This window comes from Methylomagnum ishizawai, from assembly GCF_900155475.1.
Taxonomy (GTDB): Bacteria; Pseudomonadota; Gammaproteobacteria; order Methylococcales; family Methylococcaceae; genus Methylomagnum; species Methylomagnum ishizawai_A.
In genome coordinates, this window is the sequence record NZ_FXAM01000001.1 from 3326090 (window position 1) to 3439501 (window position 113412).

General features: G+C 60.0%; 117 protein-coding genes, 2 tRNA genes and 2 pseudogenes (2 of these 121 only partly in view). 40 read left to right on the forward strand and 81 right to left on the reverse strand.

The genetic code is table 11. The features are described 5' to 3' along the window. The 13 genes from B9N93_RS14785 to B9N93_RS14850 all read right to left on the reverse strand — a co-directional run. Positions 1–4341, reverse strand: the 5' portion of a protein-coding gene (locus B9N93_RS14785; RefSeq protein WP_085214937.1) for a phage tail tape measure protein. 624 nt of this gene lie to the left of the window's left edge; 4341 of the gene's 4965 nt are visible here — the first part of the coding sequence; it begins with the start codon at positions 4339–4341; the stop codon falls past the left edge of the window. A 167-nt stretch (positions 4342–4508) separates the two neighbouring features. Beyond that, on the reverse strand, positions 4509–5075 hold the full coding sequence (locus B9N93_RS14795; protein WP_085216289.1) for a glycoside hydrolase family 19 protein: 567 nt from the start codon (positions 5073–5075) through the stop codon (positions 4509–4511). A gap of 66 nt (positions 5076–5141) precedes the next feature. Further along, positions 5142–5882: a phage tail tube protein gene (locus tag B9N93_RS14800; RefSeq protein ID WP_085214941.1), complete on the reverse strand. Its 741-nt coding sequence runs from the start codon at positions 5880–5882 to the stop codon at positions 5142–5144. Then, positions 5879–6247, reverse strand: coding sequence for a hypothetical protein (locus B9N93_RS14805; RefSeq protein WP_085214943.1), 369 nt, complete (start codon positions 6245–6247; stop codon positions 5879–5881). The genes B9N93_RS14800 and B9N93_RS14805 overlap by 4 nt, the downstream gene beginning before the upstream one ends. After that, on the reverse strand, positions 6244–6711 hold the full coding sequence (locus tag B9N93_RS14810) for a hypothetical protein (RefSeq protein WP_085214945.1): 468 nt from the start codon (positions 6709–6711) through the stop codon (positions 6244–6246). Before B9N93_RS14810 ends, B9N93_RS14805 begins: the two co-directional genes overlap by 4 nt. After that, positions 6708–7172, reverse strand: a complete 465-nt coding sequence (locus B9N93_RS14815) for a hypothetical protein (RefSeq protein ID WP_085214947.1) — start codon at positions 7170–7172, stop codon at positions 6708–6710. The genes B9N93_RS14810 and B9N93_RS14815 overlap by 4 nt, the downstream gene beginning before the upstream one ends. Then, entirely contained in the window at positions 7169–7507 is a 339-nt protein-coding gene (locus B9N93_RS14820) for a hypothetical protein (RefSeq protein ID WP_085214949.1), read from the reverse strand. Before B9N93_RS14820 ends, B9N93_RS14815 begins: the two co-directional genes overlap by 4 nt. 19 nt (positions 7508–7526) lie before the next feature. Beyond that, positions 7527–8057 (reverse strand): head completion/stabilization protein, encoded by a 531-nt coding sequence (locus B9N93_RS14825; RefSeq protein ID WP_176225268.1) that lies wholly within the window; start codon positions 8055–8057, stop codon positions 7527–7529. A 108-nt stretch (positions 8058–8165) separates the two neighbouring features. Next, positions 8166–8242 (reverse strand) — tRNA-Met (locus B9N93_RS14830). A 19-nt stretch (positions 8243–8261) separates the two neighbouring features. Next, positions 8262–9098, reverse strand: a complete 837-nt coding sequence (gene gpM, locus B9N93_RS14835; protein WP_176225269.1) for a phage terminase small subunit — start codon at positions 9096–9098, stop codon at positions 8262–8264. A gap of 10 nt (positions 9099–9108) precedes the next feature. Beyond that, positions 9109–9480: a discoidin/SUN/FTP domain-containing protein gene (locus B9N93_RS14840; protein ID WP_085214955.1), complete on the reverse strand. Its 372-nt coding sequence runs from the start codon at positions 9478–9480 to the stop codon at positions 9109–9111. Between the two features lie 57 nt (positions 9481–9537). Further along, the gene (locus tag B9N93_RS14845; RefSeq protein WP_085214957.1) at positions 9538–10596 is read right to left on the reverse strand and encodes a P2 family phage major capsid protein; all 1059 of its coding nucleotides are present in this window, start codon (positions 10594–10596) and stop codon (positions 9538–9540) included. Positions 10597–10629: 33 nt separating this feature from the next. Next, complete coding sequence (locus tag B9N93_RS14850; protein ID WP_176225270.1) at positions 10630–11535, reverse strand: GPO family capsid scaffolding protein; 906 nt, start codon at positions 11533–11535, stop codon at positions 10630–10632. Positions 11536–11692: 157 nt separating this feature from the next. On the opposite strand from B9N93_RS14850, the gene B9N93_RS14855 reads away from it, so the two are divergent. From B9N93_RS14855 to B9N93_RS25590, 4 genes are all read left to right on the forward strand, one after another. Beyond that, entirely contained in the window at positions 11693–13552 is a 1860-nt protein-coding gene (locus B9N93_RS14855) for a terminase large subunit domain-containing protein (protein ID WP_085214961.1), read from the forward strand. Between the two features lie 334 nt (positions 13553–13886). Continuing rightward, positions 13887–14033: a hypothetical protein gene (locus tag B9N93_RS25580; RefSeq protein ID WP_176225271.1), complete on the forward strand. Its 147-nt coding sequence runs from the start codon at positions 13887–13889 to the stop codon at positions 14031–14033. After that, on the forward strand, positions 14020–15117 hold the full coding sequence (locus B9N93_RS25585; protein ID WP_176225272.1) for a phage portal protein: 1098 nt from the start codon (positions 14020–14022) through the stop codon (positions 15115–15117). Before B9N93_RS25580 ends, B9N93_RS25585 begins: the two co-directional genes overlap by 14 nt. A 44-nt stretch (positions 15118–15161) precedes the next feature. Then, a complete protein-coding gene (locus B9N93_RS25590) occupies positions 15162–15407 on the forward strand; it encodes an ogr/Delta-like zinc finger family protein (protein WP_176225273.1) in 246 nt (81 codons plus the stop codon). A gap of 959 nt (positions 15408–16366) precedes the next feature. Here B9N93_RS25590 and B9N93_RS14865 read toward each other — a convergent pair. The 7 genes from B9N93_RS14865 to B9N93_RS14890 all read right to left on the reverse strand — a co-directional run bounded on the left by B9N93_RS14865 (position 16367) and on the right by B9N93_RS14890 (position 24433). Further along, the gene (locus tag B9N93_RS14865) at positions 16367–16606 is read right to left on the reverse strand and encodes a GlsB/YeaQ/YmgE family stress response membrane protein (RefSeq protein ID WP_085214962.1); all 240 of its coding nucleotides are present in this window, start codon (positions 16604–16606) and stop codon (positions 16367–16369) included. A gap of 100 nt (positions 16607–16706) precedes the next feature. Beyond that, positions 16707–17525, reverse strand: a complete 819-nt coding sequence (locus B9N93_RS14870; RefSeq protein WP_085214964.1) for a DNA/RNA non-specific endonuclease — start codon at positions 17523–17525, stop codon at positions 16707–16709. Between the two features lie 309 nt (positions 17526–17834). Continuing rightward, the gene (locus B9N93_RS14875) at positions 17835–18128 is read right to left on the reverse strand and encodes a DUF2188 domain-containing protein (protein ID WP_085214966.1); all 294 of its coding nucleotides are present in this window, start codon (positions 18126–18128) and stop codon (positions 17835–17837) included. 133 nt (positions 18129–18261) lie between these two features. Beyond that, a complete protein-coding gene (locus B9N93_RS14880; RefSeq protein ID WP_085214968.1) occupies positions 18262–22245 on the reverse strand; it encodes a tetratricopeptide repeat protein in 3984 nt (1327 codons plus the stop codon). Continuing rightward, positions 22242–23267 carry a hypothetical protein gene (locus B9N93_RS24805; protein ID WP_125469005.1) on the reverse strand — a complete coding sequence of 342 codons (1026 nt, stop codon included), beginning with the start codon at positions 23265–23267 and terminating at the stop codon, positions 22242–22244. Before B9N93_RS24805 ends, B9N93_RS14880 begins: the two co-directional genes overlap by 4 nt. Positions 23268–23409: 142 nt before the next feature. Next, positions 23410–23817, reverse strand: a complete 408-nt coding sequence (locus B9N93_RS14885; RefSeq protein WP_085214970.1) for a helix-turn-helix domain-containing protein — start codon at positions 23815–23817, stop codon at positions 23410–23412. Between the two features lie 232 nt (positions 23818–24049). Continuing rightward, complete coding sequence (locus B9N93_RS14890) at positions 24050–24433, reverse strand: hypothetical protein (RefSeq protein WP_085214972.1); 384 nt, start codon at positions 24431–24433, stop codon at positions 24050–24052. Positions 24434–24513: 80 nt separating this feature from the next. Here B9N93_RS14890 and B9N93_RS14895 point away from each other — a divergent pair, with 80 nt between their 5' ends. Both B9N93_RS14895 and B9N93_RS14900 read left to right on the forward strand, forming a co-directional pair. Continuing rightward, positions 24514–24768, forward strand: a complete 255-nt coding sequence (locus B9N93_RS14895; RefSeq protein WP_085214974.1) for a hypothetical protein — start codon at positions 24514–24516, stop codon at positions 24766–24768. After that, complete coding sequence (locus tag B9N93_RS14900) at positions 24765–25274, forward strand: phage regulatory CII family protein (RefSeq protein WP_085214976.1); 510 nt, start codon at positions 24765–24767, stop codon at positions 25272–25274. The genes B9N93_RS14895 and B9N93_RS14900 overlap by 4 nt, the downstream gene beginning before the upstream one ends. A 93-nt stretch (positions 25275–25367) precedes the next feature. Here the strand turns inward: B9N93_RS14900 and B9N93_RS14905 are convergent, their stop codons facing one another. Both B9N93_RS14905 and B9N93_RS14910 read right to left on the reverse strand, forming a co-directional pair. Further along, positions 25368–25628 carry a hypothetical protein gene (locus tag B9N93_RS14905; RefSeq protein WP_085214978.1) on the reverse strand — a complete coding sequence of 87 codons (261 nt, stop codon included), beginning with the start codon at positions 25626–25628 and terminating at the stop codon, positions 25368–25370. Positions 25629–25840: 212 nt separating this feature from the next. Next, positions 25841–26113 carry a CCDC90 family protein gene (locus B9N93_RS14910; protein WP_085214980.1) on the reverse strand — a complete coding sequence of 91 codons (273 nt, stop codon included), beginning with the start codon at positions 26111–26113 and terminating at the stop codon, positions 25841–25843. A 184-nt stretch (positions 26114–26297) separates the two neighbouring features. On the opposite strand from B9N93_RS14910, the gene B9N93_RS14915 reads away from it, so the two are divergent. The 14 genes from B9N93_RS14915 (at position 26298) to B9N93_RS14980 (ending at position 35627) form a co-directional block, all read left to right on the forward strand. Beyond that, complete coding sequence (locus tag B9N93_RS14915) at positions 26298–27182, forward strand: BRO-N domain-containing protein (RefSeq protein WP_176225274.1); 885 nt, start codon at positions 26298–26300, stop codon at positions 27180–27182. Between the two features lie 107 nt (positions 27183–27289). Beyond that, complete coding sequence (locus tag B9N93_RS14920; RefSeq protein ID WP_085214983.1) at positions 27290–27802, forward strand: hypothetical protein; 513 nt, start codon at positions 27290–27292, stop codon at positions 27800–27802. Between the two features lie 28 nt (positions 27803–27830). Further along, positions 27831–28286: a hypothetical protein gene (locus B9N93_RS14925; protein WP_085214985.1), complete on the forward strand. Its 456-nt coding sequence runs from the start codon at positions 27831–27833 to the stop codon at positions 28284–28286. After that, the gene (locus B9N93_RS14930) at positions 28276–28632 is read left to right on the forward strand and encodes a hypothetical protein (protein WP_085214987.1); all 357 of its coding nucleotides are present in this window, start codon (positions 28276–28278) and stop codon (positions 28630–28632) included. The genes B9N93_RS14925 and B9N93_RS14930 overlap by 11 nt, the downstream gene beginning before the upstream one ends. Continuing rightward, complete coding sequence (locus B9N93_RS14935) at positions 28629–31364, forward strand: hypothetical protein (protein ID WP_085214989.1); 2736 nt, start codon at positions 28629–28631, stop codon at positions 31362–31364. The genes B9N93_RS14930 and B9N93_RS14935 overlap by 4 nt, the downstream gene beginning before the upstream one ends. Before the next feature lie 6 nt (positions 31365–31370). Continuing rightward, positions 31371–31574: a hypothetical protein gene (locus B9N93_RS14940; RefSeq protein WP_085214991.1), complete on the forward strand. Its 204-nt coding sequence runs from the start codon at positions 31371–31373 to the stop codon at positions 31572–31574. A 375-nt stretch (positions 31575–31949) separates the two neighbouring features. Then, a complete protein-coding gene (locus tag B9N93_RS14945; RefSeq protein WP_085214993.1) occupies positions 31950–32522 on the forward strand; it encodes a BRO-N domain-containing protein in 573 nt (190 codons plus the stop codon). Between the two features lies 1 nt (position 32523). Next, positions 32524–32940 carry a hypothetical protein gene (locus tag B9N93_RS14950; protein ID WP_085214995.1) on the forward strand — a complete coding sequence of 139 codons (417 nt, stop codon included), beginning with the start codon at positions 32524–32526 and terminating at the stop codon, positions 32938–32940. After that, positions 32933–33475, forward strand: a complete 543-nt coding sequence (locus B9N93_RS14955; protein ID WP_085214996.1) for a hypothetical protein — start codon at positions 32933–32935, stop codon at positions 33473–33475. The genes B9N93_RS14950 and B9N93_RS14955 overlap by 8 nt, the downstream gene beginning before the upstream one ends. Positions 33476–33885: 410 nt before the next feature. Next, entirely contained in the window at positions 33886–34446 is a 561-nt protein-coding gene (locus B9N93_RS14960; RefSeq protein ID WP_085214998.1) for a BRO-N domain-containing protein, read from the forward strand. A gap of 1 nt (position 34447) precedes the next feature. Next, the gene (locus B9N93_RS14965; protein ID WP_085215000.1) at positions 34448–34666 is read left to right on the forward strand and encodes a hypothetical protein; all 219 of its coding nucleotides are present in this window, start codon (positions 34448–34450) and stop codon (positions 34664–34666) included. 51 nt (positions 34667–34717) lie between these two features. Continuing rightward, entirely contained in the window at positions 34718–35008 is a 291-nt protein-coding gene (locus B9N93_RS14970) for a hypothetical protein (RefSeq protein ID WP_085215002.1), read from the forward strand. Next, positions 35005–35361, forward strand: a complete 357-nt coding sequence (locus B9N93_RS14975; RefSeq protein WP_085215004.1) for a DUF488 family protein — start codon at positions 35005–35007, stop codon at positions 35359–35361. The genes B9N93_RS14970 and B9N93_RS14975 overlap by 4 nt, the downstream gene beginning before the upstream one ends. Then, entirely contained in the window at positions 35361–35627 is a 267-nt protein-coding gene (locus B9N93_RS14980; RefSeq protein WP_085215006.1) for a helix-turn-helix transcriptional regulator, read from the forward strand. Before B9N93_RS14975 ends, B9N93_RS14980 begins: the two co-directional genes overlap by 1 nt. Positions 35628–35973: 346 nt before the next feature. Here B9N93_RS14980 and B9N93_RS24810 read toward each other — a convergent pair whose 3' ends face one another. The 4 genes from B9N93_RS24810 to ppk1 all read right to left on the reverse strand — a co-directional run bounded on the left by B9N93_RS24810 (position 35974) and on the right by ppk1 (position 41551). Further along, complete coding sequence (locus B9N93_RS24810; protein ID WP_125469006.1) at positions 35974–36927, reverse strand: hypothetical protein; 954 nt, start codon at positions 36925–36927, stop codon at positions 35974–35976. Further along, positions 36928–38064 carry an AAA family ATPase gene (locus B9N93_RS14990; protein ID WP_176225275.1) on the reverse strand — a complete coding sequence of 379 codons (1137 nt, stop codon included), beginning with the start codon at positions 38062–38064 and terminating at the stop codon, positions 36928–36930. Further along, positions 38048–39145: a DUF262 domain-containing protein gene (locus B9N93_RS14995; protein WP_085215012.1), complete on the reverse strand. Its 1098-nt coding sequence runs from the start codon at positions 39143–39145 to the stop codon at positions 38048–38050. Before B9N93_RS14995 ends, B9N93_RS14990 begins: the two co-directional genes overlap by 17 nt. A gap of 75 nt (positions 39146–39220) precedes the next feature. Beyond that, positions 39221–41551, reverse strand: a complete 2331-nt coding sequence (gene ppk1 / locus B9N93_RS15000; protein ID WP_085215014.1) for a polyphosphate kinase 1 — start codon at positions 41549–41551, stop codon at positions 39221–39223. A 285-nt stretch (positions 41552–41836) separates the two neighbouring features. Here ppk1 and B9N93_RS15005 point away from each other — a divergent pair, with 285 nt between their 5' ends. The 10 genes from B9N93_RS15005 (at position 41837) to B9N93_RS15050 (ending at position 50292) form a co-directional block, all read left to right on the forward strand. Further along, positions 41837–42505, forward strand: a complete 669-nt coding sequence (locus B9N93_RS15005; protein ID WP_085215017.1) for a hypothetical protein — start codon at positions 41837–41839, stop codon at positions 42503–42505. 87 nt (positions 42506–42592) lie between these two features. Then, entirely contained in the window at positions 42593–43603 is a 1011-nt protein-coding gene (locus B9N93_RS15010; protein WP_085215019.1) for a KpsF/GutQ family sugar-phosphate isomerase, read from the forward strand. Beyond that, positions 43603–44139 (forward strand): KdsC family phosphatase, encoded by a 537-nt coding sequence (locus B9N93_RS15015; RefSeq protein WP_085215021.1) that lies wholly within the window; start codon positions 43603–43605, stop codon positions 44137–44139. The genes B9N93_RS15010 and B9N93_RS15015 overlap by 1 nt, the downstream gene beginning before the upstream one ends. Positions 44140–44143: 4 nt before the next feature. Further along, the gene (lptC, locus tag B9N93_RS15020) at positions 44144–44761 is read left to right on the forward strand and encodes an LPS export ABC transporter periplasmic protein LptC (RefSeq protein WP_085215024.1); all 618 of its coding nucleotides are present in this window, start codon (positions 44144–44146) and stop codon (positions 44759–44761) included. A gap of 73 nt (positions 44762–44834) precedes the next feature. Then, positions 44835–45398 (forward strand): lipopolysaccharide transport periplasmic protein LptA, encoded by a 564-nt coding sequence (gene lptA / locus B9N93_RS15025; protein WP_085215026.1) that lies wholly within the window; start codon positions 44835–44837, stop codon positions 45396–45398. Continuing rightward, positions 45395–46120, forward strand: coding sequence for an LPS export ABC transporter ATP-binding protein (gene lptB, locus B9N93_RS15030; protein WP_085215028.1), 726 nt, complete (start codon positions 45395–45397; stop codon positions 46118–46120). The genes lptA and lptB overlap by 4 nt, the downstream gene beginning before the upstream one ends. A gap of 102 nt (positions 46121–46222) precedes the next feature. Continuing rightward, a complete protein-coding gene (locus tag B9N93_RS15035; protein WP_085215030.1) occupies positions 46223–47695 on the forward strand; it encodes an RNA polymerase factor sigma-54 in 1473 nt (490 codons plus the stop codon). A gap of 101 nt (positions 47696–47796) precedes the next feature. Further along, positions 47797–48084 (forward strand): ribosome hibernation-promoting factor, HPF/YfiA family, encoded by a 288-nt coding sequence (gene hpf / locus B9N93_RS15040; RefSeq protein ID WP_085215032.1) that lies wholly within the window; start codon positions 47797–47799, stop codon positions 48082–48084. Between the two features lie 72 nt (positions 48085–48156). Further along, complete coding sequence (gene rapZ, locus B9N93_RS15045; RefSeq protein WP_085215034.1) at positions 48157–49014, forward strand: RNase adapter RapZ; 858 nt, start codon at positions 48157–48159, stop codon at positions 49012–49014. A gap of 51 nt (positions 49015–49065) precedes the next feature. Further along, complete coding sequence (locus B9N93_RS15050) at positions 49066–50292, forward strand: ABC transporter substrate-binding protein (protein ID WP_085215036.1); 1227 nt, start codon at positions 49066–49068, stop codon at positions 50290–50292. A gap of 358 nt (positions 50293–50650) precedes the next feature. Here B9N93_RS15050 and dusA read toward each other — a convergent pair whose 3' ends face one another. The 4 genes and pseudogenes from dusA to B9N93_RS15075 all read right to left on the reverse strand — a co-directional run. Next, on the reverse strand, positions 50651–51649 hold the full coding sequence (dusA, locus tag B9N93_RS15060) for a tRNA dihydrouridine(20/20a) synthase DusA (protein WP_085215040.1): 999 nt from the start codon (positions 51647–51649) through the stop codon (positions 50651–50653). Positions 51650–51914: 265 nt separating this feature from the next. Next, a complete protein-coding gene (locus tag B9N93_RS15065; protein WP_125469008.1) occupies positions 51915–52160 on the reverse strand; it encodes a hypothetical protein in 246 nt (81 codons plus the stop codon). Between the two features lie 153 nt (positions 52161–52313). After that, positions 52314–53384, reverse strand: coding sequence for a bile acid:sodium symporter family protein (locus B9N93_RS15070; RefSeq protein WP_085215044.1), 1071 nt, complete (start codon positions 53382–53384; stop codon positions 52314–52316). A gap of 34 nt (positions 53385–53418) precedes the next feature. After that, a pseudogene (locus B9N93_RS15075) lies at positions 53419–53760 on the reverse strand (EamA family transporter); the annotation flags it as partial. Between the two features lie 315 nt (positions 53761–54075). Between B9N93_RS15075 and B9N93_RS15080 the strand changes: the two are divergent. Beyond that, positions 54076–54969, forward strand: coding sequence for a hypothetical protein (locus tag B9N93_RS15080; RefSeq protein WP_085215048.1), 894 nt, complete (start codon positions 54076–54078; stop codon positions 54967–54969). 160 nt (positions 54970–55129) lie between these two features. On the opposite strand, the pseudogene B9N93_RS15085 reads toward B9N93_RS15080, so the two are convergent. The 14 genes and pseudogenes from B9N93_RS15085 to rpoE form a co-directional block, all read right to left on the reverse strand. Next, positions 55130–55333: pseudogene (locus tag B9N93_RS15085) on the reverse strand (transposase); the annotation flags it as partial. Positions 55334–55345: 12 nt separating this feature from the next. Continuing rightward, positions 55346–56005, reverse strand: a complete 660-nt coding sequence (locus tag B9N93_RS15090) for a hypothetical protein (protein WP_125469009.1) — start codon at positions 56003–56005, stop codon at positions 55346–55348. Positions 56006–56137: 132 nt separating this feature from the next. Continuing rightward, entirely contained in the window at positions 56138–56890 is a 753-nt protein-coding gene (gene pdxJ, locus B9N93_RS15095; protein WP_085215052.1) for a pyridoxine 5'-phosphate synthase, read from the reverse strand. Then, positions 56887–57609, reverse strand: coding sequence for a DNA repair protein RecO (recO, locus tag B9N93_RS15100; RefSeq protein ID WP_085215053.1), 723 nt, complete (start codon positions 57607–57609; stop codon positions 56887–56889). The genes pdxJ and recO overlap by 4 nt, the downstream gene beginning before the upstream one ends. Beyond that, positions 57599–58480 carry a GTPase Era gene (gene era, locus B9N93_RS15105; RefSeq protein WP_085215055.1) on the reverse strand — a complete coding sequence of 294 codons (882 nt, stop codon included), beginning with the start codon at positions 58478–58480 and terminating at the stop codon, positions 57599–57601. Before era ends, recO begins: the two co-directional genes overlap by 11 nt. Beyond that, positions 58477–59169, reverse strand: coding sequence for a ribonuclease III (gene rnc / locus B9N93_RS15110; RefSeq protein ID WP_085215057.1), 693 nt, complete (start codon positions 59167–59169; stop codon positions 58477–58479). Before rnc ends, era begins: the two co-directional genes overlap by 4 nt. Continuing rightward, a complete protein-coding gene (locus B9N93_RS15115) occupies positions 59166–59543 on the reverse strand; it encodes a DUF4845 domain-containing protein (RefSeq protein ID WP_085215059.1) in 378 nt (125 codons plus the stop codon). The genes rnc and B9N93_RS15115 overlap by 4 nt, the downstream gene beginning before the upstream one ends. Positions 59544–59602: 59 nt before the next feature. After that, on the reverse strand, positions 59603–60376 hold the full coding sequence (gene lepB / locus B9N93_RS15120) for a signal peptidase I (protein ID WP_085216291.1): 774 nt from the start codon (positions 60374–60376) through the stop codon (positions 59603–59605). A gap of 11 nt (positions 60377–60387) precedes the next feature. Then, the gene (lepA, locus tag B9N93_RS15125; RefSeq protein WP_085215061.1) at positions 60388–62193 is read right to left on the reverse strand and encodes a translation elongation factor 4; all 1806 of its coding nucleotides are present in this window, start codon (positions 62191–62193) and stop codon (positions 60388–60390) included. Positions 62194–62197: 4 nt separating this feature from the next. Further along, positions 62198–63622, reverse strand: coding sequence for a DegQ family serine endoprotease (locus B9N93_RS15130; protein WP_085215063.1), 1425 nt, complete (start codon positions 63620–63622; stop codon positions 62198–62200). A 59-nt stretch (positions 63623–63681) separates the two neighbouring features. Beyond that, complete coding sequence (locus B9N93_RS15135) at positions 63682–64125, reverse strand: SoxR reducing system RseC family protein (RefSeq protein WP_085215064.1); 444 nt, start codon at positions 64123–64125, stop codon at positions 63682–63684. Next, a complete protein-coding gene (locus tag B9N93_RS15140; protein ID WP_085215066.1) occupies positions 64122–65129 on the reverse strand; it encodes a MucB/RseB C-terminal domain-containing protein in 1008 nt (335 codons plus the stop codon). The genes B9N93_RS15135 and B9N93_RS15140 overlap by 4 nt, the downstream gene beginning before the upstream one ends. Positions 65130–65147: 18 nt before the next feature. After that, a complete protein-coding gene (locus tag B9N93_RS15145) occupies positions 65148–65672 on the reverse strand; it encodes a sigma-E factor negative regulatory protein (RefSeq protein WP_085215068.1) in 525 nt (174 codons plus the stop codon). A 10-nt stretch (positions 65673–65682) separates the two neighbouring features. Next, the gene (rpoE, locus tag B9N93_RS15150) at positions 65683–66255 is read right to left on the reverse strand and encodes an RNA polymerase sigma factor RpoE (RefSeq protein WP_085215070.1); all 573 of its coding nucleotides are present in this window, start codon (positions 66253–66255) and stop codon (positions 65683–65685) included. 436 nt (positions 66256–66691) lie between these two features. Between rpoE and nadB the strand changes: the two genes are divergently transcribed. Beyond that, positions 66692–68287, forward strand: a complete 1596-nt coding sequence (nadB, locus tag B9N93_RS15155) for an L-aspartate oxidase (protein ID WP_085215072.1) — start codon at positions 66692–66694, stop codon at positions 68285–68287. Between the two features lie 5 nt (positions 68288–68292). On the opposite strand, the gene B9N93_RS15160 is transcribed toward nadB, so the two are convergent. The 19 genes from B9N93_RS15160 to mtnA all read right to left on the reverse strand — a co-directional run bounded on the left by B9N93_RS15160 (position 68293) and on the right by mtnA (position 84333). Then, positions 68293–69252 carry a PQQ-dependent catabolism-associated beta-propeller protein gene (locus B9N93_RS15160; RefSeq protein WP_085215074.1) on the reverse strand — a complete coding sequence of 320 codons (960 nt, stop codon included), beginning with the start codon at positions 69250–69252 and terminating at the stop codon, positions 68293–68295. After that, positions 69249–69881, reverse strand: coding sequence for a Shedu immune nuclease family protein (locus B9N93_RS15165; protein ID WP_085215076.1), 633 nt, complete (start codon positions 69879–69881; stop codon positions 69249–69251). The genes B9N93_RS15160 and B9N93_RS15165 overlap by 4 nt, the downstream gene beginning before the upstream one ends. 3 nt (positions 69882–69884) lie before the next feature. Beyond that, positions 69885–70160, reverse strand: coding sequence for a hypothetical protein (locus B9N93_RS15170; RefSeq protein WP_085215078.1), 276 nt, complete (start codon positions 70158–70160; stop codon positions 69885–69887). 423 nt (positions 70161–70583) lie between these two features. After that, entirely contained in the window at positions 70584–71057 is a 474-nt protein-coding gene (locus B9N93_RS15175) for a PIN domain-containing protein (protein WP_085215080.1), read from the reverse strand. Further along, on the reverse strand, positions 71054–71308 hold the full coding sequence (locus B9N93_RS15180; RefSeq protein ID WP_085215082.1) for a UPF0175 family protein: 255 nt from the start codon (positions 71306–71308) through the stop codon (positions 71054–71056). Before B9N93_RS15180 ends, B9N93_RS15175 begins: the two co-directional genes overlap by 4 nt. Positions 71309–71532: 224 nt before the next feature. Beyond that, the gene (locus B9N93_RS15185; protein WP_085215085.1) at positions 71533–71892 is read right to left on the reverse strand and encodes a hypothetical protein; all 360 of its coding nucleotides are present in this window, start codon (positions 71890–71892) and stop codon (positions 71533–71535) included. A gap of 3 nt (positions 71893–71895) precedes the next feature. Continuing rightward, entirely contained in the window at positions 71896–72213 is a 318-nt protein-coding gene (locus tag B9N93_RS24815) for a hypothetical protein (protein WP_125469010.1), read from the reverse strand. A gap of 279 nt (positions 72214–72492) precedes the next feature. Next, the gene (gene hrpA, locus B9N93_RS15190; RefSeq protein WP_085215087.1) at positions 72493–76422 is read right to left on the reverse strand and encodes an ATP-dependent RNA helicase HrpA; all 3930 of its coding nucleotides are present in this window, start codon (positions 76420–76422) and stop codon (positions 72493–72495) included. A 47-nt stretch (positions 76423–76469) separates the two neighbouring features. Continuing rightward, positions 76470–77222, reverse strand: coding sequence for a DUF3271 domain-containing protein (locus B9N93_RS24820; RefSeq protein ID WP_125469011.1), 753 nt, complete (start codon positions 77220–77222; stop codon positions 76470–76472). Between the two features lie 135 nt (positions 77223–77357). Next, on the reverse strand, positions 77358–77705 hold the full coding sequence (locus B9N93_RS15195) for a type II toxin-antitoxin system PemK/MazF family toxin (RefSeq protein WP_085215089.1): 348 nt from the start codon (positions 77703–77705) through the stop codon (positions 77358–77360). Then, positions 77705–77938, reverse strand: a complete 234-nt coding sequence (locus B9N93_RS15200; protein ID WP_085215092.1) for a hypothetical protein — start codon at positions 77936–77938, stop codon at positions 77705–77707. The genes B9N93_RS15195 and B9N93_RS15200 overlap by 1 nt, the downstream gene beginning before the upstream one ends. A 43-nt stretch (positions 77939–77981) precedes the next feature. Next, the gene (locus tag B9N93_RS15205) at positions 77982–78176 is read right to left on the reverse strand and encodes a hypothetical protein (protein ID WP_085215094.1); all 195 of its coding nucleotides are present in this window, start codon (positions 78174–78176) and stop codon (positions 77982–77984) included. A 167-nt stretch (positions 78177–78343) separates the two neighbouring features. After that, positions 78344–79540 carry a tyrosine--tRNA ligase gene (gene tyrS / locus B9N93_RS15210; RefSeq protein ID WP_085215096.1) on the reverse strand — a complete coding sequence of 399 codons (1197 nt, stop codon included), beginning with the start codon at positions 79538–79540 and terminating at the stop codon, positions 78344–78346. A gap of 135 nt (positions 79541–79675) precedes the next feature. Then, positions 79676–80011 carry an iron-sulfur cluster insertion protein ErpA gene (gene erpA, locus B9N93_RS15215; RefSeq protein ID WP_085215098.1) on the reverse strand — a complete coding sequence of 112 codons (336 nt, stop codon included), beginning with the start codon at positions 80009–80011 and terminating at the stop codon, positions 79676–79678. A gap of 181 nt (positions 80012–80192) precedes the next feature. After that, complete coding sequence (locus tag B9N93_RS15220) at positions 80193–80606, reverse strand: septal ring lytic transglycosylase RlpA family protein (protein WP_085215100.1); 414 nt, start codon at positions 80604–80606, stop codon at positions 80193–80195. 225 nt (positions 80607–80831) lie between these two features. Beyond that, positions 80832–82106 (reverse strand): serine--tRNA ligase, encoded by a 1275-nt coding sequence (gene serS / locus B9N93_RS15225; protein WP_085215102.1) that lies wholly within the window; start codon positions 82104–82106, stop codon positions 80832–80834. A 138-nt stretch (positions 82107–82244) separates the two neighbouring features. Next, positions 82245–82559 carry a DUF190 domain-containing protein gene (locus B9N93_RS15230; protein WP_085215105.1) on the reverse strand — a complete coding sequence of 105 codons (315 nt, stop codon included), beginning with the start codon at positions 82557–82559 and terminating at the stop codon, positions 82245–82247. Then, entirely contained in the window at positions 82556–83242 is a 687-nt protein-coding gene (gene crcB, locus B9N93_RS15235) for a fluoride efflux transporter CrcB (protein WP_085215107.1), read from the reverse strand. Before crcB ends, B9N93_RS15230 begins: the two co-directional genes overlap by 4 nt. Further along, complete coding sequence (gene mtnA, locus B9N93_RS15240) at positions 83239–84333, reverse strand: S-methyl-5-thioribose-1-phosphate isomerase (protein ID WP_085215109.1); 1095 nt, start codon at positions 84331–84333, stop codon at positions 83239–83241. Before mtnA ends, crcB begins: the two co-directional genes overlap by 4 nt. A gap of 250 nt (positions 84334–84583) precedes the next feature. Here mtnA and B9N93_RS15245 point away from each other — a divergent pair, with 250 nt between their 5' ends. Continuing rightward, the gene (locus tag B9N93_RS15245; protein ID WP_125469012.1) at positions 84584–84802 is read left to right on the forward strand and encodes a hypothetical protein; all 219 of its coding nucleotides are present in this window, start codon (positions 84584–84586) and stop codon (positions 84800–84802) included. Here B9N93_RS15245 and rlmB read toward each other — a convergent pair. Both rlmB and rnr read right to left on the reverse strand, forming a co-directional pair. Beyond that, a complete protein-coding gene (gene rlmB, locus B9N93_RS15250; RefSeq protein WP_085215113.1) occupies positions 84799–85554 on the reverse strand; it encodes a 23S rRNA (guanosine(2251)-2'-O)-methyltransferase RlmB in 756 nt (251 codons plus the stop codon). The two genes, B9N93_RS15245 and rlmB, sit on opposite strands and share 4 nt — an antisense overlap. Beyond that, positions 85551–87773, reverse strand: a complete 2223-nt coding sequence (gene rnr / locus B9N93_RS15255) for a ribonuclease R (protein WP_085215114.1) — start codon at positions 87771–87773, stop codon at positions 85551–85553. The genes rlmB and rnr overlap by 4 nt, the downstream gene beginning before the upstream one ends. A gap of 197 nt (positions 87774–87970) precedes the next feature. Between rnr and B9N93_RS15260 the strand changes: the two genes are divergently transcribed. Next, positions 87971–88055, forward strand: a tRNA-Leu gene (locus B9N93_RS15260). Positions 88056–88153: 98 nt separating this feature from the next. On the opposite strand, the gene B9N93_RS15265 is transcribed toward B9N93_RS15260, so the two are convergent. The 11 genes from B9N93_RS15265 to B9N93_RS15315 form a co-directional block, all read right to left on the reverse strand. Beyond that, entirely contained in the window at positions 88154–89446 is a 1293-nt protein-coding gene (locus tag B9N93_RS15265; protein ID WP_085215116.1) for an adenylosuccinate synthase, read from the reverse strand. Between the two features lie 37 nt (positions 89447–89483). Next, positions 89484–90680 (reverse strand): ATP phosphoribosyltransferase regulatory subunit, encoded by a 1197-nt coding sequence (locus B9N93_RS15270; protein ID WP_085215118.1) that lies wholly within the window; start codon positions 90678–90680, stop codon positions 89484–89486. 4 nt (positions 90681–90684) lie between these two features. Next, complete coding sequence (gene hflC, locus B9N93_RS15275; RefSeq protein WP_085215119.1) at positions 90685–91545, reverse strand: protease modulator HflC; 861 nt, start codon at positions 91543–91545, stop codon at positions 90685–90687. 2 nt (positions 91546–91547) lie between these two features. After that, complete coding sequence (hflK, locus tag B9N93_RS15280; RefSeq protein ID WP_085215121.1) at positions 91548–92747, reverse strand: FtsH protease activity modulator HflK; 1200 nt, start codon at positions 92745–92747, stop codon at positions 91548–91550. 127 nt (positions 92748–92874) lie between these two features. Then, on the reverse strand, positions 92875–94167 hold the full coding sequence (gene hflX / locus B9N93_RS15285; RefSeq protein WP_085215123.1) for a ribosome rescue GTPase HflX: 1293 nt from the start codon (positions 94165–94167) through the stop codon (positions 92875–92877). A gap of 64 nt (positions 94168–94231) precedes the next feature. Next, complete coding sequence (gene hfq / locus B9N93_RS15290; RefSeq protein WP_085215124.1) at positions 94232–94477, reverse strand: RNA chaperone Hfq; 246 nt, start codon at positions 94475–94477, stop codon at positions 94232–94234. A gap of 149 nt (positions 94478–94626) precedes the next feature. Next, complete coding sequence (gene gloA, locus B9N93_RS15295; RefSeq protein ID WP_254899402.1) at positions 94627–95016, reverse strand: lactoylglutathione lyase; 390 nt, start codon at positions 95014–95016, stop codon at positions 94627–94629. A gap of 27 nt (positions 95017–95043) precedes the next feature. Then, entirely contained in the window at positions 95044–96387 is a 1344-nt protein-coding gene (gene glmM, locus B9N93_RS15300; protein WP_085215126.1) for a phosphoglucosamine mutase, read from the reverse strand. Between the two features lie 122 nt (positions 96388–96509). Continuing rightward, on the reverse strand, positions 96510–98420 hold the full coding sequence (ftsH, locus tag B9N93_RS15305; RefSeq protein WP_176225372.1) for an ATP-dependent zinc metalloprotease FtsH: 1911 nt from the start codon (positions 98418–98420) through the stop codon (positions 96510–96512). 411 nt (positions 98421–98831) lie between these two features. After that, positions 98832–100517: a DNA repair protein RecN gene (recN, locus tag B9N93_RS15310; RefSeq protein WP_085215130.1), complete on the reverse strand. Its 1686-nt coding sequence runs from the start codon at positions 100515–100517 to the stop codon at positions 98832–98834. Between the two features lie 2 nt (positions 100518–100519). Next, positions 100520–101401: an NAD(+) kinase gene (locus tag B9N93_RS15315; protein WP_085215132.1), complete on the reverse strand. Its 882-nt coding sequence runs from the start codon at positions 101399–101401 to the stop codon at positions 100520–100522. A 202-nt stretch (positions 101402–101603) separates the two neighbouring features. Here B9N93_RS15315 and hrcA point away from each other — a divergent pair, with 202 nt between their 5' ends. The 6 genes from hrcA (at position 101604) to B9N93_RS15345 (ending at position 108812) form a co-directional block, all read left to right on the forward strand. Continuing rightward, complete coding sequence (gene hrcA / locus B9N93_RS15320; RefSeq protein WP_085215134.1) at positions 101604–102665, forward strand: heat-inducible transcriptional repressor HrcA; 1062 nt, start codon at positions 101604–101606, stop codon at positions 102663–102665. 88 nt (positions 102666–102753) lie between these two features. Continuing rightward, entirely contained in the window at positions 102754–103359 is a 606-nt protein-coding gene (gene grpE, locus B9N93_RS15325; protein ID WP_085215136.1) for a nucleotide exchange factor GrpE, read from the forward strand. Positions 103360–103437: 78 nt separating this feature from the next. After that, positions 103438–105381 carry a molecular chaperone DnaK gene (gene dnaK, locus B9N93_RS15330; RefSeq protein WP_085215138.1) on the forward strand — a complete coding sequence of 648 codons (1944 nt, stop codon included), beginning with the start codon at positions 103438–103440 and terminating at the stop codon, positions 105379–105381. 126 nt (positions 105382–105507) lie between these two features. Next, complete coding sequence (gene dnaJ, locus B9N93_RS15335) at positions 105508–106650, forward strand: molecular chaperone DnaJ (RefSeq protein ID WP_085215140.1); 1143 nt, start codon at positions 105508–105510, stop codon at positions 106648–106650. 65 nt (positions 106651–106715) lie between these two features. After that, a complete protein-coding gene (gene dapB / locus B9N93_RS15340) occupies positions 106716–107525 on the forward strand; it encodes a 4-hydroxy-tetrahydrodipicolinate reductase (RefSeq protein WP_085215141.1) in 810 nt (269 codons plus the stop codon). 78 nt (positions 107526–107603) lie between these two features. Then, positions 107604–108812, forward strand: coding sequence for a glycosyltransferase (locus tag B9N93_RS15345; protein WP_085215142.1), 1209 nt, complete (start codon positions 107604–107606; stop codon positions 108810–108812). A 6-nt stretch (positions 108813–108818) separates the two neighbouring features. Here B9N93_RS15345 and B9N93_RS15350 read toward each other — a convergent pair whose 3' ends face one another. The 5 genes from B9N93_RS15350 to B9N93_RS15365 form a co-directional block, all read right to left on the reverse strand. After that, positions 108819–110930 (reverse strand): Stf0 family sulfotransferase, encoded by a 2112-nt coding sequence (locus tag B9N93_RS15350; protein WP_125469013.1) that lies wholly within the window; start codon positions 110928–110930, stop codon positions 108819–108821. A gap of 70 nt (positions 110931–111000) precedes the next feature. Next, positions 111001–111591 (reverse strand): transposase, encoded by a 591-nt coding sequence (locus tag B9N93_RS15355; RefSeq protein WP_085215144.1) that lies wholly within the window; start codon positions 111589–111591, stop codon positions 111001–111003. After that, positions 111588–112292, reverse strand: coding sequence for a transposase (locus B9N93_RS15360; RefSeq protein ID WP_085215145.1), 705 nt, complete (start codon positions 112290–112292; stop codon positions 111588–111590). The genes B9N93_RS15355 and B9N93_RS15360 overlap by 4 nt, the downstream gene beginning before the upstream one ends. A gap of 88 nt (positions 112293–112380) precedes the next feature. Continuing rightward, the gene (locus B9N93_RS24825; RefSeq protein WP_125469014.1) at positions 112381–112794 is read right to left on the reverse strand and encodes a hypothetical protein; all 414 of its coding nucleotides are present in this window, start codon (positions 112792–112794) and stop codon (positions 112381–112383) included. Next, positions 112787–113412, reverse strand: partial view of a glycosyltransferase gene (locus B9N93_RS15365; protein WP_085215146.1) — the end only. The gene runs 2416 nt beyond the window's last position; 626 of the gene's 3042 nt are visible here — the last part of the coding sequence; its start codon lies beyond the right edge, outside the window; the stop codon is at positions 112787–112789. The genes B9N93_RS24825 and B9N93_RS15365 overlap by 8 nt, the downstream gene beginning before the upstream one ends.

Genomic DNA, 113412 nt, shown 5'->3' on the forward strand with positions numbered 1-113412 from the left:
GCGGGCGATACCCATATCCCGCGTCAGATAGGCCATCCCGCCATAGGACAGGTCGGACATAATGCGTGGATCGACGCCATTGGTATCGGTGATGTGCCCGGCGAGGTCGCCGTGCGGGATGATGTAGCCGTCCGCGCTGGGGGAGAACAATTGCGGGCCGTTCTGCCCCACGTATTTGATGCTGGATTTGTCGTCGGCGACGAATAGCTCGATGCCCTCTTCCCCGACCAGATAGGTCTTGTAGGCCTTCACGTCGCCGCCCCCGGCCCGCTTGCCGTCCAGCTTCGCCAGCTTGGCCTGGTGCAGTTTTTCCAGGGCGCCAAGGGCGTCCCGGTAGTCGTTCGCCGCCTGGGCGTCGCCCGCCTGCTGGGCCTGCCGCAGCAGTTCCTCGATGGACGCCTTGCGGGTCTCGTAGCTGCGGTTCTCGACCGCGACCAAGTTGCCGTTGAATTGGTCCAACTCGTCCAAAACCGAATTGACCGTGCTTTTTGCGGCGTCCCTCAAGCTTTCCAGTTTGGCCTTGGCGGCGTCGATGCCCGCTTGCAGCCCTTCCAGGTGCTGGGCGTTGAGTTCGCCGAAGCCCACCGTGGTCTGCATCGCGGCCCAGGCGAGGTTATGGCCGGACCGGACGGCCTCGTTGACGCCGGCCGTCAGGTCGTCCACGTAGGTCTTGCTTTGCTCCAGGCGTTGGATGGCCTTGTTGGTCTCGTCCACCGTCGCCGCGTAGGCCAGCCATCCGCCATCGACATGGCCGGTGGTGGCTTCCAGCATGGCCGCGTAGACATCGGCGGTGGCCTGGCTCAACGCCTTCATCTTTTCGATGTTGTTGTCGAGCGGCAGCCAGACCCGTTGCAGGGCTTGGCCTTCTTGGTCCGCCGCGTTCGCGACCGCCTTGGAGGCGTCGGCTTGGTCTTTCTGGGCCTGGGCGTTGCGGTCGGCGGCGAGGGCGTTGGCGGCGTGGCGCTTTTCGGCTTCGGTGATCCTGGCCGCCAGTTCGGAGAGGCTCGGCCCGGTCTCATCCGCCACCGCCCTTTGCAGGCGCAGCGCTTCGGCGGCGTCCTTGGCGGCGCGGGCCATCAGTTCCTGGGATACGGTCAACCCCTTTTCCGCAGCCGCCAATCCGTCCGCGCTCAACAAACCCTGTTCGTGTTCCTTGTCGAGGAGTTCGCGCTTGGCCGTGAGTCCGCTCACCGCCGCCGCCAGTTCGTTGGCGCTACGGCTGGCCTTGTCCTGGGCCGCCCTCACCTCGTCCGCGCCGACACCGATCTTTTTCTGGGCTTCGGCGACCAGGGCGAACGCCTTCGTCATCTGGTCGGAGGTCAGTTCGCCCCTCTGGCCGAGTTCGACGATCTTGTCGCTGATCGCCCCGAGTTCGGCGGTGGTCTGGGCCGATTGGACCACGTTGGTGAACGCCGATTTGATGACGCCGCCGGCGCGGGTGCCGATCACGCCCGCCGCGTCCAAGGTGGATTTGAGGTTGTCCAAGGCCGCGACACCATCGCGCACCTTGGCGCTGACGCCGGTGAGCGCCTGCTGGCCATCCAGGCCCAGCGCCTTGAACTGGGCCTGGGCGCCGGTTTTGATCGCTTCGGCCAGTTGGGCGCTGGCGATGCCGGTATCGCCCAGCTTGGCCTTGAGCGCCGCGATTTCGGCTTGCAGTTCCGGCCCGCCCAGCTTCTCCATCTGGGCGAGCAGTTCGTCGCGGACGATCTTGGCCGCGCCCTCGGAGCCTTCGCCCAACCGTCCCATGGCGAGGACCAGCTTGTCGGCGTTGTCGGGCTTCAGGAGGTCGTACTGGACGACCAGTTCGCCGAACTTCTTCGCGCCGCCCTCGGTGGCCTTAGCGGCTTCTTCCATCGACTTGGCGAATTCGCCGGTGGCCTTCTGCGCCTGCTGCTGGCCCGCCGCGATATCGTTCCCGGCCTTTTGCCCGGCCTGGCCGAGGGATTGGGTTTTATCGGCGGCGTTCTGGGCACCTTGCGCGGCCTTGTCCGCCCCGTCCTTGGCATCGGCGTACATCTGCTTGAAGATGGCATCCATCTCCACGAGACGCTGCTGATGGCGCTCCTCGACCGCCACCAAGGTGTCCTTGCTCACCAGCGCTTGGTAGGCTTCATAGGAATAGCGCAGGTATTCGTAGGACTTGGCGACGGCCTCCACCGCCGCCACCCCGGCCACCCGGAATATCTCGAATTTCTCACGAAGGGCGGTGCCGATGTCCCAGCCGACGATGAAGGCGCTCAGCCCGGCGAAAGCCACCTGCACCTTGGACACCTGGGTGGCGGCCTCGCCGATGTCCTTGGTCAGGTTGGGGCCGATGGCCTTGGCCCAGTCGAAGGCTTTGGCCCCGACCACGCCCAGGGCCAACAGCGCAAGGCGCAATGCCCCCACCGAGGCGGCGGCGGTGGCCAAGCTGGCCGCGAGGCCGGAAATATGGGGGAAGGCGTCCTCGAAATCCGCGATGGCCTGTGCCGCCGTCTTGATGCCCTCGGCCACGGCGCGGATGGCGGGCAGGAACACGCTGCCCAGGTTGATGGCCGCGCCCTCGATGGCGTTGTTCATCAACTTCAACTGGTTCTCGGTGGTCGCCAGCCGCGTCTCGAACTCCTTCTGCATCGCCCCCGCCGCGCCGGTCTTGTCGGCGGCGATGCCCATGGCGTCGTCGAAGAGCTTGAGCGCCCCGACCAAGCGGCCGATTTCGTCCTGGTGTTCCTCGCCGAACATCCGGGTGAGAATCTCCGCCCGCGATTGCGCGTCCAGCTTTTCCAGGGTGTGGAGGAAACCGGACAGCGCCTGTTGGGGGTTCGCTTGGATTTGGGATGCGAGCGCGTCCGCCGATAGCCCCAGGTCGCCCAAAGCTTCCTGGAAGTCCTTGCTGCCCACCCGTGCGGTCTGGAGCTTGGAAAGCATGGCGTTGATGGCCGTGCTGGCCACCTCGGTCGGCATCTTGAGCGCCAGCATGGCATCGGCCAACCCCGCCGCCTGTTCCGCCGTCAGTCCGAACTGCTTGGCGGTGCCGCCGATATTGGCCAGGGCGGCCACGATGTCCTTTTCGGTCGCGGCGGTCTTGTTGCCGAGGACGTTGATGGTGTCGCCCAGCGAGGCAACCTGTTGGATGCTCAGGCCGAAGTTGTTGGTCAGCGCCGCCACGGCCTCCGATGCCTGCTCGACCGGGATATCGAAGGCGCTGGCGATCTTGGCCGCCAGCGTCACGAATTGCTCGATATCCTTGTTCGCGACGCCGAGTTGCCCGCCCGCCGCCGCGATCTTGGCGAGGCCGTCCGCGTTGATGGGCAGTTGGGTGGCCATGGCCTTGAGGCGGTCGCCGAGTGCGGCCACCTGTTCGGCGCCCATGCCGGTGGTCTTGGCGATGTCGGCCAGGGCGGACTCGAACTCGATGGCCTGCTTGGACACGGCGTAGAGGGCCGTTCCCGCGCCACCGACCTTGAGGAATTCGCCATGGGCCTTGCCCAGCGCTTCGGCCCAGCCATTGGTCGAGGACTTCAACTCGTCGATGCGCTGCTGGGTCTTGAGCGCGGCCTGGGCCAGTTCGGAATTGCTGAGGGTGCCCGAGTTCCTGAGGGTGTCGAAGGCATCCCGGACCTTCTGTATCTCGGCTTCGATCTGCCGGTGCGGCTTCACGTCCAGGACGCCACTGGCCAAATCGACTTGGGTCAGGCGCTCCGCTTCTTGCTTGAGGTCGGCACAACTGGAAACCAATCTTTCCGCCGCGGAATCGGCTTGCTTGAAAGCGGCGGCGAGGTCGGCCTGGGCCTTGTCCAAATTCGAGGTGTCCACCCCGACCGCCCGCATTTCGCCGTCGAGCTTCTCCAATTCCTCCCGGGTCATCTGGAGCTTTTCGCTCCACTTATCGGTGGCTTCTTCCGTGTTCTTTAATTGCGATCCCAGGACGCTGGAACCCTTTTCCGCGTTCTTCAGTTCCTTGGAAAGCGATTTGATCTCGGCGTTGAGACGCTTCACCTCCTCCGGGGAAGTGGCATCGACCAAGGCTTGGCGGGCCTTGTCCAGCGCCCCCTGAAGGCCGGAGACAGTGATCGCGGAATCCTTGAACTTCTGGGAAAGCTCGCCGGCACGGCGGGTGGATTCTTCCAGCGCCTTCTCGGCGGTGTTGGCCGCGCCGGATAGCTGGTTGAACTGGTCGATCAGCGTTTGCTGCTTGCCGAGCGCGGCCATCTGCTCGGCCAGCGCCCCGGCTTTGTCGCGGACCTCGGTGGCATCGCCGCCCAACTGCTCGATCTCGCCCGCCAGCTTGGCGACTTCCCCCAGTCCTTCGACGGCGGCTTGGATTTTGAGCGAGAGTTCTAGGCTATCATTCGCCATGGGTGTTCACATTGGGAGCGGTGGCAAACATGGGGCAACGGAATTTCGGGTACGGGATGATCGTGGCCATCGTGGCCTATGTCGTGGCGGCGGCGGTGTATGGGTTCGATCCCGCGGACTGGTTGATGAAGGTGATCGGCATGGCGGCGGTGGTGCCGCTGCTATGCCTAATCCCCTTCGGGGCCTTGTCCCTGTTGGCATCGCTGTTCAAGCGCCGCCCGGGCCGAAGCCCATAGCGCCCGCCGGTCCTCGATGCCATTGGTGCCGCCATTGATGCGGCGAGTGATCTTGTCGAAGTCGCCCAGGTCGGCGAGTTCGTTCAGCCCCTTGGAACGCCAGAACCACGCCGCCGACAAGGCCGCGAATTCCGGTTCCTCCAGGCGCTCGGGGGCGCGGATCAGGTCGATTTCCAGGGCCAGCCCGGCGGCGCGGTAATTGTTCCGGCCCGTGATCTGGATCAGGCCGCGCCCCAGGAAGCGCCGCCCGTCGCCGGGCACCGTGTTCCCCAGGTCTGCCCGGCCCTCGTAGCGCCGTTGCGCCGGGGTCGGCCCCCAGATTTCCCGGACATACTGGAACCGGCCCGATTCGTGGGCGATCTGGGCCAGGAAGGCGGCTTGGCGCTGGGGCGTGTCGATGCCGTAGCGCTCCATGGCCTGGACGGTAGGCCCAAGCCAGCGTTGGGCGACGGATAAACGGCAGTGGCAGGCGTCCGCGAGTTGCTGGGCGGTGAGCATGGGATTCCCCTTGGTTTGGAATAGCTGGGCCGGAACGGGCGCCATACCCGCCCCGGCGGCGCGGGATTACGAGAAGACCAGGTTCGGCTTGAAGGTGAACAAGTCCCGGTCCGGCAGCTTGATGACGTCGCCCTTGAAGTTCACGTCCTGGAAGTCCTTGGCCCCGAGGAACTGGAACACCTGCCCCGGAATCACCGACACCTTGGGAATCTCCAGGAGGCCCGGCAGGCCATCGGAACTGTTCTCGACCTCCATCAACAAGGCGTAGTCGATCACCGACTCGGTGCCCGCGACGATCTTGTCGCCCGCCACCGCGCCCACGTCGAAGGTGATGGACTTGGAACCCGCCGTGCCGGAATTCAGCGCCTTGACCAGGCCCAGCCGTGCATTCACGACGAAATCCGTGCCCAGGGTCTTGCCGGTGATGGCGACATTGGCGACGTTCAACGCGCCCAATGAAACCCACTTGTCCAGCACCAGGGTCCGGGTCGCCGTTTGCGCGGTGGACGATCCCTGGCTGTAGGCGCTATAGGTGCCCAGCAGCGCCGCCGCCAGCAAATCCCCGGTCACCGCGTCGAAGCCGAACTCGACCTCGGTCGGCTTCTTCAGGTAGCGCACCTCCTTGGCCTCGCCGAAGTCCTCGATCTGGGTCGAGGGGCGGACTTTCTTGTCGCCGTCCGGCTTGATGGTCAGCTTGGTGCCGTTCAGCGCGTCCGCGAACGCCAGGGTGGTCATGTCCCCGGCGTAGCCCGCCCCGATGATGGCGATCTGGAGATTGCCCTTGTACCAAAGTCCCGTTCCGCTCATGGCGCTTGTACCTCTTCGTTGAAGCTCAGAATTTCGATATCGCCCCGTGCGGCGCTGAGTTCCGCCGCCTCGGGACACATCACGAATTCGGCCCCGGCGGGATGCCGGACGCCGTTGTGTTCATGGGACCGGTGCGCCCGGACCCGGACGCCGGTCACCACCAGCGCGTTCACGCCCTCCGGCGCGGGGCGTGGATCGGCCAGGGCGGGAATATCGCGGGTTTCCAGCGTGCCGGGAATTTCCACGGGCGGTGCCGCCGGGACGGGGGTCTCGGGTGGGGTGGGCGGTGCCCTGGGGGGAAGCGAACCCATGGGCACGGGCAGCGCGATTCCTTCTTCCGGGAGGGGTGTTTTGGGGGGTTTCATGGTTTTACCTGCAAGGTCACGGGGATGACGATCTCCCCTTCGTAATAGGGATGGTTGGTGCCCGCGTCGTTGCGGGTGTCGGCCTCGCCGCTCCACACCACCGGCGGGTCGGTGCCGATGGGCTGGGGTTCCAGGGCGTCAAGGATCAACTCGGTCAACTCGTCGATGCCCTGGACCCCGAGATAAATCCCGTCCTCCTGCCGGTCATCGTTTAGGCCGAACAGGATGGATACCTTCCATTCGCGCCTGCGGCTGGGGCGGGCTTCCTTCTTCTGGGTCAACCGCGACAGGGCGAGGTAGGGGAAGTAATCGGCGGGCACGGCGGTCTCGGTGTCCGGGTCCGGGCGCAGGCCGATCAGGTGGCGCACCGGCAGCCCCGGATAGTGTTCGGCGAACCACGCGGCGAGGGCCGGATCGGTTTCGAGCCGGGCGCGGAGGTTGGGGAGCGTCGAGAGGAACGTCATAGCAGCCCCAGCTTGGCCGCGAGGACGCCCCGGCCAGCGGCCCGCATCCGGTCGCCACGGGCGGCGGAATCAGCGAAGAAGAAAGGAATCTTGCGGGTGCCGGGATGGGCGACGGCGCGGTGGAAGACGTGCCCGCCGCCTGCGCGGAACCGCAAAACCTTCCGGGCGCGGCGCTTGCCGCCCGCCCGTGGCGCGATGGCATGGGGCAGTGTGCCCTCTTCCATCCAATAGAGGTGCTTGGCTTTGGTGTAGACCAGGGCGCTGGGACCGTCGAGGGTCCGCCAGCGGAGGTACTTCCGGTGTTTGCCACGGTCGGTGAACGCCTTGCCCTGCTCGACGAAATCCAGGATTTCACCCTGGTATTTTTTCGCCATGGTGTTGGCGACCCTGGCGGCGAGCCGGGCTTCTCGCAGCGCGGCCAGCACCGACAAGGAATCGCCGGGGTTCCAGTCGATCTTCATGGCCGCGCCCCCGCCGCCCGCGGATAGCGTTCCGGCTCCGGCTCCAGGTCGTAACGCCGCCAGCGCTCGTTCGCGTGGCCGATTTCCACGGTCAGCGCGTTCAAGGCCGCGTTGGTCTCGCGCTGGACCGCCAGCATCTGCTCGGTGCGGCGGTCCTCGGCCTTGCGCATTTCCTGCCGTTCCAACAAGTGGCGGTTCTCCATCGCGGACAGCGCGGCGCGGTGGTCGGCCAATATCTTCCAGAGGAAGAGGAACAGCGCGAGGCAAACCAGCCCCAACGGCCCGAATTGCGCCCATAAGGTGGGGTTTACGGCTTGTATGATCTCGGGTGACATGGTCGCGGCGAGGGTGGGTTCAAAGAATCGGCCCGGCGCGGCGGAACGGTCCCGCGCCCAGGGCCGCGACATGCACGCCGAAGTCCGCCTGGTGGGCGCTGCCCGGCACCATCAAGTCCAGCAGGTTCGCCAGCGCGGTCTGGTGGCGGTCGAGGAAATGGCGCTCGGTATCCTCCGAGGCGTTGGTTTCGGTCTCCGGGATCGGGCGGCGGGCCAAGACCTGCAAGGGCTTGATGGTCCGGGCCTTGGCGAGGTTGTAGACCGCGCTGAGGTAGGCGTGCCGCGCTTGATGATGTCCCGCGATCATGCCCTCGGGATGGGCATCGGCATAATCGGCCAAGCTGGCGCAGCCCTGGGCCACGGCGGCGTCCCGCGCCGGGGCGGCGGCCTTGTTGGTCTCGATCATGGCTTGGATGAGCGTGTCCACCGGCAGCCCGTCGCGCCCATCGCTGGGGACGCGATAGCTCTCGACCAGGGTCCGTACGGCGACATCCGGCCAAAAGCCGTTGTTCTCCAGCACGGTATCCAGGATCGGGGTCGGGTTGCTCATGGCTCGCTCGGAATAGGGGCCGGTGCGGAACCGCGCCCACCGGAAGCCAGGGGAAAACCGCTCCGGTGCCGCTCGTCCCGCCCCGGCACGGGGGGAACCTTCAAAAATTGGTGGCGGAGGCGGGACTCGAACCCGCGGCCTTCGGGGCATGAACCCGACGATCTAACCGGCTGATCTACTCCGCGTTGGAATCGGTGCCCTGCCCTATGGCTGGGCGGTCTCTTGGGCCGGTGCGCCTTCGTTGTTCGCGGCGGCCAAGCACTGGTTCAGCAGGGTCTTGACGCCCGCGCCCTTGGGATTGGCCGCCTGAGCCTTGAGGCACCAATCCACCCCGGCGGGCCAGTCCTGCGCCTGGGCGGCGTGTTTCGCGGCCAGGGCATAGGCCTCGCCACGGAGGATCGGGTTCAATTCCCAGCGGCCCGGTTCGGTATCCATGGCCTGGAGCAATTGGTCCAGGTAGGGCGCGGCGGGCTGGGCGGCCTTCAATTGGGCGATGGCCCAATCCAGGGTCAGGCGCACCACCTGATGGCGCAGGTTCTTCCCCTGGAACCGTTTGGGCATGATGTGGCAGTCCTGCGCCGCCAGGATCAAACCGAGGCTCAAGCCCCGCTCGATATCGCCGGTGTCGAGCAGCAGGATCATGGCCTCGACCGCCACCGAGTTCGGATAGGCCGCGCCATCGGCGATGTAGGCCTCGACGAACGGCATGATCTGGAGCAGCAGCTTGCGCTTGGCTTCGGTGCGGCCCTCGCTCAGGGCGGGGTGGACCTGCCATGCGGCCTGGGCCGCGTCGATGGCGTCCTGGTATTGCTGCAAGGTGCCGGGCGGGGGCGCGGCGGGGCGCGGGGGCGCGGCCTCGGGAATAGTCGGCTCATCCTGGGTAAGATCGGCCCCAGCCGGGTCCACTGCGCCGCGCTTCGCCCTGAGCAAATCCAGCGGATTGAGGGGTGGGCGAGCCGCGGTATCGGGTGGCGGGCTGGACTGGGCGGCGCTTTCACGCGCCGCTTGCCGTTTTGCCTTGATCTTGTCCAGGGTACTCATGGGCCGGGCCTCAGCCTTCCAGGGCGACCAATTCCAGCACCAGGGCGGTCTGGGCCGCGCCGCTGCCATTGGTGAACTTGACCCGCGCATAACGGGCGGACGGGATGCCCGCCACCACCATGCTGTCCCCGCTCGACGGTGAGGAGACCAAGCCGGTCATCGCCAAATTCGGGGCCGTGACCCAGGCGCTGTTGTCGTGGCTGACTTCGATGATGAGGGTTTCGGAGGTGCTGGCCGTACCCCGCTTGATGGCGACCAGCTTGGTGAAGCTGAACTTTTCGCCGAGGTCGACCACATCGCTATAGGCGGCGGTGCTGACGGCGAGGGCACCGATGGCCTTACGGATAGAGGTGGTGAGGTTGCGGGCTTGGTGTCGGGTCATGGTGGCGGCTCCTTATCGGATGGATTGGGTTAAAACCTGGGCCTAGGCCGGATGGGCTTAGGGCGCGACATCTGCGATGGCTTCGTCGATGGTGATGCCATCCACCAAAGCGGTTTTCCGGTAGTCGCCGACCGCATAGCACTCGTTGCGCGAGTTGAAGTCTTCGTACTGGTTGCGCGGAGAGTAATCGCGGACATAGCGCCGTAGGCTGCTGGCCTGGAAATACAGATGCAGGTTGTCGAGCGATGTGACCAGCACCGTGCCATCCGGGAAAAACGGCGGGACATAGCAAGGCAAACCACCATAACTGCGATTCAACTCGCCGTTTTGCATGATCGTGAGCTTTTGTTCCGGCTTCCGGCCATTGATCCGGTAGTACATCTGCTCTTCGTGGTTCGCCAGATTTTCGGAAATCAACGCGACCAAATCCGGGGAACGGCGGTAGACAATATCCACCTTGGCCTTGGTGATACTGACCAGGAAATCCAAAGTCGGAACCCCCACGTCGCCCGTGGAACCCAATACCACATCGCCGCCGGAGCCATCGATATATTGGCTGCCGTTGTTGTAGCCCTTGATCTGATACAGCCAACCGGGCAATACATCCTCGCCGTTAGGGTTGGTGGCCCTATCGGTGGCGGTATCCGACCGTTGCCCATACCACCCCACGCGCAGCCGGTCATCGGCGATGCACTCGCGGACTTTCATCCCCCACAGTTCGAACATATTGGGGAACATGGCCCAGGAGTCGATTTCGTCGTAGGTGATCGCCACATCGTTCTCGACCGGCCCCATATCGAAGGTGTTCTTGGTCTTGCCGTGTGCGCCCTTCGGAGTGCGCTCGTCGCCATCGAGGGTATTGGTGCGGCTGGCGGTCAATCCCGCCTTGCCGATGAAGATCACATCGCCCTTCATCTGCGGCTTCGGTATAACCGTCAGCATGTCCAGGAAGGTTTGGCCTTCCTGCTCCTTCAACGGCTGCAATTCCTGTATCCGCGAGGGATCGATGCTGAATTCCTGGGTCGCGTCCGCCACGCCATGGTATTTCGCCAATTCGGCAACGAATTCATTGGCCCGCTGACGGCCCAGGGTGGAGAGGATGTGTTTTGATGCCATGATGTTTTGCCGTGTCGATGGTAGGAGCGGGAACTACGCGAACGCCTTGGCGGCGTTGTAGGTTTTTTGCTCGCCCGTGTTTTCCTTGGGTTTCGTGCCGCCCGCGCCGGGCGTCGAAACCGCCTTGTCGAACTCCTCGCGGAGCTTCTTCAGGTCGGTGTCCAGCGCGGCGAACTTCTCGCCGAGGCCGTCCAGGGCGGCGAGCTGGGTGCCGAACTCGCCGGTCTGCGTGGTGAACTTTTCGATCTGGACCCCGAAGGCGGCGATCTTGTCCTCGATGGCCTTCAGGTCCACACCTTCGGCTATGACGCCGGGTTCGGCCACGGCCTTTTCCGCCGCCGCCTTCAAGGACGCCAGATCGGTGCTCATGGTGTTGACCTGGGTCGTCAACGCCGTGAATTGCTTGATGAATTCTTTCTCGTCCACTTCGGGTTCCTCGACGGTGGGTTTCTTGCCAAAAATCTTGCTGAATAGGTTTTGCCGTTCCGGTTTCGCGTCCAGCACGAATTCGATGGGATTACCGCGTAAGGCGGTTTCGGTGCTTTTGCTGAACCTGATTTCGGTGGTGCCGAAACTGGCGGGGGAATCGGTCGCGCCCAGGCCGGTGAGATACCAGCGCCCACCAAACCTATCGAGCTTATCCAACTCCATCGACGTACAGGTTTTCTGGTCTACCGAATTGGCATAAAGCCAGTAATCGTTCGGGGATAGGATCGCCTGGATATCCAGTCCGCCCTCGTCGTTCTTCACCAGCCGCACCGCCTCGACCCCGCCCATCTTGTACCAGCGGGCATGTTCCGGCCACACGAACGCCTTGTATTTGCTGGCGTCGTATAGCTCGACAGCATCCTTGACCATCTCCTCGGTGATTTCCCGGTTATCGACGGTCTTGCCGGTGCGGCCTATGGTTTTCCAATCGGTGCGAAGGTTGAAGGGCATGTGCTGGAATCCTCTGCGGTTGCCGCGGATTTTCCCCAGCAATCCCCTTGGATTCCAAGCCAACATATTGTGGTTTATTGTGATTTCTTGAGTTACAACAACCCTCCACCATTCCCGCCTTATTACTCTCGCCATAGCGCGGCCAAAATACCCGCGCATGGCTTTGAAACGCAAATATTCCGAGCAAGATAGATTCGACGCCAAGATGCTGTTCCGGCGGGGGTTCACCTTGCCGGAAATCCAGGCGGAAACCCGGATACCCGAGCGGACCCTGTTCCGGTGGCGCGAGGAGGGGAAGTGGGACGGGGAAATCCCCGCCACCACGGTCGAGGAGCAAATCGCCCGGCGCGTCTGCTTCCTGCTGGACAAGCCGGACAAGGGCGACGGGGACCGGGCCGAACTCGGGATGCTCATCGGCCAGTTGGGCGACCTATCGGTCAAGCTGGCCCAGGCCCGCAAGCTGGACCGCCAGGGCACGCCGCAGGAGGGCGATGGCGATAAACACCAACGCAACAGCAAGGGGAAGAAGATGAAAAACGATATTTCGGCGATCACGCCGGAAATGCTGGACCGCGCCCGCGACTTGATCTTCCGGGGCGTGAAGCCGGGCGGCGATGATCGGGAACCCTCGATCTTCGAGATCGTGTCGGGGGGGCGGGAACCCAAGCAGGCACCGGGCGGAGTATGGGAATACCTCGCGACCTGGTACGCCAACAAGCATCAGCGCAACCGCTTCATCCTGAAGTCGCGGCAGATCGGGGCGACCTATTACTTCGCATGGGAGGCGCTGGAAGACGCCATCCGCACCGGCGACAACCAGATTTTCCTATCGGCCAGCCGCGATCAGGCGGACGTGTTCCGGGCCTATATCGTGATGTTCGCCAAGCTGTGCCTGGGCTTGGAGTTGACCGGCAGCCCGATCCTCCTCAACAAGGGCGACAAGCCCTGGGCGGAATTGCGGTTCGTCTCGACCAACGCCAGCACGGCGCAGAGCTACCACGGGCACCTGTACCTGGACGAGGTGTTCTGGATCAGGGATTTCAAGAAGATGTGGAAGGTGGCCTCGGGCATGGCCGCCCACAAGAAATGGCGGCGCACGCTGTTCTCGACGCCCTCGGCCATGAGCCACGAAGCCTACGCCAAGTGGAGCGGCGAGGACTTCAACCGGGGCCGGGCACCGCGTTATCAGCAGGTGTTCGACATTTCCTGGGAGGCGCTCAACAAGGGAGTGCTGGGGCCGGACAAGATTTGGCGGCATATCGTCACGGTGGAGGATGCCGAGCGGCAGGGTTGCGACCTATTCGATATCGAGGAGCTGCGCACCGAGTACAGCCGGGACGATTTCGACAACCTGTTCATGTGCAAATTCATCGACGATGCCCAGAGCGCGTTCCCGCTGGATTTGCTGCTCAGGTGTACGGTCGATCCGGCCAGTTGGAAGCATTACCGGGCCGATAAGCCGCGGCCCTTGGGCAACCATCCGCTGTCGCTGGGCTACGACCCGGCCTCGACCGGGGATTCGGCCAGCCTGGCCTATTGCGAGGTGCCGCTGCGGCCTATCGACAAATGGCGGGTGTTGAAGCGGGACCGTTGGGTGAAGCAGAGCCTGGACTTCCAGGCCAACCGGATCAAGGACGCGACCCTGAGGTTCAACGTGGTGTTCCTGGGGATCGACGCCACCGGGATGGGCTGGGGCGTGAGCGAGTTGGTCAAGGCGTTCTATCCGATGATGACGCCGTTCGCCTATTCGCCGCAGGTGAAGACGGAATTGGTGATGAAGGGCGTGATGACGATGGAGTCCGGGCGGTTGGAGTTCGACGCCGGGGACCGGGAGTTGTTGCAGGCGTTCCTGTCGATCCGCAAGACGATGACCGGGGGCGGCGGGCAAAGCACCTATCAAGCGCCCCGGAAGGACGGCCAACATGCCGACGCGGCCTGGTCGGTATTGCACGCCTTGCAGTTCGAGAAGCTGGACGCCAGCGGGGCGAACGAGGCGACGGTTTCGAGGTTGAATTGATTTGTCAACCCATGGAATTAGGGGGATTTCGTGGGTTGACTCAGGAAGAGGCGCGAGCTTGCGGTTCGTTAAGCATCGTTAAGCACCATTAAGCACCGTTAAGGCCGATTCAAGATTAAGCTGGGAGGTTTTTTATGCGCGATAAGCAAGGTGGGAAAACAGGCTGGGCGGGCCTATACCAGCCCAAGGATCGGCCCGGCGCGGCGGTTCCATCGGCGCGGGAACGGCCCGACGCCGTGGCGTTGGCCCGGATGGACATTTGCCAGAATTGTCGGCTGCCGAAGGGGATGCACGTCAATGGACAATGCGGGAAATTCCCGCAACGGGGGGCACGATGAAAATTCCGCCGATCAACCTGTGGACGGTGAACCAAGCGTGGCTGTTGGCGTTGGCGCTGGCCATCGCGCCGATGAAGGGGGCGGCGTTGCGGGTGGGTTTGAGGGGGAAACCGGAAGTGGAGTGGCCTCATGAACCTACTTGACTCCCTAACCGGCCTGTTCGATAGCAGCCGCAACGGCTGGAACAGCCTATCCGCCGCGCTGCAAAGCGACCGGCCCGCCCAGGGCGATGGCCACGTCTTTACCTTTGGCGACCCGGTGCCCGTCCTACGCGACCAGATGATGGACTATATCGGCGTGTTCCAGGATATTGCGGGGCCATATTATGCCCCGCCGGTGTCCTTGACCGGCCTCGCCAGGATCAGCAAGGCCAACCCGCACCATAATTCCATCCTCGAATTCAAATCGAATATGGTCTGGACCCATTTCCAGGACAATCCCTATATCAGCCGCCGGGATATGCGGGCGGCGGCCTGGGATTACGCCGTGCTGGAAAACGCCTACTTCCAGAAAATCTACAACCGGCTGGGCGGGCTGCTGGCCCTTAAGCGCCTCCCGGCGATCACCATGCGCCGGGGCGTGGACCCGGAGGTGTTCTTCCAGGTACCGAGCGTCTACCAATATGGCTATAGCTGGGGACGCCCCATCGAATTCAAACCCGGCGAGGTCGTCCACATCAAGGGCTGCGATATCCTCCAGGACGTGTACGGCGTGCCCAAGTATCTCGGGGGCGTCCAATCGGTACTGCTGTCGGAGGACGCCACCCTGTTCCGCCGCAAGTTCTACCGCAACGGCGCGGCCATGGGCTATGTGTTCGCCACCATCAACAGCTTCAGCAAGGACACCGCCAAGGATGTCGAGGCCCAGATCAAGGCCAGCATCGGCGACGGCAACTTTTCCAACCTCTACCTCAACATCCCCAACACCAACGCCCGCGACCCGATCAAGGTCTTCCCCATCGGCGATATCAAGACCGCCGACGATTACGACAAGATATGGAACATGAACATCCGGCAGGTGTTGGCGATGCACCGGATGTATCCCGGCATCGCCGGGGTGATCCCGGACAACTACACCGGCTTCGGCGACCTGATGAAGACCGCCGAGGTGTACTTCCGCCTGGAGGTGCCCGCGCTGTGGCTGGCCTTCGAGGCGTTGAACGAGCATCTGCCGATCCACAGCCCGGCGCTATGGCGGGAACCAGATTGGTTGCAAGCGGCGGCGTAGTCCACCATCGGATACAATCCCAGCATCAAAGAGGGAGGAGAACCATGCGCGTCAAGTGCCATAATTGCGGCAAGCCCGCCGTCATCACCCACCGCGTCCCGCTGACCCACGGGGTCGACGACCTCTATTGCACCTGCAAGCACTGCGGGTCGCGCTTCGTCTCCACCCTCGCCTTCAAGCACCCCGTCGAACCGGCCACGCCCGCCGCCATCGCCGCCGCCCTGCTCTTGTCCCTCCCACCCGCCGACCGCGCCCGCGTCGTCCAGCAGGCGGAACTCTTCACGGCCTGATCCCGTCCCCGTTCCTTCCGCCCGACGCCGGGCCGCGCCCCGGTGGCAACGGCGGGCGGGCGTGGCTTTTCCACCCCTACAGCGCACCTCCCCCCGAGCCTGCGGCGTTTATGCTCTATATGGGTGCGCCGCCATGTGCTTCCCGCCACAAGCCGCGCGCCATACGGCTTCCGTGGCGCGGGCCGCTGCCACGGACTGCTATAATCCGCCATCCATCGCCATGCCCGCCAAGCCCCAGAATCCCCCCCAACCCGCGCCCGCCGTGGCTTTCCCAGCTTTTTACCCGCCAGCGCGGTGCCATCGGCCCGCGCAACCCTCGGGCGAAAACTGAGGAAGCCCTATCGAAAAGGGTGACGTAAAAAACCGGCCCCTCGAAATCCATCCCAAGCCATTGATCCGCAAGGGCGAAACCGCATGTCCCGCGCCCGGTGACATCGGGTGGGATGGCCGGTGACGTTTTCCTAAGCCATTGATCCGATTGGACTTAATTCCGTGGCTCCGAGAGGAAAAGTTACACTCCGAAAGTGTAACCACATGACCATCATCCCGCCCAAATATGACCCGCCCCCGGAATCGCCCCAGCCCTTGCCAGCCGTAGCTTCCAGGGGATTCTTAACCTTCGCCTTACTAACGTCACCCTTATTGACCCCCCTTCCTCAATTTTTCGGCCTTCGCGTGTGCGTATCGTGCGCCCGTGTGCGTATACGCTCATTCCGCTATTTATAACGGTATTTGCAACACGCATACGAAGGGTTGGACAGGATCGAGGCGGTTCCGGCGAGCCGGGCGGGCGCGGTGGGAAGGGATGGGATTGGGAGGCCGGAAAGTGCGTTACCTTCTTCCGGAGGGAGGGGATTCCTGGCTTGGCGTCCCCAGGATCGGGCGGTTCGGGTCGATGCCGCCGACCAGGGCGATCCGCGCCGGGCGCTTCACGCCGTCCGGCTGGGGTGGCCCTTCCGTCAGCGCCGGAGTAGCCGCAGCACGTAGATCAGCGCCACCGCCCCGCAGGTGGCGACGATGATGCGTCCCACCAAGCCGCTGGCGTGCAGGCCCAGCACGCGGAACAGGAAGCCCCCGACGAACGCGCCCAGCACGCCCACCGCGATATCGCCCGCCACGCCGTAGCCGCCGCCCCGCATTAGCCGACCGGCCAGCCAGCCCGCGACCAGCCCCACCAAAACCAGTGTGATCAAACCCATGGCGTCCTCCCGTGGTGTCCGCTGTGGAAAACCCGCTTGTACACCCGAAACCCTTCCGTTTGCCACCCGATTACGCCGCGCCCATCGCACGGGCCACGGCCTATCCCTTGTCGCATCCCACCGGTACGACCCATGACCCTTTCGGCTTCGTGGTCCTGGCGTCGCCGGTGACGGGCAGTTTCTCCCCCGTACGCTTTTCGATATCCGCCACGGTCACGAGGTAGCCGTCGAGCTTGGCCTTCGTCGCGTCTTTCGTGTTCGGCACGATCCAGGCGATGGCGTTGCCGTTGCCGCGCACCACCACCTTCCAGAAGGCGTCCGGCGTCCGCACGCCATGGCTTTTGACGAACAGGTCGTTCGCGGCGTTGTTCCCCCAGATCACCCCGCCCAGGACCAGCAATTCGTCGATATCCCGGTAGCATTCGACGATTTCCTCGGTCAGCAGCCACGCGCCACGGTTCATGTTGGAGGCTTGCGGGAGGATGTTGGTCATGTAGTTGGATTGCTTGATCGAGACCGGGGAGGCGTCCAGGTGGTTCGCGGGGACTTGGTGGCCCCGGTCGTAGCCCTGGCCGTAAGCGGCGGCGCTGGTTTGTTGGCATTCCTTCGGCACGCTGGGATCGAGCTTGAAGTCTTCGGCGCGGGGTTCGTGCCCGGTATCGCGCTGGGCGTTGTAGCGGAACTTCACCGCCGCCCGTTCCTTGCAGTCCAGCCAGACGGTGAATCCCTCATAGTTGAGCCGCAGCAGGCCGCCCTCGCGCACGGTCTCGGTCGGTGGCAGTCCGGCCTTGCCGGGCGTGGCCTGGGCGGGCGGTTGCGGGGTGGCCGGGGTGGGAATAGGACGCTGGGTGTGGTGTCCCCCGCCACAGGCGGAGAGGACGGCGGCAAGGAGCAGGGGCAGGCAGCGGATTGGGCGCATGGTGTGGACTCAAGGGCAAAAGCCGGGGAGTCTAGCCGAAAATGGAGATCGTGTAGTTCCGATACGCGCCGCGTTATTTAGCGGCAACCCTCGTACCTGTGGACACCATCGAAAGCAACCGGTGGCGAGGCAGCGGCGCTTGAATAAGCCTGCAAGGGAGAGAGCATGAAATCCGTGCGATTATGCTGCACTAATCGCACCTACGGGCTGGTAGATCGCGAACAGGATGGCGTCGAAGAGTGGCGCGTAATCGGGGTCGAAGGGGCAGTTGATGAAGACGTTCAGGTCATATTCGGAGGGCATGGGGATTCAGAGGTTCCCTAATACCTTGGCGATGGCGATATTGACGTCGCGGTTGCTGCGCTTGTGTTTGACCGGGGCTGGTTTGATGGGGGTTTTGTCGCGCTCGCCCACGCCCAGCACTTGCTGGATTTGGCCGTTCGCGCCCCGGACGATCACGGGGGTGCCCTGTCCGGCGATCTTCCGCGCCGCTTGCAAGGCTTCGGTTTTGTTGCGGTAGGTGGTGGCGTCGGCGTCGGCGCTGGCGCTCTGGGTGGTCCAGCCGTGATTGCTATTCCTGGATAGGACGACGGGTTTTTTCATGGTGTATTCCCCGATGCGGGACCAGGGGCTTGACCTCTATGTTATCAGCCAGCGCAACTCCGATGAGCGAAGCGTAATCGGAGGCATGATCCGGTGCGATTACGCTGTGTTAACCGCACCGACTGACTACGAATTAGGCAGCAGCATAACGACCTAGATAGTCTTCTTCTAAGCCGTCCAGCATATCTAGGCGGGCATTGACGATAAGCTGGTCCCATGATGGCAAATGGTCGGCATCAATGGCTAACCGTGCGCCAAAGAGGTGTGCATGTACTTCCCTTGCCCACCAGCCCATAAAATTATTCTCCGAAGGTGCCTCAAAAGATTTACGCGCCGATTCCACATCTCCTGCAACAACGGATGCGCCATTAATGGGGTGTAAATACGGTTGTAAACAATGTCCTAAAGCACCCAAGATGTCGGCAGTGGCATCATCTTTCACCTCATCGGTTAAGCGGGCGCGTCCCTCTCCCAATAACGCTAGGGGGTGTAAACGCGCGTCTAGCCGCGCCAAGCGCTTCCAATCAGGCACAGACGCCAAACCGCCGACAACCCGTTCGGCACGAGCCAAGGCGTAGCGAACCCGGCTACTGCCAGGAAAACGCTTGGCAGCTTGGCGGAGTAATTCCAAAGCCATGCCTATATCACCCGCGCCGATTTCCAGTAACCCTGCCTCGCTGACCGCCAGTGCATCCGTTTCAAATACCAAAAGGCGCTTCAATAACTTTTCCGCCCGCTCCCGTACATAGCCAGGCAAGATATAACTGGCATTTTGACCAGTGACGCGACGCCAACACCGGATGAGATAAGCATCGGCGGTGAGAATTTGGATTTCATTCTCACACAGTGAGGGTGTAACGAGTGAAGGTGGCGCTAAAGCATTGGTTGCCTCGCTTCCTATGGGGTCGGAAACAGGAAGTGAGAACGCCTCCGCTTCAATAATAGCTGGAATGGCTTGCTCCTCGGCTTCGGATTCGGATTGATCTGGCAGTTCCTCCCGCGATGCCAAAGCATCCTCGTAGTCAGGGACAATCTGTAAAACCTGCTCCTCAACTCCAGGTCGGCTTGGCAACTTTTCCTGCAATGCTAGAGCAATTTCATGGTCGGGGGCGATCAACAAAACATGCTCTACCAAATCCAGTGCTTCGTCGAACTTACGTTGTTGATATAATATTTTCGCTAAAGCGCACATAGCATCGATATTTTCAGGAGATTCCAGCAAAGCTTGGCGGCATTGCTGGGTTTTTTGTTCCAATCGAGAGATAAGCTTTTCTAGCTGCTTTAAGTTATCGCGGGTGATCTTATTATCTGGAACAAGAATCAAGGCCCGAGAATAATATTCCTTGGCTTCTTTATGTTTATGGCAGATTTCTAATATTACGGCTAGACCAACATTCGCTATCTCGTTGTCCGGGAAGCGGTCCAGGGTCCGCCGGTACTGCGCCTCGGCCTCCTCCAGCCTGCGCTGGGCCTTGAGCACTTCGGCCAAGCCGGTGCTGGCGACCTCGCTGTCCGGGAAGCGGTCCAGGGTCCGCCGGTACTGCGCCTCGGCCTCCTCCAGCCTGCGCTGGGCCTTGAGCACTTCGGCCAAGCCGTTGCTGGCGAACTCGCTGTCCGGGAAGCGGTCCAGGGTCCGCCGGTACTGCGCCTCGGCCTCCTCCAGCCTGCGCTGGGCCTTGAGCACTTCGGCCAAGCCGGTGCTGGCGACCTCGCTGTCCGGGAAGCGGTCCAGGGTCCGCCGGTACTGCGCCTCGGCCTCCTCCAGCCTGCGCTGGGCCTTGAGCACTTCGGCCAAGCCGTTGCTGGCGAACTCGCTGTCCGGGAAGCGCCGGTACTGCGCCTCGGCCTCCTCCAGCCTGCGCTGGGCCTTGAGCACTTCGGCCAAGCCGTTGCTGGCGACCTCGCTGTCCGGGAAGCGGTCCAGGGTCCGCCGGTACTGCGCCTCGGCCTCCTCCAGCCTGCGCTGGGCCTTGAGCACTTCGGCCAAGCCGTTGCTGGCGAACTCGCTGTCCGGGAAGCGGTCCAGGGTCCGCCGGTACTGCGCCTCGGCCTCCTCCAGCCTGCGCTGGGCCTTGAGCACTTCGGCCAAGCCGTTGCTGGCGAACTCGCTGTCCGGGAAGCGGTCCAGGGTCCGCCGGTACTGCGCCTCGGCCTCCTCCAGCCTGCGCTGGGCCTTGAGCACTTCGGCCAAGCCGTTGCTGGCGACCTCGCTGTCCGGGAAGCGGTCCAGGGTCCGCCGGTACTGCGCCTCGGCCTCCTCCAGCCTGCGCTGGGCCTTGAGCACTTCGGCCAAGCCGTTGCTGGCGAACTCGCTGTCCGGGAAGCGGTCCAGGGTCCGCCGGTACTGCGCCTCGGCCTCCTCCAGCCTGCGCTGGGCCTTGAGCACTTCGGCCAAGCCGTTGCTGGCGAACTCGCTGTCCGGGAAGCGGTCCAGGGTCCGCCGGTACTGCGCCTCGGCCTCCTCCAGCCTGCGCTGGGCCTTGAGCACTTCGGCCAAGCCGTTGCTGGCGACCTCGCTGTCCGGGAAGCGGTCCAGGGTCCGCCGGTACTGCGCCTCGGCCTCCTCCAGCCTGCGCTGGGCCTTGAGCACTTCGGCCAAGCCGGTGCTGGCGACCTCGCTGTCCGGGAAGCGGTCCAGGGTCCGCCGGTACTGCGCCTCGGCCTCCTCCAGCCTGCGCTGGGCCTTGAGCACTTCGGCCAAGCCGTTGCTGGCGAACTCGCTGTCCGGGAAGCGGTCCAGGGTCCGCCGGTACTGCGCCTCGGCCTCCTCCAGCCTGCGCTGGGCCTTGAGCACTTCGGCCAAGCCGTTGCTGGCGAACTCGCTGTCCGGGAAGCGGTCCAGGGTCCGCCGGTACTGCGCCTCGGCCTCCTCCAGCCTGCGCTGGGCCTTGAGCACTTCGGCCAAGCCGGTGCTGGCGACCTCGCTGTCCGGGAAGCGTTTTACTGCCTCCATAGCCACTTTCAAGACATCCGGGCGGTCCAATTTACGCAGACAAGTGACAACATTGTTCCAAACATACTCATTCCATGGCGCTAATTCCCGGGCGGGTTCGAGCCAAGCCAATGCTTGCAAAAACCAGCCCTGGCGACGGGCATTGGATGAAAATCTCACTGCACTGAGCGTATATGGGCCAGTATCGCCACTCACTTCGGCATAGCGTCGTTCCTCATCCAGCAATTTTTCAGCTTCGCTGATTGCGCTGGCATCGCCATTTTTGATGCGGTTCACCAAGTCTGTAGCACGCCGAGGCCATGCAGGATCGGCACGGTGCGAAACCGTGCGTGCCTTGACCTGGCCCAGGTTGGAATGCAGGCTTCGAATCCACTGCGCCCAGGCTTGGCAGCGCGGCTCGGCTTGCGCCGTGCGCCAGAAGTCCTCCCAGCGTTGGGGAAAAGGTGCTGCTAGTTCAGCCACTTGGGCGATGTTTAACCATTCCTCCCGTGCCGTCTCGGCTTTCAACCAACCCTCTTGATGGCGCTGCCACAATGCCGCGCCCAGGCAAGCCAAGCCTTCCGCCGCCTCATAGGGAAAGCCGCCGGATTGTTGTGGATTTTTTGCTGGCAGAAACAAAAGCCCGTCAATGCCGCAAGCACCACGCCTCCAAGGTTGATCGGGTGGCAGACGGCATAGCTGCCACCACTGCGGCAGTAGGCTGCGGTCGGTTTGATGCCGTGCTAGCGCTTGCCAAGCCCGGCCTTGTGGATCGCGGGCACGACCCTCGCTCAAGCTTTCTAAGAAACGTGGCTGTTCTAGGAAATGATGGCGTAGGGCAGCGGCGGCTTGGGCCAAGCGAGAGTCGAGGGCGATAACATCGCAGGCGCGTATCCAAGCTTCGGCGGTTAGAGCGGCATGGCCCGCGCTGCCTTCCGGCAGGCTGTCGCCCCAATGGGTGGTTATCCAACCCGCCATGGCGGTGTCTAAGGCGGCACTGAAGTCAGCGTTCAATAGATGTAGCCAGTCCAGCAACACTTCGCTTGGCTCGGCAGCACCTAAATGGCCTAGGGCGGCGCGGCCCATCAATAAATCGTGCAGGGCAGCATCTGGTTCTTGAGAGAACTGTTGCAGCCAGAGCGGCACACGCCGACCAGCGAAGCTGGCGGCGGGATTGAAATTCATGCTAGCAAATCTCCATCGGTAGTTTCGGCGTAATCAGGGCATTTGCATTTGCTGCGGATACCCGCCAAGTGTATAGCGCGGGCACTGGGTAGGTCTTCTAAACGGACTGGTTTTCGCACTTGACCTATACGCCATAGGTGCTTTGCGTGATAGTCCATAGCAGGATGCATTACCTCTCGCCGTAGCAGCGCATCATCGCCTTCCAAGTGTACGACGTGTCCCGTTTCGCGGCTCGCCGGGGCTGGGCAAAAGGCAGTAGAAAAAGCCCCGTCCAACACAGTAGGCGGCATCAAGGGTGCACAATTATGCCACTGTCGGATAGGCGGCAACTCCTCAATGGCGTAGCGGAAGATCAATACGTCGATAGGTCCACCACGTTCGCCAGGATCAAGGTGAGCCAGTCCCAATCGATCACGCATTTGATCAGCCCAGTCAGATTGATCCAGGGTTGAATCTGCGCTAAATAAATCGGACATATCTTCCCAATAAGTGGCATACACTGGACGCAATGCCAAGCTTTTTTGCCAAAGACCTAGTGTCCGATCAAAGCGTTGATAAGAGGGTGAGCTTTGAGGTTGACCCAAAGCGGCCCGAGCCTCGTCCAGTAATTGCGAAATAGGTAGTTTAAGTATGGTGCGAAGAAAACCCATTTCCACCAAACGCAATAGGTGCAGCTTGGGGTTGCTGCGTAAGTAGGGGGATCGTGCAGGTATGCGGAAAGTTTCCGGGCACAAATCCTCCTCGTTCAAATCCAAAACCTTGGGACGTTCTTCATCCGGTGGAAGTGGATATACTTTCCTCGCCAAATATGCATCATGATGAGCTTGCCATTCTTTAAAGGAGGCTGTAGCAAGCGCATCGTAACTTTCTACCCGCTTTTGTGGTACGCCTTCGTCCAGTAGGAAATTCCGTCCTATCAAACCGCCATTGAACAGCATCGAATCCTGTTCATGCTGCTTAGCACAGGTCCATAAATAGGAATTGAAAGCATCAGCCCGCTTTGCGAAAGCTCCATTCGACATTGTCTACCCTGTTTGGTCGTTTTTATAAAGAAGCATTTGCACGTATTCACGCGGCCTTGTACTCTCGAACCGATGCCCTGTCAATCGTGAATATTTACCTTCCAGTTTTGTGATGGATTTGGCATTTTTCCGCGATTGTCCCTCATCCCGTCCTCCCCCGCAGTTCAGCCAGTTCCTTCTCTACCCGCTTCATTCGTTCGCTTTCTTCAATGCTGTCCTGAACAGCGGATAACTTGCGTGGGTCGTCCAACCTATCCACCAGCGCCTTGACCTGCGCCTTCTGCTGGGCCAAAGGGTCTTCGGACACGGGTTCAGAAATGGGTGGCTCTCGTTCCATCACTCCCTCTCCGGTTAGAAGCCAGCCGGGATTTACGTCTGTATGCTTTGCCATTGACGTAAGAATCTTGGCTGAAGCATCACAACGCCCCGCTTCAACGTCGCCGAGATAGCTTCGGCTGACACCAATTAAATCCGCAAGCTTTTGTTGTGAAAGCTTTTTTGTTTTCCGCCACTCAGCTATGCGCTGGCCTGACGTAATTTCCGTTGACATTGACGTTATTTCCGTCCAACATTCTCACCCATATGAACACTGAGCCTACCCAACCCATGCAGCCCCGCACGAGGAAACCGCCATGCTGAAATCGAGACCCCCCAAGAGCCGCCTCGACCACCTGAGGATGTACCTGTTCCTACCCCTTTACTGGCTGACCGCCCGCCCGACTATGTGGCTGGCCCTGAAGTACAGGGCGACCGATTTCCACCGGCGCAGGGACGACACCGAACTAGTTCCGGCGCTGTTTTGGCCGCTTATTCCTTACTGGCGCTGGGTCGGCTGGCTGAGTGGAAAACACCACCGGTACCCAAGTCATCTCCCGGTAGGGTCCAGGGCCGAATTTATCCGTCGTCGGCAGCTGATGCAGGGGTCCGGGATCGCCATCGGCGCAGCCAACCAGCGGCTCGACGGCGCATAGGTGGATTTTCCCGGCCTTCAGCAGTTCCAGGAGGGCCGCGATGCCCTCCCCGGAAACTCTCCGCCACAGCACGAGGTTGGGGAAATCGGGATGGAACATGGTTTGGTCCCCGGAAAATCCGGGCACGGCCAGCCCGAGTTCGCCGAAGGCCACGTTGTCCCATTCTTCGATGTAGCTAAGGATCGATTCCTTCATGGGTCACCTCGCATATGAAAGGAGTTCTCCCAACCCGGCGGCGACCGGCGGGCCTAGCGAACACTGAGCCTACCCAACCCATGCAGCCCATACAAGCCCTCAAACCTTTATTGGCACAGCGCGGGGACTTCAGCCTGTATGCCTTCGCCAAGGCCGAGGATTTCAACTATCGGACGGTGTGCCTCACGGTCCAGCGCTGGGGCGACCGTACCGACCGTGAACCCCACGGCGGCGAGGCCAAACGGATCATGGCCCGGCTCAGGCGGCGGCTGGATGAATTGAACGCCGCCCCGTCCCGGCCCACCACGGCAAAAACCCCAGGGGACTGTCCATGACCTGCGCCTACACCCACATGAACCCCCTGGACGCCCTCTACGTCACCGCCTGCGACTATCCGGGCGGCCTCGAAGCCCTGGCCCAACGCATGGGCAAGAGCGCCCACGTCCTCCGCAACAAGCTGAGGCCCGCCATCGACACCCACCACACCAGCCTCCAGGAATTCAGCCTGCTGCTCGACTTCCTGGCCGAAGCCCGGATGCCGAACGCCGACCTGCCCCTGCAAGCCCTGTGCTGGCGACACGGCTACGTGCCGGTGCCGCTCCCCGAAGGCACGGCGGACGGCGACGGCATCTACCGCCAGATGTTGGCGAAGCTACGGGAGGATGGGGAATTGGCCGCGGACATCGAGCGGGCCATGGGCGACGACAAGATCGACGCCAAGGAACTCGACCGCATCGAGCGGTCGGCGATGGAAAGCTTGGTGGCCCACCTCGTCCTGTTGGAACAGATCAGGGCCAAGGCGCGGGCCGATGCGGCCCGCTCAAACGGGCGGGAAGTTTAATTTGCCAAAAAAAACCAAATCGCAATACGTAAATATTCACATAAGGAGACGCTGATATGTCCACGCCATTCCGCGACAGGACCGCCCTGATAGCTACTGGGATCGCCGAGGCGCACCTGGCGAACGATCAATTTTTTGCACTTTTGCAAGCTCTGCCTGAACCCAGGCCATGCCCTGTAAAAACTCGTCTGGACGCTCTCCGTCGATGGCTCTTTGAACGCTTGCCCCGCGGAATTTCTCGTAGGCTTCGTAAGCGCTTTTGGAGTCTGGATGAGTTGCCAGCAATGCTGTCATTAAGTCCAGCATTCCCTGCATTTGTCCGTACATATAAGCGAAAGCGGCTTTGCTCGACATGCGGGTGTAGCTCCTCAAACTCGTAAATATTCCAGGGCATCCAAGGCGACAACCTCTGTGATCATCGGGTGAACCTCTATGTCACGTCTTTACAAACCCAAAGCCCACATTTTGCTCCCGAGCGGGCCGGTCGATTTCAACCCCGCCGAACACATGGGTATGGACCCACAGCGGGCGACCGACCTTATCGCGGGGGGATTGACGATGGACCGTCAGGAAGGGAAGAACGCCTTGAGCACCAAGGCGACGACACCGCCCAGCAAGATGCCCAACATCCACTTGATAAGGGTCAGTTCGCCGAAAGCCCTCTCGAACTTGGTGTCGATCTCCAAGCGGGCTTCCTTGAGGTCGCGTTTGGTCGCGAGCTCTGCCTCGCCGGTGGCGTCCCGGAACGCCTCGGCGATACCTTTGGCCTGTTCTTCGGGGAGCCCGTGCGCTTTGAGGGTTTCCACGAACTTCAAGGTGTCGAAAGTGATGGTGGCCATGGACTGCCTTTCAGGGATGACGACGATAGGAATACTGAGCATAAGCCAAGCCGGACAAGCCCCGCAAGCCGGGAGGGCCAAGGCGCGGGCCGATGCGGCCCATGCGTGAATGACAAGGATGTCCAGTTCGCTCCATGAGTCCCCGGCGGCCCGCCGCGCCGGGTTTTTTAAAGAGGAACCGGATATGCAACAGCAAGAACTACTGCCTTTTGAATTCCAGGGCTTCACCCTGCGGGTGGAGCGCGATGACGACGGCGAGCCGGTCTTCCATGCCGGCGACCTCTGCGCGATGCTGGGATATGCCAACCCCCGCGATGCCGTTGCCCAACACGTCGAGCCATGTGACGTCGTAAAACGCGACGTCACATACCCCGATGCGACGGGCAAGCAGCGGAAGACCCAGCTTGAAAACTGGGTCCGGGAACCCGGCCTGTGGTGCCTGATCCTGGGCAGCCATGCGGCGAACGCCCTGCCCATCCGGCGCTGGGTCACTGCCGAAGTCCTCCCGGCCATCCGCAAGACCGGCGGCTACCAGACCCAGACCAAGAGCAAAACCAAGCCCCTGGCCATCCCGCACCTGCTCACCCTGCATGGCGAATCCCGCAAGCTGATGCAGGAACTCAAGCGGGAAATGAACCCCGCCATCCGCCGGACCCTCCACGCCCAGCTTGAGCAATGCTGTCTGTTGACCAACATCCCCGTCCCGGCCCTCGCGGACATCGGCAGGGAATTGGTCCCCGAGCCGGTGCCGCCCCTGGTCGCCGAGTTCTGGGAAACCTACGACTTCCTCGGCCCCGAACTGCTCAACCACTCGGCCAACCCGGCCTTGATCGCCATCAGCCTACCCCACTTCGCCCAGGTCGCCGCCGAACACCGGATCAAGGTCGCGCCCATGGTCGAATACCGCCGCTCGCTCGGGCTGAGCGCATCCCCCAAGTTCATCGAAATCAAGTCGGTGCATTCGGTTCTCCATGCCCGGCACAACGAATCCGCTCCACTCAACGAGCGGCTGCCCAAGACGGTGAAATGCTGGCTGTTCGAGCCGGTCCAGCCCCCGCCGCCTTCCTAAGCCAAACAACCCGCCCCCCGGCGCGGACCTAACGGACCCCGCAAACGACAACCCGGCACCGGGCCTCCCGGTGCCGTTCGATCCCCCTTTGCCCCAAGGAAACCACCATGCCCCCCGAAAGCCTGATCCCCTTGATCCTGCAAGACATCGCCGTCGATACCGCCCTCAACGTCGACGAACCCCTCCGCACCCCCGCCGAAGCCTGGGCGGTGATCCAAGAGCGCCTGGATATCTTCTGGACCGCAGTGAAGAACCCCCGGCCCGGTCCCACCGCCTACCGCCACTTGGTGGGCGTCGGCGTGGCCTGTGCCGAGAGCGCCATGGACCTGTACGGCTGGGGCGCGCTGCCCGATGCGGCCCAAACCGCCCTATCCCAGATTGCGAGCCGCCCCGCGCCCAAGGTCGCCAGCCTCCACGATGGCTATGGGCGGCTGGCGGTCATGCAGACCGACCTACAGGACCGCATCGGCATGGCGATGCGGGAAAGCGACAAGGAAGGATTCCGCGTCGCCCTCCGCTCCCTGCTGGCCGGGGTGATCGTGGTCGCCGCCGACCTCGACCTCCGCGCCGAGGAATTCCCCGCAACCGGCGACGGTCCCGCCGTCGCCCAGGCCGCTTGAACAACGGAACCCCCGAGCAGGCCGCAGTATGAGTACCCCCTTGGAAACCGTCCTGGCCCGCCTGGAGCGGGTCAAACCCCGCGCCAATGGCCGGGGCTACATGGCCTCCTGCCCCACAGCGGCCCACCGCCGGGGCGACCGCAATGCCAGCCTTTCCGTGGACGAGGGCGACAACGGCGGCGTGATCCTCTACTGCTTCAGCCACCAGTGTTCGGCGGACGCCATCGTCGCCGCCCTGGGTCTGGAGCTTTCCGACCTATTTCCACAGCGGCTGGACTACCGTGGTCCGAAAAGCACCATTCCGCCGGTGCCGTTGCGGGAAGTGTTCGCCGCCATCGAGATTCCGCTGGTGGCGGTCAGCATAGCCTTCAACCGGCTGGCGGCGGGCGAATCCTTCACGCCGGCGGAAGCCGCCTGTTTGAAAGTCCAGTCGGAAATCCTCTGGGACGCCATCCAGCGGGCAAGGGGGCACCGTGGACAATAGCCTTCGCAATCGCCGCATCCTGCCGCCCTATGCGCGGCAACTCGACCGGGCCTTGTTCCGCGCCGAGGTCATGGTGCTGACCGGCTCCGGCGCCCAGGCGCGGGCCACATCCCGCACCTGGTTCCCCGGCCAGAAAGTGATGCTGCCGTTCGGCGCGGAGATCGAGCGGTTCCATTGGCCGGTCTCGGGCCGTGGCTGCTTGATGTGGTCCGATGGCCTGCCCGAACCCAGGGACCGCCTGTTCCTGCTGGCCCGGACGCTGATCGAATCCGGGGCACCGTCCGTGCTGCTGTGCGTGGGCGAACGGCCCATGCCGCTGTTCCGCCCCAGGGTGCGGGCCGCATGAACTTCCCGGACCCATCCAGCGGCGGCGGGGAATACTTCGTCGAGGTCGGGACCGCGCCCACCCGGTACGCGGCCCCCGACACCGACGCCCTGGAAAACCGCATCCAGGCCCGGTTGATCGAGGACTACCGCTTCGGCGACCCCGACCGGATGCTGTTCGGCGTCTGCCCGCGCTGCGGCAAGAAAACCCTGCACGCCGCCGGGCCGCGCTGGCTGCACGTCTACTGTGGTCGCACCGACAAATGCGGCTTCGATGCCCTATCCCAGCACCTCTATCCCGACCTATTCACCGACTGGACCTCCCGGTTCCCGGACGATGCCGCCGAGCGGTTCCTGGCCTATGCCTGGGGACTCGACCCGCGGCGCGTGCCCGCCATTCGCGGCACTTGGTGGGAACCCAAAGCCGACCGGGGCACGGTGTCGCTGGTATTCACCCTGGCCGAAGGCGTCACCGTCGAAGTCCTGGCCGACCCGGTGACGATGCGCGGCCAAACCGGACCCTACCGCCTTTCCCAGAGCCTCAAGGGCGAAGTGGCGGGCCATTGGTGGAGCCTACCGGACGCCGACCTCGCCGCCGCCGCCCAGGTTTGGATCGTCACCGAAATCCGCGACGCCCTGTCGCTGGCCCTGGCCGGCGTGCCCGCCGTGGCCCTGGTCAAGCCCGACAACTATCCCGCCCACGCGCTGACGGCGCTGGACGCCCGCTGCATGGGCCAGGGCCGCCCCGGACTGGTCTGGGCACTGGGTGCGGGCCAAACCTACCACCTGCGCGAATGGATCAAACGCGCCCGCGCCGAGGGCTGGACCTGCCAAGCGGCGGTACCGCCGGGCCGGGGCGCGGAGGCCCGGACCTGGAACGACCTCTATCAACGCGCCCGGCTGGCCGAACCGCACCGCGAGGAATACCTGTACCAGGGTTCGCTGGCGACCGCCCAAAGCGCCCGCGAGAAGGCGCTGTTGATCCACGCCAAACACCAGCAGCAGGAGTTCCCCCTCGACTTCGGCAGCCGCCTGTTCTGGTTCAAGCTGGACCAGGAGAAATTCAACAAGGAGGAGAAGGAGGTCGGCAAGAAGGAAACCGGGACCGATCCCGCCAAGGCACGGGAAGAGGCCTTGATTTCCGCCTCGACCCTCACCGAGTTGGCGAAGTGCCTGCCCCGCCCGCTCTACTACCAATGCAACGAAGTCACCGACGAAAGCTGGTACTACTTCCGCTTCGAGTTCCCCCACGGGGCCGCGCCGCGCAAGAACACCTTCACCCCCAAGCAACTCAACAGCAATTCGGACTTCGCCGCCCGCCTGACCCACGTCGCGCCCGGCTCGGTCTGGAAGGGCAAGCCCCACCACCTGCAACGGCTGGCGGACGAGTGGATCTACAACATCAAGGAGGTCCAGACCATCGACTTCGTGGGCTACAGCCCCAAGCACGACGCCTACGTCTTCACCGACCACGCCTTCAAGGACGGCAAGCACTACCCGCTGAACGAGGAGGACTTCTTCGACCTGCCCCGGCTCGCGGTCAAGAGCCTGTCGCAGTCGGTGCGCCTCGACCTCAACACCGACCCGGACCAGTTCCGCACCGATTGGGTCTCCACCCTCTGGACCGCCTACGGGACCAAGGGCTTCGTCGCGCTGGCGTGGTGGCTCGGCGCCCTGTTCGCCGAGCAAATCCGCGCCCGCAACAAGAGCTACCCCTTCCTGGAACTGGTCGGCGAGGCCGGGTCCGGCAAATCCACCCTGCTGTTCTTCCTCTGGAAGCTATGCGGCCGCGACGATTACGAGGGCTTCGACGCCACCGATTCCTCCGCGCCCGGCGTCAGCCGCTCCTTCAACCAAGTCTCCAACCTGCCCACGGTCCTCCTGGAGGGCGACCGCAGCCAGGATAAGGATTCCGGCAGGCCGCGCAAGGGGCTGGACGTCGAGTCGTTCAAGAAGCTCTACAACGGCAACCCGTTCCGCACCCGCGGCGTCGCGACCGGCGGCAACGAGACCTACGAGCCGCCGTTCCGCTCGGCCCTGTGCATCTCGCAGAACCTCGAAGTCGCGGGCAGCCAGGCCATCCTCGAACGCCTGATCCATGTGGTGTTCGACGCCGCCGGCCACACCGACGCGACCCGCATCGCCGCCGAACGCCTGGAACAAATCCCGCTCCGGTCGGTGTCCGGCTTCCTGGTGCGGGCGGTGTGCGCCGCCAAGGCCATCCTCCAGACCTACACCGAGCGCTACGAGGACCACAGCGAATCGCTCCGCAAGGACGAGCGCATCAAGAAATCGCGCATCGTCCGCAACCACGCCCAGATGCGGGCGCTGGTGGACGCCCTGGCCCATGTCATCCCCATCACCGACGAACAGCGCCTGGAGTGCTACGGCTTCCTACTGGAACTCGCCGCCGAGCGCCAGTTGGCCATCAGCCTGGACCATCCCACGGTCCAGGAATTCTGGGACACCTTCGACTTCATCGAGGACAGCGCCAATCTCCCGGTCCTCAACCACAGCGCCGACGATGCCCTGATCGCCATCAACCTCGTGCATTACGAGGAAGTGGTGAACACCCGCAAGGGCCGGGCCACGCCCCGCGCCGACCTCATGCGCGTACTGAAAACCTCCCGGCAACACAAGTTCGTGGGCATCCAGTCCGTCCATTCCGTGATTCATCACGGCTACAACAAGAAGCTGGCCGAAGGGGAAGCCCCGAAGCCGAAAACCGTGAAATGTTGGGTATTCGAGAGTTAGGCCGCTATGACCGTGAGCGTGTTTTTCGAGCTGTCCGACCGCTACGGCAATCCGCCGGTTTCCGGCGGCGGCTACAGGGTGGGTGCCCCCGGCGACACCACGGCGGACCTTGCTGCCGATCTGCGGCGGCGCTACGGCCCGCGCCTGGTGCGGATGGTCGACGACCAGACGGGGCGGGAGATTTCGACAACGGGAGAACAACAACGATGAGAAAACAACTCCGATTGAACCTGTCCATGGAGCTGATGGTGGACCTGTTCGCGGGCGGCGGCGGCGCGTCGTCCGGCATCGAGCGGGCCACGGGCTTGACGCTGCCTTCCATCCGGGCCTATGCTTTCCGTGCCGTCACATTGCTGGCGGTCGGGTGTGGAAACCCGGATTGCATAGGCGCACAGCCCCCCATTCAGCGCCTCGGGCTTTTTTTATGCCCGAGTTGCGTCCTTCGAGTGTTGACGGGCGGTGCGTGGGCACGTTTCGGCGTGGCCGGGAACCTATGCCCCGGTTTTCCACCCCATGCACCGTCCGTCGCCCATTCTCCGTGGAAAGAGAACGCGACGGCTCCAACCATCTGCATAGGAGTCCGTTATGTCTAGTCACGCCCAAGTTGCGCCTATTCAGGGCGCGTCCGCACTTTCCGTTCTTGCCAATCCATTCCGCTTTCATGCCTTCGATGTTCGCACCGCCATTGGCCCCGATGGGGAACCGTGGTTTTGCGCGAAAGATGTTTGCGAAGCCCTCGATATCGTTTGGTCTGGAGGTTCCAAAACAATTGGAAACCTTCCTGATCGCTGGAAAGGGGTCGTAAATCTCCCGACCCCTGGAGGCGTGCAAGATACCTTGCTTATTTCTTTGGCGGGCTGTTATCGCCTGATTTTTAGGAGCAACAAGCCTATCGCCGAGGAGTTTGCGGAATGGGTCTGCGAGGAAGTCCTGCCCGCCATTCATAAATATGGTTTCTACGGCAAGCTCGACTTCAAAGACATGGACAAGAACGTCCGTCGCATCACCGAGTTGTGCGAGTTGCTTCCCAACACCAAGCACCCCTTCGACCGTACCCAGAAAATCGCCGAGTTGCGTTACCGCAGCAACATGATGGGATGGCCGATGCCGGACCTGAATCTGTTGGAAAACGGCCAAACCACGTTGGAGGGCTTCTGACATGGGTAGCCCGATAGACCAACTGTTTCCCCAGGAAACCCTCGCCGCGCTCCGCAACGCGCCGATGCCGCCCTACAAAGGCAGGGAACCCAGCGAGATCGAGCTTAAGCGCATCGAACAGGCCACGGGCTTGACGCTGCCTTCCATCCGGGCCTATGCTTTCCGCGCCGTCACATTGCTGGCGGTCGGGTGTGGAAACCCGGATTTACTTGGCGCACAGCCCCCCATTCAGCGCCTCGGGCTTTTTTTATGCCCGAGTTGCGTCCTTCGAGTGTTGACGGGCGGTGCGTGGGCACGCTTCGGCGTGGCCGGTTTCCAAGTAGCCGGTTTTCCACCCCACGCACCGTCCGTCGCCCATTCTCCGTGGAAAGAGAACGCGACGGTCCAAACCTTCTTACTTGGAGTCCGTCATGGCTAATCACGCCCAAATTGCGCCCTTTTCCTGGGGCGATGTCTCGCTTTCCCAGGCCGTTCACGTCAACGGCATTCCCCATGCCACCAAAATCGCCATTGGGGAATGGCTTGAATATTCCTTCCCGCGCGAAAGCATCAACAAGATTCTGGAGCGCAATCCCTACCTCGAAGCCTTCTCAGTCGAAGTCAACTTGACTTCGACTGACGGCAAAAACTACGACACCACGGTCTACCATCCCATGGGCTTTTTGCTCATCGTGATGGAATCCGGCCAGCCCAAGGCCCAGGCCGCGAAGGTCGCCATCGCCGCCTTCGTCTGGCATTTCTGCGGCGGGCAGGACATCGCGGCCAAGGACGCCATCCAGCTCCGCCAAGTCCTGCTCAAGACCCTCGCTGCCCTGCAATCCTGCCACTGCGCTTTTTCCCAGCGCATCCTGCTGGATCAAGTGCGCGATGTGTGCCGCCAACTCCGCCAGCCCATCCCCGACCTGTCCCTGATCGGCAAAGACCCTAAACAAACCGCGTTGGAGGGCTTCTGACATGGGTAGCCCGATAGACCAACTGTTTCCCCAGGAAACCCTCGCCGCGCTCCGCAACGCGCCGATGCCGCCCTACAAAGGCAGGGAACCCAGCGAGATCGAGCTTAAGCGCATCGAACAGGCCACGGGCTTGACGCTGCCTTCCATCCGGGCCTATGCTTTCCGCGCCGTCACATTGCTGGCGGTCGGGCCTGCAAACCCGCTGGATCTAGGCGCACAGCCCCCTTATTTCGCGTCTTGGGCATTTTTTACGCCCAAGTCACGCCTATCGAGTGCTGACGGGCGGTGCGTGGGAAGCCGAAAGGCTTGCCGTGATCCTAGACCACGGATTTGCAGCCCACGTACCGTTCCGTCGCCCATCTCCCTGCAAAGAGACGCGACGGTCCTAAACCAAAGTCTAGGAGTCCGTCATGGCTAATCATGCCCAAGGCGCGTCCGCGCCCGTCCCGTCCGTATTTTCCTTCCAAAGCCTGTTCAATGTCCGCGTCCTGTCCGATGCCCAGGGCATGGAATGGTTCGTCCTGGCCGATGTCTGCAAGGCCGTCGATTATTCCAATCCATCCGATGCACAAAAACTGATCGATGTCGATGACCTAGAGAAATTCGAGGTCATCGACAGCCTTAGCCGGGTCCAAACCGCTTGGTGCTGCACCGAACCGGGGCTTTACCAGTTCCTCGGTTCCTCCCAGGTCGAGAAGGCCAAGCCCTTCCGCAAGTGGGTATTTGGCGAAGTCCTGCCCGCGATCCGCCGCCAAGGCTTCTACGGCCAGCCGGTTTCCATCCAAGACCAAACCCGCCTTGAAACCCAACTCGGTCGTTACCTGGACCGGCTGGAAAGCTGCAACTGCGCTTTTTCCAAGAAGCTGACCTTGGACCGGATCGGCGTCATCTGCCGCCAGCTCCGCCAACCGCTGCCCGATATTTCCCTGATCGGCAAAGACCCCAAGCAAACCGCGTTGGAGGGCTTCTGACATGGCCGCGCAAATCATCCCCTTCCCCAAACCCGGCCCCCGCCGCACGGCCTCCATGCGTGTCGAGGAAATCAAGCGCCTGCTGGCCCCCTTCTTCGTCGGGATGCCCAAGAAGGACCGGCTTGAATTCATCGCCGAAATCTACGTTGACGCGCAGGAAGAAGCCGACTCATGGCGTTTCGCGGAGGGTCCGCCCGCGTTGACTGTTCAGGATCATTGAGCTTTCCGCCACAGGGACGTGGCTTCCTTCAACCGATAAGAGAGCTTAAAAATGGATTATCCCGACCTATTCAGCCCCACACCCACGCCGATCCACACGCCAGCGCCGCCGGGCCGGGGCTATACCGGCGGCTACGCGGCCCGGCCCGGAACCGGCCCCCAGGGCGCAACCTGCCGCCAGTGCCAGCATTACGCCCTGGTCGAAGGCCATATCCGGTGGTACCGGAAATGCGGCCTGATGAAAGAGCGTTGGACGCACGGCAAGGGGAGCGACATCAAAGCGCGGTCCCCGGCCTGCGCGAAGTTTGAAGCCGAAATACCCGAATTGGAGGTTCAGCCATGATCGAAAAGACCCTCTACACCGCAGGCTACGGCGCGGGCTGGACGCTGAGCGCCCTCGATGACGTATTGCGCGAGCGGAACGCCATCCTGCTCGATACCCGGCTCAACCCGTGGTCCCGCATACCGACATGGCGGAAGGATTCCATCAAGGGCCATCTGGGCGAGTTGCGCTACGCGCACGTCAAGGGATTTGGCAACCTCAACTATCAGGGCGGTCCTATCAAGCTGGCCGATCCGCACCCCCTGCCGTTCCTGCCGCTTACAGGGCGGCTGGGTTTGTTCAACGTGGATGAGGCGGACCTTGCGCCCATCGCCCAACCGCTGGCCGCAATGGACTTCCAGGAGGCGACTTGATGGCCACCCAACCGCTTTTAATCAAGATCGCCACCGCCGCCGAGATGATCGATTGCAGCCGGGCGACAATCTACCGGATGCTGTCGGCCCGCGAATACGCCGCCAAGATCGAGACTGGTGAAAAACAGGTGGAGGACGTACCCGCCGATGTGCGGCCTTACCTGGACTGCGGGTTTCCGCGGCCGGTCAAAAAAATCGGATCGTTGGGGGCGCGGCTGAGCCGGGCCGAGGTGGAGGCGTGGATTGCCAGGCAGGTTCAACCATGAAACCCATCATGATTTGCCGCGAGTGCCGCCAACCCCTCACGGAAGAGGAGGTCGAATATTACGAAGATCGGTGCCGGTGCGAGCGTTGCGAGGGAGAATGGACGGAGCAGATCGCGGCGTGGAGAACTGGCGGTGAAGATGCGGAGCTTGATGCTTTGTATGACCTGCCAGCGCCCACAGCGCATTGAATGTTATGCACTATGCTATACACTACAGCAATCCCACCAAGAAAACTGCCCTTCCTTATTCTGACCAATAAGCTATTGAATTTAATCAAAATATATTGATTTTGACTTCGTGGGATATTTGGTAAATATCCGATAGGCTATCGGATGGTAAGCTATGGCTAACGCTTCGTGAGCTTGGGACCGATATAGACGATGTAGAGCGGTTCTTCGGCCCGTATTGGCCAAGAGAAATGCACACGTAACTGCGGCGTCTGGACTTTGCCATGCCAGGGGCAAAATAAATTCTCGCCAGGGTTCCCAGGATGCTTAAATGTCATTTTCCGCCGGTATTCAGAATCATTTTTCTCGGAATCTGAAGCATCCGAAAACAGCGCTTCACCTGTAAAAAAATTCTGATAGATTTCATGTCCTTCTTGAGTACGTTGCCCCTGCTCATCGAAACAAGATTTGAGACGGTTCAAAGTATCGAGGATAAAAGATAACCGCTCAGCCGCGTTGGGATTGAAAGGATGGCCTATCAATGGCGCGAATGCATCTTCTGAAAAGTCGAGATCAGGGCAGCGAAGCTTGACGGATTTTCCTAATTCGGGCCATGAAACCAATCGTGTCTGAACATTTTTAAGAGCCGCCTCTACAGTAGATGGCTCCCAAAAATTCCCAAGCTCGATGGTTGTGTTTGCCTCCCCTGTTATCCAAGAAACCGATATTGGCGAAAACTGCCAGTCGGAAGGAGAGAAACTCACCAACTCCCGCCCGATACCATTCAGGCAGCACCAAGCGGCCTCTCCTATCGCGGTATCCGTCACGATTTCATTTTTAGACTCGAACCAATCATCCGGCCCGTGGCTACGGGAATCCTCCCAAAACGGTCCATACTGGGTCAGCCATGGCATCAAAGAACGTCGCTCGCTGACGGTGAGCGCTTGGACCGCTTGAAACAATAATATTCCCGGCATCGCCATATTCTGAAGTAAATTCCGGTGGCAATACAACTCCCGGCCAGAACGCCGGGCTATTTCCCGGATTACCATTACACGCCGGATAGCTTCCCTAAACACCGAATTATCAGAGTATTGTCCATGGAGCGAGAGGTCATTGACCATCAGGTCCATTTATTCCCCCCACCCGGCGAAGTAATTCATATCCTTGTCGAACTGGTCGAAGAAACCCTCGGGCCAAACATCGATATTACCCGAAGCGTCTAGGATTGGGTTATCTACCTGCGCCATCTCGGAAGTGCGCGGCCTGAAAAAATATAGTGCCGTCTGTTCCGGGGCGAGTCTCCCGGTTTTCACTGCCCGGCGGATGCCATTCAAGATGTGGTCGCTGTGGGTTTCGATAATCACCTGCACACCGGCCCGTGCCACGTCCGCCAAGAACTGCCCCATCCGCCCTTGCCCAGCGGGATGCAAATGGACCTCGGGGTTTTCAATCAACAGAAGATCGCCTTTACCCGCCGAGAGCGCGGCAACCACGATGGGCAGCACTTGGGTAAGCCCAAAACCGACGTGAACCGGGCGATGGAAATCGGTATCGTCGGAAGTCCGCAACCCGAGCGTCACCGCGTTGGCCTGCGGCACCGGCTGCAAACTTAGGGAACAATTTGGAAAGAATGTCCACATCCTGGCCTCAACTTGATGTAGGCGGGTATTGGGTCTTCCGGCCAGGACAAGTTCAGGTAACACCGGCTCGTCCCGCCCCCAGTGCAGCACACTAGCCGTCCGTTCGCCGGTCGGACCTACCACGGTCGCGCTTTGAGGGTCTTCGAGGGCATAGACTTGGCGCGGCCCCACCCGCTCGGCGGTGAGATAGCTCAGCCTGTACAAACGTCCTGGTAGCGAACACCACCCTTCCATTTTAAGGGGAAGCAAATGGCGCAGCCACTTTGGCTGGTCAAACGTCTCGTGCCCCTTCATCACGCGCTCCACCGCCATCGACATTTCGGAGCGTTCCCCGACAAAGGTCCAGCGGTAATCCCGCTCGTCGTCGCTCAAGCCGATTTCCAGGCTGCGCCGCCCATGGATTTGGTCAACCACATCCAAGACCGTGCCGAGTTGGATGGCCGAACCGTTCAGCATCAGTCGGGTGGACCATTCGTGTTCGCGCATGGTTTGGTGTAGTAGCACCAGCGCTTGCAACACCGAAGATTTGCCCGAGGAATTGGCCCCGGACAGCACGGTCAACTCGGTCAATGGCAGGCTGAGCCGCTCGAAGCATTTGAAATGTTGGAGATCAATCTGGGTAAGCACCGAATACCTCCTCGAACATTTTTTTTGCCGCATAAAAGCGGAATTTCACTTGCTTAACATCGCTAGTCGCATAATTAATAGATGCGATAAAATCCCCATCTTTCATTCGCGCAAAAAATACGTTTCTTAACTCCTCCGCATGGGCTTCTACCATACTTTCATTATATTTTGACAATCCAATAGACATCACATCCCAAAGGGAAGCATTGATTACTTTACGGGAGTGTTGATCTTGCTCGCATCTCCTAAACGCATGTCGATCAAAAACCTTCAAGTTATTGGAAAGGCCATTGCGAAAATCCGCAGAAAGCTTATTTAGCTCCGATTTTTCCAAGCCATTCATTTTTTTCAATGCCTCTCCTAAAAACTCATCCATATCTCCCCGATAGCTTTCCAAACCCAGCAATCGAAACGCGCAAAAGCGATTCACAAACTCGCGGTCCCGCATTGTCGATGGGGTCAGGCTCTTACCGGTAGCTTGTACGAACAAATCGGTTTCCGCCTCTTCTCTCAAAAAAGTCGTTGCCGCCCCCATGTAAATACAATTCCTCATTTGCTGACGGGTTAATGGCACCCCACCATTAACCCGCTCGAATATATCCAAACGCGCTCTTTCCGGCACCTTGGCATCGATCACATAAAGAATTAAATTACAATCCTCAATCCGATTTTGCATTTTTGGAGATAGGTTTTCAAATTTCTTCTTATTTAATTCAGCTTGTTTTTTTAGCCTTAACTTTAATTCGTTTTTAACAAACCGATTAAACGTGGAGAGCCTTTGCAAGCCATCCACCACAATCATCCGGCCTTCCTCGTCCTCGGCCAGATAGAACACAGGCAAAGGAATCCGCATCAACACGGATTCGATCAATTTGCTCTGTTTATCTTCCGACCAAATGAAATCCCGCTGAAAATCAGGATTCATGACGAAAGAACCCTTTTCTATTCTCCGCAAAACATCGTGGATCGTGCGGGTTTCGGTTCGAATCCATACCGTATCAATCGGATAATCGCCCCAGCCGGAATCTTCATCCCGGTCGAGACCTTCGATTTCCTCTTCAACTGACTTTTCTTGCTGCATTTCACATTCCTCTATGCAAATCGGGCCACACACAAGGTCCGATTCTGTTCAATACAACAGGCGCGAACCGCCGCCCTACAGTATTTTCTTGAACCGCTCCAACAACACCGTTTGCGCCTCCACCCCCGGCGAATCTTCGACCGGCTCCACCCGCTGGTACGTCCCCTCCGGTCCCAAGCGCCAAGCCTGGGAATCGTCCCTGAGATAAAGCTCCAGATCGTCGCGGATGCGGTCGGCCAGCTTCTTGTTCTCGATGGGGAAACACGCCTCCACCCGGCGGAACATATTGCGCGGCAGGAAATCGGCGCTGGCGGCGTATAACTCGGGGGCACCGCCGTTCTCGAAGCTATAGATGCGGCTGTGTTCCAGGAAGCGCCCGATCAGGGAACGGACCTCGATCTTGTCCGACACGCCCGCAACCCCAGGCCGCAAACAGCAAATCCCGCGCACGATCAGCTTGATCTCCACCCCGGCCATCGAGGCCCGGTACAAGGCCTGGATCAATTGCGGCTCGGCCACGGCGTTGACCTTGACCACGATCCGGGCCGGTCTTCCGGCCTGGGCGTGTTCGGCCTCGCGCTGGATTTTCTTCAACAACGATTGGTGCAGGGTGAAGGGCGATTGCAGCAACTTGTTGAGCTTGCCCATCTTGCCGAGGCTGGTGAGTTGCACGAACACCTTGCGCACGTCCTCGCCCAAGGCCTGGTCCGCCGTCAGCAGGCAATAATCGGTATAGGTCCGCGCAGTGCGGGGATGGTAGTTGCCGGTGGACAAATGGGTGTAATAGCGCAGCCGTTTCCCCTCCCGGCGCAGGATGGAAATCAGCTTGCCGTGGGTCTTGTAGCCGACGATGCCGTACACCACCTGCGCCCCGGCCTCCTGCAAGCGGGTGGCGAGCGAGATATTGGCCTTCTCGTCGAACCGCGCCCGGAGTTCCACCACCACGGTGACTTCCTTGCCCGCCCGCGCCGCCTTCATCAAGGCTTCGACGAAGGGCGAATTGGGACCGGTGCGGTAGAGGGTCTGGCGGATGGCAACCACCTGCGGATCGTCGGCGGCCTGCCGCAGCAATTCGATAATGGGCGCGAACGATTCATAAGGATGCTGCAACAGGATGTCCTGCTTGCGGATGGCCTCGAACAAATCGTGCCCGGCGACCAACTGCGGCGGACAACCGGCGGTGAACGCCAGATATTTGAGATCGGGCCGGTCGATCAAATCGTAGACATCGCGCACCCGGCTGAGGTTGACCAAGCCATCGACCTTGTATAGCCGGTCGGCGCTCAGGCCGAACTGGGTCAGCAGGTAATCGATCAGGCCGTCCGGGCAGTTGTCGGCCACTTCGATACGCACCTCGTCGCCATAGTTGCGGCTGCTCAATTCGCCTTCCAAGGCCCGCAGCAAATCGTCGATTTCCTCCTCGTCCAGATACATCTCGCTGTTGCGGGTGACGCGGAATTGATAGCAGCCGCGCACCTTCATCCCGTTGAGGAGTTCGTCCACGAAGTTGTGGATGATGGACGATAGGAACACGAAGTCGTGGGGACCGCTGTCGGTTTCGCCCGGCGGCAATTGGATGATGCGCGGCAGGGAGCGCGGCGCTTGCAGGATCGCCAGCTCGATATCGCGGCCGAAGGCGTCCTTGCCCGATAGCGGGATGATGAAATTCAGGCTCTTGTTGAGGATGCGCGGGAAAGGATGGGCCGGGTCCAGGCCGATGGGGCTGAGGATCGGCAGCAATTCCTCCTCGAAATATTGCTTGAGCCAGGCCTGTTGCGACTCGTTCCAGCCGCCGCGGCGGATGAAGCGGATGTTTTGCTCGGCCAGCAGGGGCAGGATGACTTGGTTCAACACCCGGTATTGTTCGGCCACCAGTTCGTGGGCGCCGGCGCTGATGGCGGCGAGGGCTTCCTGCGGCGTGAGGTGGTCGGGTCCGGTGCGGACCGCGCCGAGTTCGGCCCGTTGGATCAGGCCCGCCGTGCGGACCTCGAAGAATTCGTCCAGGTTGGAGCAGGAGATACACAAGAAATTGAGCCGTTCCAACAGGGGCACGCGGTCGTCTTTGGCTTGTTCCAGCACGCGGCGGTTGAATTCCATCAGGCTCAATTCCTGGTTGATATACCAGCGGCCATCGGTCAGGTCCACCATTTCGCCCTCCCCGGCCCCTTCTTCCCCGATAGCCCTACGGTCGTGGCGGAGGCCGGAGGATTCGGGATTGTCTTCCATATTGCCGATCATGTACTTGGCGGCGCGGATCATGCGCGTGGCCTTGGTTTTGCTGAGTCCGGGGATTTTGAGCAATTGCTCGACGTGGGCGGTGGCGAGTTCCTCGACCGAGAAGATGCCATGCTCCGCGAGGCTGGCGCGGGTGGACTTACTGATGCCTTTGACGTTGTTGATAATCAAGCTGCGGCTCCGCTCTGGGGGTGGATTCGGGCAGCATCATAACCCAGTGCCGGGCCGGTGAGGGCCAGTGTCGCCCACCTGCGGCGCGGCGAAATACGGGTTTATCAATCCATGTCCCCGGCCTCCCGGATTCCACCGTGTTCCAGCCGGACCACGGCCCTACCGCACGTCCAGAATACCGGCCCCGGTCCCCTTTGACAGGAATCAGCCCCCTCCCGAGAATAACGCCCTCCCCGGCCCGCATCCCACGCCGGGGCAAACCCACCCGACCCCGAGGAAACATCGATGAACAAATGGGCATGGCAAGGCTTACTGGCGCTGACCCTGGTCTGGGCGCCGCCGCCCTTCCCCGCCGCCGCCGCAACCTCCCCCACGCCCACCGTGACCCCCGACAACCCATCCATCCCCCTGGTGCTAAACGGCATCACCGTCATGGTGTTCCGCAGTCCCTTCATGGGACTATCGCCCAGCGAGCGGGCCGAGGGCGCGAAAAAACGTCTCCAGGAATTCCTGCAAGAATACGGCTACGACGAGATCGGTGTCGGCTCCACCCCGCAAGGCCCCGCAGTCACCATCCACGAGGACATCATGTTCGTGGTGACACCCGGCGATATCCGCGATATTCCCGGTGCCAACCTGCGCGCCACCGCCGAACAAGCCGCCGAGGCGCTCCGCAGCCTGGAATCCCAGGAGCGGATGGAAGCTTTCAAGAGCAAGGTCACTGGCTTCAAGGTCAGCACCAAATGGCTATTGATCCTGGTCGGTGTCGCCGGGGCCATGGTCGGGGGGCTTTATTTCCTCAAATCCCGCTATCTCGGCGGCGACCCCGGCTCGCTGGAATGCCCGCGTTGCGGCAATGAATCCTCCGTCGAGTACGAAGAAGAACCCTCCTCCTTCCGCGTCATCTACAAATACCATTGCCGCGCCTGCGACTACCGCTGGTTCGGCTCGTAAAGCCGCTCCCAGGCCCGGCACGGAAACCCAAGCCCCCGCCCGCCCGTTCATGGCATAATCCGCGCTTTTGATCGTCCGCCCGTCCCGATGAGCCCGCCCCCGGAACACCGCCGCGCCCCGCCACCCACCGACGCCGAAACCCTCTGCCGCACGGGACGCAAGGTCATCGCCACCGAAGCCGGGGCGGTCGCGGCCCTGGCCAGTCGCATCGACGCGGGTTTCGTCGCCGCCTGCCAAACCATGCTGGCCTGCCGGGGCCGGGTGGTCGTCACCGGCATGGGCAAATCCGGGCATATCGCGGGCAAGATCGCCGCCACCCTGGCCAGCACCGGCACCCCGGCTTTTTTCGTGCATCCGGGCGAGGCCAGCCATGGCGACCTCGGGATGATCACCCGCGAGGATGTGGTACTGGCCTTGTCGCATTCCGGCGAATCCGTGGAAATCCTCACCATCCTGCCCTTGCTCAAGCGCCTGGGCGTGCCCTTGATCGCCATGACCGGCCAGCCCGCTTCCACCCTGGCCCGGCAGGCCGACGCCCATCTCCATACCGGCGTGGCCGAGGAAGCCTGTCCTTTGGGCTTGGCCCCGACTTCCAGCACCACCGCCGCCCTCGCCATGGGCGACGCCCTGGCGGTGGCCCTGCTTGAAGCCCGCGGTTTCACCGAGGAGGATTTCGCCTTCTCCCATCCGGGCGGCAGCCTGGGGCGGCGGCTGTTGGTGCGGGTGCGCGACATCATGCACACGGGCGCGGAAATCCCCTGGGTGCCGGAACACGCCCTGGTGCTGGACGCGGTGCTGGAAATGACCGCCAAAAACCTCGGGATGACCGCCATCGTCGATGCCGGACAACGGGTGCTGGGCATTTTCACCGACGGCGATCTGCGGCGGCTGCTGGAAAAGGCGGGCGATATCCATGCCGTCCCGGTGGCGGCGGCGATGACCCGGACTTGCACCCGCGTGACGGCGGACCGCTTGGCGGCGGAGACGGTCAGGATCATGGAAGGCAAGCGCATCAACGCCTTGCTGGTGGTGGACGCGGCGGGACGCTTGATCGGCGCCCTCAATATGCACGATTTACTCAGGGCCGGGGTGCTTTGATGCCGGAGACAGCGAGACAGGCGGCGTTGCAACGGGCCGCGAACATCCGCTTGGCGATTTTCGATGTGGATGGGGTGTTGACCGATGGCCGCTTGTTCTTCGACAGCGAAGGGCGGGAATACAAGACCTTCCACGCCCGCGATGGCCTGGGACTCAAGCTCCTGCGCCGGAGCGGGGTCGAGACCGCCGTGATTTCCGGGCGTTCCTCCCCCATCGTGGCCCGGCGCATGGCCAGCCTCGATATCGCCCATGTCCACCAGGGTTGCGAGGACAAGCTGGCGGTGTTCGGGCGGCTCCTAGAGGAACTCAAGCTGGAACCCGGACAAGTGGCCCATGTCGGCGACGATTGGATCGACCTGCCCTTGCTGCGGCGGGTGGGCTTGGCGGTGGCGGTGGCCGATGCCCACCCCGGCCTCCGCGAGCATGTCCATTGGATTACCCGCAATCCTGGCGGGCTGGGCGCCGCCCGCGAAGTCTGCGATCTCATCATGGAGGCCCAAGGCACGCTGCGGGGCATATTGGACCGCTATTCCTGAACCGATGCCCAGTTTCAAAACCCTCGCGAGCTATCTCCTGCTCGGATCATTGGCCCTGCTCACCTGGTGGGGCGCGGAATACCTGGCACCCAAGGAGTTCAACCCGTCCAAGCCCGCGGTCGGCAAGATCGATTACTATTCCAAGAACATCCGTCGCACCGTGATGGACGCGACCGGCCATCCCAAGGAACTCCTGCTGGCCGAGACCCTGACCCATTACGAGAACGACAACCACACCGAACTCGGCCACCCCGTCATGACCCTGTATTCCAGCAAGGGCCAGCCCTGGGTCATCCACGCCGACGCGGCGCTCCTGCCCGGCGAGGGCGAAACCATCTACCTGCAAGGCGCGGTGCTGGTGGAACGGGAAGGCGGCGACGACAAGGGCAACCGGCCCATCCGCATCGAAACCACCGACGCCAGGGTCCAACCGGACAATAATTATGCCGAAACCGACACCTTCGTCCGGGTCTTGAGCGAGGGCGACACCTTGACCGGGGTCGGGGGCAAGGTGTGGTTCGGGGACGACCTCAGGTTCAATATCCTGTCCCAAGTCCGGCGGGTATCGATCCCCAAGGAAACGCCGGATTCGAACGGCAAACGTGGCAGGTTCGGCGGATGAACCCATGTGCGGCCCGCCTCCCCAATCTCCCTTCTCCACAGCGGACGGCAATCCCAAGCAGCAAGGTACGACGATGAACAAGATCAAACAAGGCGGGAATCCCAAGCTGTCCGGGCTGGCGCTACTGGGTCTCCTGGCCGCGGCCCAGCCCGTCCCGGCCCTGGACAGCGACTCCAAACAGCCCATGTACATCGAGTCCGACACCGCCACTTACGACGAAAAGAAAGGCGAAACCATCTACGTCGGCAATGTCAAAGCCACCCAGGGTAGCCTTGAGGTCTACGGCGACAAGATGACCGTCTACCAGAAGGACAACAAGACCGACAAGATCATCATCCTGGGAAGGCCGGCCCGGCTCAAGCAAAGGCCGGAAGGCGGCGACCAGGACATGCACGGCACCGGCCAGCGGGCCGATTATTTCCCCGAAACCGGCATCCTCATCCTCTACGACAAGGCCGTGACCTGGGAAGGCGAGGACATCAACATCAGCGAACATGTGGTCCGCAGCGACCGCATCGAATACGACACCCGCAACTCGCTCTACAAAGCCGGCAACGCCAGCACCGGCAGCAAGCGCGTGCATGTCACCATCCAGCCCAAGAAAGAAGCAGAAGACAGCGCCAGCCCCGCCCCATGACCACCCTCACCGCCACCCAGCTCGCCAAGCGCTACAACCGCCGCAACGTCGTCGATGGCGTTTCCCTGAACATGCAGACCGGGGAAATTGTCGGCCTGCTCGGCCCCAACGGCGCGGGCAAGACCACCAGCTTCTACATGATCGTCGGCCTCATCAGCCCGGACAGCGGCAATATCCAGATGGACGGGCGCGACATCACCCATTTGCCCATGCACTCGCGGGCCAAGCTCGGCATCGGCTATTTGCCGCAGGAACCCTCGATCTTCCGCAAGCTCAGCGTGGCCGACAACCTCCGGTCGGTACTGGAACTGCGCCAAGGCGTCGGGCGCAAGCAGCGCGAACAGATCATCGAGGAGCTATTGGACGAATTCAACATCGGCCATCTGCGCGAACAGCCCGCCATGGGCCTCTCGGGCGGCGAACGGCGACGGGTGGAAATCGCCCGCGCCCTGGCCTGCGAGCCGCGGTTCATGCTGCTGGACGAACCCTTCGCCGGGGTCGATCCCATCTCGATCATCGATATCCAGAAGATCATCGACCACCTCAGGCTGCGCGGCATCGGCATCCTCATCACCGAACATAACGTCCGCGAAACCCTGGGGATTTGCAACCGGGCCTATGTCCTGGCCGGCGGCAAGGTCATCGCCGAGGGCACCGCCGAGGCCATCGTCGCCCACCCGGAAGTGCGCCAGCATTACCTCGGCGAAAACTTCTCGCTGTGAAACGCGGCTTTCGCGGCGGCTATACTAAAGTTAGAATGGGGCCAACAAAGAAATGGTACGTCCATTGCTAGATATATCATAACGGCACGGATTTTCAGCGAGATGAAGCAGACCCTCCAACTCCGCCTCGGCCAACAACTCACCATGACCCCGCAGTTGCAGCAAGCCATCAAGCTGCTACAGCTGTCGAGCCTGGACCTACAACAAGAAATCCAGCAAGCCTTGGATTCCAACATGATGCTGGAAATGGCCGAGGACGAGGGCTTCTCCCCCCCGGAAGTCGTCCACGACCTCAGCGAGCCCAAATCCTCCGAACCCGAACCCGAATACCGCGAACTCGGCAATATGGACGCCCCGGCGGATATCCCGCAGGAACTGGCGGTCGATTCCTCCTGGGACGAGGTCTACGACAACCTGCAAAGCTTCACGCCCGCCTCCTCCGGCGATTCCGACAACGACGACTTCCTGCTGCAACGGGCGCCGGCCCAGACCCTGCAAGACCTCCTGGTCTGGCAGATGGAGCTGACCAATTTCAGCGAGACCGATTACGCCATCGCCACCGCCATCATCGACAGCATCAACGACGAGGGCTACCTGACCACCCCCGTCGCCGATATCCATCAAGGGCTGGCCGGCCAGATGCCCGGCCTCGAACTCGACGAGGTGAAGGCGGTCCTGCACCGGATACAGAGCTTCGACCCGCCCGGCGTCGCCGCCACCGACCTGGCCGATTGCCTGCGCATCCAGCTCCTGCAATTGCCCGAGGACACCCCCTGGCGCAAACAAGCCCTCAGCCTCGTCACCCACCACCTCGATATCCTGGCGAAGAAAGACCTGAACCGGCTCAAGCGCAACCTGGATATCGGCGACGAGGACTTGAACCACATCGTGGCCTTGATCCGCAGCCTGGAACCCAAGCCCGGCAGGCTCATCAACACCGGGGAATCGCAGTACATCATCCCCGATGTGTTCGTGTTCCGGCAGGGCGAACAATGGATCGTGACCCTCAACCCGGATATCGCGCCCAAGCTCAGGATCAATCCGTTCTACTCCAACATGATCAAACGGGCCGACTCCAGCTCGGACAACGTGACCATGAAGAACCATTTGCAGGAAGCCCGCTGGTTCATCAAAAGCCTGCAAAGCCGCAACGAAACCCTGCTGAAAGTGGCCCGCTCCATCGTCGAGCGCCAGAAGGATTTCCTCGACTACGGCGAAACCGCCATGAAACCCCTGGTCCTGCGCGACATCGCCGAGGAGGTCGGGATGCACGAATCGACCATTTCCAGGGTCACCACCCAGAAATACATCCACACGCCCAACGGGGTGTTCGAGTTCAAATATTTCTTCTCCAGCCACGTCTCGACCAACGCCGGCGGCGAATGCTCGGCCACGGCGATCAAGGCGTTCCTGCGGGAGATCGTCGATCGGGAAGACCCGGCCAAACCCCTGAGCGACGATGTGATTTCCAAACAGCTGAAGGAGCGCGGCATCAACGTCGCCCGCCGCACCATCGCCAAATACCGGGAAGCCATGGCGATTCCGCCGTCCAACGAACGCAAACGGGTGTTCTAAGTCACCACACGGAACCCCGCCCAGCCCGGCGCGGACCGACGCGCCACCCACCCTCCCGCACCGAATCCGCGGGAGGCCGATTCCATCAACCGAGACCCACTATGCAAATCCAAATCACCGGCCACCACATCGAAGTCACCGACTCCATCAAAAACTATGTGACCGAGAAGTTCGCCAAACTGGAGCGCCACTTCGACCAAGTCATCGACATCCATGTCATCCTGGAAGTGGAAAAGCTGGCCCAGAAGGCCGAGGCCACGGTGCAGGTCAACGGCAACAAACTGTTCGCCGAGGACACCCAGGAAAACCTCTACGCCGCCATCGACAACCTGATCGACAAGCTCGACCGCCAAGTCCTCAAGCACAAGGACAAAACCCAGAATCATTGATAAGCTAGCCCGCGACCGCCGCCCCGGCCCCCGCCGGGGCGGGAACCCCCCCAACCTAGCGACCCCCCCGCCATGAACCTGGTCATCGTCAGCGGACTGTCCGGCTCGGGCAAGAGCATCGCGCTGGAAACCCTGGAAGATTGCGGCTATTACTGCATCGACAACCTGCCGGTGGTGCTGTTCGAGTCCTTCGTGCGGCGGGCCTTGATCGGCAGCCATCCGCCCCTGCACAAAGCCGCCATCGGCATCGACGCCCGCAACCAAACCGCCAGCCTCGCCCAATTCCCCTCCACCCTGGAATTGGCCGACCAATTCGGCATCGAATGCCGCATCCTGTTCCTGCAAGCCGAATCCCACACCCTGCTCAAACGCTTCAGCGAAACCCGCCGCAAGCATCCGCTCACCAGCGCCAACCATCCCCTGAGCGAGGCCATCGAACTGGAACGCCAACTGCTGGAGCCGGTCGCCAGCCGCGCCCATCTGTTGATCGACACCACCTACACCAATGTCCACCAACTGCGCGAATTGGTCCGGCAACGGGTGGTGGCCCAGCGGGAAAACCTGATGTCGCTGTATTTCCTGTCGTTCGGCTACAAGAACGGGATGCCGCTGGACGCCGATTTCGTGTTCGACCTGCGCTGCCTGCCCAATCCGCATTGGGAACCGGCGCTCAGGGCCAAGACCGGCAAAGATGCCGAAGTGGTGGAGTTCCTGGAACGCATCGACGATGTGCGGCAATACCTGGAAGATGTGGCGCATTTCCTGGAACGCTGGATTCCGCGCTTCAAGGCGGAAAACCGCAGCTACCTGACCGTCGCCATCGGCTGCACCGGCGGACAGCACCGCTCGGTCTATCTGGTGGAAGCCCTGGCGGCGCGGTTCGCCTCCTCCGACCATCATTTACTGGTGCGCCACCGCGATTTGCGCTAGGCCGCCCCCCCATCCCCCGGCGGAAATCCGCCCCGCTAGGCATTGCATCCCATGACCCCGAAATCGTCCATCCTGCTTTCCCTGTTGTTGGCCGCGGCGCTCCCGGTCCATGCCGCCCACAAGCCCTCAAAACCGGCCCCGCGCCCGGAAACTCCACCGGCGGCGGCCCCGGCGGTCAAGGCCGATACCCTGACCCTGGCCTATCTCACCCGGCAGGACGCCAACCCGCCGACCGTGCCGTTCTTCGATCCGGTCATCATCGATAGCGGCTTGCAAGGGGCGCGGCTCGGCATCCAGGATGACAACACCACCGGGCGCTTCACCCGGCAAAATTTCGTCCTGAAAGAAACGATCCTGCCGCCCGAGGGCGATGTGGTCGCGGCCTTCAAAGCCCTGGCCGCCGAGGGCCACCGCCATTTCCTGCTGGACCTGCCCGCCCCATTGCTGCTGGAACTCGCGGCCCTGCCCGAGGCCCAAAACGCCCTGCTCTATGACACCGCCAGCCGCGACGACGCCCTGCGGGCCGAATCCTGCCGGGCCAACCTGCTGCATCTCCTGCCCAGCCGGGCCATGCGGGCCGATGCCCTGGCGCAATATCTTGCTAAAAAGCGCTGGCAGAAATGGTTTTTGGCGATAGGCCCGAACGAGGGCGACAGGCTCTACGCTGCGGCGGTCCGTAGCTCGGCCAAGAAATTCGGAGCCAAGATCGTGGCGGAAAAGCCCTGGGAACACAGCTTCGACGAACGCCGCAGCCCAGAATCGGAAGTGCCGGTGTTCACCCAGGGCGTGGATTACGAGGTTTTGATCGTGGCGGACGAATCCGGGCTGTTCGGCGATTATCTGCCCTACCGCACTTGGCAGCCCCGGCCCGTAGCGGGCACGCAAGGCTTGGTGCCGACCGCTTGGCACCACACTCACGAAGCCTGGGGCGCGTTGCAATTGCAAAACCGCTTCCGGGCGCAGGCCGGGCGCTGGATGGCGGAAGCCGACTACGGCGCTTGGCTGGCGGTCCGCGCCATCGGCGAGGCGGCGACCCGCGCCAAATCGGTGGAATTCGAGCCGGTGAAGGCGTTCATGCTGGGCGAGCAATTCGCCCTGGCCGGGTTCAAGGGCGTGCCCTTGTCGTTCCGAAGCTGGGATCGTCAATTGCGCCAGCCGGTGTTATTGGCGGCGGAGCGTTCGCTGGTGGCGGTGGCCCCTATCGAAGGCTATTTACATCCCAGGAACGAGTTGGATAGCTTGGGGATAGACCAGGCAGAGTCGAAGTGTAAGTTTTAATACACCACGCCCCCAAATCGGATATGGCGCGAGCTATTTCTACAATACCATGATCCTTGAAAGGATCGGGTTCGTTCTTGAAGAACTCGGGCAATTTGCCGAACAAAGCTTCGTCTGTGTGCCAGAAGGTCGTTTGCAGCGTGTGGCGGAGGGTTCGCGCCTTACCGTCCGCCCATTCCACCTTCACTTTTTTCCGGCAGGCGCATGGGCGCGCTGGAAACAGTTCGGTGGTGCAACCGGCCTCTTTGCGGAGAACGTCGTCATATTCTTGAAGGCTTGTTCAAACATGCGGGGGCAATCACTCGGGTGGAAAGGGCGGCGGGCGCGGTGGGTTCCGGTGCGGAATTTGGATGGGGTGTTAGTCGGCTGTCCGGGATTCATCGCGGGGTAAGCAATGCCGGGCCGCGTCCAGCAGCACCTCGATTCCCGCGCCGGGTCGATTGCCGCGCTCGCCCAATTGGCGCCGCCAAATCCGCCCACCCGGCAGGCCATGGAACAACCCCAGGAGATGGCGGGCGATACTGTGCAAGCGGGTGCCACCGGCCAGTTCCACCTCGACATAAGGCAGGAAGGCTTCCAGGATCGCGTGGCGGGACGGGATGGGATGGTCGTCGCCATAGAACCGGGCGTCGGCCCCGGCCAGGATATAGGGGTTGTGGTAGGCCGCCCGACCGATCATCACGCCGTCGAAGCGGGCGAGGTGCGGTTCGGCTTGGTCGAGGTCGAGGAGGCCGCCGTTCAGGATGACCGCGAGGTCCGGGAAATCGGCTTTGACCCGTTCCGCCACGTCGTAGCGCAAGGGCGGGATTTCGCGGTTTTCCTTGGGCGACAAGCCCTTCAGCCAGGCTTTGCGGGCGTGGATGACGAAGGTTTGGCAACCGGCGGCGGCGACCGTGGCGACGAAATGGGCCAGTTCCCCGTAGGAATCGCGCTCGTCGATGCCGATGCGGGTCTTGACCGTGACCGGGATCGCCACCGCCGCCCGCATGGCGGCGACACAGTCCGCCACCAATTCCGGCTCGGCCATCAGGCAAGCCCCGAACCGGCCCCGCTGCACCCGGTCGCTGGGGCAGCCCAGGTTCAGGTTGATTTCGTCGTAGCCCCGCGCTTCGGCGATGCGGGCGCAGGCGGCGAGTTCATCCGGGTCGCAGCCGCCGAATTGCACGGCCAGCGGTTTTTCCTGCGGATCGAAGCCCAACAGCCGGTCTTGGTCGCCATGCAGGATCGCGCCGGTGGTGACCATCTCGGTGTACAAGAGGGCGTGGCGGGAAATCAGCCGCAGGAAATAACGGCAATGGCGGTCGGTCCAATCCAGCATGGGCGCAACCGAGAGCGGATTCGCTGAAATATTTGTCATATCAAGGATTTATATGGCGTGACTGGTCCGCATCGGGAAGGATTCGGCCTGATTCGGAACTATAATCGGGTCAAAGTCCCAGCACAAACCCGAGCATGTCCCAGCCATGGTCTATTCCTGCATGAGGGTGGGCGAGGCTGCGGCATCCCGTGGGATGACGTAGACCCGGAGGCGCGGACGATGCTGGTCAGGGACAGGAAGCACCCAACCGAGAAGGTTGGCGAAATACTTCCGCCACCCGCAAGACCCGCCTGAAAAGGACTCATTAAACCACCGGCTTGGTTTCCCTCCGCCACTCCCGGATAGGCGTCAAATCATCCCAGTTCAACGCGATTCCCAATCCGCCATCATCCTTGATGACCCGCAGACGGTTCTTATCCTTGGTCAAAAAAAGCACCTTGCCATAAGTCCGGGGAACGCGCAGGGCTTTCCGCGCCGCATCCTTCACGTTTTCCTTGGTTTCGACCAGCCGCGCCAGCGGTTCGTCGCCGTGGTACATAATATCTCCCATGCCTCACCCATCGTCCACCACGCAAAAAGGCCGGGAAGGTTCCCCTCCCGGCCTTTTCCATTCAAGCCCGCCCCATTCTACCAACCGGGCGGGCATATATACCCCCTTCCGAACATTACCACGGCAAGCCCGGAATACCGGCCCCCCGACTATCTACGCCGATTTATACAGCCATACACCCCGCTGAACCATTGTAAAATCAACCAGCGAGGCTATAAGGTGCTGGACGAGGTTATAAAAGATAATCGGCAACATCACCTCCGGGTGGTCGGCTAGCGCGATGGAAACCAACACCAATCCTGTGCCGTTGTTGTTCATGCCCAAACCAAACATCAGCGCAACCGTGTTCGTCCGGCTAGCGTGAAAGATTCGTGCGACCAGATAGCCCGTGGCGAATGCCGACAGGCACAACGCCACCACGATCACCAGCAAAATAGCCAGGAAATCAAAATCAGGCTGGGATAATGCCTTGGGCAGGCTCAACGAGGCGTTGGAATAATTGAGCAACAGCAGAACAATATAGTTGACCAGTCTGATAGCGGATTTGGCGCTGGCAAGTCGCCGCTCGCCCATAACCCGTTGCATCAGCACACCCAACAACGAGGGCAGGACGACCCAAACGCCAAGGAACGACACCACGCCATCGGCGGCAACCTCGTGTAAATCCTCGGAATAATCGCCCGTAGTGACGAAGCCGACCGCATGGAGGACCAGCGGGGTGAGCAAGGGACTCAGCAAGGTGGTGGACAGCACCAAGCCTAAACTCAAAGCGAGATTACCGTCGGCGTTTTGCGCCCAAGCCGTGGAAGCACCGGCAATCGGCATGGCGGCGACCAACGCGAGACCCACCAGAATGTGCTGGACCTCTTCCGGGTTATGCCAACGCGCCATGACCAAGTTCACCCCCATGATGAAGCTCAGCGGCGTAATCAAATTACCCGCCAACCCCGCCAACAACAACTGCGGCTTGTACGCCAATTGGGCGAGTTCCCGATGTTTCACGCCTAGGCCCGCATTGAACAGCAATAACGACAACATCACGGGTGGCAAAGAAACATCGATTTTGTTCTGTAGCAAAACAACGCTACCCAATTCAACTTCCCGCATCCAAACGCCAAATCCCGGCAGTAGCGCGGCGACAAAATAAGACGAGATAATCATCCAAATAAAGTAGTGGTGGATGAAATGGGTAAGGAGTTCGATGGGTTTTTTGATGGGATTCATGGATTATTCTCGATGGGGTAGCCAAGCTTCGGGGCTACCGTTTGATGGCTAGCACAAGGACGCCCAAGCCCACCAGGAAAATCCCGGACCATTCCCGCAGCGATGGGCGTTCGTTGAGAAAAACCACGGCGAATAGCACTACTAGCACAAGACTGATTGTATCGACCGGGGCCACTTTGTAAGCATCGCCGATTTTCAACGCCCGGAAGTAGCATACCCACGAGGCTCCCGTCGCCAACCCCGACAGCATCAGAAACCACCATGTCCTTACGGGCAGATACAAAGGATTGCTCCATTTTCCTGTGGCATATAGAAACCCGGCAAGAACGGCCAAAATAATGGCGGTACGGACTAAGGTTGCCAAATCGGAGTCTACGCCTTCAAGGCCAAGCCCACCCGCTTCCGAACATCAGGATGGGCCTAGCCTCGTATGGCCGGACAGCTTGGTGGGATTTTCCAAATCGGATGGCGTGAGCGGTGGTCATGAACCTGGGCTCGGAGGATCAATCGCTATTTGAGTGCGGAATTCACCTGATCCGAGTGACAAATTAGCTGATCGATCCGCAAATACATAACAGACCTTGTTTCCCTATGAAGGCATGATTCCCGGCGGGGGAAACCCGGACGCCGATGCCATTCCCCAGCGATACACCATCCCGCCCACAACGCGCCCTCATAAAGGAAAAAAGCCATGAACATCCATCCGAACCGCCCCCTCACCGCCCTGACCCTGGCCCTGGCCCTGGCCGTTGCAGGAACCGCCCATAACGTGGCACTGGCCGAGGTCTTGCCCGTCCAAAATCCCTCGTTCGAGGAACTACCGCCGGAAGTTTCCGCGAGCCTGCCGGGCGGCAACGCCACCCAACTGCCCGGCGGCATGTTCGTGGGGTCGTTGAACAACTTCCAAATCCCCGGCTGGGAGGTCTACAACCCAGACGGCATCGGCCTGAACGGCAACTTCACACCAGGGCTGTTAAACCCGAACAACCCCGGCGTTTTCGACACCGTCTTCGACCCGGCGCAGGCACCGGACGGGCATCATGTGGCGCTGCTCTGGGGCGATCACACCCAAGTTCCCGGCCCTGGCCCCGACCCGAACGTCGCCAACCATCCGCTGGGCTTGCAACAGACCCTGGCGGGCGTCACCCTCCAGCCCGATACCCGCTATTTGCTGAGCGTGGATGTCGGCAATATCGGTAGCGGGCTTGCCTTCCCCTTCGGCAACACGGACTTCGCGAACCTCGAGTACTTCGACCTCGACGGCTTTCCCGGCTATGCCGTGCAACTCCTGGCGGGCGCTACCATCATCACCCAACGCGTCAACATCGGCATCCCGCTGGAAGGCAAATTCAAGCGGATATCGATGGAGGTGGCCGTGACTTCTGTCGAGGAATGGGGGGCATTGATGGACGACCAACATCCGCTGACCATCAGGCTGGTCAATCTGAACGTCCCTGGAACCCAGAACGCCCCAGGCATCGAGGTGGACTTCGACAATGTCCGGTTGGAAACCCAACCTCTGGAAACCGGGGTTTCGCCCACGGTGTTGTGGAAACCCAAGACCTCGTTCACGACCAAGCCCTAAGGAGTCTGTCGGACTTGAGTACTGGCGAATTGACCTGAAGGGTTGTCGGGCGGCTTGTGGTCCGGTTTCCGGCTCCTTTCGCCGATGGAGGAGGCCCTGTGGCGCTGATGAGTCGCGCGACCGGCGCTTTCCGCGCCATCGGGGCGCGGTTCGCCCCCCTTCAGGCGAAGCGCAGCACGTTCATCCGCTTCAGGTTGAAGGCCAGGGTGACGAGCGTCCACTCGCCGGTGACGGCGGCCAGGCCCCGGAGCGAGAATTGGCGGAAGCCCATGACGTGCTTGATGATCCCGAGCACCGGCTCGACGGTGGATTTGCGCTTGGCGTAGCGGGCGCGTCCGTCCTTCGTCCTCAACCGCCACGCCATTTTCCTCACCGGTCAGCGGGAACGGTCGGATGGCGGCGGGCCAGCCAGCATCGGCAGGGTCGCCAGGAGTTCCAATTGCCGGATGGCCCGGCGCTGGTTGGCCCAATAGCGGGCCAGCGCCAGCAAGGCCACGGCCAGCGCCGCGAGGCAGCCATAGAACAAGGTCTTGAGTTCGGCCAGTTCGCCCTTGAGGTCGGTTTTGTGGAGGGCGGCGGCTTGGCCCGCCGCCATGGGTTGGTAGCGCCCATGCTCTTGGCGGGCCGAATCCAGCCCCAGCGTGGTGCCGGCCCGTTCGGTGTAGGCTTCGAGGGTTTGCAGGTCGTTCTTGAGCGATTCGAAGGCGCGGAGGTCTTCCAGCGCCACCTTGCCGGATTCGACGCTTTTTTCCAGCGCCTTGAGCCGGACTTCGACCGAGTCGGCCAGGAGGGCGTTGAACTTGGTTTGCAGAGCTTCCATGTGCTGGTTAAGGGCGCGGAGCCGGGTGTCGCCGCCGGTGTCCGCCGCCCATTGGGCTTCGAGATGGTTGACGAAGCCTTGGACCTGGAGGAACAGCACCAGCACCGCGGCCAGCAGGACGCCCGCCGCCAGCGCCGCGAAAATCCCGCTGGCGCGTCTTTGCGGCACCGGCAGGGCTTGCCGGACCAGGCCGCGCTGGCCAGACCGGTTAGCCACCACTCGCTTGCCTCGATATTGTTCGTACATTCGGACTTCCCCGTGAGCCGTCGCGGATGGCCGCGTGCCGCGCCCAGGGTGGTTCCATGGGGCCGCCGCCAATTTCGACCGGCAAATATCGCAGAATAGCCTTCATCGGTCAATTAAGGCCCGGGCCGCTTCCAGGGTCCGCTTCATGTCGCGCACGGCGGGGTCCAGTCCGGTCATGACCGCCCGCGCCACGATGGCATGGCCGATGTTGAGTTCGTGGATATTGGAGATGCGGCAGATATCGGCGACATTGTGGTAATGCAGGCCGTGGCCGGCGTTGACGGTCAGGCCGAGTTCCCCGCCCAACCGGGCCGCCGCTTGCAAGCGTTCGAGTTCGCGCCGCCTCGCGCCGGGGCCGGCGGCATCGGCGTAATGGCCGGTATGGAGTTCGATCACGGGCGCGCCCGCCCGCGCCGCCGCTTCGATCTGGCGCGGGTCGGCGTCGATGAACAGGGAGACTTCGATGTCCGCTTCGGCCAGGGCGGCGCAAGCGTCCTTCATGCGGGCGATGTCGGCGGCGACATCCAGGCCGCCTTCGGTGGTCAATTCGGCGCGTTTCTCGGGCACCAGGCAGCAGGCGGCGGGCCTCGTTTTGCGGGCGATGGCGATCATCTCGTCGGTCACGGCCATTTCCAGGTTCAAGCGGCTGTGCAGCAGCGCCGCCAAAAGTTCGATATCGCGGTCCTGGATGTGGCGGCGATCTTCGCGCAGATGGGCGGTGATGCCGTCGGCCCCGGCCTGCTCGGCGATGAGGGCGGCTTGGACGACTTCCGGGTAGCGGGTGTGGCGGGCCTGGCGCAGCGTGGCGATATGATCGATGTTGACGCCCAGGAGGATGGGGGCTATGGCGTTCATGCGTGGGTTGCTTTCCCTGTGGATGGTTGGAACAAGTCGCGGCTTTTGAGGCCGCGGCCATCGAGATAATGCTGGACGACCCGCCGCATCAGGTGTTTGGCTTCCTTGAGCGCCGCCGGGGTTTCCAGGCGGTCGCGGCCCAGGTCCAGCAGGGTAGAACCGTGGATGGCCCCGGGCTGCCCAGGCGGACAGGCCACCGGGCCGGATTCGATGTGGTAGGCGTAGGTTTGGGCGGGATCGATGGGTTGGCCGGAACCGGCCTCCCGGTCCAGGCACAGCCCATAGCCCAGGTATTCCAGCAAACCGACCTCGAAGCCGCGCAGGGCGGGTTCTGGGCAATCTTCGGCCTGGGCGAGCCGCCCCAGCGTGTCCAGGTACAGCCGGAACACTTCCGGGTAGGGGTCAAGGGGCGGGAGCAGGTACGAGAGCAGTTCGTTCAGGTAGAAGCCGCAGTAGAGCGCGGTGCCGTGCAGGGCGATAGCCGCGCCGCAGGGTTCCGCCGCCGTCAGCACCGGGAGTTCGCCCCGGCCCGCCCAGGCCAGCCGCAAGGGGGCGAAGCATTGCAGGAGGACGGCAGTTAGATTGCGCCCGCGTTTCGCGCCCTTGGCGAGCAGGCTCAAGCGGCCTTGTGGCTCCGAGAAAATATCCAGCAGCAGGCTGGTTTCGCGGTAGTCGCGGCGGCGGAGGATGACCGCGTCCTGGCCGGGTTCATTCGGCATAACCCAGGCTGCGTAGGGCGCGTTCGTCGTCCGACCAGTTTTCCTTGACCTTGACCCAGAGTTGCAGGAACACCTTGCCCTCGGTCAGGCGCTCCAAATCCTGGCGGGCGCGTTCGCCGACCTTTTTCAGCACTTCGCCCTGCTGGCCGATGACGATGGCTTTCTGGCCTTCCCGCTCCACCCAGATCAAGGCGGCGATGCGGGTCAGTTTGCCCTCGGTCTGGTATTGCTCAATCTCCACGCTGAGGGCGTGGGGTACTTCCTGGCCCAGCGACCTGATCAGCTTCTCGCGGATGATTTCCGCCGCCAGGAACCTGAGGCTGCGGTCGGTGAGTTGGTCTTGGTCGAAGATCGGTTCGCCCTCGGGCAGGAGTTCCATGATCTTGTGTTCCAGCGCGTCCAGATTGTGGCCGCGCAGGGCCGAGGCCGGGATCAGGGCGGCGAAGGGATGGCGCTGCTGGGCGCTTTCCAGGAAGGGCAGCAGGGCGGCTTTATCCTCCAGCCGGTCCACCTTGTTGATGACCAGGATCACCGGGGCGGCGGAGGTCTGGATGCGTTCCAGCACCAGGTCGTCCTCGGCCAGCCACACGGGCCGGTCCACGATCCACACGATCACGTCCACGTCCAGCAACGCCGTGCCCGCCGTGCGGTTGAGATAGCGGTTCATGGCCCGCTTCTGGCTGGCGTGGATGCCGGGGGTATCGACGAATACCGCCTGCCCCGCCTCCGTGGTTTTGATGCCGTGGATGCGGTGGCGGGTGGTCTGCGGGCGGCGCGAGGTGATGCTGATTTTCTGGCCGATCAGATGGTTGAGTAGGGTCGATTTGCCCACGTTGGGGCGGCCCACCAGGGCGACATAACCTGCTTTCATGATTTGAATCCGAAGTCCTGGACCAGTTTGGCCAGCATTTTCTCGGCGGCTTGCTGCTCGGCTTTCTTACGCGAGGAGCCGGTACCCTCGCAGGTCTCGGCGGTCAGCGCGATGCGGCATTCCACCACGAAGGTTTGGTCGTGCGGTTGGCCGACCACCGATTTGAGGATATAGACCGGCAATTCCAGGCCACGGGCCTGCATGGCTTCCTGGAGCCGGGTCTTGGGGTCTTTCTTCCAATCCTGCACCGACAGGGCCTCGATCTGCTCGGCGAATTGGTTGAGGATCCAATGGCGGCAGGCGTCCATGCCCTGGTCCACCAGCAGGGCGCCGATCAAGGCTTCCAGGGCGTCGGACAGGATGGAATCGCGCCGGTAGCCGCCGCTCTTGAGTTCCCCCGAACCCAGGATGAGATAGTCGCCGAGGTTCAGCCTGCGGGCGAGGTTGGCGAGCGAGGTCTGGTTGACCAGCATGGCCCGCAAGCGGCTGAGGACGCCCTCGTCGGCGTCGCGGAATTTGCCGTACAGGCGTTCGGCGATCACAAAACCCAACACCGCATCCCCGAGGAATTCCAGCCGTTCGTTGTTATCCGATTCGGCGCTGCGATGGGTGAGGGCGCGCTTCACCAGCAGCGGATTCCTGAAGTGCAGGCCCAGTTTCCTGGTGAGTTTTTCCGGCTCTTGGATCAACGTGCGGCTACCTCAATAGAATCGTCGAAATGGGCGACGATATCGATATTGCCCATGATGGGCTGGGTGACATCATAAGCGATTTGTATCGTTATACCGGAACCGTCCTTGGTGATATAAACATTATCCTTGGTGACACTGTTGATCATGTCGATATCCCAGTGTTTCGCTAGGCTAAGGAGGACTTCCTGCTTGGATCGCGTCGCCAAGTTGGCATCGCTTTTCAAGGATTCCAGGGAAGCGACCACTTTGTAGTGGTCCAGGTAAATCGGGCCGATCTTGATAATCAGCATCGCGAAAAAGCCGACCAAGCACATCAGCAACGCGAAGCCGAGGAAGGTCATGCCACCTTGGCGAACGGGAGTTTGATTCATGGACCATGCCCCTAATTATGGTGGTTACGAGAGCGACGCCCGTTTGGGAAGCCCCTGGATTATTTTAGCGAGGTGCCGATCCGGTTGAAGGCGATGCCGCCGTCCCAGCTCATCCAGATGAAGAAGGCTTTGCCGACTAGGTTGGCTTCCGGCACCGTGCCCCAGAACCGGCTGTCGTTGCTATTGTCGCGGTTGTCGCCCATGACGAAGTATTGGCCTTCCGGTACGGTCCATTCGCCTTCCTTCGCGGCGGGTTCGCCAACCCGCGCCAGGATATCGTGGGTGACGCTGCCCAAATCCTCGCTGAGCAGGGTTTCGCCGCCCCATTGGCTACCCGGTTGGCTGCCTTCGTAGATTCCCAGCGCGGTCTGCTTAACCGGCTCGCCGTTCACATACACCTGTTTATGGACATAGCCGATGCGGTCGCCGGGGAGGCCAACGATGCGCTTGATGTAATCCATGGTCGGGTCTTTGGGATAGCGGAACACCACGATATCGCCCCGCGCCGGTTGGCCCATCTCCACGATCTTGGTGTTGATGACCGGCAGGCGGATGCCATAGGTGAATTTGTTGACCAGGATGAAATCCCCGACCAACAGGGTCGGCATCATCGAACCGGAGGGGATGCGGAACGGCTCCACCAGGAACGAGCGCAGCAACAAGACGATGAGGACGATGGGAAAGAACGAACGGGCGTATTCCACCAGGATGGGTTCTTTATCCGGGGGCGGCGGTTCCACGCCTTGAACCCGCAGCATCAGCACATAGCCACCCCACACCACGCCGGTCACCAAGGTCGCCAGCACCAGGAAAAAAGAAAAATCGAAGTCCATGCCGCCGCCCATCAGGAATCTTTGTTGACGCGCAGGACCGCGAGGAAGGCTTCCTGCGGGATGTCGATCTTGCCCACTTGTTTCATGCGTTTCTTGCCCGCTTTTTGTTTTTCCAGCAGTTTGCGTTTACGGCTGATGTCGCCGCCGTAGCATTTGGCCAACACGTTCTTACGCATGGCCTTGACCGTGGAGCGGGCGATGATCTTGGAGCCGATGGCGGCTTGGATGGCGACCTCGAACATCTGCCGCGGGATCAAATCCTTCATGCGTTCCACCAAATCGCGGCCCCGGCTTTGGCTGATATCGCGGTGGACGATCAGGGACAGGGCGTCCACCCGCTCGTCGTTGATGAGGATGTCCAGCTTGACCAGGGGCGCGGCCTGGAAGCGCTTGAATTCGTAGTCGAACGAGGCGAAACCGCGGCTGACCGATTTGAGCCGGTCGAAGAAATCCAACACTACTTCGCTCAGGGGCAATTCGAAATTGATCGCCACCTGCCCGCCCATGTATTGCATGTTCTTCTGCACGCCGCGCTTTTCGATGCATAGAGTGATGACGTTGCCGAGATAATCCTGCGGCACCAGGATATGGGCTTCGATGATGGGCTCGCGCACTTCCTCGATTTCGTTGGGCGAGGGCAGTTTCGAGGGGTTGTCGATCTGGATCGTGGAGTCGTCGGACTTCAGGACTTCGTAGACCACGGTGGGGGCCGTGGTGATGAGGTCGAGGTCGTATTCGCGTTCCAGCCGCTCCTGGATGATTTCCATGTGCAACATGCCGAGGAAGCCGCAGCGGAAGCCGAAGCCCAGCGCCTGCGAGGTCTCGGGCTCGTATTGCAGGGCGGCGTCGTTGAGGTTGAGCTTGTTCAGCGCCTCGCGCAAATCCTCGTAATCGTCGGATTCGACCGGATACAGCCCGGCGAACACCCTGGGCTGGACCTTCTGGAAGCCCGGCAAGGGCGTTTCGCACGGGTGGTCGCTGACGGTGATGGTGTCGCCGACCGGGGCACCGAAGATGTCCTTGATCCCGGCGATGACATAGCCCACCTGCCCGCAACCCAGTTGTTCCATGTCCAAGGGCTTGGGGGTGAACACACCCAGCTTTTCCACCTGATGGCTCTTTCCGGTGGACATAATCACTATCTTTTGTTTCCGCTTGATGGAGCCATTCACCACCCGCACCAAGGACACCACACCCAAATAATTATCGAACCAGGAATCGATGATCAGGGCTTGGACCGGAGCATCCGGGTCGCCGGTCGGGGCGGGGACTTTGGCGACCAGTTGTTCCAACAAGTCGTCGATGCCGAGGCCGGTCTTGGCGCTGATCCTCAGCGCCTCGTCGGCGGGCACACCTATGATTTCCTCGATTTCGGTGCAAACCTTGTCCGGGTCCGCCGAGGGCAGGTCGATCTTGTTCAACACCGGCAGGACTTCCAGCCCTTGCTCGATGGCGGTATAGCAGTTAGCAACGCTTTGCGCCTCGACGCCCTGGGCGGCATCGACCACCAGCAAAGCCCCTTCGCAAGCCGCCAGCGAGCGCGACACCTCGTAGGAGAAATCGACGTGGCCGGGCGTGTCGATCAGGTTGAGCTGATAGGTTTCGCCATCCCGCGCCTGGTAATTCAAGGTCACGCTCTGCGCCTTGATGGTGATGCCGCGTTCGCGCTCGATGTCCATCGAGTCGAGGACTTGGGCGGACATTTCCCGCTCGCTCAAGCCCCCGCAAATCTGGATGAAACGATCCGCCAGCGTCGATTTGCCATGGTCGATATGGGCGATGATGGAGAAATTACGGATGTGTTTTTGTTCGGCCACGGGCTCAGTCCTTGAGTTTCAGGGCCAGGAACAAGGAACTGCCGCGCCTTTGCACCAGCATCGCCACGGATTTGCCCTTGGGCAGGTTCTTCACCAGGTCTTTGAAATGATTCAAGTCTTTCACGGTTTGGTCTTGGACCCGGAGGATCACGTCGCCGCGCCGGAGTCCCGCGTCGTAGGCCGGGCCGGGCGTGACACCCTGCACCAGCACGCCGTTCTTCGGCACTTCCAGTTGTTCGCGCATTTCCGGGGTGAGGTTGATGGCGTTGAGTCCCAGGCGCTTGAGGGTTTCGCCGCCTGTCGGTTCTTCCTTGCCGCTGGCTATCGCCGGTTCTTCTTCCGGCAGGGAGCCGATCTTGAGCTGAATATCCTTGGGCGAACCCTGGCGCAGCACCTTGACCGTGGCGGTGTCGCCGATCTTGGTCATGCCGACCAAGGGCGGCAGTTCGGCGGAGGCGTTGATTTCCTGGCCATTGAAGGCAGTGATGATATCGCCGATCTGGAGACCGGCCTGTTCCGCCGGACTCTTGGGCAGGATTTTGGAGACCAGGGCGCCTTCCGGTTTCTTCATGCCGAAGGATTCGGCCAGTTCGCGGGTCACATCCTGGATTTGCACGCCTAGCCAGCCGCGTGAAACATGGCCTTGGGATTTCAGTTGATCGACCACCCGCATCGCGACTTCGGTGGGGATGGCGAACGATAGCCCCATGAAACCGCCGGTACGGCTATAAATCTGCGAATTGACCCCGATCACTTCGCCGTCGAGGTTGAACAAGGGACCGCCGGAATTGCCGGGATTGATCGCCACATCGGTCTGGATGAAAGGCACGTAGTTATCGCTTGGGAGGCTGCGGCCCTTGGCGCTGACGATGCCGGCGGTCACCGAATGGTCGAAACCGAACGGCGAGCCGATGGCCAGCACCCATTCGCCGACCTTGAGCTTATCGGCGGAACCCATCTTCACCGTCGGCAAATCCTGGGCATCGACCTTGAGCAGGGCGATATCGCTACGCTTGTCGGAGCCGACCAGCTTGGCGACCAATTCGCGGCGGTCTTGCAGGCGTACCACGATCTCGTCGGCATCCTTCACCACATGGTGGTTGGTGATGATGTAGCCGTCCGGCGAAATCACGAAGCCGGAACCCAGGGATTTGGATTCGCTGGGTTCGCCGCCTTCGGGACCACCCTCGCCGAAATAGCGGCGCAGGAAATCGTCGAAAGGCGTGCCCTCGGGCGGCGGTTCCATGCCTTCCGGCAGTTCCGGGCGTTCGACCGCGGCCATTTTCTGGGTGGTGCTGATGTTGACCACGGCCGAGCTGTTCTTTTCGACCAGCACGGTGAAATCGGGTAATTGGGCGGTGGCGGACGGCGGCACGGTCGCCAGCAAGGAAAAGCATAGGAGCGCCGCGGCCCACTTGGATTTAAGCATGACTAACTCCCAAGTTATCAGGGAACCATAGGGTAAGGAATGGGATGGGGACAGCGCGATCAGCCGAGTTTCCGCAATACCACGGGGCGCGGTGTATTGCGCGAGGACAGCCGTGAAAATTTCAGGAAGGCGAGGGTCGCGGCCAGACCGGCCAAACCGCCCGAGGCGGCCGCCGGATCGGCGGGGGTGGCAAAAGCGTCGCCCAGCGTTTGGCCCAGGAGGGCACCGGCCAGCAGTCCCAGCAGTGGTAGCAGGTAGATCGCGAACGAGCCTTTGACGATGGCCCCTTCTTCGATCCCCAGGACCACGCGGTCGCCCACCCGCACCTCGATGGGGGAAGACACCGCGAGGCGGGCCAGATCGGGCTTGCCTTGTTCCAGGTAATCGGCGACACCGGCGGTGGCGCAGGGGGTTTTGCAAGCAGCGCAGGCCGATTGCCGGGGTTTCCCCACCCAGACTTGATCGGCTTCGACGCGGATGACCAGGGCCTCTTCTTCGATCATGGCTGTTCCGTATCCCGGTGGCGCAGGCCGTGGGCGATGGCCTCCACGGTTTTGGCGGGCACCTCGCCCATCACGGTCGCGAGGTAATCGCCGATCTTGACGGACTCGGCGTTGATGGTGCCGATTTTCTTGGGATGCTCCTTGGGCGGGCCGCTTTTCTGGTCCTCGATATAGATCGAGACCGAGGAAAAACCGTCGCTCAGAAGGATATGCTCGACCTTGCGGTCGTTCGGCGGGCGCTGCAAGTGGCTGTACGACACGATTTGGAAGCCATCCGGCACATCGTGCAATTCCCAGTGTAAGGAATCCAGCGGCAGGGCTTCGCGCTGGCTGGTTTGCCGGGTGAATTGGTCGGTGGGCATCGAGGGGCTGAGGTCGCCGCTGGCGAAGCTGGGTTCGAGGTCCAGCGAGGTGAACACCATTTGTTCGATCGCTTGTCCGTCTTCGCCCAGAATCTCGAACTTGAGCGGCAGCTTGGAGTCGGTGTCGATCCAAATGCGCCGGGCATAGCGGTAAGCGTCGAGCGGCGCGATATCGACCACTTGCGACAAGCGGCGGGCCACGTATTCCTGTCCTTTCAATTCGACCCGGTAATCGCGGGACAACTGGGTCAGGTCGTCCGGGATATCCAGCAACACCGAACGGGTGGAAGGTTTATTCTCGATGAAGACCGTTTTGGTTTCGGGGTAGTAGCAGGCCACTTTCTGGGCATCGCGCACCACTTCCCGCAAGGGGCTGTTCATCGAGACCAAACGTTCCTGCTCCTTGCCGCCATTGACGGCGTGGAACAATTGGAAGCTTTCGACCTGCTTATCCTTGAGGTAGGCGACGGTGCCCTTGTAGTTGAGCTGGCCCACGGCATGGCGCATATCGGTGAGCCAGCCCAAGGCCGGCGGCTGTGGTGGGGCCACCGGCTCGGCAACGAGGCCCAGCGCCGCCAATAGGCATAAGGCACCCAAGCCTGTGGCCAAGCCCTTGCGGAGCCGGGATGGCGGGAACGACATGAGCGCGGCCACCAGCGGTTAGCGCGGGGAGCCGGAACTGACCAACCGCACCGAGGGCAACATGCCCTGGGCACCGGACAGATAGGCGGTTTCATAATGGGCGACCAGATAGTCGCGGAACTCCGGATCGACCGAGGCTTGGGTGTCGCCGGCCTGGCCGATGACGTTCGGGCCGTTCATCGGGGAATAATCATGCAGGGATTGCCCCACCATCACCGCCACGGCGGCTAGGGATGCGGCCAAGGCCAGGGTGACGGCCTTATCCCGATAGCCCATATCGCGCCGGGTGGCGGATTTGGCGGCTTGTGGGGCCAGGATGGTGGGTTCGTCGGCCAGCGCGGCGCTGATGCGGTCCACGAAGCCGCTATCGGGCACCAAACTGGATTGGGAGCGCAGCGCCATACCGACTAGGTTGTAGCGGTGCCATTGCGCCCGCAAGGCGGGATCGGACTCGATCCCGGCCAGTAATTTCAAGGATTCATCGCGCCCCAACTCATCGTCGAGCATGAGGCTCAGCTTCTGCTTTAGGCTGTCTTCGATCATGGACGTGCCCCTAACCAAGTAAATGTTCAAGTTTCTTGTCGATGGCCTCGCGGGCCCGGAAAATCCTGGACCTCACGGTACCTACCGGACAATTCATGACTTGCGCGATTTCGTCATAGCTCAAGCCATCGAACTCGCGCAAACTGATCGCCGTGCGTAATTCTTCTGGAAGTTCGTCTAAAGCCAATTGGATTACTTCTGCCAGTTCTTCGCTCAGCACGAGACCCTCGGGAGTCTCGTTGTCTTTTAGACGAACCGCGGATTCGAATTGTTCCGCCTCGTCTATATCGATCTCGTCGTCGGAAGGACGCCGCGCCCGCATCGCCAAATGGTTTTTGGCGGTATTGATCGCGATCCGGTAAAGCCAGGTATAAAACGCGCTCTCGCCGCGGAAACCTGGCAAGGCCCGATAGGCTTTGATAAAGGATTCTTGGGCAACGTCCAAGGCTTCGTGAGGGTCTTTGATGTATCGGTTGATCAACTGGGCGATCTTGTATTGATACTTGCGGACGAGGATATCGAACGCTTTTTTGTTGCCCTGCTGTACCTGCCGGACCAATTCCTCGTCGAGTTGTTCTCCCATTCCGGGGAATCCTTACGTAAGGGGGCGTCCGCCCTCGACGGCGGGTCGCCAGGGTTCGAGCGCGGGCGACCGTGGACTGATGGTCGGGGATTGTCGTCTGGGCGTGGATGCTGTAATTCCTGGGATGGCGATAAAACCTTCCGAATCCGGCCCAGTGTTGCCAAAAAGCATTATCGTCGTTTACCCGGCACCGTTCAATCGGTGTTCCCGCCCATATCGGTGGGCGCTGGGCCCGCTGGGGCGATTCGCCATCTCCGCCGATCCCTCCTGGGCCGAACCGCCCACATTGTAACCACCCACCGCCCGAATCCGGCACGGGGCTTGTTGAAACAGAGCGCACCCGGCCCATGGCATTTCCGGCAGGCGCTTGGACCGCTGTTTAAGGGCGGGGAGTTTTACAGTAGGATGACGGGATTCCTTAAATCCGGTTTCAACGATGTCATCACTCGCATACGACGTTCTGGTCATAGGCAGCGGTGCTGCCGGCCTCAGTTTGGCTTTGCGGCTGGCCGATCATGCGCGGGTCGCCGTGCTGTCCAAGACCGCCCTGACCGAATCCAACACCCTCTACGCCCAGGGCGGCATCTCGGCGGTGCTGGACGAGGGCGACTCCATCGAATCCCATATCCAGGATACCTTGGTCGCCGGTGCCGGGCTGTGCGACCCCGAAACCGTGCGCTTGGTGGTTTCGCATGGCAAGGAATGCATCGACTGGCTGGTCGAACGCGGTGTACCGTTCACCGAGGTCGAGTCGGAAAATGGCGGGCACCATCTCCATCTGACCCGCGAAGGCGGCCACACCCACCGCCGGGTGGTCCACGCCGCCGACGCCACCGGCCTCGCGGTGGAAACCTCGCTCGAACAACATACCCGCGCCCACCCCGGCATCGCGGTGTTCGAGTATCACAATGTCATCGATCTCATCACCGCCAAGAAGCTGGGCGGACGCGAGCCGCGGGTGTTGGGGGCCTATGTGCTGGACAGCCAGGCGCAAAAGGTCAAGACCTTCCGCGCCCGCCATGTGGTGCTGGCTTCAGGCGGGGCCAGCAAGGTCTACCTCTACACCAGCAATCCCGATATCGCGACCGGTGATGGCATCGCCATCGCCTGGCGGGCCGGGGCGCGGGTGGCCAATATGGAATTCATCCAGTTCCACCCGACCTGTCTATTCCATCCCCATGCCCGTTCCTTCCTGATTTCGGAGGCGGTACGGGGCGAAGGCGGACGCTTGCTATTGGCCGACGGTTCGCCCTTCATGCCGCGGTTCGATCCCCGCGGCGAATTGGCCCCGCGCGATGTGGTGGCCCGCGCCATCGACCACGAGATGAAGCGCTTGGGGGTCGATTGCGTATTCTTGGATGTTTCCCACCAGCCCGCCGAGTTCATCAAAAGCCATTTCCCCACCATTTATGCCCGTTGCCTGGAACTGGGCATCGATATCACCCGCCAGCCGATCCCGGTGGTGCCGGCGGCGCACTATACCTGCGGCGGCGTCCTCACCGATCATGGGGCCCGCACCGATATTCCGGGGCTGTACGCCGTGGGCGAGGTGGCTTGCACAGGACTCCATGGCGCGAACCGGATGGCGAGCAATTCCCTCTTGGAATGTTTGGTGTTCGCCAAGCAGGCGGCGGAGGATATCCTGCAGGGTTTACAGGATCAACCCAACCCGCCGGAATTGCCGGAATGGGATGAATCGCAAGTAACCGACTCCGACGAGGAAGTGGTGGTTTCCCATAACTGGGACGAAATCCGCCGGTTCATGTGGGACTATGTCGGTATCGTCCGCACCGATAAGCGCCTGCAACGGGCTTTGCGCCGGGTCGAGTTATTGAAGCAGGAAATCGCCGAGTATTACGGCAATTTCCGCGTGACCAGCGATTTATTGGAGTTGCGCAACCTCGTGATCGTGGCTGAATTGATTATCCGCTCGGCCTTGTTGCGCAAGGAAAGCCGGGGTTTGCATTTCACCTTGGATTATCCCGGCTTGGAGGAGCGGAAACCGCCGGGGAATACCATCCTGGTGCCCTGAAAGCCTCAAGGCTTGACCGCCACCCCCCAGGGATATTGCCCCACCGCCACCGACTTCAGCACCTTGCGCTGCACGAGGTCGATGATGGAGACATCGTTGCTGGCCCCGTTGGTGGTGTAGAGCCGCTGATGGTCGGGCGAGAACGCCAAATTCCACACCCGCTGCCCGACCAGGAAATGATCGACGACTTCGAGCTTCTGGGCGTCGATCACCGCCACCCGGTTGGACGGCCCCAGGGCCACGTAGGCATAGCGCCGCTCGGGGTCGATCTTAATGCCCACCGGCTGGATTTTCTCCTGGGTCACGCCGGGGATTTTGAAACTGATCTTGCCCACCGGCTGGCGGGTCGCCACCTCGATCACCGACACCGTGCCCGCGATTTCCGAACTCACCCAAAGCTGCCGGCCATCGTCGGTGAAGGCGCAGGCGCGGGGGCGCGGATCGACCAGGGTGTTGTCGGCAACCGCCAGGGTTTTGCGGTCGATCCAATGCGCCATATTGGTGGTCTCGCTGGTCGCGGCCACCCAGGTACCGGCCGGGCTGGCGCAAACGCCTTCCGGTTCCACCCCGACCGGAATGGTTTTCACCACCTTCTTGCTGGAGATATCGACCACCGTGACTTGGTTGTCGTCCTCGTTGGAGACATAGAGCGCCTTGCCGTCCGGATCGAGGGCGAAGGTTTCCGGGTCTTTGCCCGAGGGCAGTTTGCCGATCACCTTGAGCGTCACGGTATCGACCACCTTGATGGCGTCCTCGTCGCTGACCGCGACATAAAGCTGCTTGCCGTCCGGGGAGAGGGCGATGCCGCGGGGGCGCTTGCCGATCTTCACCGTCTTCAGCAGTTTGCCTTCCGGCGCGACCACGGCCAGGGCGTTGTCTTTTTCCAGGGTGACATAGAGGGTTTCGGCGTGCAGCGGGGCGGAAGCCAGCCACAGGCCGAGCAGGAAACGCGCGGATTTGTTCATAGCAGGGAGGCTCGGGTGGAAAGATGTTTTTGATCGGCGTGATAGGCCGCTTCGTACAGCCGCAATTTGGCGGCGAGGTGCTGGTATAGCTCGTCGTAGGTGACGCAATGCAGGGGCTTGTCGTCGGCCAGGAGATGCTCGCGCCGCCAGTGCAAGCGCTTGATTTGGTCCGGGTCGAGCCGAGTTTCCAGCCCGGCTATGAAGAGCCCTTGAAAACCCGAATAATGCGGGCCGAACCGCCGCAGGGATTGGTTGCTGCCGCGGGTTTCGGCCAGCCGCCAAAACCAATCGATCATCCGGCCACAACCCCGGTCGAATTGTTCCGCCCAATCCTCCCCGCCGCCGTCGCCCAAAGCCACGAAGCAGAATTCGCCGGCCACGGAATCGCCGATGGCGATATCGCAGGTGGAAACTCCAAGCAAGTCGTAGTCGAACGCCAAACGGTCGGCCTGGGCCAGATAGGGGAAATAGGCTCCGATGAAGGCCGAGAGGTGTTTATGCCGCCGGAACCAGTCGAGTATATCCGGGCCATGGACGAAGGTTTCCGGCGCGTTGAACTGGGTCGCCAAACCGGCCAGTTCCTTGCGGCATTGCCAGGGATCGAAAGCGAATTCCTCGAAGCTTTGCATGGGCTAATACACCGAATAGAACATCTTTTCCAGACGCCGATGGGCGACCACATCTAAAACCTCGGTTTCTCCTTGTTCGTACCTGAATAATATCCTGAGTTCCGGGGTAGCGCGGAGCAGGTAGGTGGATTTTTCTCCGGTCAGCCGCTGCACATGGCGGAGGATATATTCGTCGTCCGGGAAACGGGCGAGCAAATGGGTTTGGTATTCGATCCGATTGCGGTCTTGCGGCAGCAGGGAGCGGATGGCGATGGCGGCTTGGGGGCTTATGGTGACCATGGGCGGTACTAGGATTTCCACCCCCGCTTGGGTTCCCGGAATTCGGACTGCATTTCCATCCGCGTTCCTTGGATTCCGTTACGCAAGCGGCGTAGGTGTTCGAGAACCAGGTTTTCGACATTATCGGTCATGGCGGGACTCCGGTGGGTGGATGGTGATTCAGCGGTCCTATTGTGCCCGAATCCGGGCCTTAATATTTTCCCAATTTTGACGACGTTGTTGCATAAACAGCTGATTTTGGAGGTTCCATCATCATAGGAGCCCTCAATGGAGGACAGCCATGACCACCCTACCCCTCCGGCGCAATCCACCTTCCCCGCCCACCGCCCAGACCGCCGGGCGCTTATGTTGGCGCAGTCGCTGATGGGCAAGGATTCCCCTGCGGCGATGGGCTTCGGCTATCGCTCCTAACATCGCGCTGGCTTATTCCCCAACCTGACGTGCTAATTTGTCCACCAAGCCGTGGTTATACCGAATCCCTTGCCGCACCATGGCTGCGGCGGCGTCCCGGAAAGAGGGAATCCAATTCTGCTGCTTGGCCTTGAGCAAAACGCCCAAGGTGCCAGTCACTTTCAAGCCGAGGTATTCGGCCATATTACGCCCTATTTTCTCGTCGATGATGACCCAATCGGCGTTCAACTTGCGGGCCATGTCGAGCGTGTGTTTTTCACCCTTATCCAGTTCGAGCAAAACCGTGGGATATTGGACGGGCGTGGATTCGACTACTTTCACCCATGGCAAGGCGCGAAGATCGGGAACCCTTATGATTCCACCCACTGCGCATTCCTCTATGACTTCGCCCACCAAATGAATCTCGGTGAATAAGCGCGGCAATAGATCGAGTTGCCCGATACCATTGAGCGCGATCAAAGGCGTGGTATTGGAGAAAACGATCATAGCAACGCGGTTTCCCTGGCCAGATCGTCTTCCGAATCCTCCAGCAAAACCGCCCCTGCGTCGAAGGCTAGGCGTAGGAATTCAACGCGCCCGATATTCAGCCAAGTTGCCGCCGTGCCCGACGATAATTTTCCTTCTTTGAACAAGCCGATGGCGGTTTGGTGCTTGATATATTCGGCGAAACCTTCGGCGTTTAGGTGCAGCCCTAACAGCAATTCCGTGGGGCAATCGATTTGGATGGTGTGTTTCATGGTTATCTTCGGATTGTATGGGATTCGTGCCCGCAGCGTCTCGGGTTGCGCCGGGGGTGGGATGTAGCGGAATCCGGCGGGCGGTGATTCCCCCACGGCGATGGGTTTTGGCTGTCGCGCTTGCACCAAGTAGGGTGGGCACGTATTCCGTGCCCACCGCGATGCACGAAGAGGGTGGGCATGAGTACATGCCCACCCTACCCGGCTCTACCCATCTTGGCGCTTTATATACCCAGGATATTTTTTATGCCAGACGCTTGATAGCTTGCTATATTAAATAGCTCTTTTAAAGCTGGCGAATATTCCTCCACCTTCCAAACAACTAAACCATGCCCTTGAACAATACAAATACCAAGACTCTCCATCCAATGAAATTCACTTTCATCCATATAATACTTATATCTAATCTCATACACACCGACCTTTACATTCTTGTAATCCGCCTCTATATACAGAGGGACATAGTTTTCCGTAGCCTGACCTAAAGAGTACGGAACCTCCTGCACAGACCAAGAAATATTTCCGCTAGTTGTTTCTCGTATAAGCTGCGTAATTAAACGCTCTTTTTCGCTAGAAAGGTCCATAAATTATTCCTCCCACTTTGTATCTTTAGCCATCTGGTGGAGACCAGAAACAACCCCACTTAGTTTAGCGTACAAATCCCAAGAGCCATCTTTATCAAGCCCTTTTGCCATCATATCATTAGCTGCATTAATAAAAACCTGAATTCTACTTTTTTGCGAGTCATGTATTTTAGATAAATTACTCTCCAATAGCGCGACAGCTCTTTGAATTTTGGCAGGAACCAAGCGGTCTTCTTTTTCGTATTCTTTTAAGCTAGAAAACAAATCTGTCGCGATTTTGTCTAAATCATTAAAAATCTCTGGCATTCTTGCTTTTCTCATAAATGAATTTCTTATTTTTCTAGCCTCGACAAATAAAAAAACAAGTCACCACAAACCCAACTATTGATACCACCGAAGCAATATCAGCTATCAAGACCGGCAAATAGCTACTCAACTTAGAATCCCCCTTAAGAAATTCAAAAATAGCGATAACCTAGCTCAGCGCATAGGCTATCTATTTTCCAAAACATTGGCTTTAAGCGAACCCACGCATCAAATAATGTCAGCCATCAAAACATATACCCTGAACTCCAGCATAAAATCTATCACGCCGTAACCTCACCGCCCTTTCCCCTCATTTACCCCCTTCCAAGCCTCCTCCAACCGCTTCCCCGAAACCGGATAAGCCGTCTTCAAGGTCTGCGCGAACAAGGACACCCGGAACTCCTCCAAATGCCAGCGGAACGCATCCCGCCCAGGGTCCAGCTTGCTGGCGGGCGCTTTCACCGCCTCCCAATACCGCTTCAGGAACGGCTCCAACTCCTTGAACTGCTTGAGGTCGCGCAACGGGTCTTGCACGCATTTCTCCGCCCGGAACCACAGCGCCTTGAGATAGCGCGGCATTTCCCGGATGCGCGTGTACGGCGTCGTCACCCAAAACCCGGCGTGGACCAGCAAGGCCAGTTGCGCCTGCATATCGTCCTTGGCGGGCGCGGGGCGCATGGCTTTCAGCTTGGCCTGGGCCTCGCCGTAGGTTTGCAACAGGGTTTGGGCGGTTTTCGCCATCTCCTCGGCCTTCAGCACCAACTCGGCCCGGTGCGCTTGCAGCCGCGCCGCGAATTGCGCGGCGCTACGAATATCCGGCTGATCCTCCAAAAACAGCGCCCCCATGATCCGGTCCAGCAAATCCTCCCGCAATTCCCGCCCCGGCTTCAGTTCGGGATAGAGGAACGGATGGGCGGGCAGTTGCTTATACAACAGCTCGGCCTGGGCGTTCACCAACAGGTTTTTCTTGAGGTATTTCAGCTCTTTCGCCAGGGTCAGGCGGAACAGCCTGGCCAGTCCCAAACCGTGCTGGCGTTCGGCTTCCTCGGGGGTATCGAACACCCGCACGCCGATGGTTTCGCCCTCGTCCACCACCGCCGCGAAACCGTGGATCATCTGCCCGTCGTGCTGGCCCTCGAACTCCCGCGGCAAATCGCCGAAGTTCCATTCCTTCAATTTGGTATGCAGATAAGCCTGCCGGGCCAGCGCCTGGAAGGTCTGCCCGGCGTCGGCGGAATGGCGGCGTTTCAATTCGTCCAGGTCGCGGGAACGGTCCACCACGGCGTTGTATTCGTCCACCACGGCCAGGGTCATCCGCAGATGGGCGGGCAGGCCGTCCTCGGAGAAGGCGGTGACGGGCACGCTGGTCCCGCCGGTTTTCTTGAGCGCCGCACCCAGTTGCTCGAACAAGCGGCCCCGCCCGAAATCCAGCATCGGCAACACCCGCTCGGCATGGTCCGGCACCGGCACGAAATGGATGCGCCAAGTCTTGGGCAAAGCCTTGATCAGCGCGACCACCTTTTCCCGCAACAGGCCGGGCACCAGCCAGCGGAACGGCTCGGGGTCGAGCCGGTTTAAAAGATGCAGCGGCACGATGCAGGTCACGCCGTCCTCCGCGTGGCCCGGCTCGAAGCGGTATTGCAAGGCCAGCTTGACCGGCCCGACTTGCAGCGTGTCCGGGAAATTCACGGCGTCGAGCGAGGCGTCTTCCTTGCGGGTGATTTCCTCGCGGCTCAGGCAGAGGAGCTTGGGGTTCTGCCGCTCGGCGGTTTTGCGCCAACGCTCGAAGGTGACGCCGTTCACCACATCCTGCGGGATGCGCTCGTCGAAGAAGCGGTACAGCCACGCCTCGTCCACCAGCAAATCGACCCGCCGCCCCTTTTGCTGGAGATATTCGGCTTCTTCCAGGAGCTTCATATTGTTGAGGTAGAACGGCGCTTTGCTATCGTAATCCATCTGCACCAGGGCGTGGCGGATGAAGATTTCCCGCGCTTCCTGGGGGTTCACCCGCTCGAAGGGAATCTTGCGCCCGGCCTGGATCACCAGGCCGAACAGGCTGGTCCGCTCATGCACGGCGACGCGGGCAGCTTTGCGCTCCCAATGCGGGTCGTAGTGCTGGTAATTGACCATGTGCGCCCCGACCATTTCGATCCAGTCCGGCTCGATCTTGGCGACGGTGCGGGCGTAGACCTTGGTGGTTTCGACCTGCTCGGCGCAGACGATCCATTTCGGCTTGGCCTTGAATTGGAAAGAACCGGGATGGATGAAATGTTTCAGGCCACGCGCCCCGACGTATTCGTTCTGCTCCTGTTTCAAACCGACATTCGACAGCAGCCCCGATAGCAAAGCCCGGTGGATTTCACCGTATTCGCCCGGTGCCAGATTCAGCTTCAAATCCAGTTCGCCCTTCACCACGTCCATGATTTGGCTGTGGATGTCGTGCCATTCGACCATGCGGATATAGGACAGGAAGCCATCCTTGCACCAAGCGCGGAGCTTGGCCCGGCTCAGGTGCTTCTTCTGTTCCTCGAACGCCTTCCACAGGTTGAAGAACGACAGGAAATCCGAATGCTCATGGCGGAAGCGCCAATGCTTCTGGTCGGCGTAAAGGGCTTGGTCGGCGGGGCGTTCCCGCGGGTCGGGGATGCTGAGCGCGGCGACGATGATGGCGATTTCGTGCAGGCAACCGCTGTCCGCCCCGGCCAGCAGCATCCGGCCCAAACGCGGGTCCACCGGCAGCTTGGCGAGTTTGCGGCCTATGTCGGTTAAGCCCTTCTTTTCGTCGAGGGCGTTGATTTCCTGCAAGGTCTTGAGGCCGTCGCGGATCAGGCGTTCGTCGGGCGGTTCCACGAACGGGAAGGCCGAGATTTCGCCCAGCTTCAGCGCGTGCATTTGCAGGATGACCGCCGCGAGGTTGGTGCGGAGGATTTCCGGGTCGGTGAATTCGGGCCGGTTGAGGTAATCCTGCTCGGAATACAGCCGGATCGCGATGCCGGGACCGACGCGACCGCAGCGCCCGGAACGCTGGTTGGCCGAGGCGCGGGAGACTTTTTCGATGGGCAGACGTTGCAGTTTGCTGCGGTGGCTATAGCGGCTGATGCGGGCATAGCCGGTGTCGATCACCGAGCGGATGCCGGGGACGGTGAGCGAAGTTTCGGCCACGTTGGTGGATAGCACGATGCGGCGGGTGCCGGTGGGCTTGAACACGCGCTCCTGTTCGGCTTGGGACAAACGGGAGTACAGCGGCAGGATTTCGCAGTGCTGCGGATGGTGCTTGCGGAGGGATTCGGCGGTTTCGCGGATTTCGCGCTCGCCCGACAGGAAAATCAGGATGTCGCCCGCCGCTTGGTCGCGCCAGAGTTCGTCCACGGCGCTGAGGATGGCTTGTTGCTCGGCCTTGTCGGTTTCGTCCTCGCCTTCCTCCACGTCCTCGACCGGGCGGTAGCGGATTTCGACCGGGTAGGTGCGCCCGGACACATTGATGATGGGCGCGTCCTGGCCGCCCTGGCCGAAATGGCGGGCGAAGCGTTCCGGGTCGATGGTGGCCGAGGTGATGATGAGCTTGAAATCCGGGCGCTTGGGCAACAGCCAGCGCAGATAGCCCAGCAGGAAATCGATGTTGAGGCTGCGTTCGTGGGCCTCGTCCACGATGAGGGTGTCGTATTGGTCGAGGAAGCGGTCGTGCTGGGTTTCGGCCAATAGGATGCCGTCGGTCATCAGTTTGACGAGGCTTTCCGGTTTGGTGTGGTCCTGGAACCGCACCTTGAAACCCACCGCCTGCCCCAAGGGTTGGCGCAATTCCTCGGCGATGCGGTGGGCGACGCTGCGGGCGGCGATGCGGCGCGGCTGGGTGTGGCCGATGAAACCGCTCACGCCCCGGCCCGCTTCCAGGCAAATTTTCGGAAGCTGGGTGGTTTTGCCCGAACCCGTTTCGCCGCAGACGATGACGACTTGATGGTTGAGGATGGCTTCGAGGATGTCCTGGCGCTTGTCGGATACCGGCAGGTCGGGCGGATATTCCAGCTTGGGGACGCTTTTGGCCCGCGCTTCCCGCGCCGCGACCGATTCGGCGAGGCGGGTTTGGAGTTCCTCCAACGGCCCCGCGATGTCCTTGCCGGACTTGGCTTCGCCGCGTAGGCGGTCGAGGGTGCGGCGGAGGCGGTGTTGGTCTTTGCGGAGGCAGCGGGGGATGAGCTTTTCTTGGGGTTTGAAGTCGGGGGTCATTAGAAAAAACTGATTTGCAAACTTTCGGAAATCAAATAACACAGTTATTACTGAGGGGAACAACTAGCATTTTTTATAGATGTCCTTCCAGCATAAATTTGAACCTCATCGGCTGGCGGTGTAACCGTATAGGTTTGCACCGCTGCTGGCTCGCCCGCATTATCATAGATAATGCATTTCACGTTTTGCGCTTTACTAGTGGAAACAACAATTCTATAAAAACCATCTGCAATTTCGTAAAATCTTGTTACCTTAAAATCCGGCTTATATTTTTTTCGTATTTCTGCCATCTGCCTTTCCAAATTCTCCTTAGACCAAATAGGATATAATTTACTATCTTCAAATATGAAGACCGGTGGTAACAACTCACCACTGTGCCCGTCGTGACTTACCGAAACCCAAGCAGAAAAATCTTTGCATTTCAATTCCAAGTCTTCTCCTTGCGCATACTTGGACTTCCATCCCTCACGCGGAAATCCATAATTGTTGACAAGCTTCTGAACGGCTTCTTCCGCATTTTTTAAAAAATGTTTATCATTGTACTGCAATTTGAAGCTTATAAGCTTACCTTTCATAAAAGCAGAAGTGTAATACTCATAATCATCAAGTCTTGTCGTTTCTGAAAACTTTTTGGCTGCTGATGCTATCTTTGATTCAAAATCTTTTTTACTAATTCCAAGAGCAATCCCTTCAATCCTTGGAAATTTATCGATGGTAAGCTCGCAATCCGCGCTTGAATAGCAAGGCAGAGTAAATAATGCAGATATAAAAAAAGGGAGGACAATTTTGACTATATTCATTGCTGCCACCTAGTTTTAAATTCATGTTATTGAAATAACCTTTTAATTTTCTCGAAGTTCTAGCCCGTGTAGCCCTGATTAGCTCAACTCAATTCGGAAGCATGAAACCTGTGCCCTCGAAATACACGGCATGATTTATAACCCCAAACAATACCTCACAGCCTGCTCGACTTTTGCCATTGCGTCCCCTATCAACCGGCCAGCCAAGGGCTTGACAAACCGTGCCGAATCCAAAGATCGAACTTGAAAACCCAAGAACACGGTTTCCATCGGCAACCCGCTTTCCGCTGTGGAAACCCGCACATTCGTTGGGTGGTCGATGGGCATATTTTCACCCTTGGTCCCAACGATAACGGTGACGACCAAGGGAAGGCGGTTAATGGCATCGATAGATATGACGAGGACGGGCCGCTTTCCCGCTTGCTCCCGCCCTTGGGTTGGATTTAAATCGACAAAATAAATATCCCCGCGCTGTATCGCCATTATTGAAGCTCAAAACCATCTGACATAGCCACGTCAAACTCCTTCTCAATAGCCCGCAACTCTCTTTGAATATTCGGGTCAGCCGCCATCGCCGCCAATTGATCCTCAATTGAGGATTCAGCCGCAAGCTGTTCCCGGATATGCTGGGCAACCCGTTCAACCAACCATAATTGCTCGGCGATGGGGAATTGCCGGATGCGGTTTTCGATTTCCACTAGCCTGACCATGTTCATATCAATCACCGGATAAGTGCCCTAGAAAAACTCGACGAGGCTATCAACCAGCCTCGGATTCTCGCCACCGCCGACGCGCAAGCTCCGCCGCCTCATGCGCCATCCGCGCTAACTTGTCGATGTCATATCCCGCTTCCCGGTTAATATCGCGCTTAACCTGCCAAAGCTCGGCAAGGATGGGATCGGGGGCACACAGGCGCTCGGCATGAATATCGTCCAATTCGGCTTCGATATGCATGGGATGTTTCCTGGATGGCGGGCTTGGGATAGAACCGGATTATAGGGCCATGAAGGCCACCGGGGAGAACTAAGCCGCTAGGTCGGCCCAAGGGCCATGCCAACCGCAGGATTCGCAGCGGATTGGGCAAGACCGCCCAATCCGATAGAGGCGGGAAAAATAAAAACTCAGGTCAAACGCACCTTGGCGAACTTGCGCTTGCCGACCTGCAAGATATAGGTATTGCCGCCCTTGAGCGCCAGCTTCTGCTCGGCCACCTTCTCGCCGTCGATCTTGACGCCGCCCTGCTGGATCATGCGGTTGGATTCCGAAGTGCTGGCCGTCAGCCCTAAATCCTTGAGCAGGCTGGCCAAAGGATAACCGCCCTCCCCCGCCGGGAGTTCGCGCTCATCCAAATCCTCCGGCAGCAAACCCTGCTTAAACCGCGCCTCGAAGGCTTCCAGCGCGGCCACGGCGGCGGCGGGTCCATGGAAGCGCTCCACGATCTCCTGGCCGAACCGCACCTTGTAATCGCGGGGATTCGCGCCTTCCGCGCAAGCCCGTTTCCAGCCTTCAATTTCGGTCATCGGCTTGAAGCTCAAAAGCTCCATATAGCGCCACATCAAGTCGTCCGACACCGACATCAGCTTGCCGAACATCTCGGCGGGCGGCTCGTTGACGCCGACATAATTGCCCAGCGACTTCGACATCTTCTGCACCCCGTCCAAGCCTTCCAAGATCGGCATGGTGAGGACGACCTGCGGCGGCTGGCCGTAGACCTCCTGCAACTGCCGCCCCACCAGCAGGTTGAACTTCTGGTCGGTGCCGCCCAGTTCCACGTCGGCCTTGAGCGCCACCGAGTCGTAACCCTGGATCAAGGGATAGAGGAATTCATGGATGGCGATGGGCTGGCCGCTCTTGTAGCGGTTGTTGAAATCGTCGCGTTCCAGCATACGGGCCACGGTGTGCTTGGCCGCGAGTTGGATCAAATCGGCGGGGCTCATGGCGTTCAGCCACTCGCTGTTGAACACCACCCGGGTCCGTTCCGGGTGCAGGATTTTGAAAATCTGCGCTTCGTAGCTCTTGGCGTTCTCGACGACCTGCTCGCGGGTCAGGGGCTTGCGGGTGGCGTTCTTGCCGGTGGGGTCGCCGATCATGCCGGTGAAATCTCCGATCAGGAACACCGCCTCGTGCCCGAGTTCCTGGAACTGCCGCAGCTTGTTGAGGAGGACCGTGTGCCCGAGGTGCAAATCCGGCGCGGTGGGATCGAACCCGGCCTTGACCCGCAAAGGCCGCCCTTCGGCCAGGCGTTTCGCCAAATCCTCCTCGCGGATGACATCCACAGCGCCCCTGCGGATGACCGCCAATGCTTCATCGACAGACATATCAATACCTTGGTGGGAAAAGGCGGGGATTTTATAACAGGCGGGACCGGGACGCCGCTAAATCGTCGCGGCCCGGCAGGGGGAATGAGCAAGCCCTGGAGTCCAAAGCCAGCTTTGGACTCCGGTTGGGAGAAATCAGACGGAAAACGACGAACCGCAACCGCAAGTGGTGCTGGCGTTGGGATTGCGGATGACGAACTGGGAACCTGACAGCCCTTCGGTATAGTCGATCTCGGCCCCGCTCAAATACTGGATGCTCATGGCATCGACCAGCACGGTGACGCCGTTCTTCTCGACCAGGGTGTCGTCCTCGGCCACGCTGTCGTCGAAGGTGAAGCCATATTGGAAACCGGAACACCCGCCGCCGGTGACATAGACCCTGAGTTTCAAGGCGTCGTTGCCTTCCTCGGCGATGAGTTCGCTGACTTTCACGGCCGCGCTGTCGGTGAATTTGATCGCTGCTTCGCTCATGGCGCACTTCCTGGGGTTGGTGTGGGAGGTGCGCGATTATGCGATTAACCCAGTATTTCGGTCAACAATAGGGCCATAAAAAATCCCCGGCACGGGGAGCGGTGAACCCAGGCCAAATAGCTTCGGCTGCGCCGTATGCGACTCCTTACGATGCAGCCGAAACCACTATCTACCCCCGGCCTCAGCCATCCTCGTCATCGTAACCGATGACTTCGTACCTGACCTGGGCCAAGCCCGACCTCAAAAAACCCAGTTCGAGGGCGGCCCGTTTGGAAAGGTCCAGCACGCGGCCCTTGCGGGGATGCCCCCGGTCGTTGACCCGGACTTCGACGCTGCGGTTATTGGAAAGATTGGTGACCCGCAAGCGGGTACCGAATGGCAATGATCGGTGCATGGCGGTGAACTCGTTCTGGCTGAACCGTTCGCCGCTGGCGGTCCTCCGTCCATGGAACCGATTACTGTAATAAGAAGCGATGCCCGTATGATGGGACTCCGCTTCGGCCTTTGGACTTGCCGTTTTGGCATGACCAAACGTACAGAAAGATGCCAAGTAAACCGACAGAATGGAGTGAGCAATCAGTCGTTGCTTTTGCATCCGTCACCTCCGTTTTGGTTGCTGCTAGTGAACGTCGCGAAGGGGATGGTAGCCGATAATTCTAAGTCAGCCAACCCTTAGTAGCGGATCGTTATAACAGGGATAAAACAATCCTTGTTTTCAACTTGGCGAGCCATCGCCAAATCCCTTTCAGAATCAAGGACCAACCCTATGCACGGAGGTGGGGAACCCGGACATCCGCAAGCTTCTTTCTTTTCTCCCGGATCAACCGATGATTTCGATCCCGCCCATATAGGGCAACAAGGCTTCCGGCACCCGGATGCGGCCTTGTTGGTCCTGGTAGTTCTCCATGACCGCGATCAAGGTGCGCCCGACCGCGAGGCCGGAACCGTTGAGGGTGTGGACCAACTCCGGCTTGCCGGTGTCGGGATTGCGCCACCGCGCCCGCAGCCGCCGGGCCTGGAAATCGCGGAAATTGCTGCACGAGGAAATCTCGCGGTAGGCGTTCTGCCCCGGCAACCACACTTCCAGATCGTAGGTCTTGGCCGAGGAAAAGCCGGTATCGCCCGCGCACAACACCACCCGGCGGAATGGCAGTTGCAGGCGCTTCAGAATGGCCTCGGCGTGCGAGGTCAGTGCCTCGTGGGCTTGGGCCGAATCCTCGGGACGGACGATCTGCACCAATTCCACCTTCTCGAATTGGTGCTGGCGGATCATGCCGCGCACGTCCTTGCCGTAGGAACCAGCTTCGCTGCGGAAACAGGGCGTGTGGCAGACGAACTTGAGCGGCATCCGGTCGGCCTCGACGATCTCGTCGCGCACCAGGTTCGTCACCGGCACTTCCGCCGTCGGGATCAGGTAGAAATCGGGATCGTGGACCACCTTGAACAAATCGGCCTCGAACTTGGGCAACTGGCCAGTGCCGCGCAGGCTGTCGGCGTTGACCATGAACGGCACGTAGGTTTCGGTGTAGCCATGCTCGGCGGTGTGGATGTCGAGCATGAGTTGGGTCAGGGCGCGTTGCATCCGCGCCAGCGGGCCTTGCAGGGTGACGAAGCGCGAGCCGGTCAGCTTCACCGCCGCCTCGAAATCCATCCCGGCCAAGCCCGCGCCCAGGTCGATGTGGTCCTTGACCGGGAAAGAGAATTCCGGTGGCCGGCCCCAACGGTGGATTTCCACGTTATCGGCGTCGCCACCACCGTCCGGCACATCGGCATCGACGATATTCGGTACGCCCAGCACCAGTTCCTCCAGGCGGGCCTGGATTTGGTCCAGTTCGCCCTCCATGCGCTTGAGGTCGTCGCCGAGATGCTGCATCTCGGCCAGGATGGGCTGGATATCCTCGCCACGGGCCTTGGCCTGGCCGACCCGTTTGGAGCGGGTGTTGCGCTCGTTCTGCAAAGCCTGGGTCGCGCTCTGGATGTCCTTGCGGCGGGTTTCCAGTTCGTGGAAGGCGGCGGTGTCCAGCTTGAAGGAACGCCGCGCCAACTGGGCTTCGACTTCTTCCAATTGGGTGCGGAAAAGGCGTGGGTCTAACATGGTTCGTCCTGTGTGTTGGAGTGATTTGAAAGGGATTCCCCGGCCCGGTGGCGGGTGGGATTTCCAGGATTCGGCCAGAAGCAAGCGTCCTGGAACCCAAGCTTCAAGGTACAAACCGAAATTTGTACTCCGGGGGATTTATCCAGATTTGGCGTGGGCCAGGGCGGGCAGGCTGATGACATGGGCCAGATCGAAACGCTTGAGCAGGGCTTCGATAGCGCGCCCGGCCCGTTCCGGCTCGTCGTAGAACTCGACGACCAGGGGCAAGTCCAGCGACAAATCCAGCAGGGACGAGGCGTGCAACCGGCCATCGCCGCCGACGCCGATGACGCCGCGCGACACGGTCAAACCGGCCACGCCTTGTTCCTCGCGCAGGAATTTCACCAGCTTATCCAGCACATGCTGGCCCTCGCGCACATAGACGCGCACCCAAGTGATCGGACGGGTATTCATAACTGCCTCCCGATATAAAGCCCTAATCCCACCGCCACCGCGCTACCCAGGGCGCTGGCGGCGAACCCGCCCACCAGCCCGCTCCAACCGGCCCCGGCGGACGCCAACCCCGGCAGTACGGCCAAGGCCGAACCCGTGGCGGTCAAGCCCAAAATAACAACCAAGGCGATGGCCTGGACCGGAACCGCCCAGCCCCAGCGGCGGAACACCGATTCGGCGCACAACCCGGCCAAGCCGCCCAAGGTCAAGATCAGCAACCAGCGCCCATAGGCCCAATCCTGGCCCAGCCCCAAATAGACCCCGCCCGCGAACAATCTGCGCCCCACGATCAGGCCCACCCAAACCGCCGCCACGCACAACACCACGCTGAGGAGCATATTGGCGGCGGCTTTCCAATAACCGCCTTGCTCGATGAGATAAAAAGACTCGATGGCGAAAGTGGAAAAGGTCGTGTAAGCCCCGAGGAACCCGATCAACACCGCCGCCCGGTATTCCACCACGGCGGAAAAGCGTTGCAGCATCAGTTCCGTGAGGAAGCCCATCAGGAAGGAGCCGGACACGTTGACGAACAAAGTGCCCACCGGAAAATCCCGGCCCAGCCAGCCATAGATGGCGTTGGCGGTCCAGAACCGCGCCAAGGCACCAACCGAACCGCCCAGGGCGATGGCCACCAAGGTATTCATCGGGCCGGAATCCAAGCCGCGCCGCCGTCGATGGCGTCGCGCAAAGCCCGCATGGACGCGGGACCGGGATTCAGCACCACGCCATGCTCGGTGACGATGGCGTCGATGAGGCTGGCCGGGGTCACGTCGAACACCGGGTTCCAGGCCGAAATGATGCTGTCTTCGCGCAGGAAATAGGGATTCAGCAATTCGCGCGGGTCGCGTTCCTCGATTTCGATGCCGGCCCCGGATTCGGTGCGCCAATCGATGGTCGAGACCGGGGCCGCGACCATGAATTTGACACCATGATGGCGGGCGGTGACCGCCAGGGCATAGGTGCCGATCTTGTTGGCGGTGTCGCCATTGGCGGCGATGCGGTCGGCCCCGACGATGACCCATTGCACTTGGCCGGATTTCATCAGATACGCCGCCGCCGAATCGGCGACGAGCCGGGCCGGGATACCATCCTGTTCCAATTCCCACACCGTGAGGCGGGAGCCTTGCAGCCAGGGCCGGGTTTCACTGGCGAAAACCTTGCCCAAGCCACGGCGGTGGGCGCTGCGGATCACGCCCAGGGCGGTGCCATAGCCGCCAGTGGCGAGCGAGCCGGTATTGCAATGGGTCAAAACCCCGGTCGCGCCCGCCAGCAGATCGGCCCCGAGTTCGCCCATGCGGCGGTTCGCGGCCACATCGTCGGTATGGATGGCGCGGGCGGCTTCCAGCAAGGCCGGGACGGGGTCGCCCGCCAACCCCTGGATCAAACCGCGCATCCGCTCCAAGGCCCAAAACAAATTCACCGCTGTGGGCCGGGACCGGGCCAAGGTGTCGAGATCGGTTTCGATGGCGGTTTTCCAGGTGGCGGGTGCGGCGGCATAACGCGCTATCGCCGCCAGCACCACGCCATACGCCGCCGCGATGCCGATGGCGGGAGCGCCGCGCACGCGCATGGTGGCGATGGCCTCGGCCACCGCGCCGACCGTGGCGCAGTCGTCATAATGGAGTGTGCCGGGGAGTTGGCGCTGGTCGAGTACGCGCAACAAGCCCTCTTGCCAGTACAGGGCGCGGACGCTGTCTTTGCTTTCGGTGGGATGCGGGATCGGGATCGCGGTCATGGCTGTGGGATCGGGCTGGAAAAGTCGGGCATTTTATGACAGGGGGCGCGGGGCAACAAATTCGGCACCGGGATGGTTGGGTGCCCGCCATGCTTGATGTGCGGCATCCGCTGGAGAACTGTGCGCAGATATCCAGGATTTTTAGGAATCCGCAGCTTGAACTTTCCCCCCGCCGCGCTCTCTATTTCCAGCGACGGCGGTATCCCGGCTGGCGGACCGCCACACCATCTTCCAACCTGGATTTATCGAGATGACCGTGGGAGGGCGTATGTATTTGGAAGCCTTCATCTGGAGCTGGGTCCACCTGCATCCCGGCTACCTGCTCAGGCAAACGGCCAAATTCCTGGGATTGGCCGCCTTGATCTTGCTGCCGCTGTTCCTCAGTAATATCTATCTGGTCAAGCAGGGCTTCACCCCCACCGCGCCCAGTTTCCATATCGAGGCCAGCCCCGACGAAATACCGCATTAGGCCGGAATGCGCCCCAGCCGCTGCCGCACCGCCTCGAACAACAGGATGCCGGTGGCGACCGAGAGGTTCAGGCTTTCCACCTGCCCGGCCATGGGGATTTTGACCAGGAAATCGCAGCGCTCGCGGGTCAGCCGTCGCAAGCCCTTGCCTTCCGCGCCCACCACCAAGGCGAGGGGCAGGTTCAAGTCGGTTTGGTAGACCGAACGCTGCGCCTCGCCCGCCGCGCCCGCCACCCAAATCCCGCTGTCCTTCATCCAGCCCAAGGCCCGCACCAGGTTGGTCACCCGGTAGATCGGCACGGTTTCCGCCGCGCCGGAAGCCACCTTCGCCACCGTCGGCGTGATGCCTACCGCTTGATCCTTGGTCAGCACCACGCCGCGCACGCCCGCCGCATCGGCGGTGCGCAGGCAAGCGCCCAGGTTGTGGGGGTCCTGGACTTGGTCCAGCACCAGGAACAAGGGCAAAGGTCCGGGATTTTCCAAAACCTCGCGCAATTCATACTCGCCCAATTCGCCCGGCATCAGCAATTCCATCACCACGCCTTGGTGATGCTTGCCTTCGGCCAGGGCATCGAGACGGCTTTTACCGGCGGTCTGGGCCACGATGCCCAGGGCGTCGAGTTGCCGCACCAGGGCGGCGATACGGGCATCACTGCGGCGCTCGTCCAACCAGACGTTGACGATCTTGTCGGGGCTGTGTTCCAGGGCCGATTCCGCCGCGTGCAACCCCGCCACTTTGCGCCGCGCCTTCATTTGCGCCTCCGTTTGCGGGAACGGCCCGCCGGGGCCGGTTTGGCTTCGGCCTTGACCAGTTCGAGGTCGATCTTGCGCTCGTCCAGGTCCACCCGCGCCACCACTACTTCGACGCTATCGCCGAGCCGGTAGATTTTGCCGGTGCGCTCGCCCTGCAAGCGGTAGCCGACAGGATCGTAATGGAAATAATCCTTGTCGAGGGTGGAGATATGCACCAGCCCCTCGATGAAGACATCCTTCAATTCCACGAAGAAGCCGAAACCCGTCACCGTCGAAATCACGCCTTCGAACTGCTCGCCCAGCTTGTCCTGCATATATTCGCATTTGAGCCAGGCCACCACGTCGCGGGTGGCGTCGTCGGCGCGGCGCTCGGTGAAAGAGCAATGTTCGCCCAGCACCACCATATCGTTGGGCGTGTAGGGAAATTCGCCCTTCTGCTTGCCTTCCAGGGTATGGCGGATAGCGCGGTGGACCAAGAGGTCCGGGTAGCGCCGGATCGGCGAGGTGAAATGGGTGTAGGCATCCAGCGCCAGACCGAAATGGCCTTTCTTCTCGGGGCTATAGACGGCTTGGGACATGGAGCGCAGCAAGATGGTCTGGATCAAATGCTCGTCCGGGCGCCCGGCGATTTGATCCGATAGCACGAAATAATCCTTGGGCTCGGGCGTGTCGCCGCCGCCCAGGTTCAGGCCCAAACGCCCCAGGAACGCCCGCAAGTCGGTCAGCTTCTCCGCGTTCGGGCCTTCGTGGACGCGCACCACATGGGGGATTTTCTGGCGGGCGAGATAGCGGGCGGTGGCGGTGTTGGCAGCCAACATGCATTCCTCGATCAAGCGGTGGGCGTCGTTACGGACCACCGGCACGATCTTCTCGATCTTCTTGCCCTCGCCGAATACGATGCGCGATTCCTGGGTGTCGAAATCCATCGCGCCCCGTTCCTCGCGGGCGCGGCGCAATACCCGGTACAAGGCATGGAGTTCTTCCAGATGCGGCAGCAGGTCGCGGTATTGGCGGCGCAACCCCTTGTCGCCCTCGACCAGCAGCTTGGCGACTTCCGTGTAGGTCAGCCGCGCCTTGGAGCGCATCAGGCCGGAGAAGAAACGCGCGCGCAAAATGCCGCCCTCGGCGGTGATGTACATCTCGCACACCATACACAGCCGCTCGACCTCGGGCTTGAGCGAACAAAGACCGTTGGACAGGATTTCCGGCAACATCGGAATCACCCGGTCCGGAAAATAGACCGAAGTGCCGCGCTTCCGGGCCTCCTCGTCCAAGGCCGTACCGGGCAGCACATAGGCGGACACATCGGCGATGGCGACGTAGAGCTTCCAGCCCTTGGGCGTGCGCTCGCAATACACCGCGTCGTCGAAATCGCGGGCGTCCTCGCCGTCGATGGTGACGAGGGGCAGATGGCGCACATCCTCGCGGCCCGCCTTGGCCGCTTCGGGCACGTTCTCGTCCATCCCGGCGGTTTGGGCGAGGACCGCGTCGGGCCATTCGGCGGGCAGGTCGAAGCTGCGGATCGCGACTTCGATTTCCATGCCGGGGGCCATATGATCGCCGATGACCTGGGTGATCTTGCCGATGGGATCGCGCTGGCGGGTGGGCTGCTCGATGAGTTCGACCAGGACGAACTGCCCCGGCTGGGCGGCGCACAGATGCTCTTCGGGAATCAGGATATCGTGGGCGATATGCTTGTTATCCGGCACCACGTAGGAGATACCGCGTTCCTGGAACAACCGCCCGACCAGTCTTTGGGTGTTGCGCTCCAACACCTGGATCAAGCCGCCTTCCCTGCGCCCACGCCGGTCCACCCCGCGCACGCTGACCAAGGCCCGGTCGTCGTGCATCAGGGCGCGCATTTCCTTGGAAGAGAGATAAAGGTCTTCGCCACCTTCGTCCGGGCGCAGGAAGCCGAAACCATCGGCATGGCCGATGACCCGGCCCGCGATCAAATCGGCGCGGTCCACCGCGCAATAGCGGTCGCGGCGGTTCTTCAAGAGTTGGCCGTCGCGCTCCATGGCGTTCAAACGCCGCCGCAGAGATTCGATGTCCTCAGCCTCGGTCAGTCCCAAATGGGTGGCGATTTCCTCCAACTTCTGCGGCACCCCGCGTTCTTGCATAATTTCCAAGATGAGTTCCCGGCTGGGGATGGGACGCGCGTATTTTTCGGCCTCGCGCTCGGCGAACGGATCCTTTAGGTTGCTGTGTTTTGCCATTTTTGGAGTCGGTGTTCCTTGATGATTATTTTGCTGATTGTGACAGAAATTCCCCGCCTACCTTAGCGCATCGTGGTTCGGAAAAGGATTGTCGGCGGCGGGCACGCTTTTTAAAAGCGAAGGGTTGACACGCTTCCGCCATGATCGCATAATACCGGCTCCACACGGGCTGATACTTCAAACCACAGCCCACTCGTGCCGAGGTGGTGAAATTGGTAGACACGCATGATTCAGGTTCATGTGAGGCGACTCGTGGAGGTTCAAGTCCTCTCCTCGGCACCACCTCCCCGCCTTATTAAATCCCCCGATCCGGCTTTTTATTTCCGTCGCAAAATGGTTCGACCGCCCCCTTGCGGGGACGGCCATATTCTATTATCGCCTCAAGCGAACGGGTTCCTCAGGATAATAGTTTCATTCCTATCCGGCCCCGTGGAAAGAATATCCACCGGCACAGCCAGCAGTTCCTGGATGCGACCGATATAGGCCTTGGCATTGGCGGGCAAGGTCGCGTAATCGGTGATACCGGCGGTGGATTCCACCCAACCCGGCATTTCCTCGATCACCGGCTCGCATTCGGCGTAGTTCTCGGCCCCGATGGGCACGGTCTTGATTTCCGCGCCCTTGTAGCGGTACGCGGTGCAAATCCCGATCTTCTCCAAACCATCCAGCACGTCCAGCTTGGTCAGGCACAGGCCGGTCAAGCTGTTCAGTTTGGCCGAACGGTTCATCAGCACGGCGTCGAACCAGCCACAGCGCCGCGCCCGCCCCGTGGTGGCCCCGAATTCGGCGCCCCTGGACGAAAGATGCTTGCCGCGTTCGTCGAACAACTCGGTCGGGAACGGGCCGTTGCCCACGCGGGTGGAATAGGCCTTGGTGATACCCAGCACATAATCGAACTCCAACAGGCCCACCCCGCTACCGGCGGCGGCACCTCCGGCGGTCGTGCTGGAGGATGTCACGTAGGGATAGGTGCCATGGTCGATATCCAGCATCGCCCCTTGCGCTCCCTCGAACAAGACGTTGCGGCCCTCTTTCCCATAGCGGTGCAAGGTGCCCGCCACATCGCCCAGCATGGGCTTGATCTCCTCGCCCAGGGCCAGCAATTCATCCAACATCCGCTGATAATCCAGCTTCTCCTGGCCGTAATACTGGGCCAGCACGAAGTTGTGGAAATCCAGCAATTCCTTGAGCCGCTCGGCGAAGCTCTCGGGCGAGAAGAAATCCCCGGCCCGCAATCCCCGCCGCGCCGCCTTATCCTCGTAGGCGGGACCGATGCCGCGCCCGGTGGTACCGATGGCTTTGGCACCGCGGGCTTTTTCACGGGCCAGGTCCAGCGCGGCGTGGATCGGTAGGATCAGGGCGCAAGCCTCGCTGATGCTCAGGCGCTCCCGCACCGGCACGCCCGCCCCTTCCAGGAAGCGGATTTCCTCCATCAAGGCCTGCGGCGACAACACGACGCCATTGCCAATAAAACATTTGACGTTCTCCCGGAGGATGCCCGAGGGAATCAGGTGCAACACGGTCTTTTTCCCATCGATCACCAGGGTATGGCCGGCATTGTGCCCCCCCTGGAAACGCACGACCCCATCGGCCTGTTCGGTCAGCAAATCGACCAGTTTCCCCTTGCCCTCATCGCCCCATTGGGTTCCGATGACTACGACGTTTTTTCCCATTCTTTTGTCCAATGATTCTCAAAGGCGCGGCTGCGCGTTATCGGGGGTCCAATCCCACTATTTTCCATTCCGAACCCAACTTGCGGAGTTCAGACTGGCAACCCATCGCCTGGGCGTTTTCGGTCTGTCCTGGCAATTCCTGCACCACGGTCTTGCCCGCCGCCCGCAGGTCGCGGATGATCTCGTGCAGGTCGGGGTCGTCGGCGACGGGAGCGAAAATGGCCGACGCCGCCGCGCCTCTCCCATCCGTCCCAGCCAAACGGGCCAACACCCGTAAATCGGCGCTGAACCCGGTCGCCGGGCGGGCACGGCCAAACACCTTGCCAATCTCGTCGTAACGTCCACCGCGGGCGATTTCCCGGCCATAACCCGGCACGAAAGCCGCGAACACCACCCCGGTTTGGTAGTGGTAGCCGCGCAACTCCGCCAAGTCGAAATTGACCGGCAGCGCCGGGAACAACCGGCCCAGACAGGCGGCAATCGCGTCGAGGTCGGCCAGGGCGGAAGCCACGAATTCCCCAGCCTCGCCCAAACGCCGCCTTGCGTCGGCGAGGATGGCATAGGGACCGTTCAGGTCCAACAACGCCAGCAAGCGCTCCGCCATCACTCCCGCCACCCCTGCGGTTTCCAGGAATTCCACCAACTCGGTACGGTCCTTGCGCTGCAAAATGGCGAACAATTCGGCCTCCTGCCCGGCATCCAAGCCGGCCTGCTGGGCCAGCCCGCGATAAATGCCGACATGCCCGAGGTCCAGATGCACCTCGGCGATTCCCATCACCGCCAGCATTTCCAGCACCAGGCGGATAATCTCGATATCGCTGGCATTGCCGGCATGGCCATATAATTCCGCGCCCACCTGCATGGGGGCACGGGTTTTTTCCAGGTGATCCGATTGGGTGTGCAATACCGTACCGAGATAACACAGTCGCGCCGGTCGGTCGCCGCGCGCGGTACGGGCATCGATACGGGCCACTTGCGGGGTCATATCGGCGCGGATACCCATCATCCGACCGCTGATCTGATCGATCAACTTGAAGGTCTGGAGATCGAGGTCATACCCCGTCCCGACCAACAACGAATCCAGGAATTCGATAATGGGCGGAATCACCATCCGATAACCCCAGCTAGCGAACAAGTCCAACACCTTGCGCCTGAGGTATTCGATGCGCTCCGATTCCTCCGGAAAAACCTCCTCGATACCTTCCGGTAATAACCAGCGATCTTGCTTCAACATCGATTTATTTGAGCTTCTTGAAGTACTGGAAGAACTCGGAGTCCGGCTCCAACACGATCATATCGTTATCGTTCTTGAACGCCTGCCGATAGGCCATCAAGCTGCGATTGAACTGGAAGAATTCCCGGTTTTTGCCATAGGCCTCGGCATAGATTTCGGAAGCCTTGGCATCACCTTCGCCGCGGCGGGTTTCGGCGTCCTTGTAGGCGCTGGCCAACAAGACCTCGCGCTCCCTATCAGCCTCGGCGCGGATGCGCTCGGCGGCCTCGGCCCCCCTGGAACGGAACTCCCGCGCCACCCGATCGCGCTCGGCCACCATGCGGCGATAGACCGAAGAACTCACCTCTTCCGGCAAATCCACGCCCATCACCCGGATATCCACCACCTCGATCCCCAGCCCCTCCACCGCCGGATTCACCAGCTTGGTCAACACATCACGCAATTGGTCGCGCTCGGAGGATACCAATTCGCGGATGGTTCTTTTGCTGAATTCGCTGCGCAAAGCGTCCTTGGTGATCTGGTCAAGGCGGATATTGGCCTGGGCCTTATCCCCGGCCACCGAGGTATAGAATTTCGCCACATCGTTGATCCGCCATTTGACGAACCAATCCACGATGACATTTTTCTTTTCCGAAGTCAGGAAACGCTCGGGCTTGGATTCCAAGGTGAGAATCCTATCATCGAATTTCTTGACCTGTTGCCAGGGCAATTTCACCTGGAAGCCCGGCTCGAAATCGGTGCGGACGATTTTCTTGAATTCCAATAGGATGGCTTTTTCGGTTTCGGACACCGTGAAGGCCGATAAGGACACGGCCAGCAACGCGAATACCCCGGCCCCCAATAACAGGACGTTCTTATTAGCCATGATTATTGTCCCCTGCCTTCGCGGCCCCGCGAAGTCGTTGCACGCAACCCCCTGAATCCGCTGTCCGGGGAAGTTTGGACCGTGGCCGGTGGGCTTTCGGCTTCCCTGGCGACGGTGGTAGAAGCGGGTGGCCGCTGCAATTTATCCAGCGGCAGATACATAATATTATTAGAGCCTTTCATATCCACCAGCACTGTCCCGGTCTGCTCGAAAATTTCCTGCATCGCATCCAGGTACATGCGCTCACGGGTCACTTCGGGCGCTTTTTCGTATTCGGCCAAGAGTTGCCTGAAACGGGCCGATTCGCCTTCCGCCCTGGCAATCGACCGCTGTTTATAAGCCTCGGACTCTTCCAGCAACCGCGCCGCCGCGCCGCGGGCCTTGGGCACCACTTCGTTGGCGTAGGCTTCGGCCTCGTTCTTCAAGCGTTGTTCGTCCTCACGGGCCTTGATGGCGTCCTCGAAGGCGCTTTGGACTTCCTCCGGCGGTTGGGCATCGACCAGGCTGACATTGGTGACCCGGATGCCGGTTTGATATTGATCCAAGGTCTGTTGGATTTCGGTCTTGATATCGTCCGCGACCCGACCCCGGCCTTCGGTCAGGACAAAATCCATGGTGTTCTTACCAATCACGGCACGTTGGGCGCTCTCGATCACCTGCTTGAGGGTAGCGTCGGGGTCGGAGACATTGAATAGATAGGCTTGGGCATCCTTGATCTGGTATTGCACGGCCAACCGGATGTCGATGATGTTTTCATCCTCGGTCAACATCAGGGCTTCTTTGGGCACCGAGGCCAAGCTTTGCTGACGCCCGCCGGAGCGATAACCAATTTCCAGGAAGCGTTGCTGCTCCATATTCACCACATCGACCTTTTCGATGGGTGCCGGGATATGCCAATGCAAACCCGGCAAAGTGGTATCCACATAGCGGCCAAAACGGGTCACCACGGCGCGGCTACCCTCGTCCACCGAATAAATACCCCCGAACAGGGTCCATACCCCCAAACCGATGGCGGCGATAATCCCCACCATCCGCAAGGGAGCGCTATCCCCGCCACCCGCACCCGGAGCCCCGCCGCCAAAAATCCTGCCGATCTTGTCCTGCAAACCCCGCATGACCTCGTCCAAATCCGGCGGCGTTTCTTGTTGGTCGCGCCCGCTCCAAGGATCTTTTTTATTACCGCCCGGTTCATTCCAGGACATCGCACAACTCCCGTACCAGAAAAACTACAATTTAAACCACCGGGATCAGCCGTTTCGCCACCGCCATGGGCATGGATTCCCTGGATGAATCCATGCTGCTAGTTATTCGATAAATAACCACGCTTCTTCAAACCCCGGATGAATCTCCCGGTCCGGCCAGCGTCTCCACCCCGGATGGCAAGCGCAAACGACCCAAATCCATCTTGGAAAGCTCGACTTCCAAGGTACATCCACCCTCGTCGTCGAAGCGTTCGCTCAGCACCCGCGCCATATCGTACAAACGCGCCCGCAACGCGGCCTCGCCGGGAGCGATGTGGATACTCCGGCGCACCATCGATTCGCTAAAGTATTCGCCCATGGCCTCGATTAACAAGGGCAATCCCGCGCCGGTCTGGGCGGAAATCCAGACGCCCGTGGGAAGACCCTGTTCATTCCGCTCTAGGCGGGGGATCGCCCCATCCAGGCGGTCGATCTTATTGAAGACCCGGATTTGGCAAACTTCATCGGCCTCGATCTCGCCCAAGACAGTTTCCACCTCGGCCATGGTGGCTTCGAGGTTTTCGTCGCTGGCATCAATCACATGCAGCAGCAAATCGGCCTCGATGGTCTCCTTAAGCGTGGACTTAAAAGCCGCGACCAATTCATGGGGCAGATGGCGGATGAATCCCACCGTGTCGGCGAGGACCACCGTCAGTGCTGGCGTCAGGGAAAGCCGCCGGAAGGTCGGATCGAGCGTGGCGAATAACTGATCCGCAGCGAACACCGCAGCTCCGGTCAGGGCGTTGAAGAGGGTAGACTTGCCGGCGTTGGTATAACCCACCAAGCCTATAGTCGGTATTTCCGCCCGCTTCCGCGCCACCCGGCCTTGGCCGCGTTGCTTCTCGACCTTGTCCAAGCGTTTTTGGATTTGGCTGATCCGCTTGCCGATCAAGCGCTTGTCGGTCTCCAACTGGGTTTCGCCAGGGCCGCGCAAACCGATCCCGCCTTTCTGACGCTCCAGATGGGTCCACCCGCGTACCAAGCGGGTGGAAATATGCCGGAGTTGGGCAAGTTCGACTTGCAATTTACCTTCGAAGGATTGAGCCCGCTGGGCGAATATATCCAGGATCAAGCCGGTGCGATCCACGACGCGGACAGAGAGTTCCTTCTCCAAGTTGCGTTCCTGGCTGGGTGTCAACGGGTGGTTGAACAAGACCAATTCCGCTTGGTGGTCTTTGACGGTCTGGGACAATTCCTCGAGTTTACCCTTGCCGATATAACTGCGGGGATCGGGTACACGCCGATTCCCGGTGACCACGGCAACCGGTTCGGCCCCAGCGGAGATGGCCAGTTCGCGTAATTCGGCCAACGATTCCGTATCCTCGCCGCCGACAGCATGGACCAGCACCGCGCGTTCACCTAGCTTAGGACGCTCGAACAAAAACCCGTTTCTCCACGATCTGAATCATAAGCGATGGCTAGCCTGTGAGGTGATTGGTCAAGGGTCAGGCTTCTTCCTCGAAGCCTTCCTGTCCATGGGGCAAGCGGATTTGGCGGGCCGGAACGATGGTCGAAATCGCGTGTTTGTAAACCATTTGGCTTACGGTATTCTTCAAGATAATGACATATTGGTCGAACGAGTCCACTTTGCCTTGCAATTTGATGCCGTTCACCAGATAAATCGACACTGGGACGTGTTCTTTTCTCAAAGCATTCAAAAACGGATCTTGCAGATTTTGCCCTTTTGACATCCTATTTCTCCTTATTGTTATAGGTTAACAACCTATGGTATCGGTGCGAAGCTGGATAAAACAGGAACACCCTGTTCAGCGTTGCACAGGTTTATATTTGGATTCAGACTTCCATTCCCAAGCGACGGAGCCACTCACCATGGCAATTATCACCCCTTCTGGTTGAGCAACTCGATCTTATAGCCATCGGGATCCTCCACGAAAGCGATAACAGTCGAACCATGCTTCATCGGGCCGGGCTCGCGCACCACCTTGCCCCCACTGGATCTGATTTGCTCCACAGCCGAGTATACATCCTCGACCTCAATGGCAATGTGGCCGAATCCGGTGCCCAAATCGTAACTTTTGGTATCCCAGTTATGGGTTAACTCTATCACGGTTTGCGTGGATTCCTCGTTATAACCCACAAAGGCCAAGGTAAATCTACCGTCGGGATATTCATGCCGACGCAGTAGACGCATCCCCAACACTTCGGTATAGAAGTTGATCGATCTCTCCAAATCCCCTACCCTAAGCATGGTGTGGAGAATTCTCATCATTCCTCTCCGTCTTTATTTCATTAGAAGTCAAGCCCCCAAGATTTCAGATAGGGTATTGGCCAAATAATCCGCAAAGCCCCGGACTTTTTCAATATCCTCGCCCTCGACCATGATTCGAACCAAAGGTTCAGTGCCCGAGGGGCGCAAAAGCACCCGTCCACAACCCCGCATGGCCTGCTCAATCTCCGCCTTGACCCGCTGTACCGGTTCGATGGCATCTAGATCGACCTTTTGGCTGATCCTCACATTGACCAAACATTGCGGATATTTTGTCATGCCCTGCTTGAGATCAAGCAAAGTTTTCTTAGTACTATGCATGGCTTCCATGACTTGCAGGGCGGAAATAATACCATCGCCGGTGGTAATCCGATCTCGGCAAATGATATGGCCCGAGCTTTCCCCGCCCAAATTACTTTCATGGCGGAGCATCATTTCCATTACATAACGATCGCCCACCGCCGCCCGCTTGAAATTGACACCCATTTTTTCCAAGGCTTGTTCAAGACCCAAATTACTCATTTGTGTACCCACCACTGGGCCATGCAATAATCCTTGTCCCAACCGCGCCATGGCGATAATGTACAGGATTTCATCGCCGTCCAACACTTCCCCGGTATGATCGACCATAATCAAACGGTCGCCATCGCCATCAAGGGCGATGCCGAAATCGGCCCTTTCCGTCACCACGGCTTGGCTCAACCGGGCAGGTTGGGTGGCACCGATACGGTCGTTGATATTCAAACCATTGGGCTGGGCACCAATAGCAACCACGCTCGCACCGATTTCCGTAAAAACATGGGGCGCGATATGGTAAGTCGAGCCATGGGCACAATCGACCACAATCTTGGTACCGGTGAAATCCAACCGGGCGGGAATAGTGCTTTTACAAAACTCTATATAACGACCGGCAGCGTCGGTCATTCGCGACGCCTTGCCGATACAACCGGAATCCACGGTCGTCATGGGTTGTGAGATTTCCGCCTCGATCTGCAATTCGATCTCGTCGGGAAGTTTCATGCCATCGGGACCGAAAAATTTGATCCCGTTATCGTAATAAGGGTTATGGGAGGCACTAATGACAATACCCGCCTGCGCCCGGAAAGTCCGGGTCAGATAGGCGACCGCCGGGGTGGGCATCGGCCCCAATAATTGGGTATTCACACCTGCTGCCGATAAACCCGCCTCCAGAGCCGATTCGAACATATAGCCCGATATCCGGGTATCCTTCCCGATCAGGACGGTTTGATGCTGCCCCCCCCTGGCGAACACCCGCCCGGCAGCCCATCCCAGCTTAAGCACGAAATCCGGTGTGATGGGGTATTCGCCTACCTTACCCCTAATCCCGTCCGTGCCAAAATAGGTTTTTTTCATTAGTTTCCTCTCACCAGCCTATGCAAGAAATCCATTCCCCTTCGCTTCCCTTGGCAAATCCCACACGCATCAAACCCGCGCCCTTGGAGACGCGGGGGCTTTCTATTGCCTGAGGAAATCAGTCAGTGCTGTTCAGCGGCTTTGCCAATTCCACCCGGCCCTTGGGTTTTAGCGTCTTTGGAACCCAAAGCGCTACCATCGCTAGGCGGCGATTCTTCCCAGCTTTGCGGTGGACGGGGTAGTTTGCCTTCCATGATATCGTCGATCTGAAACCGATCTATGGTTTCATATTTAATCAAGGCATCGGCCATCACATGCAGTTTTTCGAGGTTTTCCCGCAGGATACGCTCGGAACGTTCGTAATTGCGGTCGATCACCGAGCGGATTTCCTCGTCGATAAGATGCGCGGTTTCCTCCGACACCATTTTGTGCTTGGTGACGGAACGCCCCAGAAATACCTCGCCTTCCTCTTCGCTATAAGCCAATGGACCCAAGCGTTCCGACAAACCCCAGCGGGTTACCATATTGCGGGAAATATTGGTCGCCCGCTCGATATCGTTTTGCGCCCCGGTAGTGACTTTTTCTTTGCCAAAAACGATTTCCTCGGCGATACGGCCACCAAACAGGCTGGAAATTTGGCTTTCGAGTTTCTGCTTGCTGGCGCTGTATTGATCGCGTTCCGGCAAGAACATGGTGATGCCGAGTGCCCGGCCCCTAGGCATGATACTCACTTTATAAACCGGATCATGTTCCGGCACCAAACGCCCGACAATCGCATGTCCAGCCTCGTGATAAGCCGTCAATTGCTTTTCCTCGTCGGTCATGACCATGGATTTGCGCTCCACGCCCATGAGGATTTTATCCTTGGCCTTCTCGAAATCCTCCATATCGACATGGCGCTTATTCTTACGGGCGGCGAACAAAGCAGCTTCGTTCACCAAACTCGCCAAATCGGCCCCGGAAAAGCCAGGCGTACCACGAGCAAGATATTCGACCTCGACATTGCCCGACATCGGCACTCGTTTCATATGGACCTTGAGGATATGTTCGCGGCCACGCACATCGGGCAAACCCACCACCACCTGCCTATCGAAACGGCCCGGTCGCAACAAGGCCGGATCCAACACGTCCGGGCGGTTGGTTGCGGCGATCACAATGATACCTTCGCTGCCCTCGAAACCGTCCATCTCGACCAGCAATTGGTTGAGGGTTTGCTCACGTTCGTCATGGCCACCGCCAAGACCCGCGCCACGATGACGGCCTACCGCGTCGATTTCATCGATGAAGATAATACAAGGCGCGTTCTTCTTGGCTTGCTCGAACATGTCGCGGACCCTGGATGCGCCCACACCCACGAACATTTCCACGAAATCGGAACCCGAGATCGAGAAGAACGGCACCTTGGCCTCGCCGGCAATGGCACGGGCAAGCAAGGTTTTGCCGGTGCCCGGCGGTCCCACCATCAAAGCGCCTCGGGGGATTTTGCCACCGAGTTTCTGGAACTTGCTGGGATCCTTGAGGAAATCCACCATTTCCTGTACATCTTCCTTGGCTTCCTCGACGCCCGCGACATCGGCGAAAGTCACCTTGACCTGATCCTCTTCGATCAAGCGGGCACGGCTCTTACCAAAAGACATCGCGCCCCGCCCCCCCGCGCCGCCCTGCATCTGCCGCATGAAGAAAATCCATACGCCGATCAACAGCAACATCGGGAACCAAGAGATGAAAATCTGCATCAGCAAGGATTGGGATTCGGGCGGTTGGGCCTTGATCTCCACATGGTTTTCCAAGAGGTCGTCGACGAGGTGGGGATCCTCTGGTGGACTGTAGGTGGAGAATTTCTCGCCCGTCGCCAAAGCGCCCCTGATGAACGACCCTTCGATGTTGACTTGCTTGACCTGGCCTTCCTTCACAGCCGAGATGAACTGCGAGTAGGACATGGAGGAATCCACCGATTTGCGGGAGCCGAAGTTGTTGAACACCGACATCAGCACTACGGCGATGACGATCCACAAAATGATGTTTTTCAACATGTCGTTCACGATCTTACTTCCTCGTCGGAACGGGTCCGACTTTCGTTGAAATAGTTTAGTAATGCTATCAGGATATCGTTCAACACACACCTGCCGATAAGGTTCGTGAACGGGTCGGATCGGCCAGCGACCAAGTAATCAAGTTCGAATTCGACCGCATTTTCAACCATTGGTTCAGCGGCGCGGGGCTTGCACCAAAGCCTGTGCCAATTTCCTAACAAGCCTTTGAATTCCTTGATACGAAACCCGGACGCCCCGAATCCTATCCCTATCCTTCGAAGCCCGCATATCGGTTGGCCGGGCCAATATCCAAAGAATATAGGAAATTCCCGGACCCGCCAGCGGAAAAACCCGGTTTTCTTGTCTAGGCAAACCGGACGATAAGCGCTTTCCAATCGACAAAACCCAGGTTTACCCTTCGCCGGAACCCTGGAGACCCAACATTTCCTCGGCATGGGCCAGGGTCTGCCGGGTCAGGCGGACGCCGCCCAGCATCCGGGCGATTTCGCGGGTCCGCTCTTGGCCGTCGAGCTGACGCACGGTAGATTGGGTTACGCCGCCACCGCTGGATTTTTCCACCAGCAAATGATGATGGCCCTGGACCGCGACCTGCGGTAAGTGGGTCACGCAAAACACCTGCCGCCCCTGCTGGCCCAGCATCCGTAATTTCTGCCCGACAATCTCGGCGATACCGCCGCCGATGCCGGTATCCACCTCGTCGAAAATCAGACTGGGCACGGTCTTGGAATCGGTCGCGGCGACCTGGATCGCCAAACTGATCCGCGACAATTCCCCCCCCGAAGCCACCCGCGCCAAAGGCCGCGGCGGCAGGCCCGGATTGGCGCTGACCAAAAACTCCACTTGATCCCAACCATGCGGGGCCGGTTCTTTGCCAGCCATGGGCCGCACTTCCATCAGCAGCCGGCCTTGCGGCATCCCCAACTCGCGGATCGCCGCCGAAATCTTGTCCTGCAATTCCAACGCGGCAGCATGGCGGCGCTCGGACAGGATCGCAGCCAAACCAGCGTACTCGATGGCGATTTGCTCGAATTCCAGCTTGGCGGCTTCCGCCATTTCGGAACCCTGGGTGATTTGGGCCAATTCCTCCGCCAGCGCGTCCAGATGCTCGGGCAATGCCTCGGGCCGCACCCGGTGCTTACGAGCCAGTCGGTGCAAATCACCCAGCCGGTTTTCCAACCAATCGAAGCGGGCCGGATCGGCTTCCAAACGGTCGAGTTGGCGGCGCAATTGCAGCGCGGCTTCCTTCACCTGGACTTGCGCCTCCTTGAGCATGACCAGGGGCTCAAGCAATTCCGGGGCCAATTGACCAAGATCGGCCAGCGCGTGGACGGCCTGGGCCAGTTGGGAATTCACCGAGCGGGTTTCATCCTCGTACAAAGCTTCGAGTTGGGCTTGCCCCGTGGACAGGATTTTGCCCATATTGGCCTGTAACGTGTGTTCCTCGATCAAAGCTTTATAGTCCAAATCGGCGATATCGTGCTGTTCCAATTCGTCGATTTGATAGCGCAGCAATTCTTCGCGGGCCACCCGGTCCCTGGCCGCGTTTTCGCTTTGCGCCAGTTCATCGCGCAGAACCCGCCAGCGCTTATAAAGCCCTTCGATCTTGGTCAGCAATTCGCCGTTGTCCGCGGCCGCGTCCAACAAGCGGCGCTGTTCTTGGGGCTTAAGCAATTGGACATGGGCATGCTGACCATGGATTTCAACCAGCCCGGCCCCCAATTCTTGCAAAGCTTGCAAAGTGACGGGCCGGTTGTTGATATAAGCCTTGGAGCGCCCGTCCGCATTGACGATACGGCGCACCAAGCAATCGCCATGGTGGCCGAGGTCGTGGTCCTCCAGCCATTGCCGCGCCGCCGGGCTGTCGGCCACATCGAAGCCCAGATTGATTTCTGCGCGGTTCGCGCCCGGACGGATGAAACCGGAATCGGCCCGGTCCCCCAGCGCCAAACCCAGCGCGGTCAGCAAGATCGATTTGCCGGCCCCGGTTTCCCCGGTCAAGACGGTAAGGCCGCCGTCGAACTCCAATTCCAAGGCTTCGACCACGGCCAGATCGCGGATGCTGAGATGGACCAGCATGGCTAGCGGTAACCCGAACTCCAGTTCAGCTTGGCCCGGAGAATCCCGAAGAAGTCGTAGTTCAGGGGATGCAGTATCCTGAACGGCTTGGCTTCCTTCCTGATTTCGATGCGGTCGCTGATCTCGATGTTCGGGATCGACACGTTGTCGCACACGACCTGGGCCTTGAACTGCTTGCTGGGACGGAAAGCGATTTCGATGATGCTCTCGTCGGCCACCACGATGGGGCGGTTGCTGAGGGCGTGGGGATTGATCGGGGCCAGGACGATGGCTTTCAGGGTGGGCGAGAGGATCGGCCCGCCCGCCGACAGCGCGTAGGCGGTGGAGCCGGTGGGGGTCGAGACGATCATGCCGTCGGAACGCTGGGAATTCAGGAACACGCCGTCGATATAGGTCTCGATCTCGATCATGCTGGCCCGGTTCCAGCTATGCACCACCACTTCGTTGATGGCGGTTTGTTGATAAACGACTTGGCCCTGCCGATAGACCTTGGCCCTAAGGATGAACCGCTCCTCGGCGCTATAGCGGCCATCCAGGATTTCGCCCAGCCGCGCCACCACCTCGGAAGGGGAAATATCGACCAGGAAGCCCAGCCGCCCCAGGTTCACCCCGATCAAGGGAATATCGAACTGGGCCAGATAGCGCGCCGCCGTCAGCAAAGTGCCGTCGCCGCCGATCACGATGGCGAGGTCGCATTGCTCGCCGATTTCGGCGAAACTGCCGGTCTCGGCCACCAGCCCCGCCACGAACTCCGCACAGTCTCTTTCCACCAAGGTTCTGAGGCCTCGCTGGACCAAGTACCGATGCAGCTCCGACAAGGTTTCGGCGATACGTTCGGCATCGGGCTTGCCGATCAAGGCGACGGTTGGGAAATGTGCTGACATGGAAGGTGGGTGGCTCGGGGATGGCGGGTGGGGTTCGCCCAAGCCGATAGTAGTGGGTTCCGATGAAAAGCGCTAGCCGGACGAACCCTCCGCCGGGCGGCGGCTAGTGATAGTATGGGCTTCTTGACACACTATCTGGGGGTTGCTAATTTCTGGCACTCGATAGCTTAGAGTGCTAAACCCTCCCCCACCGAGGACGCCCGTGTCGAATCCCCCCCAGCTGAGCGAGCGCGCCCAACACCTGCTCAAGGTGCTGGTGGAACGCTATATCAACGACGGCGAGCCGGTCGGCTCCCGCGCCCTGGCCCGCGAGGCGGGCCTGAACCTCAGCCCGGCGACGATCCGCAATGTGATGGCGGACTTGGAAGAGCTTGGCCTCATCACCGCCCCACACACTTCGGCGGGCCGGATGCCCACCGTGACCGGCTACCGCTTCTTCATCGACACCCTGCTGACGGTGAAGCCGCTGCAACAAGACCTGGTACGCCAAATCACCCATAACCTCGACAACCACCAGGACACCCCGGATGATTTGTTGGAAACCGCCTCCCGCCTATTGTCCGAGGTTTCCCATATGGCCGGGGTCGTCACCCTACCGCGGCGGGAATCGGTGACTTTCCGCCACATCGAATTCCTGCCGCTGTCCGAACAGCGCATCCTGGTCATCCTGGTCACCAACGAGCAGGAAGTCCATAACCAGATCATCCACGCGCCCCGGCAATTCTCCCCCGCCGACCTGCAAACCGCCGCCAATTACCTGAACAGCCTGTACGCGGGCAAGGATTTGGCCTTGGTCCGGGAAACCCTGTTCCAGGACATGATGGAAACCCGCCATCAACTCGGCCAGGAAATCCGCGCCGCCGCCGCCATCGCCGGGCTGGCCCTGCAACCCAACGACCACCGCCGCAAACCCTTCGTGCTGACCGGCGAAATCAACCTGATGGATTTTTCCGAACTCGCCAGCACCGAACGCCTGCGCGGCCTGTTCGAGACCTTCCACCAGAAGGAAGACATGGTGGGTCTCCTCGACCGCTGTATCGAAAGCCCCGGCGTCAAAATCTTCATCGGCGAGGAATCCGGCCACCGGGCACTCGACCAATGCAGCCTCGTCACCGCCTCCTATTCCATCAACGACCACGCCGTTGGCGTCCTCGGTGTCATCGGCCCCACCCGCATGGGATACGAACGGGTCATCCCCCTGGTCGATTTGACCGCGAAATTGGTGGGTGCCGCCTTGAATCACAAATCCCTGTCCCCATCTTAGCGTGAGGATTTTTTCCCGAATCTTCAAAAACCGCACCCGGACCCCACCCGGCGCGGACGACCCATCTTTGCCGAACACAGGAGCGACAATGAGCCAAGACGACGTTTTGCCGGAATCCGCGCAGATCACCGAAGACCACGCCGCAGGAGCCGCCGAGACCCTTGAGCCAACCCCGGAAACCGAACGCCCGGCCGCCGCGCCGACCGGGGCCTTGGCCGAAGCCACCCGCAAAGCGGAAGAAAACTGGGAAAAATTCGTCCGCGCCCAGGCGGAAATGGACAATCTCCGCCGTCGCGCCGAGAAGGACGTGCAAGACGCCCGCAAATTCGCCATCGAGAAATTCGCCCGCGAACTCCTGACCGTGGTCGATAGCCTGGAACTCGGCCTGCAAGCCGCCACCGGCGACAACCCCGAGATCGGCAAACTGCGCGAAGGCATGGAACTCACCTTGAAGCAGTTGCTCGCCGCGCTGGAAAAGGCCAACGTCCGCCCCATCGACCCCGAAGGCGAGAAATTCAACCCGGAACTGCATCAAGCCATGGCGATGCAGCCCTCCGACACCGCCGCGCCCAACACCGTGATCAAGGTCTTCCAGAAAGGCTATCTGCTCAACGAACGCCTGCTGCGCCCGGCCATGGTGGTGATCGCCCAAGCCCAACCGCAAGCCGCCCCGCGCATCGACGAACAAGCTTGAAATCCTTGGCCCCACCCCCATATCGGTCCACAAGCTGGCATTCAACCCTGATATAGACAAGTTTGGAGAATTATTAAAATGGCAAAAATCATCGGTATCGACCTGGGCACCACCAATTCCTGCGTGGCCGTGCTGGAAGGGGGCAAGCCGCGGGTGATCGAAAACGCCGAGGGTGCGCGCACCACCCCGTCCATCGTGGCCTTCACCCCCGACAACGAAGTGCTGGTGGGCCAATCCGCCAAGCGCCAAGCCATCACCAACCCCAAGAACACCTTGTACGCGGTCAAGCGCCTGATCGGCCGCCGCTTCAAAGATGGCGTGGTGCAGAAGGACATCCACCTGGTGCCCTACAAGATCGCCGAGGCCGATAACGGCGATGCCTGGATCGAGGTCAATGGCCGCAAGATGGCCCCGCCGGAAATCTCCGCCCGCGTCTTGATGAAGATGAAGAAAGACGCGGAAGCCTTCCTGGGCGAGGAAGTCAAGGAAGCCGTCATCACCGTGCCGGCCTATTTCAACGATTCCCAGCGCCAAGCCACCAAGGACGCGGGCCGGATCGCCGGTCTCGAAGTCAAGCGCATCATCAACGAACCGACCGCCGCCGCGATGGCCTTCGGTCTCGACCGCAAGCACGGCGATATCAAGGTCGCCGTGTACGACCTGGGCGGCGGCACCTTCGATATTTCCATCATCGAAATCGCCGAGGTCGATGGCGAGCATCAGTTCGAGGTACTGTCCACCAATGGCGACACCCATCTGGGCGGCGAAGATTTCGACCTCCGCATCATCGACTACATCTGCGACGAGTTCAAAAAAGAGAACGGCATCGACCTGCACCACGATCCCTTGGCGCTGCAACGCCTGAAGGAAGCGGCGGAAAAGGCCAAGATCGAGCTATCCTCCAGCCAGCAGACCGAAATCAACCTGCCCTATGTCACCGCCGATGCGTCCGGTCCCAAGCATCTCAACCTGAAGCTGACCCGCGCCAAGCTGGAAGCCTTGGTCGAAGACCTGATCCTCCGCACCAAGGGTCCGTGCGAAACCGCGCTGAAGGACGCCGGCCTCAAGCCCAGCGAAATCAACGAGGTGATCCTGGTTGGTGGCCAGACCCGCATGCCCAAGGTCATGGATTTCGTGCGCGAAATCTTCGGCAAGGAACCGCGCAAGGACGTGAACCCGGACGAAGCCGTGGCCCTGGGCGCGGCGATCCAAGGCGGCGTGTTGGGTGGCCAAGTCAAGGACGTGCTGTTGCTGGACGTGACCCCGCTGTCCCTGGGCATCGAAACCCTGGGCGGCGTGATGACCAAGTTGATCGAAAAGAACACCACCATCCCGACCAAGCAGAATCAAGTATTCTCGACCGCCGAGGACGGGCAGACCGCCGTGACCATCCACGTCCTGCAAGGCGAACGCGAAATGGCTCGGGACAACAAATCGCTGGGCCGCTTCGACCTGAGCGATATCCCGCCCGCTTCCCGTGGCATCCCGCAGATCGAAGTGACCTTCGACATCGACGCCAACGGCATCCTGCATGTGTCCGCCAAGGACAAGGCCACCGGCAAGCAGCAATCGATCCGTATCACCGCCTCGTCCGGCCTCAGCGAGGAAGAAATCAAACGGATGGTGCAGGACGCCGAAATGCACGCCGAGGAAGATAAGAAGCTGCATGAACTGGTGACGACACGCAACCACGCCGACGCCATGATCCACGCCGCCAACAAGACCCTGCACGAACTCGGCGACAAGGTCCAGGCGGACGAAAAGAGCAAGATCGAAGCCGCGATCACGGAACTCAAGGACGCCATGAAGGGCGATGACAAGGAGGCCATCGAACGGAAAACCGAACATCTGACCGAGGTTTCCGGTAAACTCGCCGAACGTTTGTACGCCCAGCAAGGCGAAGCCGCAGGCGCGGCCTCGGCGGCGGGCGGTGCCCAATCCGAAGCCACCGGCGGCGGCAAGGGCGACCACGAGGATGTGGTGGACGCCGAGTTCGAGGAAGTCAAGGAAGACCGGAAGTAAGCCGCTCCTCCACCGCCCGCATGGCCCTGGCCGCCACGCGGGCTTTCCTAATTGCCACCGGCCCGATTCCATCGGTGGCCCGACCACCCGGCGGATGGGGCCGGATGGGGATCGAAACGAACAATCATGGCGAAAGAAGATTACTACGAACTGCTGGGCGTGCCGCGCAACGCCAGCGATGCCGATATCAAGCAAAGCTTTCGCCGCTTGGCGATGAAGTTCCACCCGGATCGCAACCAGAACAATCCGCAGGCGGAAGAGCAATTCAAGAAGATCAAGGAAGCCTACGACATCCTGTCCGACCCCAAGAAGCGCTCCGCCTACGACCAATTCGGCCATGCCGGGGTCGATCCTTCGATGGGCGCGGCGGGCGGACATGGTTTCGCCGGGGAAAGCTTCAGCGATATTTTCGGCGATGTGTTCGGGGATATCTTTGGTGGCGGCACCGGACGGCGGCGCGGCGGCAGCCGGGCGCAACGCGGTTCCGACCTGCGCTATAACCTGGAAATCAGCCTGGAGGAAGCCGTCGCCGGCACCGAGGTCAAAATCCGCGTCCCCACCTTCGTCAACTGCGAAGCCTGCGGCGGCACCGGGGCCAAGAAAGGCACCTCGCCCACCACCTGTTCCACCTGCCAAGGCCACGGTGTGGTGCGGATGCAGCAAGGTTTCTTCGCGGTGCAGCAAACCTGCCCCACCTGCCGCGGCACCGGCCAGATCATCAAAGACCCCTGCCGTTCCTGCAACGGCCAGGGCAAGGTCCAGGAAACCAAAACCCTATCGGTCAAAATCCCGGCAGGTGTCGATACCGGCGACCGCATCCGCTTGGGCGGCGAAGGCGAGGCTGGAGAAGCCGGTGGACCGCCGGGCGATTTGTATGTGCAAATCGCCGTCAAGGAACATCCCATCTTCACCCGCGACGGGGCCAACCTCTACTGCGAAGTCCCCATCAGCTTCCCCACCGCCTGCCTGGGCGGCGAATTGGAAGTGCCGACCCTGGACGGCAAGGTCGTCCTCAAGATTCCGCCGGAAACCCAGACCGGGCGCTTGTTCCGGCTCCGCGCCAAGGGTGTCAAGCCGGTGCGCGGCGGTCCCCCCGGCGATCTGATGTGCCGGGTCCGGGTCGAAACCCCGGTCCACCTCAACAAGGACCAGTTGGAACTCATCAAGAAGCTGGACGAATCCCTCAGCGGTGGCGGTAGCCACCACAGCCCCCAGGCCCATGGCTGGCTGGACGGGGTCAAGCAATTCTTCGACAAACTCGGGCTATAAAACCCGGTTCCCGACGGGCGCGGTTCCGCGCCCTTACCCATCACTTCCGTTCGAGAGACATCACAATGATCCGAGTTGGCATCATCGGCGCGGCCGGCCGCATGGGACACGCCTTGATCCGTGCCTGCGCCACCACCCCCGGCCTGACCCTGGCCGCCGCCATCGAAAGACCCGGTAGCCCGGCCATCGGCACCGACGCGGGCGAATTGGCCGGACAAGCCAAACTCGGCATTCCCGTCACCGACGACCTGGCCGCGGCCATCGACGGTATCGACGTCCTGATCGACTTCACCCGGCCCGAATCCAGCCTCGCCGCCCTCGCCCTCTGCCAAGCCCATGGCAAGCGCCTTGTCATCGGCACCACCGGCTTCGGCCCCGAACAGAAAGCCGCGATCGAACAAGCCGCGCAAACCCTCCCGATCATGCTGGCCCCCAATATGAGCGTCGGTGTGAACCTCTGTCTCAAACTGCTGGAAATCGCCGCCAAGATCATCGGCGATAACACCGATATCGAAATCATCGAAGCCCACCATCGCCACAAGGTGGATGCGCCCTCCGGCACCGCGCTGCGCATGGGCGAAGTGGTCGCCGCCGCCCTGGGCCGCGATCTCAAGCAATGTGCCGTCTATGGCCGCGAAGGCCACACCGGCGAACGCGACCCGAAAAGCATCGGCTTCTCGGTGATCCGGGCCGGCGATATCGTGGGCGAACATACGGTCATGTTCGCCGACGAAGGCGAGCGCGTGGAAATCACCCACAACGCCTCCAGCCGCGCGACCTTCGCCAAAGGAGCCATGCGCGCCGCGCTCTGGCTGGCGGAAACCCCGGCCGGGCTCTACGACATGCAGGATGTCCTGGGACTCAAAAACTATTGAGCCATGCCCCGGATAACCCCAACCATGGGGTTATCCCCTTCCCTTGCCAAGCCCTAGGCACCGAAGGAATCGTCCGCCATGCGTATCCTATTCATCCATCGCAATTTTCCCGGACAATTCCTCTATCTCACCACCTATCTTTCCCGGCAGCCCCAGGTCGAGGTGGTTTTCATCACCCAGCGCCAGGATAACCATATCCCCAATGTGCGCAAGCTCCTATACCAGCCGGTTGCCGACCGGGAGTACCACAGCCACCATTATCTGCGTGAATACCATGATTGGATCGCCCATGGGCAAGGCGTGGCGAAGGCGGCACAGCGATTAAAACAAGAAGGGTTCATCCCGGATATTATCTACGCCCATGTGTGGGGTGGGGAATTATTCATCAAGGATATTTACCCCGATGTTCCTATGCTGGGTTATTTCGAGTGGTATACCCATGCCCATGGCAGCGACTTGGATTTCGATCCGGCAACCCGCCTATCGCTGGATAATCTGCACGAAGTCAGGATCAAAAACTCGCCGAAACTCGTGAGCCTGACGAACTGCGACCATGCGCTCACTCCCACCCAATGGCAGTTCGAACAATTTCCCCAACCATTCCACCCCAAGTTTTCCGTCATCCATGACGGCGTATGCACGAATTTCTACCACCCCGAACCCGAGGCCAAATTGATTATCCCGCGCCTGGGCCTGGATTTATCGGGTACACAAGAAATCGTAACCTATGCCACCTCGGGCATGGAACCCTACCGGGGGTTTCCGCAATTCATGCAAGCGGCTGCCATCATCCAGCACCGCCGACCCCGCTGTCATATTGTAGTGGGTGGGAACGACGCCACTTTCTATAGCCAAAAGCGACCCGACGGTAAAACCTATAAGGAGTATTTTTTAGAAACCCTGAACCTGGACCTTGACCGCATCCATTTCATAGGCTTCCTCGAGCTTGCCGCCTATGCCAAATTACTGCGAGCATCGAGGGTGCATATCTATCTGAGCTACCCTTATATCCTGTCGTGGTCTTTGATCGAAGCACTGGCCTCCGGTTGCCTGGTGATCGCGTCCGATACCGCGCCGGTACGTGAGGTTGTGGAAGATGGGAAAAACGGTTGGCTGGTGGATTTTTTCTCGCCGGAAGCCATCGCGGACAAAGTAGATGAATGTCTCGATCATTTCAACCGTTTCCCAGCAATCCGGGAACAAGCCAGGGCAACCGCCATTGATCGCTATGATGTGCAAAAAATGATGGGGAAAACATTAGACTTAATCAAGCAGATGATGGCCTGAATAATATTAGTCCAACTTTTTATATACTGAAAAGTCTCTTTGAATTCCCCCATCATGACTTTCAGTCGACATCATCCGCTTACAATATGGCAATAATAGCTCGGAAACCGCTTGATGCATTTCCGGTGATGGGTATTTAGTATTATATTTCAACCCATCGCGATTAGCGCATGGCAATCCAGTGGTTTTATTCGTCAAGCGTTGTGGCAATCCAGGTTTGGTGCCGTATTCCACATAGTAATCATAAAAAGGTTTGATTCGCTCCACAATATCCTGATGAATCAATTCTGGGAATCCAGCCGCCCCTTCAAGCACCGATCCCGACATACTCCGACAGCTTTTCCCGGAAAACCATAGCAATATTTTTGGAACCTTTAAATACCTTGATATATTTATATATCCGTCAATATATTTTTCAACCATATTGACATATGAATCATAAAATGCGGCTTTATTTTTACGATACAATTCGGCATAGAGGTCTTGCGATTCATGAGCAAAAACCCCATAGTCATTGCCCAATCGACTTGTCCCAGCGGAAAGTCCCGACATCACTAAAACAATAACAAATCTACCTTTATTACAAATATCCAGTATCCACCGATTACCCGGTTCAGCAAAGAATTCCACACCGCTACCACAAACCCCTAAATTTAATCCGTTAATATCTAGGTATTTTTCCAACAACGATGGATATGGCTTATCAACAAACCTGCCACAGGTATATTCCTGACCAATGCAGGAAAAATACCCATTCTTCAATAAAGTAGCTTCGCCACCTCTAACCCATAACTTTTTATCAGACAATTCATCCAAAGCCGCAACAAAATTATAGTCGACAATTTCTATATCTTTTTCCTGCCAAGAGGACTTTACCGAGTAATCAAGTTCATAAGCCTGCCCAGAATAAATAACTGTGGCCACAGTCTCAGCCTCACTCGTATAATGCGACCCTTTTTCGATGGAATCGCCCACCAAGGCTGAAGTGGCAGTTCCTCTTTGGTCAGCAAAAAAATGCTGGGGCTTCATTATATATTTCTTCCTGAATCTTTCACAGATTTGTTCTGACAACTCGGATCGCAACACCTTTGTGTTGGTTTTAAGCTTATCCAAAGCATTAAATTTATCCTCGACACCCAAAAAATCCAGAACTTCTTTCAAAGCTTTTTTTGGATTTTCCGTTAGGCACTCATAATCAACAATCAAAGGCACTACGTTATGAGCATTTACAAGGCTATCTAAATATTCATATTGACCATTAATGTCATCATATAGCCTATACACATCATCCAAAAAATTATCGCTAAAAACAGTCTCTTCCAATTTTTTAGAGTATTCCTTTTTCTTCGCTTCGTCATAAATATGCCAAACACTTGTTTTTTGAGCGATGCATGCCGAAACAGCCTGGGCAACTCTGTCGCTCCGATTTAGGTATATAAATTTTTGAAAAATCTCGCTAAATATATCCTGAAAACCAAATCCAGCCTTTTGAAAATCACATAAAAAATGAGCTATGAACTTTGTTCCAAAAACTCCATTCTCAGTCATCCCGCTCCCCATAAGCTTACGCAGAGCCTCCATATAATCAAACTTGCATTTCAGTGCCAATGTCGCCGAAGCTTGACGGACATGTTCTCCGGGATAACCTAGGATTCCAGTCGATTGCAAAAGATTACAGAAATACGTTGACCCCGCACGCGGGGCTGTAATTATGGCATAAGATAATATAGGTTTTTTTAGCATAATTGGATTTGCATCCAATAAATCCCTACCAGACAAAAAGTTTACAAAAACATCCGAAAAAAGCTTAAGAATAGGTACCACTAAATTTATTTCTTTTAAACCCTCTGCAGTCAAATCAAAAAAATACTTCTCGTTATATATAGACGCCACTATTACAGCCGAAACATGAAAGGCTGTGCTGGCTGAACTTAAACCACAAAATTCACCATCAACAACCGCCAAATCATAGAGCAATATATATGGCTGCACACCTAGTTTTTCCCTTAAATAATTTACTATTTCAGTGTCAGCGATTATTAATATATTTCTGAGTTCAGCTATTTTTTTATAAAATCCGTTTTCACCCAGGTGATCCATGATTAACTTAACATTCACACTTCCTCCCCATCTATCTCATCAACCTCCCAATTGCAATCGATTTTAATATACCTAAAAACCAGCCCTTTCAAAGTGCCCCCGACTTATCCTTAAGTAGTTGGTAAGTCGAGACATGGGGCTGTTTTGGGTCGTAAGGCGGCTTGGATTTTGGCTGTTTGGGGCCCCTCGAATGCTTCCTCAGAGCGCGGAGATTGACGTTGCGGGCGGTTTCGCGCAGCCAGGCGGCGAACCCGGACGGGGTGCGGGCGGCGACGGATACCCAATCCAAGGCCTCGCCCAGCTGGACGAGGGCGAGGAAGGTGGCGGCGATCTCGTGGGAAATGTAATACCCGGAAACATCCTTGGATACCGGCTTTGGGTGGACGCAATCCAGCGCCGAGATCATCACCGAGGAAATGTTATAGGCCACCAGGGCCAGGGCGAATCCGAACAGGGCGGCCTTGGGATAGGCCAGGGTTTCGATCTCGGAATTGAAATGTCTTTCGACGTGTTGGAACGCGGTTTCCAGGGTCCACCTTCGGCGGTAAAGGTCGGCGATGGTGGTGGCGGGAATGTCGGCGGGCAGATCGGTGATCATATCGATGAATAGGTCGCCATCGCGGGTGGGTTTTTCGAGTTCGACGCGCACCAGGCGATACCCCCGCCCGGCCACCGTCACCGGCTTTTCCAGTATCCGCCGCCCTTGGCTTTCCTCGACGGGGAAAACAGGGCTTGTTCGGTGAGGGGCAGGTTCCGGTGCAGGCGTATCAAGGCATAGGCCCCGTGGTGGCGGAGCTGGTTGAGAAAGCCCTCCGTGCAGAAGTTGCGGTCGGCGATCCACAGTTCCCCGGCCCGGATGGCGCGGGCCACGGCGCCGAGCAGGCGGCGTTCCTGGGCGTGGCCGTCCTCGCAGGGGAACACGTCCCGCATCAGGCGGCGCTCCGGGTCGAACACCACCAGCGACTTGCCCGGCAATGCGCCGCCGCCGACCTCCCGGTGGACGCGGACCGGGTATCCCGGCAACCAGGGTTCGGGAATAAAACCCAAGGCATCGAGGATAGCCGACAGATCTTCCGAGGTATCGCGCAACAAGGCCTGGGATACGGATAATTCCACGCCCTTGAGTTTCTCGTACAGCGCGGATACGGTGACGCCCAGGGGTTCCGGGTGTTTTTGATAAGCCGCGTTGATCGAGGGATGGATTTTCAGGACCACGCTCAGCATGAGGTCGCACACGGTCGAGAATAGGATTTCGCGGGTGTATTGTTCTTTCGCGTTGTCCAGGAAAATCCGGTCCAGCCTCTCCGCCGAAAAGCAGCGTTCAAGCAGGCCATACAGCAGGCACGACAGGGGCATTTTCTGGCGGAATAGCTCTAGCATTGGTCTCGACTCGTCGTATAGATATTTCCGCCCTGGATAATACTATTGATCATTTCAGTTTGAAAGGGCTGGCCCTAAAACACTTGAACTATTTTTGCGCCTCGATAGAAGAAGCAAGATGAGCCAACATTGAAACAATAACAATGCCTCGCCTGCGAGAATCCATAGCATCTGATTCCATAAAGCCATCGCTAACTATAGTTATATCCACTATACCCCCCTCAGATACATCTAATTTCGCATACAAATCAATCTTCTCCCCCATTGCCAAGTTTCCAGCAATCCACTTCCTTTTATTACATATAAGCGTAATATTATTACCAGCATACTTAATTGATGAATCCGGATTCCATAGAGCGAACTCCAAGCCGCCCACATGATGAATAGCTTTACATATAATCCGCAATTCACGGGTCATCCAACCATCCACCCATAAAATACCTTCAACCGTTGTCACCACCAAGTTTGGAATACTCACAACGGACTCTGATTCTTTACTCATTGGCACTCCCCATTATAGCCTTTAATATTTTTTCAAAATCTCCCCTAAACCTACTGGGCGAACAGCGAATAGACAAACCCTGTAGTGCCGACGCCCTTACCTTTTCCCAAAGCTCTTGATTAGTGTAAGCAGAAACTACCGTATCCGCGAACGCACCCGGAGAAAAATCCTTAGCCACAAAACAAGTTGTATGATTTTCAGAATCAGATTCCGCAAGTTGGGCTGCTAAAATGGGTGTTACTACCGCTGGCAATCCCAAGCCCATTGCCTCATGCACCTTATGAGGTATACCAGCAGCCACACGAGTCGGTGCGATAAACAACTTTGCCTGTTCAAAATATGGCGATAAATTTTTGACAGGCCCGATAAAATCAAAACCTTCCCCTCTCAATAAATTGGGAACGTCAATCTTTGGATTCCAATAGCCAATTATTTTTACATTTATCTCAGGAAAACTCTTTTTTATGAGCGGAAATACTTTATTAGCAAACCAAATCAATGAATCGTAGTTGGGCGACTCTTCGTTATGTACAGCGCCACAAAACAACAAACCATCACGTTGCTCGAACTTTGTCGCCATAGGCCTAATAGCGATTTTATGTCCCAATAAATGGATGG

Bases quoted from the DNA above. Each gene is read 5' to 3' on its own strand.
- B9N93_RS15245 (WP_125469012.1), top strand. From the start codon at position 84,584: ATGACCGTGGGAGGGCGTATGTATTTGGAAGCCTTCATCTGGAGCTGG.
- B9N93_RS15205 (WP_085215094.1), bottom strand. From the start codon at position 78,176: ATGCATATCGAAGCCGAATTGGACGATATTCATGCCGAGCGCCTGTGT.
- dusA (WP_085215040.1), bottom strand. From the start codon at position 51,649: ATGACAAATATTTCAGCGAATCCGCTCTCGGTTGCGCCCATGCTGGAT.
- B9N93_RS15345 (WP_085215142.1), top strand. From the start codon at position 107,604: ATGCGTATCCTATTCATCCATCGCAATTTTCCCGGACAATTCCTCTAT.
- B9N93_RS15265 (WP_085215116.1), bottom strand. From the start codon at position 89,446: ATGGGAAAAAACGTCGTAGTCATCGGAACCCAATGGGGCGATGAGGGC.
- lptA (WP_085215026.1), top strand. From the start codon at position 44,835: ATGAACAAGATCAAACAAGGCGGGAATCCCAAGCTGTCCGGGCTGGCG.
- B9N93_RS14960 (WP_085214998.1), top strand. From the start codon at position 33,886: ATGGCTAATCATGCCCAAGGCGCGTCCGCGCCCGTCCCGTCCGTATTT.
- B9N93_RS14840 (WP_085214955.1), bottom strand. From the start codon at position 9,480: ATGACCCGACACCAAGCCCGCAACCTCACCACCTCTATCCGTAAGGCC.
- B9N93_RS15165 (WP_085215076.1), bottom strand. From the start codon at position 69,881: ATGCAAAGCTTCGAGGAATTCGCTTTCGATCCCTGGCAATGCCGCAAG.
- recO (WP_085215053.1), bottom strand. From the start codon at position 57,609: ATGCCGAATGAACCCGGCCAGGACGCGGTCATCCTCCGCCGCCGCGAC.
- nadB (WP_085215072.1), top strand. From the start codon at position 66,692: ATGTCATCACTCGCATACGACGTTCTGGTCATAGGCAGCGGTGCTGCC.
- B9N93_RS15140 (WP_085215066.1), bottom strand. From the start codon at position 65,129: ATGTCGTTCCCGCCATCCCGGCTCCGCAAGGGCTTGGCCACAGGCTTG.
- B9N93_RS25585 (WP_176225272.1), top strand. From the start codon at position 14,020: ATGAACCTACTTGACTCCCTAACCGGCCTGTTCGATAGCAGCCGCAAC.
- gpM (WP_176225269.1), bottom strand. From the start codon at position 9,098: ATGAGTACCCTGGACAAGATCAAGGCAAAACGGCAAGCGGCGCGTGAA.
- B9N93_RS14915 (WP_176225274.1), top strand. From the start codon at position 26,298: ATGCAACAGCAAGAACTACTGCCTTTTGAATTCCAGGGCTTCACCCTG.
- glmM (WP_085215126.1), bottom strand. From the start codon at position 96,387: ATGAAAAAAACCTATTTTGGCACGGACGGGATTAGGGGTAAGGTAGGC.
- B9N93_RS14940 (WP_085214991.1), top strand. From the start codon at position 31,371: ATGACCGTGAGCGTGTTTTTCGAGCTGTCCGACCGCTACGGCAATCCG.
- B9N93_RS15135 (WP_085215064.1), bottom strand. From the start codon at position 64,125: ATGATCGAAGAAGAGGCCCTGGTCATCCGCGTCGAAGCCGATCAAGTC.
- B9N93_RS15360 (WP_085215145.1), bottom strand. From the start codon at position 112,292: ATGCTAGAGCTATTCCGCCAGAAAATGCCCCTGTCGTGCCTGCTGTAT.
- recN (WP_085215130.1), bottom strand. From the start codon at position 100,517: ATGCTGGTCCATCTCAGCATCCGCGATCTGGCCGTGGTCGAAGCCTTG.
- B9N93_RS14945 (WP_085214993.1), top strand. From the start codon at position 31,950: ATGTCTAGTCACGCCCAAGTTGCGCCTATTCAGGGCGCGTCCGCACTT.
- B9N93_RS15170 (WP_085215078.1), bottom strand. From the start codon at position 70,160: ATGGTCACCATAAGCCCCCAAGCCGCCATCGCCATCCGCTCCCTGCTG.
- B9N93_RS15035 (WP_085215030.1), top strand. From the start codon at position 46,223: ATGAAGCAGACCCTCCAACTCCGCCTCGGCCAACAACTCACCATGACC.
- B9N93_RS15160 (WP_085215074.1), bottom strand. From the start codon at position 69,252: ATGAACAAATCCGCGCGTTTCCTGCTCGGCCTGTGGCTGGCTTCCGCC.
- hrpA (WP_085215087.1), bottom strand. From the start codon at position 76,422: ATGACCCCCGACTTCAAACCCCAAGAAAAGCTCATCCCCCGCTGCCTC.
- B9N93_RS14895 (WP_085214974.1), top strand. From the start codon at position 24,514: ATGCAGCCCATACAAGCCCTCAAACCTTTATTGGCACAGCGCGGGGAC.
- B9N93_RS24815 (WP_125469010.1), bottom strand. From the start codon at position 72,213: ATGAGAAAAGCAAGAATGCCAGAGATTTTTAATGATTTAGACAAAATC.
- B9N93_RS15200 (WP_085215092.1), bottom strand. From the start codon at position 77,938: ATGAACATGGTCAGGCTAGTGGAAATCGAAAACCGCATCCGGCAATTC.
- B9N93_RS15175 (WP_085215080.1), bottom strand. From the start codon at position 71,057: ATGATCGTTTTCTCCAATACCACGCCTTTGATCGCGCTCAATGGTATC.
- B9N93_RS14965 (WP_085215000.1), top strand. From the start codon at position 34,448: ATGGCCGCGCAAATCATCCCCTTCCCCAAACCCGGCCCCCGCCGCACG.
- B9N93_RS14800 (WP_085214941.1), bottom strand. From the start codon at position 5,882: ATGAGCGGAACGGGACTTTGGTACAAGGGCAATCTCCAGATCGCCATC.
- dnaJ (WP_085215140.1), top strand. From the start codon at position 105,508: ATGGCGAAAGAAGATTACTACGAACTGCTGGGCGTGCCGCGCAACGCC.
- lepB (WP_085216291.1), bottom strand. From the start codon at position 60,376: ATGGACTTCGATTTTTCTTTTTTCCTGGTGCTGGCGACCTTGGTGACC.
- B9N93_RS14905 (WP_085214978.1), bottom strand. From the start codon at position 25,628: ATGTCGAGCAAAGCCGCTTTCGCTTATATGTACGGACAAATGCAGGGA.
- B9N93_RS14975 (WP_085215004.1), top strand. From the start codon at position 35,005: ATGATCGAAAAGACCCTCTACACCGCAGGCTACGGCGCGGGCTGGACG.
- B9N93_RS14925 (WP_085214985.1), top strand. From the start codon at position 27,831: ATGAGTACCCCCTTGGAAACCGTCCTGGCCCGCCTGGAGCGGGTCAAA.
- B9N93_RS14815 (WP_085214947.1), bottom strand. From the start codon at position 7,172: ATGAAGATCGACTGGAACCCCGGCGATTCCTTGTCGGTGCTGGCCGCG.
- B9N93_RS15065 (WP_125469008.1), bottom strand. From the start codon at position 52,160: ATGGGAGATATTATGTACCACGGCGACGAACCGCTGGCGCGGCTGGTC.
- B9N93_RS24820 (WP_125469011.1), bottom strand. From the start codon at position 77,222: ATGAATATAGTCAAAATTGTCCTCCCTTTTTTTATATCTGCATTATTT.
- B9N93_RS14910 (WP_085214980.1), bottom strand. From the start codon at position 26,113: ATGGCCACCATCACTTTCGACACCTTGAAGTTCGTGGAAACCCTCAAA.
- B9N93_RS14885 (WP_085214970.1), bottom strand. From the start codon at position 23,817: ATGTCAACGGAAATTACGTCAGGCCAGCGCATAGCTGAGTGGCGGAAA.
- B9N93_RS14900 (WP_085214976.1), top strand. From the start codon at position 24,765: ATGACCTGCGCCTACACCCACATGAACCCCCTGGACGCCCTCTACGTC.
- B9N93_RS15270 (WP_085215118.1), bottom strand. From the start codon at position 90,680: ATGTTGAAGCAAGATCGCTGGTTATTACCGGAAGGTATCGAGGAGGTT.
- gloA (WP_254899402.1), bottom strand. From the start codon at position 95,016: ATGATGAGAATTCTCCACACCATGCTTAGGGTAGGGGATTTGGAGAGA.
- B9N93_RS14935 (WP_085214989.1), top strand. From the start codon at position 28,629: ATGAACTTCCCGGACCCATCCAGCGGCGGCGGGGAATACTTCGTCGAG.
- B9N93_RS15070 (WP_085215044.1), bottom strand. From the start codon at position 53,384: ATGAATCCCATCAAAAAACCCATCGAACTCCTTACCCATTTCATCCAC.
- B9N93_RS15195 (WP_085215089.1), bottom strand. From the start codon at position 77,705: ATGGCGATACAGCGCGGGGATATTTATTTTGTCGATTTAAATCCAACC.
- B9N93_RS14980 (WP_085215006.1), top strand. From the start codon at position 35,361: ATGGCCACCCAACCGCTTTTAATCAAGATCGCCACCGCCGCCGAGATG.
- B9N93_RS15050 (WP_085215036.1), top strand. From the start codon at position 49,066: ATGACCCCGAAATCGTCCATCCTGCTTTCCCTGTTGTTGGCCGCGGCG.
- dnaK (WP_085215138.1), top strand. From the start codon at position 103,438: ATGGCAAAAATCATCGGTATCGACCTGGGCACCACCAATTCCTGCGTG.
- B9N93_RS15220 (WP_085215100.1), bottom strand. From the start codon at position 80,606: ATGCAAAAGCAACGACTGATTGCTCACTCCATTCTGTCGGTTTACTTG.
- B9N93_RS15005 (WP_085215017.1), top strand. From the start codon at position 41,837: ATGAACAAATGGGCATGGCAAGGCTTACTGGCGCTGACCCTGGTCTGG.
- rlmB (WP_085215113.1), bottom strand. From the start codon at position 85,554: ATGAAGGCGCGGCGCAAAGTGGCGGGGTTGCACGCGGCGGAATCGGCC.
- B9N93_RS15230 (WP_085215105.1), bottom strand. From the start codon at position 82,559: ATGAATACCCGTCCGATCACTTGGGTGCGCGTCTATGTGCGCGAGGGC.
- rnr (WP_085215114.1), bottom strand. From the start codon at position 87,773: ATGGCAAAACACAGCAACCTAAAGGATCCGTTCGCCGAGCGCGAGGCC.
- hflC (WP_085215119.1), bottom strand. From the start codon at position 91,545: ATGGCTAATAAGAACGTCCTGTTATTGGGGGCCGGGGTATTCGCGTTG.
- lptB (WP_085215028.1), top strand. From the start codon at position 45,395: ATGACCACCCTCACCGCCACCCAGCTCGCCAAGCGCTACAACCGCCGC.
- lptC (WP_085215024.1), top strand. From the start codon at position 44,144: ATGCCCAGTTTCAAAACCCTCGCGAGCTATCTCCTGCTCGGATCATTG.
- B9N93_RS25590 (WP_176225273.1), top strand. From the start codon at position 15,162: ATGCGCGTCAAGTGCCATAATTGCGGCAAGCCCGCCGTCATCACCCAC.
- B9N93_RS24805 (WP_125469005.1), bottom strand. From the start codon at position 23,267: ATGTCGAATGGAGCTTTCGCAAAGCGGGCTGATGCTTTCAATTCCTAT.
- B9N93_RS25580 (WP_176225271.1), top strand. From the start codon at position 13,887: ATGAAAATTCCGCCGATCAACCTGTGGACGGTGAACCAAGCGTGGCTG.
- dapB (WP_085215141.1), top strand. From the start codon at position 106,716: ATGATCCGAGTTGGCATCATCGGCGCGGCCGGCCGCATGGGACACGCC.
- tyrS (WP_085215096.1), bottom strand. From the start codon at position 79,540: ATGTCTGTCGATGAAGCATTGGCGGTCATCCGCAGGGGCGCTGTGGAT.
- B9N93_RS14875 (WP_085214966.1), bottom strand. From the start codon at position 18,128: ATGAAAAAACCCGTCGTCCTATCCAGGAATAGCAATCACGGCTGGACC.
- B9N93_RS14855 (WP_085214961.1), top strand. From the start codon at position 11,693: ATGGCTTTGAAACGCAAATATTCCGAGCAAGATAGATTCGACGCCAAG.
- B9N93_RS24810 (WP_125469006.1), bottom strand. From the start codon at position 36,927: ATGGACCTGATGGTCAATGACCTCTCGCTCCATGGACAATACTCTGAT.
- B9N93_RS14950 (WP_085214995.1), top strand. From the start codon at position 32,524: ATGGGTAGCCCGATAGACCAACTGTTTCCCCAGGAAACCCTCGCCGCG.
- ftsH (WP_176225372.1), bottom strand. From the start codon at position 98,420: ATGTTGAAAAACATCATTTTGTGGATCGTCATCGCCGTAGTGCTGATG.
- B9N93_RS15115 (WP_085215059.1), bottom strand. From the start codon at position 59,543: ATGAATCAAACTCCCGTTCGCCAAGGTGGCATGACCTTCCTCGGCTTC.
- rpoE (WP_085215070.1), bottom strand. From the start codon at position 66,255: ATGGGAGAACAACTCGACGAGGAATTGGTCCGGCAGGTACAGCAGGGC.
- B9N93_RS15145 (WP_085215068.1), bottom strand. From the start codon at position 65,672: ATGATCGAAGACAGCCTAAAGCAGAAGCTGAGCCTCATGCTCGACGAT.
- B9N93_RS14865 (WP_085214962.1), bottom strand. From the start codon at position 16,606: ATGGGTTTGATCACACTGGTTTTGGTGGGGCTGGTCGCGGGCTGGCTG.
- mtnA (WP_085215109.1), bottom strand. From the start codon at position 84,333: ATGACCGCGATCCCGATCCCGCATCCCACCGAAAGCAAAGACAGCGTC.
- B9N93_RS14805 (WP_085214943.1), bottom strand. From the start codon at position 6,247: ATGAAACCCCCCAAAACACCCCTCCCGGAAGAAGGAATCGCGCTGCCC.
- B9N93_RS14880 (WP_085214968.1), bottom strand. From the start codon at position 22,245: ATGAATTTCAATCCCGCCGCCAGCTTCGCTGGTCGGCGTGTGCCGCTC.
- B9N93_RS14850 (WP_176225270.1), bottom strand. From the start codon at position 11,535: ATGCCCTTCAACCTTCGCACCGATTGGAAAACCATAGGCCGCACCGGC.
- B9N93_RS14810 (WP_085214945.1), bottom strand. From the start codon at position 6,711: ATGACGTTCCTCTCGACGCTCCCCAACCTCCGCGCCCGGCTCGAAACC.
- era (WP_085215055.1), bottom strand. From the start codon at position 58,480: ATGAAAGCAGGTTATGTCGCCCTGGTGGGCCGCCCCAACGTGGGCAAA.
- B9N93_RS24825 (WP_125469014.1), bottom strand. From the start codon at position 112,794: ATGAGTAAAGAATCAGAGTCCGTTGTGAGTATTCCAAACTTGGTGGTG.
- B9N93_RS14825 (WP_176225268.1), bottom strand. From the start codon at position 8,057: ATGAGCAACCCGACCCCGATCCTGGATACCGTGCTGGAGAACAACGGC.
- hfq (WP_085215124.1), bottom strand. From the start codon at position 94,477: ATGTCAAAAGGGCAAAATCTGCAAGATCCGTTTTTGAATGCTTTGAGA.
- B9N93_RS15315 (WP_085215132.1), bottom strand. From the start codon at position 101,401: ATGTCAGCACATTTCCCAACCGTCGCCTTGATCGGCAAGCCCGATGCC.
- grpE (WP_085215136.1), top strand. From the start codon at position 102,754: ATGAGCCAAGACGACGTTTTGCCGGAATCCGCGCAGATCACCGAAGAC.
- B9N93_RS14970 (WP_085215002.1), top strand. From the start codon at position 34,718: ATGGATTATCCCGACCTATTCAGCCCCACACCCACGCCGATCCACACG.
- B9N93_RS14920 (WP_085214983.1), top strand. From the start codon at position 27,290: ATGCCCCCCGAAAGCCTGATCCCCTTGATCCTGCAAGACATCGCCGTC.
- B9N93_RS15185 (WP_085215085.1), bottom strand. From the start codon at position 71,892: ATGGACCTTTCTAGCGAAAAAGAGCGTTTAATTACGCAGCTTATACGA.
- pdxJ (WP_085215052.1), bottom strand. From the start codon at position 56,890: ATGAACGCCATAGCCCCCATCCTCCTGGGCGTCAACATCGATCATATC.
- B9N93_RS15015 (WP_085215021.1), top strand. From the start codon at position 43,603: ATGCCGGAGACAGCGAGACAGGCGGCGTTGCAACGGGCCGCGAACATC.
- hpf (WP_085215032.1), top strand. From the start codon at position 47,797: ATGCAAATCCAAATCACCGGCCACCACATCGAAGTCACCGACTCCATC.
- serS (WP_085215102.1), bottom strand. From the start codon at position 82,106: ATGTTAGACCCACGCCTTTTCCGCACCCAATTGGAAGAAGTCGAAGCC.
- hflK (WP_085215121.1), bottom strand. From the start codon at position 92,747: ATGTCCTGGAATGAACCGGGCGGTAATAAAAAAGATCCTTGGAGCGGG.
- B9N93_RS14820 (WP_085214949.1), bottom strand. From the start codon at position 7,507: ATGTCACCCGAGATCATACAAGCCGTAAACCCCACCTTATGGGCGCAA.
- B9N93_RS14955 (WP_085214996.1), top strand. From the start codon at position 32,933: ATGGCTAATCACGCCCAAATTGCGCCCTTTTCCTGGGGCGATGTCTCG.
- B9N93_RS15180 (WP_085215082.1), bottom strand. From the start codon at position 71,308: ATGAAACACACCATCCAAATCGATTGCCCCACGGAATTGCTGTTAGGG.
- B9N93_RS14995 (WP_085215012.1), bottom strand. From the start codon at position 39,145: ATGCAGCAAGAAAAGTCAGTTGAAGAGGAAATCGAAGGTCTCGACCGG.
- B9N93_RS14795 (WP_085216289.1), bottom strand. From the start codon at position 5,075: ATGCTCACCGCCCAGCAACTCGCGGACGCCTGCCACTGCCGTTTATCC.
- rapZ (WP_085215034.1), top strand. From the start codon at position 48,157: ATGAACCTGGTCATCGTCAGCGGACTGTCCGGCTCGGGCAAGAGCATC.
- B9N93_RS14845 (WP_085214957.1), bottom strand. From the start codon at position 10,596: ATGGCATCAAAACACATCCTCTCCACCCTGGGCCGTCAGCGGGCCAAT.
- B9N93_RS14870 (WP_085214964.1), bottom strand. From the start codon at position 17,525: ATGCGCCCAATCCGCTGCCTGCCCCTGCTCCTTGCCGCCGTCCTCTCC.
- erpA (WP_085215098.1), bottom strand. From the start codon at position 80,011: ATGAGCGAAGCAGCGATCAAATTCACCGACAGCGCGGCCGTGAAAGTC.
- B9N93_RS15010 (WP_085215019.1), top strand. From the start codon at position 42,593: ATGAGCCCGCCCCCGGAACACCGCCGCGCCCCGCCACCCACCGACGCC.
- crcB (WP_085215107.1), bottom strand. From the start codon at position 83,242: ATGAATACCTTGGTGGCCATCGCCCTGGGCGGTTCGGTTGGTGCCTTG.
- B9N93_RS15130 (WP_085215063.1), bottom strand. From the start codon at position 63,622: ATGCTTAAATCCAAGTGGGCCGCGGCGCTCCTATGCTTTTCCTTGCTG.
- B9N93_RS15080 (WP_085215048.1), top strand. From the start codon at position 54,076: ATGAACATCCATCCGAACCGCCCCCTCACCGCCCTGACCCTGGCCCTG.
- B9N93_RS14890 (WP_085214972.1), bottom strand. From the start codon at position 24,433: ATGAAGGAATCGATCCTTAGCTACATCGAAGAATGGGACAACGTGGCC.